Genomic DNA, 115,343 nt, shown 5'->3' with positions numbered 1-115,343 from the left:
AAATATAGAAATCGTTACTAAAGATAATATCACAGAAGTAACTAAAGAGATGTACACGAACGCTCTATTGACTGCAGGTGTTCAAGATGCTGACGTTATGGTTGCTTCCTCTGTGAAGGTCAGTGGCCATTCAGCACTGACGGGGATTTATAAAGCCTATGATGCCAAAGGCGTTAAACTGGACGAAGGCCGTATGCAGGTAGCGAGTGAAGAACTGGACGTGGCTACATCTATTGCCAAGGAAGAAGGAATAAATCAGGCGGAAATCAGTGAATTGCTAACTGAAATTAAAAAGGCAATTGCTGAGCAGAACCCTGCTACCCGGGAAGAAGTCGAACAGATTGTTCAAGAACAGCTCCAGGCTTTAAACATTGAACTTAGTGCGGAAGACCGCCAAAGGCTGGTAGATCTATTTGAGCAAATGAGAGATCTGAATATTGATTTCGATCAGGTGAAAAATCAATTGGATGACTTAACGGGAAATATTCAAGATTTAATTAATGATGATGGATTCTGGAACAGCCTCCGATCAGCCGTTAAAGACTTCTTTCGCTCTTTGAGCAACTTTATCAGCTCCCTATTTTAAATAACTTACATGATCTGGAACCTCAGGTCCTCCATATATTAGGAGGACCTGAGGTTTCTTTAATGGAAATGGATGGATTGTTTGGCTATATAATTCTTAACATAATTATTATTCCAGTGGATATAGTGCCCGCCATCTATACGTTTGATGGTCAGTTGAGAATTTCTTCTTTTTAGAAGATGATCAACCGCTTTTATTGTGCGGTTTTCTTCTGCTTTGTTTATCCCTTTAAAAGAAGCATAGAAAAGGGTGGTGGGAACGGCCAGTTTTTGAACCATAGACACGAGAGGTATATTGTAGAAACCAAACATGACATTCAACCCCTCGATTGTCACCTCGCAAGGTGTATAGAAGGTTTGGGCAATATAATTTGATTTCGGCAGATTTACAGCTTCACAAAAACGGTCAATGTCTTTCTCGACATTTTCTGAGGGAGGACTTGAAAATAACGGATGAAGTATTTTTAATACAGGACGTCTGCATAGACGGACCATCCAATTCAATATAGGAAAAGCCAGCGCAAAAGGCCCGAATTCGTGGAATGGAATTCTAGGGAAATCCTTATGTCCTTGATCGAGTAGGAACAACTGAGTAACGCGTTCAGGATAATAATAAGCAAATGAAATTGCAAAACCACCGCCAAGTGAATGACCAATTAGAAGTGCTTTTTCGATCCCTTGTTTATCTAAGTATTCTTTCAGCCAATCAGCCAACACTTTTGAGGTGCACTTCTCAGAAATACCTGTACTTCTTCCGATGCCTGGAAGGTCCAGCATATGAACCCGAAAATCGATCTTTAGTTGTTCAGCAATATTTAGTCCCTCTATCCCAGGCATACCTCCAGCAGGTAAAAATATAGCATCTTTCCCAGTTCCTATTTTTTCTGCATAAAAATTAACCATACTGCACCCCTCACTTCTTAGATAACTGGACCGTAAATCCTTTATCTATCGTAGCTTAACTGCAAATAATATGTAAAATCATTCCACCTCAGGTCCTCCATATAATGGAGGACCTGAGGTGGAATAGTTTACCATACAAAAAACGCTCCTTTTCGGAACGCTTTTTTATTAGTTTGCTGCTGTTTTTATATCTTTAATGATTTGATCGTAGGGGACATCTGTGTCTCCTCTATATTTTTTAAGCACGGTACCATCTTTTCCGACGAGATAAAAGGAGGTACCATGGGTTACTTGATCATTGCCTTCTGTTTTTTGGACGGCAGCTTTAAAGCTTTCTTGAGCGAAATTCTCAATTTCTTCCTGCGTGTAACCTGTCACAAACGTCCAGTTGCTAAAGTCAACTCCATGCTTTTTACCGAATTCCTTTAATTCGTCAGGAGAGTCCACCGTTGGATCAACGCTGAATGAAACGATTTCCGCTTCTACGCCTTCCTCTTTAAGCTGCTCCTGAATCTGTACCATATTGCGGGTCATAGGAGGACAGACCGTATTACAGGAAGTAAAGATGAAGTCCGCCAGCCAAACCTTTCCTTCCATGTCATCTACAGCAAAATCACCCTCATCCTGGGTGGTTGCTTTAAAATTTTCTGTTTCCCAACCAAGTGTATTTTCAAGTTCACCACTGCCGCACCCTGCAAGCAGGATTGTGAACAGAAGCGTCATACTAAGTAAGATGAGGTGCTTCATTAAGCTTTTCTCCTTCCAAAATAGGATGTACCTTCTCAGTTTACGATTGAATAAATCAAAGTGTCAATTGTATCTCCATCTGTTAATAAAATAGACACAGTTGAATTTTTATTAAAGTGTTGATATGTAAAATATTTACTTTAGAGTATAAAGCCTTGTGATTCGGAAAAAGCTAAGATACCAGGATGGATGAGCGAGGGATAATAAATGCCTTATTTTACTGAAAAACATGGAAAGCAATTGTTTTATGAAGATAAAGGGAATGGAGAAGCAATTATATTTATTCATCCTCCAGGGATGGGAAGGAAAGTATTTAGACAGCAGCATGCTTTAGCTAAACATTTCCGAATTATTCTTCCTGATTTAAGTGGAAATGGAGATTCAGAACTTGTGACTAAAGCTCCGGATATTACATTTTACGCCAGGGAAATTCATCAATTAATTGACCACTTGAGGCTTGATAAAGTAACACTTGTTGGTTATTCGTGCGGCGGTATGATCGCGCAGGAATTTGCCTTAACTTTTCCGAGCCGAGTCCACGCAATTGTATTGGCAGGTGGGTTTCCAAAGGTCGACACTGGCGGGTTACGATTTGAATTTTTAGTAGGCATGGAATGGGTGAGGAGAAGTCCAGAGACGCTTGCCAAGTTATTAAGTAATTCTCACTTTAGAGATCCACTTATTAAGCGGGAGTTAAGTGAACATATGGCTAAATCCAACCCGGATGCGTGGTATGAATTCTACAACAGGGGATTTCGTTTCGATTGCAGTCGAAGACTTCCAAACTTAGAAGTGCCACTTCTTCTTATGTATGGAACTAAGGAATTCTGGATTAATCACCATGTTAAATATTATTTTGACTGCCCTGATACGACACTGGTTTATATTGAGAGGGCTTATCATCAAATTCCGGCGACACACTGGTCGATCTTTAACCACTACATCATTGAGTTTCTAGAAAGAAAGGTATTATCAAAAAAAGCAGAGAGTTGATCTCTGCTTTTTTACTTTCTATTTGCTTCAAACGTCTGATTGATCTGCTTCGTATAGACTGCATTCTTCAAAGTTATATCCAGACTGGAAGCCTTCTGAACAAGCGAATGTTTCACATTAATATAGGCGCTGTCTTCTGATCCACCATACTCAACATCTGCTTCCTTGCCGTTATCACTCTCGATATGCACATTTTGAGGCCGTTCAAAAGCAGGACTTCCACTTTCTCTGGGTGAAATACCAATTAATTTTTTAGGTTGTTCAAAATCTTGAGGTCTAAACCCTAGTTGTACATCGATTCCGTGCTCACCATGAGTGTTTAATTGCTCAATATAAACATCCGTATTGTAGATTTCTGCTGCCTTTTCATTCACACTTGTGTTCCCTCTTACTTTTGGATTTATCTCAGAAAGATCTACATTAAAAGAAAAGGAATCTCCGCTAGTTAAGTGCACGTTTTTCACTTCAAGTGACACATCGTCCGGCTCAGAATAGACCGGCCTGAAATACCCTTCATAAATAGCCTCTTTACCTTTCACTTTTTGCAGGAATGGGGTGATAGGGATTTGCTGTCCATCTGCGGTTTTTAAAATGACGTTCATGGAAGAATTGAATTGCTCTCGCTCATGATCGACTCTTACCTTAAGAAAACTTTCCGTAATTCCAAGATTAAGTTCCAAAGGTTCAACAGTCAGTCCGTCATTTTGATACTTTTCATCAAAGGTGTACTGTGCTAACAGGTTCTTATCTGGGTCAAATGTATATTGAACAGGCATGGACTTTGATTCGTACATATTTCCATTAATTCTGAAGGTCATCGAGGTTAACAACTGTTGGTTAAACTCTTCAGGGTTAGGCATCATCCGGTCTGGCTCCCCCTCTTCGGGGATGGGGATCGTTTGGACCATACTATACAAACGATTTTCAAAAATAACCCCCTCGCCATACTGCATGGGCGGAGCATGAGAGGAAAGTGATTGTGTATCGGCACCTTTTTCCTTTTTCAGCTTCACTTCTTCTACGGAAGGAACATTGTTGACATAGTTATTGGTTTCTTCCGTAATTAATGCGGATAGATCTATGCTGTAAAAGATATAAATGGTGCGCCCGCTATGCCATACTTCATTAATTTGCATGCGGCCATCAAGTTCCGGCAGCTTTGTAGATTCTTGGGGGAAAGTGGTTAATCCTCTTTCCTGTGCAATCTCAAGGCCAGGTACTCTTTCTTTATAAAAATCATTTATGTTCTGGTAGCTTTCAACTTCTTGCCATTTAGTCGGCAGATCATCCTGATTTACTGGCTTTGCTTTTCGCTGTGGTTTCGACTTCTGGCTGTATGTAATACGATCCTTACTGTCTGAAGTAGTCATGTACGTTCCTACTGCAAAAATCAGCAGTACGGCTATAATACCCAGCCACTTCCATTTGTTTTTGTTTTTCCACATATGTATAACCCTTTCTATTATTTAATTCCTATTAGCCATCTTATGTAATTTAATGGTCATTCACTCATCGTTTAATCCTGTAACTATTATACTAATAATAACAGAATTTTCGGACATAAAACGAGGTGAATTTGGATTGGATAATGATCGAACACGCTTTTTTGGTTCATCATTGTTATAACATTGGAAGAAAAGATTGTATTAGGGATCGGGCTCATTCAACCAGTTTACATTCAGTTTGCAAATTTCATGCTTTACGCTATAGGTCTGTTAAGTTATTTAGAGAAGTTATAGCAGAAGTGCAAGGATTATATAGAAAGGAAGTGAAAGTGCAGCTCTTGACTCTACTTACAAGGAAACTGAAGAAAAACTGTGGAAGGAAGAGAAAACAAATAAAATGGAACATACCTGTTAAAAGAATTGGAGAAGTCAGTACGCAGAAAAAGTTTTTAAATTCTCTAGTGTGAAGAACGGGAAGCACATGTGTACTATTTTAATCCTGAAAACGGGAATTACATGCAGAAAGAAGGGTGCTCTTGTAAAACTGTTTATTAAGCGGGGAAATTGTAAAGCCTGGCCCCAGTGGAATGGAGTCAGGCTTTTAATCTTCGTCGGTATAATGATGATACATAGCGTCGCCTTCGGAAGGTTTATCTTCGGAATTGGTCTCTTGGTGGTGAGCAAAAGCTTTTGTGTACGTTAGACGGCTGTTAAAGATTTCAGCTGCTTCGTTTGTACTTTCCACTTTTCCTCGTCTCTGTTTTTTACTGGTCATACGTATCGCCTCCTTCAAAAATAGAATTCCTCTATACCCAAAAAGATAAACATGGTTATTGTTAACAAAATTACAAAATATGGATGACCTGAGGTGGAGTATTCTTCCATCATAACGGGGGCTTTGCTAAACTTAGAGGAAAAGAGGGGGGAGCGGTATGGGAACATGGAAGAAGATTATGTTAGTTACACCTAGAGGGAAGTTCGAAGTTTTCTGTAAGGGAGAGGGCCCGCCTCTTTGTGTCAGCCATCTATATTCAGCTTTTAATTCTACAGGGGATTACTTTGCCGATTGCTTCACCAGTCTATATCGAGTATTCTTGGTGAATTTGAGAGAAGCAGGAAAGTCTGAAGCAGCACATGAACCTTATCAATTAAGTATGGTGGAATCTGTATTAGACCTGGAAGCCATCAGGGAAGAATTGAAGCTTAATTCCTGGATCTTTGCTGGTCATTCGACTGGTGGAATGCTCGGTTTAGTTTATGGACTGGCTGCACCTCATTCATTGAAGAAGTTGGTTATTGCCAATGCTGCTGCCCGTATGTACATGGATTCTCCTAAGTGTATTTACCATAAACATCATCCGCAATTTTCATATATGCAGCAATTAATTGAGCAGTTGAAGTCTCCGCTGTTAACCAGTCAGGAAAAGCGTCGTTTACAGGCGGAGAGAACGAAGCTGTCATTAGTTTGTGATAGCGCGTATGATCTTTACTTTTCAAAAAACATACATAAAGAAATGGCGCGAACACGGATCGATTTTTTTGCAAGGGAACTTCATATTTTTGATGTCACACAGCAGCTTTACAAAATAAACGTACCTGTCTGGATTGTCGCAGGAAAATATGATGTACAGTGCCCGGTGGAATTTTCCATTGAAATGCATCATCATTTGCATCATTCTAGATTAACGGTCTTTAAAGAAAGTAATCACTATCCTTTTCTTGAAGAAAAAGAACGTTTCGAACATAAATTGAACGAGTTAGGAGGGGTCCAGTGACGGAGTGGCTGCAAGTTTTTGACCAGAGAGGAAATCCATTAGATGTAAAAGAACGCACCGAGGTTCATCGTGATGGAGACTGGCATGAGACATTTCAGTGCTGGTTTTATGAAAAGAGTTCTGACGGAAAACTTTATTTGCTCTTTCAAAAAAGGTCTGCGGATAAAGCAGAATTCCCCGGACTATATGACATTTCCGCCGCCGGCCACATTGAAGCAGGGGAAAATATTATTCAGGCAGGTCTAAGGGAAATATACGAAGAGCTAGGTCTTTCTTTATTAAAAGCAGATCTAAAAAGTATAGGTACATATAAAGCAGAGCTTTTTACTGACCATTTTAAAGACAGGGAGTTCTGTCGCGTGTTTCTTTCTTATTATCCGAATGAAAAAGCTCTTTCACCCGGAAAAGAAGTGGAAGATCTCGTAAGGATAGAGATCAATGCATTTAAACAAATACTCATGGGGACCCAAGAGTCTACGGAGGCAAGGTCTGTTTTGGATAATCACAAGTACCTCACCCACTTTCAGGATTTTGTCCCCCATGATCCTGCCTACTATGAATTTGTGCGCCAGGCTATTCTTGAAGAAGTCAAAAAACTTTGACAAAAAGTGCACTTGCTCTATATAATCGTTGATTAACAGTGAAAGTGGAGGAGATCATCATTATGAAAAAACAATCATCTTTTGACACGAAAATCGTTCACAACAAAGTCGATCAGACCCTTGTACAAAATAGTAAAAATACACCAATCTACCAGACAACTGCTTTTACCTTTAAAGATTTAGACCATCTGGAAAGTTACTACGAAGGAGATTCTCCTTACTTATACAGCCGTGAAAGGAATCCGAACACCGATGAACTGGGAGATTCTATTGCTAATCTTGAAGAAGCTGAAGCAGGAGTCGCTACTTCTTCAGGAATGTCAGCTATTTTGGCAGGTATTCTAGCGGTTGCTAAACCCGGTGATCATATCGTTGCAGCTGAAGATTTATATGGGGGCACTCACAAACTTCTTACAAAAGAACTGCAGACATTTGGAATTGATGTAAGTATGGTATCGTTCTCGGATCAACGTCAGATTCGTAATGCTATTAATGAACGGACCAAGCTTCTTTATGCAGAGTCTATCTCTAATCCATTTTTGCGTGTCGAAAATTTAACAGGTCTAGTCGAGTTAGCCCGGGAATATGGAATAAAAACTATGGTGGATAATACGTTTGCGACACCTTATTTGTTGCGCCCTTATCCGCTTGGAATTAGTCTTGTAGTCCATAGTGCCACGAAGTATATCGGAGGCCACAGTGATGTAACCTGCGGAGTACTGGCAGGCGATAAAGACTTGATCCATGAGGCGACTCAGAAAGTTGTAACGCTTGGGGCGAATTTAAGTCCATTTGAAGCGTGGCTGACTCAACGAGGAGCAAAGACCTTAGGCCTTCGAATGAAGCAGCAGTCCCACAATGCGAATGCTGTAGCAGCTGCTCTCAAAGATAATAAAGGAGTGAAGAAGGTCTATTATCCCGAATTTGTTTCGGAGCGCGGAAATGGGGCGATTGTTACAATAGAGCTTGCCTCAAGCATTGATTTGGATCAATTCTTCAAATCTCTGGGCTGGATTAAGATCGCTCCAACACTTGCGGGGGTTGAAACTACGGTTTCCTATCCAGTTCGAACCTCTCACCGTGCTTTGTCTGAAGAAGATCGTGAGAAGGTTGGCATTACGGATTACATTATTCGTCTATCCATCGGAATTGAAGAAGCCCAGGATATAGTCGAACAATTAAACCAGTCTATTGAATATTCAATTAAATAAATGGCTGACTTTCATAGACCTAGTCCGATATAATACTCAGCGCTTTCAAAAGTAGCTGAAGGAAATTCGATCGGAGTGGCTTCTCATGCAGCACCGATGCAAATAGAGGTGATTATGAAGCCTCCCAAGATCCAGATCAGTGGAAAGGTATTAAGGAGAGCTTTGAAAAGCAGAGAAGAAAGGCTGCAGATTGTAGGACCAAAGTGAATCACAAAAACTGCCTCTTTTCCGAAGAGGTAGTTTTCATGTGTTCATTTATATACAGGCGACCGTTGAAAAATACAGGGAAGAATAAAAGTAGAAAGTCCCGCCATGAGTGTTAAGAAATAAGGTGGTTTGGTTCAGAGGTCCTCAGCCCTTCCACCTGATTGGTTGGTTGCCTAGAATAGTTTCAGAAATTTTATTCAATAAATATACAATTTGTGCTATAATTCAAAAATAGCGCAATCTACTTGGGTTTCGGGATCCCTGCATCATTTAATACACCCGATTTTTTTAACAAAAATATAAGAAAGCGCTTTCATATTATTATAGGAGGTTTCGCCATGAATCTAACCACCAAAATATTTATTGGTTTAATTCTCGGTGCCGTAGTAGGAATCACACTGCATTTCACTGCACCGGATCTATTTGGAACGTTAGATACTTTTATATTCAATCCTCTAGGAACCGTCTTTTTAAATTTAATTAAGATGTTAGTTGTTCCTATTGTATTCTTTTCCATTACGCTTGGAACTGCTTCCCTGGGAGATCCTAAGAAGCTGGGGCGTATTGGGGGCAAGACCGTTGCATTCTTTCTAGTTACTACTACGATTGCTATCAGCATTGCTCTTTCACTCGCTTATATTTTCGAGCCTGGGAATATTAACATTGATACAGCTGATGCGAGCTATGAAAGTGAAGAAGCTCCTGGAGTGGTCGAAACGTTTACAGGAATCATTCCAACAAATCCTATCCAGGCTATGGCAGAAGGAAATATGCTTCAAATAATAGCCTTTTCTATCTTCATCGGATTAGCCCTGGCTATTCTAGGTAAGAAGACAGAAGGGATTATGAATTTAATTGAGCAAGGGAACGACATTATGATGTACCTTGTTAACTTGATCATGAGATTCGCTCCATATGGTGCCTTCGGCCTGTTAGCTTCAGCCATCGGTACAATGGGACTGGACGGTGCTCAAGCTATGGGTATGTATATGATTGTAGTTATCTTAGGATTATTTATTCACGCGATAGTTACCTATGGATCAGCTGTATCCTTCTTAGGTAAAATGAATCCGATAAAGTTCTTTAAAGGATTCTTCCCGGCAATGACCGTTGGTTTCAGTACATCAAGCAGTAGTTCTACGCTGCCTATATCCATGAAGACGGCTCAAGAAAATTTAAATGTACCTAAACCTGTGAGTAGTTTCGTCCAGCCTCTGGGAGCTACGATTAATATGGATGGTACAGCTATTATGCAAGGTGTGGCCACCGTCTTTATTGCCCAGGTTTACAGCACTGATTTATCATTCGGCCAACTGGTCATGGTGGTACTAACAGCAGTGCTCGCTAGTATAGGAACGGCTGGTGTTCCAGGGGTCGGACTAATTATGCTTGCAATGGTACTGAACCAAGTATCTCTTCCAGTCGAAGGAATTGCCTTAATTATTGGTATCGACCGTCTGCTGGACATGACTCGTACAGCTCTTAACATCACTGGTGATGCAGCTTGTGCGGTAGTGGTAGCGGAGTCGGAGAAAAAGCATGATCAGGAAAGTGAAGAGAGAGAAGCCATGCAAGCTTAGTAATTAAATATCGTGCGCCCTTTCTATTAGAAAGGGCGTATTTTTTATGGGATGATAGGTTCGTTATATTCAATAAGAAATCTCTGTTTAAATCCAAGAGGTTCTTTAAAAAGAGTGATCCAAATGAAGGCAGGGGCCGATAGCTGTATAGGCAGATGCCCTATGCTATGATGATGATATCCACCAATTAAAGGAGTGTGCTATGAGCAATCGTGATACAGAGCTCTATCGCCGGATTGTTGAAGGTGATAAACAAGCGCTTGAATTGATCTATGATCAATATGAAAAGCTGCTTTATTCTTTTGTCATCAAGTTATCCGGTGATCAAGCTTTAGCAGAAGAAGCACTGCAGGAAGTATTTATTAAGATTTGGACGCAAAAAGCTCACTTCGATGAAAGTAAAGGGAAATTTTCTTCCTGGATCGTAACGATCACAAGATATACAGCTATTGATCTTATACGTAAGCATAAAAAACAGGAAGTTACTTTAGAGGAAGAAACGGATCTTCCTGAAGATGAAACGGACTCTATGGAAGATTTAGTCGAGTGGAAAGAGCGAGGGTACGAAATTCGGCAGGCAGTTAGACAGTTATCGGATGAACAAAAACAAATGGTGGACTTATTTTATTTTAAAGGATTAAGTCAAAGTGAAATTGCCTCGCAAACTGAATTACCTCTGGGAACCATAAAAGGCCGCATAAGGCTAGCCCTGAAACATTTGAAGAAACATTTATCAACGCAGAAAGGGGGGGTACATGATGCGTAAGGAATGCGATAACTTAATTGATTACTTTAATGGTCAATTGAGTGAAGAAGAAAAGGTTGAATTTGAGAACCATTTAGAAACGTGTGCGGATTGTAAGGAAGAATTGGAAGAATTAGAGATACTTACAGATGATTTGCCATTTGCTTCTGAACCTGTGACCCCTCCTGAGGACATGAAAGACCGAGTATTGGGAGAAGTGTTTTCTCAAGAATCCCCGGCCGCTGGTGAAAATGACAACGATGCATCTATTAAAAACCACCAAAAACCTTCACAGGTGAATAATCTCGACGAAAAGAAAATTGAGTCTGGAAAAAATCGGCCCTGGCTCCTGCGGGGACTCGCAGCAGCGTTAGTGCTTTCCCTGGCTGGAAACCTTTTCGCACTTGTCGATGATCAGGAGCAAACGACTCCAGAACCTGAGGAACCAAATCCGTCTGGTTTTGAAACGGGGACTGACCAGGTAAGGGCGAGAGTACAGCTTCAATCAGAAGGGACAGAAGCTAGTGCTACCGCAGCTCTCATTCAGCAGGAAAAAGGCGATATTCTTACCTTGCAGGCGGAACAATTAGGTCAGCTTCAGGGGGAAGAAGTTTACCAGGTATGGCTCATTGAAGGTGAAAAACCTTACCGGGCTGGAACGTTTGTAGCGAACCAAAGTGGAGAAGGTGCAGTATCCTACTCATTAAGTAACTTACCTGAGGGTACAAACTGGGATGCTGTAGCCATATCGAAAGAACCAAATGCAACTAGTAAAACTCCTCAAGGAGAAGTAATATTAAGCTCTGAACTGTAAATACTTTGAATCCTATTGCAGACAGCATTTGACAGCTGTCTGCAATTTTTGTGTGCCCGGCATGGGTATAAACTCTAGGGTTCAAGTCCCGAACGGCGAAGGTCGTTGTAGCTGTTAGTCAAAGGCAAGGGTGTCCAGGAAGACCTGGAATCTGAAGGAAGCTGAAGACAAATTTCCGCCCCGAGGAACACGAATCTCATAGAAGGCTGTCTGTCTGGGAGGAGTCTGCGAAACAAGACGAAGCCCCAACGACCAAAGGGGCAGGCAGTAAATGAGACGGGGATGGAAAGGAAGTTTATACCTTTACCCGGGGAGGTCTGATGGACAAGCCGTACACATGCGGTAACCGATTCCTAAGGAATCGCTGAACCATCAGAAGTCAGCCGAAGCCATAGTACCTTACCTTCCGGAAGGTAGGGGAAGGGCTGAATCATAAAATGAGTACCATTTTCCTGGCGTACGCATCATCTGATGACACAGAATATATCAACCAGTTGCGAGAGAGAAGTGAAGTCTTCGAGGGCGTAACTGGGGTGGAAGATCGATGCCACACAATAGAACGAAATGGTCACGTGGAGGGTAAGCGAAATATGTTGGAAAGCATCCTACACCGAAACAATATGAATGCCGCCTATCTCAAGGTGACAAAGAATAAAGGAAGTCATGGCGTTGATGGTGTTTCCACTTCCGAACTGAAAGCTCAGATTTCGGAAGAATGGGATACCATCCACGATCAACTTCTGAAGAGTACGTATCAACCGTCTCCCGTCCGTCGAGTCGAAATCCCGAAATCGAACGGAGGTAACCGGAAGTTAGGTATCCCAACGGTGATGGATCGTACGATCCAACAAGCGCTTAACCTCTATCTTCAATCGATGTATGACCCGACGTTTTCCACCCAAAGTTATGGATTCCGACCGGGAAAGCGAGCACATGATGTGAGACAGGCGAAGTCCTACATCAATGAAGGATACACCTGGGTGGTGGACATCGACCTCGAGAAATTCTTCGACCGAGTGAACCACAACCGTTTGATGCGAACGCTAAGCTTCCGCATTAAAGACCCTCGGGTGCTTCGTCTTATCCGAAAATATCTTCAAGCAGGCATTATGGAAGGTGGGCTTACGACCCCAAACCGAAAAGGAACACCTCAGGGAAGTCCATTAAGCCCTCTCCTTTCTAACATTGTGCTCGATGAACTGGACAAAGAACTGGAATCCAGAGGGATTCGCTTCGTTCGGTTTGCCGATGACTGCCAAATGTATGCAGGTTCCAAACGCGCCGCTGAGCGAATCCTCAGGAATATGACAACTTTCCTCGAAAAGACGCTAAAACTCAAGGTAAACCGAGAGAAAAGCACGGTGAGTCGCCCTTGGAAACGTAAGTTTCTCGGGTTCAGTTTTACACCTTCGGTGAAAGGAAAAGCTAGAGTGCGCGTCCATAAGGATTCGGTTCACAAGGCCAAACAACGTCTACGCCAATTGACAAGTCGAAAGTGGAGTGCCGATATGAAATACCGAATTAAGAAAATCAATGAATTTCTTACCGGATGGTATAACTACTTTCAGTTGGCCGAAACGCCTTTTGTCTTCAAAAGAATGATGGAATGGTTGAGAAGAAGACTCCGAATGATTCGATGGAAAGAATGGAAGTTGCCCAAGACGAAGGTGAAGAATTTAATGGCCCTGGGAGTGACAAAGGCGAAAGCCTATGAATAGGGAAACACAAGAAAAGGCTACTGGCGTATAGCCAGCAGCCCTATTCTCCACCGCACACTCAATGACCATTATTGGCAACGTATGGGTTTGAAATCATTGAAAGCACGTTGAATTTTATGAAACCGCCGTATACGGAACCGTACGTACGGTGGTGTGAGAGGACGGAGGTTAGTCACCTCCTCCTACTCGATTTAAGTTTTTTCAATAAAAATGTGATCCAAAATCTTCTTTGCTGCGATAGCTTAGTGAAAAAACCAAAAATAAAGGAGAGAGGAAAACATTATGAATTTCAAAAAAGCTTTGTTAGTCGTACCGATGAGTGCAACTCTGCTAGTCCCTACATCAATGGATGTTGTAAATGCTGAGGATCATAAGATGCCGCAAGTATCAACAGAAGCAGTGGAACTCCGCGCTCAGCTGGATAATTTATTTAGTGAACATGCTTACCTTGCGGTTGAAACTATGAGGAAGGGTGCAGAAGGTGCTGAAGACTTTGAGGAATCCGCATCTGCTTTATCTTCTAATACGGAAGACTTGTCGAAAGCCATCTCTTCGGTTTACGGAGAAGAAGCTGGAAACAAATTTGAAGATATGTGGTCGGAGCATATCGGTTATTTTGTCGATTACGTGAAAGCTACGGGCAATGAGGATGAAGAAGCGAAACAAGAAGCACTGGATGAACTCAGTCAGTACCGTGAAGACTTTTCTACATTTATTTCAGAAGCAACTGGAAACCGTTTGAAAGCTGAAAATCTATCTGAAGGCCTGCAAATGCATGTTAACCAATTAATTGGAGCTTTTGATGCTTATGTTGAAGGAAACTATGAAGAAGCTTACATGAAAGAACGAAAAGCGATCGAGCATATGTACGGGGTAAGTAAAGGCATGTCAAGTGCCATTGTTAATCAATTCCCGGACAAGTTCAACCATACTAAAGCTGTAAATCCAGCTGCCGATTTGCGCTCGAACTTAAATCATTTGCTAAGTGAACATGTAGGCTTGGCTACAATGGCTATGCAAAATGGTCTGGAGGGTTCAGAAGATTTTGAAGCGTCAGCTCAAGCCCTTTCCAACAACACAGAAGACCTTACAAAAGCTATGACGAAAGTGTTTGGCGAAGAAGCTGGCAATCAATTCAATGAGATTTGGACACAGCATATCAAAGACTTTGTATCTTACGTAAAAGCAACAGCAAATGAAGATGAAGAAAAACAAAAAGAAGCAATGCAGGCGTTAGAGGATTACCGCGAAACGTTTGCCAACTTCCTTGAAGAAGGAACAAATGGAGAACTTAGTGCTGAGAAGCTTGCCCCAAGCCTCCAACAGCATGCCGATTTCTTATTTGAGACTTTTGATCAATATGCAGCAGGAGACTATGAACAAACTTATGAGACATTGAGAGATTCTTATGCACACATGTTTGGTGCTTCCAAAGCACTTTCTACTGGAATCGTCGCCCAGAACCCAGAGATGTTTATGAGCGAGCAGATGCCTGCTGAAATGCCAGACACTGGTATGGGCGGTACAGCTTCCAATCATGACATTTGGTTATATGCTTCCATAGTTGCAGCCCTTGCAGCAGCTGGTATTTTTATTCGCAAGCAATCCAAACAATAGGAAGGCGAAAAACGATTAAATTAATGAACTCTTATGACTAAGGAAGGCTGAAATTGTCAGCCTTCCTTTTCTATTTCCTTCTAAAAATGCATCTCAAATGAATTAATAAGTTTCAAAAATTAACTATCTTGGTAATTAAAAAGAAGGGTGAAGAATAAATTTACCGATTAATAGTCCCAAATTGTTTTTATTTTTTTGAAGAGGGTATGAGATATACTAGTATAATAAAGAGAAAATCTACTAAAAAAAGGACTCTTCTGCACATAAAAGTGCAGAAAAGCCCGGTTTCAGAAAGCAATGGTTATGCTTTTGTCCAGTTTGCTTCCTTATCAGTTGAGGGGGAGTTAGGGAACTTCTGACCTTTTTCAATCATTATTTCCGTGTCATCCTTGTTGAGTTCTCCACCATCCACGCGGCTTACTACTTTATAAGTGCCGTCTTCCGGCACGCTTTCGCCTGTTTTATAAGTGGTATTTTCCATATTCCTCCACCTCCTAAAGTGTAGAAGAGAACTTTATTTATTTCTCTTCCTGAGGAAAGTGTTTCACAATTTGCTAACTCTAAAACAAATTTATCGGTTCTTTTTGAAAACGTGAATCTATTATTGGTTGAAAAGAGGGGATGCTATAATTATAATAGGAATGAACGTTCATTCCGAAATTAAAGGAGTCACTGATCATGGTTGCACCAACGAAAAGAGACAATATTTTAAGCAGCGCCCTCATGTTATTTGCTGAAAGAGGGTTTGATGCCACAACGATTCCCATGATTGCTAATGAAGCGAAGGTGGGAGCTGGAACAATTTATCGTTATTTCGATAATAAAGAAGTTCTAGTGAATACTTTATTTCAGTATTATGTAAAGATGTTTGCTGATACGCTTTCAGAAGGTTACCCTGGGAATTCATCCATTAGAGAACAATTTCACCATTTGTTTAAAGGAATGACCCGTTTTACAAGCGAACATGAAAATGCTCTTTATTTCATTAAGACTCACAATGGTGCTTACTTCTTAAATGAAACCAGTCGTGGAGATTTTGAGCGGCTTTTAAGCAGATTAAAGCATTTCCTTGATCAAGGAAAGGAAGCAGGAGTTATTCGTGATCTTCCTTCCATGGCAATGATTGCAATTATTTTTGGTGGTTTTCTGGAACTGCATCAGCTGGTGCGTGCTGGAAGTATAGAAGAAACAGATGATTTATTTATTGGAGTAGAAGAAAGTTGTTGGGATGCTATACGCTATCATTAAACACGATAGTGTATTTATTTTTAATTAGGAATGAATATTCATTCCGGTATATATACATTACTATTTTATGAGGTGACTATTCGTGGAAAACACAAAAAATCTTCCGCAGCCTAAATCCTATGGACCACTCGGGAATTTGCCGCTTATCAATAAAGAAAAGCCTATACAGTCGTTTATGAAACTAGCTGAGGAATACGGTCCGCTTTATCAGTTTCAATTCCCTGGCCGTACCAGTCAATTTGTTTCAAGTGCACAGTTTGCCGCTGAGATCTGTGATGAGTCTCGTTTTGATAAGAAGGTCGGACCTGCACTGCAAAAAGTCCGGGCTTTTGGGGGAGACGGTCTATTTACCAGTGAAACAGAAGAAATCAACTGGAAAAAAGCGCATAATATTTTATTACCCAGCTTTAGCCAGCAAGCAATGAAAGGCTATCATAATAAAATGGTTGATCTTGCTTCTCAGCTTATACAAAAATGGGCGCGGCTTAATCCGAATGAAGAAATTGAGGTTCCAGAAGACATGACCCGATTAACCCTTGACACTATAGGGCTGTGCGGGTTTAATTACCGGTTTAATAGCTTTTACCGTGAGAGGTCTCACCCTTTTGTAGAAAAGATGGTGCATGCACTGGATGAATCTATGAATCAAACTCAGCGTCTGGATATTCAAGATAAGCTGATGATCCGTTCAAAAAAACAGTATAAAGAAGATATTGATTATATGTTCAACCTAGTTGATGAGTTAATTGCGGAGCGCAAGAAAGCAGGTGATCAAGGAGAAGATGATTTACTTGCTCATATGTTGAAAGGGAAAGATCCGGAGACTGGAGAATCGCTGGACGATGAAAATATCCGCTTCCAGATTATTACCTTTCTGATTGCCGGACACGAAACAACTAGTGGTCTTCTATCTTTTGCCATTCATTATCTACTTAAAAATCCTGAAAAGTTAAAGAAAGCTCAGGAAGAAGTGGATGAAGTGCTGGGAGAGGATATACCATCCTATAAACAAGTGAAAAAACTAAAGTATGTAAGAATGATATTAAACGAGGCTTTACGGTTATGGCCAACGGCTCCTGCTTTTTCCGTTTATGCGAAAGAAAATACTACGCTTGCCGGAGAATTTGAAGTAGAAAAAGGAGAGACGTTTACGCTGCTTCTCCCTCAGCTTCACCGGGATACAAGCGTATGGGGAGAAGATGTCGAGACGTTCAAGCCTGAACGTTTTGAGGATCCATCCCAAATACCGAACCATGCCTATAAACCGTTTGGGAATGGACAGAGGGCTTGTATAGGACAACAGTTTGCCCTTCATGAAGCTACTCTCGTCCTTGGGATGGTGTTACAATACTTTGACCTGGAGGACCATGCGAATTATCAACTGGATGTTAAAGAAACTTTAACAATGAAGCCGGATGGGTTGACCATGCGCGTAAAATCAAGACGTGATGCGACTTTAATGCAGGCTGCCCCTGTTCAAAAAGAAGCAGAAAAAGCATCTGAAACGGAAACGGCAAGCGTGCCTGAAGCTGATGCCCACCTCACCCCCTTACTGGTATTATACGGGTCTAACCTGGGTACAGCAGAAGGAGTGGCTAGAGAACTTGCGCAGACTGGAAAACAGCGGGGTTTTGATGTTAAAACCGCTCCTTTAAATCAATATGAAGCAGCACTGCCTGCAGAAGGGGTCGTTCTGTTGGTATCAGCCTCCTATAATGGAAACCCACCTGATAATGCTGACGCTTTTGTCCGTTGGCTTCAGGAAGCAAATGAAGGTGAAGCTAAAGGAGTGAGCTATGCTGTATTTGGATGTGGCGACCGGAACTGGGCCAGCACTTATCAAAGAATTCCAACACTGATTGATGAAGAACTCCAGGATCTGGGAGCGGAGCGTATCATTACACGAGGAGACGGAGATGCGAGTGAAGACTTTGAAGGCGATTTAGAAAAGTGGGAAGAAACATTATGGCCAGCACTCGCAGAAACGTTTAATTTAGAACTGGAGAAAGCTGGCGATCCATCCAGTAATGTTTCTATGGAGTTTGTAAGTGGTGTCACCCAGACTCCTCTTGCCCGTACTCACCATGCTTTTACAGCGGTGGTGAAGGAAAATAGTGAATTACAGACTAGCAATGAACGAAGTACCCGGCATCTTGAATTAAAACTGCCTGAAGGGGTGAATTATCAGGAGGGCGATCACCTGGGCGTTCTTCCCCAAAATGGAACAGAACTGGTGGAACGTGTACTTCGGCGTTTTCAATTAAAGGGAGAAGAGTACGTCGTTCTTGGTGAAGACACTGGAAAAGCGACGCATCTCCCAACGAGTCAGCCGATCAGTTTAAGAGAGCTCCTCACCTCTTATGTGGAGCTGCAAGAACCGGCTACCCGGAGCCAGCTTCGGGACCTGGCCGCGAATAACCCTTGTCCTCCACACAAAATGGAATTGGAGAATTTTCTTGATGATGAGACTTACAAAACTGAAATACTAGGCAAGCGGCTTACGATGCTGGATCTTCTTGAAGATTACTTGTCATGTGAAGTTCCTTTTGAGAGATTCTTGGCTCTTCTTCCACCGCTTAAGGCTCGTTACTATTCAATTTCCAGCTCCCCTAGAAAGTATCCGCATGAGGCGAGTGTTACAGTAAGTGTGGTGAAAGATTCGGCCTGGAGCGGAAGAGGAGAGTTCAAAGGAACAGCATCCAATTATCTGGCTAACCGGGATATTGATGATAAGGTGGCTTGTTTTATTAACACCCCACAATCTAACTTTACTCTGCCTGAAAATCCAGAAACGCCGATGGTATGGGTCGGTCCGGGAACCGGCATCGCTCCATTCCGTGGATTTATTCAAGCACGAGAAAATATGCTGGAAGAAGGGCATAACCTTGGAGAAGCGCATTTATATTTCGGATGCCGCCATCCAGAGCAGGACTTTTTGTATAAAAACATGCTGGAAAATGCGGCAGATAAAGGCCTCATTAGCCTCCATACTGCTTTTTCAAGAATTGAAGGAAGAGGTAAAGTGTACGTCCAGGATCGACTATGGGAAGACGCTTCTACTGTTCTTTCGGTGCTAGAACGAGGAGGCCGCCTGTACATTTGCGGTGATGGCAGTGAAATGGCCCCTGCGGTCATAGAAAGTATTATAAATAGTTACCAATATCAGCATGAAACGACTTATGAAGAGGCAGCTGAGTGGATGAGGAAGCTTGAATCAGAAGGGCGTCTTGCTAAAGATGTCTGGGCAGGAGCTTAATAAGTAATGAAGAAATCCCCACATGGCAGTCAAATGCCGGTGGGGATTTTTTAATATGCTCCATTAAATCTCGTTTTTCCTTGTTATAGATAAGCTCCCGTTTGCGGAAGACTCAATTTCGAGATAATCTGGACCCGTTACGTTAAATGGAGAAGGGCTGGTGGGGAAATAACTCGTCTTGTTCCATCACCCAGACCCTCGAGACATAAGCCGCTCATCAACGGATGGAAAAACCGCCATCCTTTTGATGGTCGGCTTATGCTGTTCGTGTCTATCGGGGTGATTGCACATTTGAACACTTTCCTATGGGGGAACGGTGAGCTTCCTCGCTCGTTTCACTCCTGCGGGATCTCACCTAGTCCCTACTCCCATGGGAGTATCGCCATTTCCTCACCAACCCAGCCACAGGAGAATAACGGACCCTGCTAGAAGAGAACGTGCTCTTTTTCTTAACTGGTCTTAAATACTCCAATGACAGGCTATTCCCCATATTTATAGCACGACAAATCCTGATGCTCCCATGCTCATTTTGTGCTTCAAGAAGATACCATAAGTGGTTTCGAGTTGCTGATTTGGCAAGGTCCGGAGGGGGACGATGCAGACTCCTGCGGGATAAACATGATCGGTGAGATCCCGCAGGGCTGTTAAGCCCGAGGAAGCTCAGCACATGCCCGCGGAAAGCGAAATCGTCCCCCGAAGGACCTTCCTCATAACCAATATCACGAAACTGAGTCTTACAGTAAACGGCCCGTTATTTGAAGACTTTACTTATTAAAAATCAAAAACAATCTTTATCAGAGCATTTATATATAATCATGGGATCTACAGACTTATTTGCCTCAAATAAGAACTAATGCTCAGGAAATAATAATGCTTCATGATTTAACTGACAAAACCTTATACGTGTAAGCGAGGACCGCTAAGGGTATAACTAACCATAGATTATGTGGAAGAGGTGATTGGGTGTTTTATTCAGTAACGTTACAAAAAATCATCTTTTTAACCGGGATCGGAGTCATCATTGGGGCCATTGTTGGTTTCACTTCCGTGCTCGGATTTGATTTGGATGGATCTGTTTTTGTTTTATCCATGTTCTTGAGTATTCTCAGCGTGTATGCAACAGCTATGTACGCGGAGCTCTATCATATCAGGGAAGCAATTAATAAACAGAGAAAAGAAAAGAAATAATAAAAAGACCGGTGCTTTGGCACCGGTCTTTCCTATTCTACAAAACTCCAAACTAAAAGTGCTGAATAAAGAATAACAATTATGACCATGAGGATATAACTCTGTTTGGTCAGCGATTTAAAGATAATATAGAAAGTGAGGAGAACAACAGATATAATAAAGATAGCATATAACAGTTCCATTCGCTGTATTCATCTCCTTGGAATTTAAAGAACCTATGAGATGGAGTGTATTATGTATTCTCCTTTAACCATCATAAATTTTGCTGCTCAATCTTTCAAGCAATTCTCAGAGAGTGTTCAACCGTTTAAGCTGGTTGGATTATGGGAAAAGCGAGAGGGTAGCAGCTATGAGAATTAGGAGGGGGAACATGATGGCTAGGAAGGAGCTTTATCCCAGAAGTAGTTCGGATACATGAATACGTTCGAAGCCGCTTTTTTGCTGGTAACTGCACTGTGGGTCGGTGAGTTCATCCTGTTCCGCAATCGTGGTTCTTCTAAGGGTGAACATCTGGAGCGCCAATCGTTCCCCCTTATCCTTATTGCCGTTATACTGGCGGTAGCACTATCGCTAGCTATGCGTGAATGGGAAATAGGGGTAATTACCTCTGGAACCCTGTGGTGGTTTGGTTTACTTCTTTACGCAAGTGGAGTTGTTTTACGCTACTGGGGAATTCTTCATTTAAAAGACCAGTTTACAAGGGACGTGTCTGTAAAAAAAGGTGATCGTCTAGTGAGCAGCGGCCCCTACCGGAAATTACGGCACCCTTTATATACAGGGCTGTTCTTTATCATTGTTGGTTTTTGCCTGGGAGTGGGAAATTTGTGGACAGCTATTCTTTGTGGTGGATTGCTGGCAGCCGCCTTACTACATAGAATTCGCATTGAAGAAGCCATGCTGACGAATGCTCATGGAGAGATGTATCGAAACTGGTGTCAAACAAGATATCGTTTGATTCCGTTTGTTTATTAACTGTGGAGGTGGAAGTGTTGAAACAGAAAATAGCGATTGTCGTAGGTGCAGGACTTGGTGGTATGTCTACAGCTATCCGTTTAAGCGGAGACGGATATAAGGTAAAATTAATTGAGAAGAACAGTAACCTTGGTGGAAAGTTAAACCGCAGGGAAGGAAAAGGTTTTACTTTTGATACGGGTCCTTCCATTTTAACGATGCCGTGGGTATTAGAGCAGTTATTTGAGAGCGTACACCGTAAACTTGAGGATTACATAACGGTAGAGCGTGTAGAACCGCAATGGAGAACTTTTTTCGAAGACGGTACTCAACTCGACGTAACAAGTGACCTGCCAAGCATGCTTGAGGAGATGGCAAAAGTTACGGATCGTCCGAACCGTAAGCTTACAGACTTTCTTTCTTATACACAGGATATGTATGAATTATGTATGAAAAGCTTCTATAAATATAGTATTCAGGACTTAAAAGATTTGAAAAGTCATCATAAACTGAGTGAACTATTAAAGATGGATCCATTAAATACCGTAGCAAAGTCGACGCATAAGCATTTCGATAACAAATATTTGGAGCAGTTATTCAATTTCTTTGTCATGTATGTAGGCTCCAATCCATACTCTTCCCCTGCCATTTTGAATCAGCTGGTCTATGTGCAGCTAGGATTAGGTATTCATTATGTTAAGGGAGGAATGTATCAGATTGCAGAAGCCATGGGCCGATTGATGGATGAACTTCGCGTAGATATTCACTTAAATACTCCTGTCCAGCGCCTGGTTGTAGAAGGTGAGAAAGTGGTAGGAGTTGAAACAGAAGAAGGGGTCGTTCATGAAGCTGATGTGGTAGTATCAAACCTTGAAGCGATTCCTGCCTATCGTCGCCTGGCTCCACAGACATCCAAAGTGAAGAAAGAAACAAAAACGCTTCAGAAGAAGTTCGATCCTACCGTTTCAGGACTTGTCCTGCTTCTTGGTACGGATAAAAAATTCGATCAATTAAAGCACCATAATTTCTTCTTCTCCGAGGATCCTGAGAAAGAATTTAAACAAATATTTGATCAGGGTAAACCGGCGGATGATCCAACCATTTATATTGGGATTTCTGCGAGATCCGATGAGACACAGGCGCCGGAGGGTAAAGACAACTTATTTGTACTAACCCATGTACCCCCGCTGACTAATGGAAAACGCAAACCGATTGACTGGGATCAATACCGGGAGACAGTCATTGAAAAGCTTGAAAGAATGGGACTCACAGATTTGAGAGATTCTATTGAATTTGAATACCGGTTTACCCCAGAAGATTTAGAGTCTTTATACGGACCTAATGGTGGTTCTATTTATGGAATTGCTGCTGATCGTAAATCGAATGGCGGTTTTAAAATTCCATCCAGAAGTCAGGTGTATGACGGACTATACTTCGCCGGTGGCTCTACTCACCCTGGAGGAGGCGTTCCGATGGTTACACTCTCAGGGCAGCTGACAGCCGACTTAATTAAAGAAGATGAAAAAAACGCAGTAAAACAGTAATACGATAAATAGGCATACTAAGGCCGGCATTTTGCTGGTCTTTTTTTACTGTTTAAGAACGGTTAGGAGAGGGAAAGGTGACAAAATGTTGCTAAAATAATGTATAACTGGAATGAATAGATGAAGGAGATTATTGAATGAGTGATTGGTTAATATTTGTATTATTTTTCTTATCAGGAATAAGTACGTTTTTTGTGGCCTCAAGACTGGCTGTATTCGGAGACGCCGTAAAAGAAAAAAGCCAGGCCTCTTCGGCATTTATGGGGGCTATTATCGGAATTGCCATATCATTGCCTGAGCTTACTTCAAGTGTGACTGCTATCATAATTGACAGTCCTGATCTGGCTGTGGGAAATCTGATCGGAAGTAATCTATTTAATATTATGGGGCTTGCTATATTTGATATTGTTTATAGACGCTATCAAATTTTAACTCATGCGACGGTTGAGAGTAAGCTGTATGGCTGGCTGGTCATTCTCATGACGTTGATTGTCATGCTTGGTTTGACTTTTTCTTTACCAACGCCTATTTATCATGTCAGCTATACGGCAATAGCTACTATACTAATCTATTTTATAGGCTCAAAGTTAATTAATGACCGCACAGAATATAAAGGAAGAAAAGTAAAGAGAGAGGACAAGAACAAAAAATACTCAGAATACACCTATAAGCAGGTATTATTTCATTTTATTGTTTCCGCTGTCTTAATCATGATCATAGGGAGTGTCCTTACAATTACGGCGGAAAGAATTTCTGCTATTACAGGGATTGGAGCTTCTTTCATTGGAGCCTTTCTTGTGGCCATCAGTACATCCCTTCCTGATGCAGTCAGTGTGGGAACAGCGCTTAAACTTAGAAATTTTAATTTAGGAATTAGTTCTCTTCTTGGCAGTAATGCTTTTAATTTAATGATTCTAGCGATAACTGATCTGATGTACTTTAGAGGAAATCTTCTTCAAGGTTCAAGTTCTGCCAATTTAATAACAGCGGGGGCATCGATTCTATTTATCCTGTTGATTATCTTAAGTATTACCAGGAGGAAAGCAAAACCTTGGAACTATTTATGGCCTTCCTTTCTTATAATAGTAACCTATTTTGTTACGACTTATTTGGTCTTCCAGATTAAATAAAAAAGCGGCCAAAGAGCCGCTATAGGCTGATCGAAAAATATGAAGTTTTTCGATCAGCTTATTTTTGCCACAGAGGAGAATCGGGGATCACTTGTTATCGGCTCAAGGCCCCATTCTCATCTGGATACAGAAGTTCTTTTTCCTTTTTTATTATAAGTGCTGAAAGGCAGCCACCAATTCCAGTCACCTAGAAGCTTCATTAAACTAGGAACGAGAAGCAGACGTATAACCGTAGCATCTATAAATATAGCGATGGCAATTCCGATTCCTATCTGTTTGACAGGCACGACGCCTGTAAAAGCAAACGCACCCGTAATGACAATCATTATAAGGGCAGCAGAGGTAATGATTTTACTAGTACTCGCAAGTCCCTCAATCGTTGATTTTGTATTATCACCTGTTTCTAGATAAAACTCATGAATTCTTGAGATAAGAAACACTTCGTAATCCATACTTAATCCAAATACAAGACTGAAGACAATTACGGGGAGTATAAGGGCAATATCCGCTTCATTCAGCCCAAAGTGTCCCCCCTGGAAGAGCCATACAAGAATTCCGAACGTCGAGGTCAGCCCGATCACGTTCATTAAGATCGCTTTTAAAGGGATAATAATGGAGCGAAATGCAATCATCAAGATAATGAACGTAGAAACGATAATGATCGCCAAAGTCAATCCGATCTTATCATAAATCTCTGTATAAATTTCCTGGTTGAATTTCGGCTGTCCCCCGAACATCATGGAAACTTCCCATTCATCATTCGACCAGTCTGTCATGAGTTCTTGAGCTTCGGAAGAGTTGGCCGCTACGTTTAACTGAACAGGGATCATCAAGTGATCTTCCGAAATGAACTGCTCGATCGCAGGCTCCAGCTGCTGCCGTGATGCGGGCTGTTCTAAAGCAGATGATAGTTGTTCAGGCGAACTAATTTCACTTGAGGTGTACAGGGTATCAACAGAATTTACAATCTCCGGTTCAGACAATTTTTCCTGAAGATCTTTCATCTGTTCTAACCCTTCTCCATCCAGCCAGTTCCCTTTTCGTTCAGCAATGATGTAAGAGGTGCTCTCTTCCCCTCCCATAAACGTCTCATCAATGACTTCAAAAGCAGCTCGTGAATCATAGCTTTCTGGTAAAGCGTTAATTGTCGGGATAGATAAGTTCATGTTGGTTACAGGGATGACTCCGATTAATAAAATCACTAAGGCGGTGAGAGAGATCAAGGCGGGGTGCTTCATTACACCGCGCGCAAACTTTCTCCACCTGGGTGTTGTATCCTTCTGAAATGGAATTAATCTCCATTTGTTCACACTCGAACCAAATACGTAAAGTAAGGAAGGTAGAAGTGTTAAGGAGCATAATACCGCTACTACAATAACGACAGATCCTCCAATTGCTATGTTCTTAAAGATATCTACTTCAATCACACTCATAGCTGCAAGACCGATGAACACACAGACCGCTGAGAAAAGAATGGATCTTCCCGCCGTTTCAATCGTAGTCTTCAATGCGTCAGCTTTTTCCTGTTTCAATAATTCCTCACGATAACGATTAATAAATAATAGAGCAAAGTCGATACTGAGGGCCAAACCAATCATGGGTGCGATATTCAAAATGAAAATGGACAGCTGAGAATCCTGCCCAATAAGAGCCAGAACGCCAAAGCCCACAACAATGGTAATTCCTCCGATGATTAATGGAAGAATAGAAGCAAGAGCAGTACCAAAAGCGAGGATCAGGATGATTAAGGCGACTGGAAGTCCGATGAGTTCCGCACGTTTTAGATCATCCTGACTCGCCTTATTGATATCTTCAGAGATCACGGGGGCTCCTGTGAGAGAAACACCGTCTATATCGCTAGTAATGCCCTCTACTTGTTGAATGGTTTCTTTCATATCCTCTGGTTCTTCAGAAAATTGGATAGAAGCATAAGCTGTCGTGTCTTTTTGCATGGATTCATCATCGAGTGGGGACTGAATACGGGAGGCAATATCTAAATCTTTTATATCTTCTAATACGGATGTGATAGTATCCTCTGACTTATCTTCAAATAATAGTAGAAAAGTGGATTCGGGAAAATCAAAGCTTTCATTTAATTTGTCTTCTACCTGCTCATACTCCCCGTCAGTGCGGAAGCCGTCGCCTTCCAACAAAGAAGGTAATTGAATGGCGAAATAAGCCATACCAAGGGCTATCATAATCCAAAAAGCGAGCAGCCATTTGTGGGACTGCACGATAAATGAGGAAATTCTACGCATGATCATCGATCTCCTTCAAAATTTTTCTAGGATAAAGGTCTCCTACAAATAATACTCCTTTTAGCGAGGCTTGAAAACTAAAAAACTTCCAGTGTGTAGGACATGCGTTTCGGTGGAATATAGGTATCAATAAGATAAAAAGGAAGGGAAAGGTGTCTGTTTTGCAATTTCCGGAAGAATTAATTAAGGAAGCAAAGGAACGAATATCAGGCTGCGATGTTGAAGGTTTTGTCCTGGGTCAGGGCGATGATTCAGGTAAAATTATGATTGTCGGTGAGGCACCAGGTGAAAAAGAAGCTGTGGAAGGAGAACCTTTCATAGGCAGAGCGGGTGATGAACTGGATAAACAGTTGAATTATATAGGTGTAGAAAGAAAAGACGTTTATATAACAAGTACGGTGAGAAGCCGCCCTTACAAATGGGTAAAGACAACCAAAAAAGGGTCAGGCGGGCAGAGGAAAGCAAACCGGAAGCCAAATCAAAAGGAAATTCTGGCTCACGCTCCCCTCCTGGATTACCAAATCGAGCAGATGAATCCTGAAGTAATTATTGCACTTGGAGGAGTAGCATATGAGCGATTAATGGGAAGAAAAGACAAAATCAGTGAACTTGTAGGAAAAGTAATACGAACCCCGATCATGCGGCTTGATCGTGAGAAGGAAAAATACGTGGAAACTGAGAAAAGCTACCTTATTATCCCTCTCTATCATCCGGCAGCTGTTTTTTATAATCCTAAAATAAAAGAAGATATTTATACATCACTGGATGAAATGAAAAGTAATCTTAATTTATAAGGAAAATGAGCTTAATGTTTTTTTGAAAATTTCAGATTGTCAGAAGAGGACGAAGTTTAGTGGGCGCTTCGTCTTTCTTTAATAGAGATCACCTTTCTCGAGCAGGTTTTGATAAAATATAGAAAAGAGGATGAAATGATCGTCCGATGATAGGGGGAGTAAATTGAGTGAAAAATCCCGGAAGTTGGAATGCCCTGGCTGGAGCAGTTTTATTTCTAATTTGGGGAATTTTTTTTCAAGGAAGCGGTGTTGATTTCGCTTTAGGCTTTGCTTTTCTCGTACTTGTACCTTTGTTACTGGAAGAAACCGTCCAGAGTGCGGATGGGAATCGCGCGGAAAAATGGTTGTGGAGCGTGATGAGCTGTTCGTTACCTTTTGGGGCTGCGGGTATGATTGCAGTTTCGCTGCCGTCAGGATATGAAGCAGGTTGGTGGGCAGCCATCTGGTTTTTCTATACACTTCTGGTTGCTTTTGGAGGCCTCATGAGATTGTTGGGGAGAGGGTTTGGTCCTATAGAAGAAACCGTGATCGATGTTGGGTTGATTTACATAGCGGTTGGAGGAGGGTGGCTATTATGTTCACGTGCAGGCTGGACTGAAGTCTCTCCGTATTCAGAGACGATCATTCAGCTTAGCATCGCTCACTATCATTATGCGGCATTTGTGCTTCCGTTAGTGGTAGGGTTTTTTGGCCGCTATCGTGCAGAAGGCAACAGAATTAGAAAGAATTTTATGGTTACACCTTATCTGTGGTTAGCTACCGGAGTGATAACTGGCCCTTTGATTGTAGCGGTAGCTTTTAGTATAGGGGATCCATTTGCGCCAATTGCAGCAGGGATCTATGTCCTGATTTTGTCGTGGCTTTGTCTGTGGTGGTTTTGGCTTTCTGTTTATTTCAAATTATGGATAGGGATGGCTTTACGCTCAGCATCTCTCATTTTATTAGGAGCTATGGTACTTTCTTTATTGAATAATTTAAACTTCTGGTTAGAAGCATACTGGCTGGGAGTAAATAGAGTGTTCCACTATCGCGGACTGTGGTTTGCCCTCTTTTTTTCTATTCTGTCCGCTCTCGCCTGGCGTGGAGTTCATGCACCAAAGAGGCATGCTTATACCGTTTTTCCTATTAGTCATATACGCCCTGGACGAAGAATTATTAATCCAAAAATAGATTGTAAACCTTGGGCAGCTTCTCATGAGTATGTGACAGGATTGGTTCATGATTGGAGTCCATTCAACACTCGGTATTTTCATTCAGAAGATATTGCTCCATTAGTGAAACGGTGGTTCTTACATACCGGTGATTTTCATGTGCAGGCCTCTATTCAATGGGCTAAAGGGTTTCGATCCATCGCTGGCCGGTTAAGCCAATGGGGGGTTCCACCGTCCGGAAGTATGGTGCTTCAAGGGGAAGCCATATCTATTTCTGACTATAAAGATGGTCGAAAATCGGTAAGAGCCTGGGTAACCCTTAATAAACAAACAAAGGAACCTCTGAATACAGCTTTATATTCTTTTCATAAACACGCAGATGAAACGTATTTCAATATAGGTTTTCCAGTACCGCATGGAATCTTAACGGTCATTGGACGCCTCGAGACAGATAAAGAAGGGGGGGTGCACTTAGAAACCATGCTACGTGAGGATGCCAGAGGAGATGAAGGAATCTACTTCACCCTCGGGGAGTGGACGATGCGGTTTCCGTTAAGAGCTATGTTTCACGTGAAAAAAGCAAGAACAGAAGGAGACTTGGTGGGGGATTTTTATCTGCGTTTTGGTTATGTTAATCTTTTGGCCATTCAGTATCAGATGAAAGAAAGGCGGGCTGGGTAATAAACCAGAATTGCTCAGGCCAATAGATATAAAAGATCGTTGTTTTTTCTTTCGCCATTCACGGAGTATGCTATAATAAAAGCAAATCAGGCCACAGCTGCGACTGTGACCTGATTGGATACCGTTCTTTTTTTTCGGTTGAGGACCCTTTCACTTAGGTGAAAGGGTCTATTTATTATTGTTCATTTTTATAATCAGCGCCAGGAGTGTAATGATAAACGTTCCGAACGCCAACATAACCATGAGGGCCTCATATGTGCTCATGACCGGCATCACTCCTTTTCTATCGCAACCTAACCTAATCCTGTAGAACGGTATCTATATACAAGGATACCATATTTTTAACAGTAACAAGAACATTTGTTCGCATAAAATGCAAAAATAGCCAGAACGTACCATTAAAACCACCTCAGGTCATCCATATTCTGGATGACCTGAGGTGGTGGATTTTTCCTGTTTCTTATTTTACAGTTCGTCAAAGCCGTTGGTTTCTGATACTTTGGTGTACTGCCTGGATTTCTGCTCGAAGAAATCTGATTTACCTTCGTCGACTTCCTGGTAAGCTTTGATCCACTTCAATGGGTTTTCGCTATACTCAGGAAAAGGCTTTTCTGCTCCTAGTAACCGACATCTTTTATTGGCCATGAAACGAATATAGTCTTCCAGATCACCGATAGGAATGCCGGGGAAGCGGTCTCCTATAATATGATGAGCCCACTTGATTTCAAGTTCTACTGCCTCTTCGAATGTACTTTTGGCAAATTGGCGATATTTCTCTTCGTCCAAATGCGGATTCTCATTTAATGTTTCATTAAATATACGGCAAAACAGACTCACATGGATTTGTTCATCTCTATTAATATAATTAATCATAGTGCTCGTCGATACCATCTTATTGTTACGTGCCAGGTTATAAAAGAAAGCAAATCCTGCATAAAAGAATAAGCCTTCCAGGACTACATCATAAACGATGGACTTTAGAAAGGTTTCTTCAGAAGGATGATCTGCAAAAGCCTGGTACCCATCTGTAATGAATTGATTTCTTTCAATAAGGACATCATCGTGCTTCCAGTATTCAAAAATCTCTTCCTGTTCATCCTGATCCACCAGAGTCGATAACACATAAGAATAGGATTGATTATGGACCACTTCCTGGAAAGCTAATACCTGCATGAGTGCAGATAAGCTCGAGTCAGTTAAATAGTCAGCTATCTTTCCGGAATAGTCCGTTTGAATAGAGTCCAGGAAGGCAAGCAGTCCGATAATTTTTTTAAACGTCGCCTGTTCCTGTTCCGAAAGAGTGGCCCACTGTTTCAAGTCATTGCTCATATTAATTTCATTTGGAATCCAGAAATTAGCCAGCATATTTTTATACATAGGATAGGCCCAGGAGTAGCGGGTATCATCCCAATTTAATACATTAGAGCTTCTGCCGTTAATGATTCCGGTAGAAGCGTTAGGGGCCTGGTGGTCTACTAATTTTCGTTTTTGAATGGTTTCGTACATTTGGTTTGTCCTCCTTTTATGAAGAGCAGCTCTCACATTCGTCATATTCACCCTGGCTTGAAGTAGATCTCGTATAATAGGTAGTTTTTAATCCTGATTTCCAGGCGTCGATATGCAGGTCTAATAATTCTTTAGCGTGTATAGAATTTCGAACATATATATTAAATGAAATGGATTGGTCAATATATTTTTGACGTACAGCATTTTGCTGTATGCTTGTATGCTGGTCTATATCGTAAGCCGATTTGTAATACCAGAACGTTTCCGGGCTGAGGTCCGGGGCTGTGACAGGGATTTTATAATCTTTCTTTTCCTCCGAATAAAACCGCTTAAAGATTGGATCGATGCTCGCTGTGCTTCCAGCGATAAGAGAAGTACTGGAATTAGGGGCAACAGCCATTAAATATCCATTCCGTATCCCATCGTGCTGAACCTTGTTCTTTAAGGCCTTCCAGTTCCAATTCTCATCTTGATCAAACGCCCGTTTAACAAAGAATTCTCCTGTAGACCAGTCAGATCCTTCAAATAAAGGATAGCTCCCTTTTTCAGCTGCTAATTCGCTGCTGGATTCAATGGTATAATAAGCAATCGCCTGGTACACTTCCTCAGCATAATTTACTGCTTCTTCAGACTCCCAGGCTATTTTCTTTTGAGCAAGCAAGTGAGCCCAGCCGAATGTTCCAAGACCAATCCCTCGATAAGATTGGTTGGTCAATTGAGCCTGCAGGACGGGGATCGTATTTTCATCAATCACGTTATCCAGCATTCTTACCTGAATGGAAACTAAACGCTTTAAGACCCCTTCAGGTACAGCGCGGCCGAGATTCACACTGGATAGATTACAAACTACAAAATCTCCCGGTTTTTTAACCGTTATAATTCTTCCTTCTTCTAAATATTGCTCTTCCTGAAGGGTGGGGCTCTGGTTCTGAGTGATCTCTGTACATAGGTTGCTGCAGTAGATCATCCCTGCGTGACGATTCGGATTCATGCGATTTACTTCATCTCGGTAAAACATATAAGGTGTGCCTGTTTCTAGCTGTCCTACCATAATCCTTTTCATAACGTCTATGGCAGCTACTTTTTCTTTCGATAGTTCCGGATGATTTACACATGCTTCGTATCTATCGCGGAAGGTTCCGCTGCCGCGCTCTTCATCATAAGCATCTTCCAATGAAAAGCCCATAACGTCACGAACTTCATGAGGATCGAATAAATACCAGTCTCCACGATTTTCTACAGCTTCCATAAACACATCAGGTATTGAGACACCTGTAAATAAATCATGGGTGCGCTGACGTTCGTCCCCGTTGTTTAAACGGCTGTCAAGAAAAGGGAAAATGTCCTTATGCCATATATCTAAATAGACGGCAATAGCTCCTTGACGCTGCCCGAGCTGATCCACACTGACTGCGGTATTATTCAGTTGCTTCATCCATGGAATAACGCCTGAAGAAACGTCTTTAAATCCTCGAATGTCACTCCCGCGACTTCTGATTTTTCCAAGATACACACCAATTCCTCCGCCGTGTTTGCTCAAGTTCGCTATATCTGTATTGCTGTCATATATGGACTGCAAACTGTCATCTACCGTGTCAATAAAACAAGAGCTTAACTGGCCATATCTTTTTCCTGCGTTAGAAAGAGTGGGCGTAGCGACTGTCATGTATAAATGACTTAAAGCCCAATAGGCTTCTTTTATAAGCCCAATTCTTACTGACTTTTTCTCCTGGGCCATGATTACCATCGAAATGATCATAAACCTTTCTTGTGGAAGTTCATATATGTCTTTGGACTTGGAACGTGCTAAATATCGATCGCTTAAAGTTTTAAGACCAATATAAGTAAATAAGTGATCACGTTCAGGAACAAGGGTAGCTTCAAGCTCATCTATTTCCTCTTTTGAATAATCGTTAAGTAAAGATGTTGAGTAGATTTGTTCATGAGTTAGAATCTCAATTAATGAATGAAATCCCTTATAAGCATGTTCCTCCATGCGGTTGTGTGCAGCGTTCTTATACATTTGGTCTAAGTGAAGCCTGCTCGCAGCAAAGGTCCAATCAGGCTCTGCTTCATTCATTTCAGCCAGACACTCGAGGATTAGTGCTTTGGCTTGCTCTTCTTGTGACATTTGCCTCAGTCCAAGCCCGGGAACTTTGTTTAGTATCCGTTCCAGATCAAGATGGGGAAAGACATGTTGAATGTCTTTTAGCTTCTGATTCCATTCTGTTTCCATAGATTGAACGTTCATGTATTCATACTCCTTTTTTCATAAGTAATTTCGGACATAAAAAAATCCGCTCATTTATTGAGCGGATGAAACCATAGAACGAAGTGTACAAAGCATACAAAGACCTCATTCTATCGCTTCATCTTCTCAATCCCCGAAGAAGTTGAAACTCCAGCGAATAAAGACAGGTCTCCTGACTTACGTTCGATTCTACTATGGTCCTTCCCGTACTTAAGTACAGTGGATTATCCATTTCGCGAACGCTAACAGTTGCGGGGGCAGTTCCGGCTTTCTCCGGATTCCCTATTAAGCCTTATGGCATCTTTGCTTCGCAAATACTATATATAGTATTCGTTGATTATTTAATTAGCTTATATTGTGTTTATATCATAACGGACTAGAGAGGAAAGTGCAAATGATTCTATGAAAGTTCACACTTTAAAATTATAAATTTTTCCATAAAAAAGATTTTTATTGCGCTTTTTTCCTGTCCTGAAAAATTTTAAAAAATTCGCTCACTTGATTATAATAAAGGTTATTAACGCTCTATGGTGAACTATACATTAATAAAAGAAATAGATAAACAGGGGGATTCGTAATCATGGACCAATCATTTAACTGGCATAAAGAAGCCGCAAAACAATGGGATGAGCGGGCGGAGTTTTGGAATCAGCGAAGTCAGACTATGTGGGAAGAGGGGAGCCGTAAGACAATTATTCCTTTCTTGAAAAATCATCTTTCCCCGGGGGACGCCATTGCTGATCTGGGTTGTGGAGATGGATATGGGTCTTATAAATTGTATAAGGAAGGATACCGAGTCACTGGTGTAGACCTTTCGAAAGATATGATTGAACGTGCAGTGGAACGATTACAAACCGAGGGACTAACCTTTACTCAGGGGGATTTGACAAAACTGCCTTTCACTTCAGAAAGCTTTGATGGCATCATGGCCGTGAACTCTCTGGAGTGGATTGAAGTTCCCCACCAGGGACTTGAGGAAATGAAGAGGATCTTACGCCCGGGCGGAAAACTATGTATTGGAATATTAGGACCTACAGCCATGCCGAGGGTAAATAGTTATCGAAGAGTTTATGGTGAGAAAGTGATTTGCAACACGATGATGCCGTGGGAACTTGCTAAGATGGCTGAAGAAACTGGCTGGAGGTATATGGAAGGCAGAGGAGTTTATAAACGAGGGGTTGATGAGACTCAAATTGCCCATCTGGATGAGGATTTAAAGCAAGCCCTTACATTTATGTGGATATTCATCTTTGAGAAGCAGAAATAGTACAAAACTGCGGACCAGCCTCCGCTAATGTTTAAAATTGTAGAAAAAGCCCGCGATTTTGTTTGTTTTTCTGAGCAAAATCGCGGGCTTGGTTTATGAAAGGAGCTTTAATCCCACTGCCGCAGAAATGATCAAGATGATACATCCTATTCGTTTCCACTCCGCTGATTCATTAAAGAATACCATTCCAAGAAGTGCACCACCTGCAGCGCCAATTCCTGTCCACACGGAGTAAGCGGTAGCCATAGGGATGGTCTCCATGGCTAAGGTTAAGAATATAAAACTCAAGCCAAAGCCAGAAGCCATGGCTAAAATAGACACCATCGATTTTCTTTTGTGAAAAAGGGGAATCATTGCAACTCCGGACATCTCAAAAAGGCCAGCTACCACTAAATAGAACCAACTCATTTGATCACGCCCCTTCCTTATCATTCAATAACTTCAAACCGATCACTCCGCTTAAAAGGACAGCGATAAGCGTAATTTTCCCCCATGCCACAGGGGCATCAAATAATACAATTTCAGCGAGCACCGTTCCTGCAGCGCCTAACCCAGTAAAAACAGCATAAGCGGTTCCTACAGGAAGTTTCTTGCCGGATGCGATGAGATAATAGAAGCTCACTACAATAGCCAAAGCAGTAGCTGCCCAGTCAAGAAGTTGGTCAGCATGCTTCAATCCAATAACCCACCCTACTTCAAAAAAAGCGGCCATGACAAGTTTTATCCATTCTTTATTCATTAATGCAACCTCCTTAACCCAGGCGGATCTGAAAATTAACCATTCAAACACGTACTATTTTAAGCTTCCAGGGTGTGAAAAACGTTAATAAAGTTGTCTTGATATAACCTGAGTTGACTTTCTTCGACTCTTCGTGAGGCAGGGATCCCAGATTAACACACGGAAAGAAAGACGTTTACAAGTCCTCATACCTCCAACAAAACATAGCAAAACCGTTCGTTTAGAATAGAAGTAATAATATAAAGACATAAATTAAACATTTATAAAAGAGATATCCGATGAAAAAAGATAATTATCGGACTTTTTCCCTCCATGTTCCAGCTTTAGAACAGTAGATCATCTCTTTGCAGAGCCTGCAAATTAAATGAGACATTTACGCTTATCGTACAAGGAGCGGGTTCTTTATATTTAAAAAATGCTTTTGAATCAATCGACAAAAAAAGTTATTGAAAATCTCGGTAGAAGGAGTATGATAAGGTTCAACGATTCATATAGTGATTCAATGAGGAGGGATTGTGGTGGCCTGGGTCCATGCAATATTTTCTGTACGGTATTTATTTATCGGGTTCTTTTCATTGACGGCGTTGAGTTTAATTACCTTCCAATCGGTAGCGATGTTCCACGCATTTCTAGACTTTTTTGAAGTTTTCCATCGTAAATAAGAAAAAGAGACCGCCTTTCTCAGGTTGGTCTCCTTTTCTATTCGTTTGGCTGCCTCCAAAGAAATTCCCCAAGTAACTGATCTACCTCTGGGTGCTCGTGCAAACCGGAATGGGTGGCGGATTTGCCAAATACGATTGCTTCCTCATAACTGCCAAAAGGAACAATAGATTTCATCCCTTTTACACTTGAAGCGTGGACAAGCCCGTCCCAATGCTCGCTCTCCACTTCTGATGGATTAATAACTCCAGCTATAACAAGTGTATCTACACCTTCAGGAAAAAATTCCTTTCTACTTAACATCGAATTCAAAGCATCAGAATCCGGTTTTAGGTCGTTAGCAGCCGGCCCTGAATGCACTTCAAAGTAACCTTCTTTATTAATTCCTTTATATGGGCTGGCAATTACAGCTAATTTTTGCACGGCGGGATATTGGTCTTTCTGGTAATGCAGCAAAAAGTTAGTGGCTGCCAGTCCTCCCATAGAATGGCCAACAAGATTGATCTGCTGAATACCATGACGTTCTTTTAATCGGTGGAAGACTTCTTGCAGCCAGGTGGTTTGCTGGTTTAGACTGGCCCGATCATTCTCAAAAAGAACCTGGATAAACGGTTCCATGCTAGGTGGAAGACTTCCACTTAAGGTCACATGTCCTTGTCGGGATACATAAGCCACCATGCGCTTTGAGCCCACATTTTGCTGCTCAAGGCGATTCATCATCGTATTAAAGGTTCCCGGGCCTCCTTTAAAGCCGTGCACGAAGACGGTAGGAGTAATTTCACCGTTTTTTTCTGAACTCGTAGGTTTAGAATTCGTTAAAAATATAAAAATCCCTAAAAGAAGGGAAGTAAGAAGAACGAAGATAAATTTCTTTTTACTGCGGAAGACGTTCAAGATCATCAATTTTCCTCCTGAAAATTACTATCGCTGAAATATAATAAAAAATTCATTAAAAGTCAACTATAAAAACAGCTTATCTTTAGCATACCCGCTGCAGAGACGGGGGAAACAATACCAATTTCTCCATTTCAAGCGCTTTATGGATCAATATCCAAAGAACACACCGGGATGTTTATATTTAACAGATGGAGGGGAAAACTGGAATTATAATCAGTTAGATGAAAGGAGAATATCATTGAATCAAGAAGAACTGAAGAAAAAGATTTATAACGTTATGGATCAGCATAAAGTTGGAACACTATCCACAGTAAAGAATAAAAAACCTCATGCCCGTTACATGACATTTTCAAATGATGATGAATTTACGTTCTACACACCGACAGACCGTGAAACTCATAAAACGGAGGAAATTGAGGAAAACCCTCATGTTCATATCTTATTAGGTTATGAAGGTGAAGGTTACGGAGATACGTATTTAGAAGTCCAAGGTCAGGCAAAGATTCGCGATGACCAGAAGATGAAAGACTGGTTATGGACAGAACAAATGGAACGCTGGTTCTCAGGAAAAGGAGACCAAGATTACATTGTGCTTGAGATTATGCCAGAATCTATCCGTCTAATGAATGGAGACGGAAATACTCCAGAAACACTCGATTTATAATAAGTGATGTAGAAAAAAGCACTTGAGATTGGTTTCTCAAGTGCTTTTTTTATTTTAAACGTAATTCCTACAAAACGGGTTATTAAAGTAAAGGGCCGTTTTGTGGAAGACTCGGATTCGAGATATTTTAGGAGAGGAAAGTTCCTGCGGGGGATGATTTCGCTTTCCTCGGGCATGTGCTGAGCCTCCTCAAGCTAAAGCTTTCCGGGGTCTCACCGATCATGTTTATCCCGCAGGAGTCTACATCATCCCCCTCCGGACCTTGCCAAATTAGCAACTCGAAACCACTTAAAATAGCTTCTTGATCCACAAAATGAGCATGTGAATATGAGGCTATTTTCATACTATAAAGATCTTGAATAGCCTGTCATAGAAGCATTTAAGGCCAGTTAAGAAGGCGAAGATTCTCTCTTCTGGAAGGGTCCGTTATTCTCCTGTGGCTGGGTTGTTGGGGAAATAGCGAGACTCCCATGGGAGAAGGAACTAGGTGAGATCCCGCAGGGAGTGAAACGAGCGAGGAAGCTCACCGTTCCCCCATAGGAAAGCGAGTTATTTCCCCACCAGCCTCTTCCAAATATAGTAAAGGGCCCCGATTATCTCGAAACTGAGTATTACAGAAAAGGGAGCTTTTCTTTAAAAACCCACACTAATAAATGATAAGAATCAGGATGAATCTTGAATAGAGCAAGGTTCATCTTCGTATTCGATTTCTATAGTTACATGCTCTAAGGAAATCGTATGAAGAATCTCTTTGATTCTTTCTTTTACGTCACAAATCTCCTCTTTCGTTGCATCCTCAGGCACAACGACATGAGTGGAAAAGGCATGGTTCTCCCCATCCATGGACCATAAGTGAGTGTGGTGGGTAGAATTGATGTTAGGCACCGCATTGATTTTCTGAACGATATCTTCAAGGTTGATACTTTCTGGGACCCCTTCCAAAAACAGGCGCATGGTCTTAATAAAATTAAGAACAACGTTATATAAAATAAATATGGTTATAGCAATGGATGCAATAGGATCAAGGATAGGAAGATCTGTAAAAGCCATAATAATACTGACAAGCAGAACCGCTGCCCAGCCCAATACATCCTCAAGCAGATGCCAGCTAATGACTTTCTGATTCATCGAATCTCCTCCGCGAAGTCTGAAAACAGCGGCTCCATTAACGATAATTCCGAGTATAGCCAGAATAATCATCCCAGTTGTATTTGGCTGTTCTGGATTGAGAAGCCTTGGTATGGCTTCAGTCAAAATAAATACAGAACCAACAATCAATACGACGCTATTAATAAGGGCAGCTAATAAAGAAAAGCGCTTATATCCAAATGAAAAATCTTTAGAGTGCTCTTTTTGAGAAAAATTTTGAAGAAACCAGGCCAGGCCCAGGGAGAGGGAATCTCCAAGGTCATGTAACGCATCGGATAAGATGGCCATACTGTTGGTCATGATTCCGCCAATGATTTCAATAATAGTAAAAAATAAGTTTAAAAAGAAAGCAGTTTTAATTTTTCCGGTGGATGAGTCAACATGATGGTGGTGATGATGTCCCATTAGGGAATCCCCCTTTTTGTATATATGAATATATGCTCATATATATAATATAAAAAAGCTGCTAAGGTGTGTCAATATTAAAATACTAATGAAGACATAACACACCTCGTGCAGTATGGTCTTAGCATCTCCTTATTCCGAGAAGGTATGAACGAAGATTACTATGAAAGAAAACTCCAGGAAACCCCTGAAGTTTTCTTATTTTTTTTCTGGATAGAAACGGCGCTCAATGGCATAGTATCCGTACAGATTATCAGTCGCTATAGCGAGCCGCTTAACCTGATCCAGTAAAAATGTTTTATCAAGCTGATAAACCACTTTATTCTCAATATGGTCTAACGTGTTGTAAGCGAAATCCCAAATGGCCTGGTGTTTGGAGGAATCAATGGACTCAGCGACCATAGCAAGAGCCCCTACAATTTCAGTAATGATTAAGTGATTGTCTCCAGCATAGTGACGGATATAACCAAAGCCGCGATAAATATAATATTCGAAGGTTTCATTTAAGAGTATAATTCTTACCTGCCCATCCTCGTCGGTCAGATAAGGCGTGAAGGTGATGTAATCTTCGACCGTAAGCATTAATTCAGCCATTTGATGAATCGTGTTCGTCGCTGTTTTAGGATCATCATTTCCAATAGATTTGATTCCAATCTCAGCTAATTTGTGCATACCCATCTGAATGTCCTGAAGTTCAGTTTCTTTATGACCGATTTTAAGCAAACTGTAGTAGAATTCCTCATCCACTAAATCAGCACCCGGTCCCCAGTAACTGATCAGCTTATTCGTATGCAAAATGTAATCGCCCACCTGGGAATGAAATTTAATGATTACATTGTCTTTCCGGGCCTGCTCAATCATACTTCTATAGTCAACTAATTGCACATACCCTGATCTTTTAGCTTGCAGACTTTGCACATTGTCTTCATGATCCTGCAGCAGATCTCCTGCCTGCTTTGTTCGGAATGGCTCCAGATCCTCGCTTAAGGTATTATTGATCATAGCTTCGGAAGATTTCTTCATTGTTTCTGTAATATTATGGACTTGCATCCAAGTCGTTGCATGGTTGATAAAATAAATAAATGTAAGAGAAGCTATGAAAACTAAAATAATCGTGATTATTGGAACGGCTACGAAATATTCGTATGAAGTATTCCCAATAAATAAAAATACAAGCAGCACATATACAAAACTACCATTAAATATACCAAGAGCATGCTGGGTACGTCTGTCTGCAACGAAGTTAATCAGCATCCGGGGGGAAAATTGTCCACTAAAGGTTGTAAGTACAACTAAGAGGGAGTTTAGTGTGAAGGCGCTCAGTGTTAATAGACCGCCAATTAAGGTACTGACCAGCATTCGGGTTATTTCAGCATTAATTCGAAAAGATTGGAATGTGTATTGTTCCAGTTCTATAACTAAATCAAGTACAAGTGTAATAGCGACAAACAGGATGGACGTTGATACATAAATCAAAGGCATGTACCATAAAGTCGATTGAACTTCTTGTTTGCGCTGTTGTTTAGTCATTTGAAAATATTTTTTAAGAGATACAGGTAATAATTCCATCAGCATATGACGTTTTCCTCCTTTACATATAAGGTACTCTTTCCCTGCTAGCGCTCGTATTAAAACTGTAAAATTATATTTGTAAAATAAAATTTTGTATTTCTTCGTACCGTTTCGTTATAGTGGAAAGTAATTAAGTAATAAAAGAAGAGGTGTTCACACTGAATTGGGTACAAAAAAATTATAAAGATCTTACTAAAGACGAGTTATACAATATATTGAAGCTCAGGGTAGAAGTCTTTGTTGTGGAGCAAGAATGTCCTTATCCTGAGGTGGATGGCCGTGATGAAGAGTGCATGCATATTTGGTTAGAGGAAAAAGGCAGACTCTATGCCTACTGCCGGATTGTTCCTCCTGAGACAGAGACAGACTATTATGCAATTGGGCGCGTAATCGTGGTCAAAGAAAAACGCGGTCAAGGATATGCAAAAGAATTAATGGAACGAGCAATTACGTTTTTGCGTGATGAATGGAAAGCGGAGCATATTTGGCTGCATGGACAAGAATATTTAAGGGGTTTTTATGGTTCGTTCGGTTTTAAAGAAGTAACAGATGTATATTTAGAGGATAATATTCCCCACGTAGATATGCTTTTGGAATTTGAATGAATTTCTAGTGTGCTGGAAAGGTTTAAGAAAAGATCCAAAGTGGAACAAAATACTCCACACAGTGAAATGGAGGTATAATATGAGTCCACAAACTTATTTTAAACAATATATCAATGGTGAATGGAAGCCAGGTTCAAGCGAGAAGCAGATTGAGAATATCAACCCATATACCGAGCAGTCTATTACAACGATCCCGTCTGCCAATGAAGATGACTTGAATGAGGCCTACCAGGCAGCAGAAAATGCCCAAAAGGACTGGGCGGAAGTACTTCCGGCGCAGAAGCAGGCTTACTTTGACAACCTGTTATCGATTGTTAAAGAACGTAAAGACGAAATCATAGACTGGCTGGTGAAGGAAGCGGGCAGCACTCTTGTAAAAGCAGAAGTAGAATATCAGGCCGCTTCCGCAATTATTAAAGAATCTTCTTCGTTTCCAACACGGATGTCTGGCGAGATACTACCATCCAATACTCCCGGAAAAGAAAACCGGGTTTATCGTAATCCAAAAGGAGTTATTGGAGTCATTGGGCCTTGGAATTTTCCATTCCATTTAGCGATGAGGTCGATTGCTCCTGCGATTGCTTCCGGAAATACAGTGGTAGCTAAACCAGCATCGGAATCTCCTGTTACTGCAGGTTTACTGATTGCCGATTTATTTGAAGCTGCCGGGTTTCCAGAAGGCGTGCTGAACGTAGTAGTAGGAAGAGGTTCAGAAATCGGAGACGCCTTTGTTACACACCCTGTACCTGAACTGATTTCCTTCACTGGTTCAACAGAAGTAGGGAGTCACATCGGAGAACTCGCAGGTAAGCATATCAAAGATACGGCACTGGAGCTTGGCGGCAACAATGCTATGGTGGTTCTTGATGACGCGGATGTAGAAAAAGCCGTAGAAGCTGCAGCCTTTGGAAGGTTTTTACACCAGGGCGAGATTTGTATGGCGATTAATCGTTTGATCGTGCATGAACAGGTCCATGATCATTTTGTAGAGGCATTTAAAGAAAAAGTGGAAGCCTTAAAAGCTGGTGATCCATCTGAAAAAGATACAACGGTTGGCCCGCTGATTAACCATGGGGCTGTCGAACGTATTCAGGAAGACTTACAGGCTTCTCTTGACCGTGGAGCCACCTTACTTACTGGTGGTAATGCAGAAGGAAATGTTATGCACCCAACTGTATTAACTAACGTTACCAATGACATGCCTATTGCAAGCAATGAAGTATTCGGCCCTGTAATTGGAATTATCAAGGTTTCAAGTGAAAAAGAAGCTATTACAGTGGCGAATGATACTTCCTATGGATTAAGTGGTTCGGTATTCACAGCAGACGTACACCGAGGTGTCGAAGTAGCAAAACAGATAAACACAGGTATGATCCACGTTAATGATCAGTCTGTAAATGATGAAGCACATGTAGCCTTTGGCGGTGAAAAAAGCTCCGGACTTGGCCGCTTTGGAGGAGAGTGGGCTCTAGACAAATTTACAACTGTAAAATGGATCGGTGTCATGAATGGATATCGTAAGTTTCCGTTTTAAATAAACAAGCGCCCTGAGCTGAAAATGCTCAGGGCGTTCTTTTTACACCATGTTATTTTGCACGGCAAATTTGTGGAACCTGGATATGGCATCACGCAGGGTTTCTTCAGAGTTATTCAATCCGATTCGGACAAACCCTTCACCGTAATTACCGAATCCAATCCCGGGGGCTACAAATATCCCGACTTGTTCGAGTAGAGCATCAGCGAATTCTTCAGAGGAATAGCCATTCGGTACATGAACCCACATGAAGAAAGACCCTTTGCATGGCTCGACCTGGTAGCCGTTGGTTTTTAGACCTTCCAACAATAAATCGCGTCGTGCTTCATAAGTAGCATTTAGCTCTTCGACACATTCCTGTGATTCTAACAAAGCTGTAGCAGAAGCTTCCTGAACAGCTCCAAAAAGGCTCACGAAATAGTGATCCTGGACAAGCTCAAGAGCCTCAACGACGCTCTGGTTTCCTACGGCAAAGGCTACACGCCACCCTGCCATATTGTAGGTCTTAGACATTGTATAAATCTCGACTCCTACATCTTTGGCGCCTGGCACCTGCATAAAGCTTAACGGTTTCTCACCGTCAAATCCAATGGCTCCATAAGCAAAATCATGGACTACACAAATGTCATTTTCATCGGCCAGCTCAATTGTCTCTTCAAAAAAAGCCTGATCAGCCATCGCCGAGGTTGGATTGTTGGGGTAGTTGAGGAACATGAGTTTAGCCTGCTTTAGAACTTCTGGATCCAGCGCTTCATAATCAGGCAGGAAGTTGTTTTTCTCTAGAAGCGGCATAGGTTCCATGACTGCATCTGTCATGGCTACTCCTGACCAGTAATCCGGATAGCCAGGATCAGGGACCAATGCTGTGTCACCGGGGTTTAAAAAGCACTGGCTCAACTCTACCAGTCCGCTTTTACTGCCAAATAGTATCGCTACTTCAGAGGAGGGATCAAGATCAACATCATATTCCCGTTTGTAGTAAGTTGCTACAGCTTCTTTTAGGAAATCAAATCCTTGAAAAGGGGGATACATGTGGTATTGAGGGTTTTCGGCTGCATTTTGCAGCGACTGTACAATATGTTCAGGAGTAGGCTGGTCAGGGTTGCCTTGACCAAGATTCAGTACATCTTTTCCCTGTTGTTGCTGAAAATCATTTAATTTTTTTACAAGTTTTGCAAAGAATTGGTCAGGTAAACGCTGAATGGCATCAGATTGCTTATATTGTTTCATTCTATTCCACCTCGGCTTATTATTTGAATACTCTTACAACTGAATAATATGGATAGTGTAACATGTCTTTATCCGTATAGGGAATACTAGGAGCAATAAACTAAAAAAAACGAACGATTACATAAAGGGCTAAAATTTATTTAACTTTTTTTGGCTCTTTTAATTCCCGAGTTGATTTAAAGAAAAGCTCCCGATACTTTAAGACTTGATTTCGAGGTAATTGTTGAGCGGAAAATCCTTCGGGGGACGATTTCGCTTTCCGCGGGCATGTGCTGAGCCTCCTCAGTCTTCGACTTCCGGGGTCTCACCGATCATGTTCATCCCGCAGGAGTCTACATCGTCCCCCTCCGGACCTTGCCAAATCAGTAACTCGAAACCAACTAAGACATCGTCTGCTTGATGAGAAAAAAGAACATGGGATAATGAGGCAATTTTTATGCACGATGTGAAAATTGCCTGTGATAGAAGCATTTATGACCAGTTATGAAAGAGAGTACTCTTTCTTCTGGCAGGGTCCGTTATTCTTCCTTGGCTGGATTGGTGGGGAAATGGCGAGACTCCCAGGTTGAAAGCGGAAGCACCTTGATCAGCGGCGTATGGACTGGACTGAGCTGGCGGAGATAAAGAAAACACGAAGAACGGAGCGATTCGATGTTGCCTTATCGTACAGAAGTGAGGGAAGTCTCACTAGACGCTAGGTGCTGGAGCTGGATAGCCCACCATATCGTTTAGGCATTGGCTTAGGACTCCATCTATCATGAGTGTAAGCTCGGGAGAAGGAATCAGGTGAGATCCCGCAGGGAGTGAAACGAGCGAGGAAGCTCATGGTAAAAGGAGCATCGACTAAGGTCGCCACGTCCTGTGGCAACGTCGATCGACCCTACGTCGTGTAGGGCCTAGGAAAGCGAGTCATTTCCCCAACAATCCTATACCTTTTAAGTATCGGACCACGATTTATCTCGAACTCGAGTCTTCAACTAACCGGCCCTATTGCGTAATAAGGACTTATGAAAATCAATAGTAAATTTTAAGAGACCTAATTTTTTAGGGGAATTTTGCAGATCTTCATTTTTGGGTATGCATAACTAGAAGAGATAGAAGGAGTGTTAGGAATGAAAATTGTAATTTTGGGTGGAGACGCAGCAGGTATGAGCGCAGCGATGCAAATCGTGCGTAATAGTGAGGGTAATGAAATTGTAGTTTTTGAAAAAGGAGAGATTACGTCTTATGGTCAATGTGGACTGCCTTATGTTGTCAGCGGCGACGTAAAATCGACAGATGACTTAATTGCGAGAGACCCACAGACCTTTCGCGATAAGTATGGAATTGATGTACGCACCTCTCATGAGGTTACCAAGGTAGACTGTGATCATAAAGTAGTTTATGGCGTCAATCATAACTCAAACCAAGGGGTTGAGGAGTCTTACGACCGGCTGTTAATTGCTACGGGTGCGCGTCCAATAATACCTCCCTGGGAAGGTCGTCAGCTTGAGGGAATTTTTTCATTAAAAACTATACCAGATGTGCAAGCCATCATGGATGATTTAAGTCATCCTGTTGACAATGTAACGATTATAGGAGGCGGCTATATTGGCCTTGAAATGGCAGAAAGTCTTGTTACTCTAGGTAAAAAAGTACGGATCATTGATCGTGGTGCCCAGTTGGCTAAAATTTTTGATGAAGATATGGCTGACCTTATCCATGAAGAGGCAGACCGTCATGGAGTGGAATTGAATCTGGGTGAGTCTGTTGAAGAGTTTAGAGGGGATCATCGAGTGAAATCGATCGTTACAGATAAAGGTGAATATGAAACTGACTTTGTATTGGCTGCCACAGGTGTCAGTCCTAATACGTCTTTTCTAGAAGGAACGGGGATCTCTAAAGGAATTCAAGATTCGATCAGCGTTAATGCTTTTATGGAAACAAGTATTATGGACATTTATGCTGCAGGGGACTGCGCAGCCCAGTATCATCGTCTGAAGCAAAAGCTGGATTATGTGCCTTTAGGGACGCATGCAAATAAACAAGGCCAAGTGGCAGGACTGAACATGGTGAATAAAAGAAAAGCATTCCAAGGTGTGGTGGGTACTTCGATTTTGAAATTTTTCGATTTAACTCTTGGCCGCACTGGATTATCGGCCAAAGAAGCAGCCAGTGAATATATTCCCTATGATACGGTAACTATTGAATCAACCCATGCAGCCGGGTATTATTCTAAAGAGGATCCAATGACTCTTAAACTTATTTATAATAAAGAAAGCAGAGAACTTCTTGGTACACAGATTATAGGACATGCAGGGACGGATAAGCGGATCGATGTTATAGCTACAGCTCTCTATCATCATATGACGATTGATGAACTGGCTGATCTTGATCTTGCGTATGCCCCCCCTTATAACAGTGTGTGGGATCCCATTCAACAAGCAGCACGAAGAGCGTGAAGCAGAATCGCGATAGGTTCTGCTTTCCGCATGACGCTGTGATACTATGGAAAAAGGATTAATGATACAGGGGGATCTTTACGTTGAATAGGGAATTACTTCAGAAAGCGGAGCAGTTCATTTTTGAATGCTATGAAGAACTGGGACGTACGGGCGCTGCTCAAAGAATGAAAGAGATCGAACGATCTATTGAAGATTCAGGTACTTATCAACATACGTTTGAAGAATTAGAATATGGAGCTAAAGTAGCATGGAGGAACAGTAACCGCTGCATTGGGCGGTTATTTTGGAACAGCCTGCAAGTATTTGACCAACGCCATTTGCAAGACGAGAAGGAGATTCGGGATGCGGTATATGAACACATGAAATATGCTTCGAATGGAGGCCGTATTCGATCGACTATTTCAGTATTTAAACAAAAACGGGCAAATGAGGAGATTCGATTCTGGAACCACCAGCTAATCCGTTACGCCGGATACGAAGTAAACGGGGAGATAGTCGGTGACCCAGCTTCCCTTGAATTTACCCGCCAATGCGAAGCTATTGGCTGGCAGGGTGGAGGGGGGAGCTTCGATGTCCTGCCGCTTGTGGTACAGGTAGATGGTTCTAAGCCCCATTGGTTTGAAATTCCGGAGGATTGCATTCTGGAAGTTCCCCTTCGCCACCCGGATTATGAATGGTTTAGCGATCTTGGTCTGAAGTGGTATGCTGTGCCATTCATTTCAGATATGCGCCTGGAAATCGGCGGTATTGACTATACAGCTGCACCCTTCAATGGATGGTATATGGAAACAGAAATCGGTGCGAGAAACTTGGCTGATGAGTTCCGTTACAATCTACTGCCGGCCGTAGCTGAAGCCATGGGATTAAATACAAGAAGAAATACTTCCCTATGGAAGGATCGGGCGTTAATCGAATTAAATCAAGCGGTTCTCTATTCCTTTAAACAGGATAAGGTGAGCATGGTTGATCACCATTCAGCTGCCCAGCAGTTTCGCGTTTTTGAAAAGAAAGAACAAACTTGCGGCAGGGAGGTCACAGGAGACTGGACTTGGTTGATCCCTCCTGTTTCGCCGGCGACGACTCACATCTTTCACTCTTCCTATAAAGATAGGATGGACACGCCCAATTTCTTTTATCAAAAAAATGCATATGAAAAAACCCTTTAGATGAATTCTAAAGGGTTTTTTAGGTTATTCGTATAGATCCGGTCTCCGGTCCTGAAAAATAGGGATTTGTTCTCGAATAGCTTCTACATCCGTAAAATCTACTTCCCCGTAAAGAATTTCTTCGTCACCTTCTGCTTCTGCAACTACGTTACCCCATGGGTCTACAATGATGGAATGCCCGCCAAAAGTATTTGCAGCATCCGAACCTACTCGATTACATGCAATAACAAAGCACTGGTTTTCAATAGCCCGACTGATTAAAAGGTTGCGCCAATGGTCTACCCGTGGCTTCGGCCACTCTGCTACAACAAAAAGGGCTCTGGATCCATTAAGCATGTGAGTCCGCATCCACTCAGGAAAGCGTATGTCATAGCAAATAACTCCAGCTGCCGGCACTCCGTTCAGTTCGAAATTTCCTTTTTGATTGCCGGAATGAAGATGCTTTTCTTCGTTCATTAATCGAAAGAGGTGAGCCTTCCGGTACTTCGCAATGCGTTCGCCATTGGAGTTGTAGGCTACAAACGTATTATAGAAATGCCCTTCCTCGCGCTCCGCGACGGATCCCAGGATGGTCACCTGGTGTTTAGAAGAGAGGTTCATGAGCATTTGGTGCGTCGGACCGTCCATCGACTCAGCCAGCTTATCAAACCGGCTCAAATCATACCCCGTTGTCCATAGTTCGGGAAGCACAATGACGTCGCTTCCATTACTTGCTGCTTCTTCAATTTTTTTGATGGCGTGTGCTCGGTTTGCTTCAGGGTCACCAAACGCGATATCCATCTGAATAATACCTGTTTTTATTGTCATATGATCACCTCGAACTTCTGTGTTTACCAAAAATCATACCATGAATCTACCTGGGTATGAAACGTTTTCAGACATGCTACAATAATAAATAGATGGATAGGAGAGGAAGGATGGTAGAGATGTTTGAATTATTTCTACCGATGCTTGAACGTTTGGGCATCATTGTTACCGTTGCTTTTATAATTACAAGATTTCGATTTTTCCGCGAACTCATTGATCGTAAAGCATTAAATCCAAGGCAGCATTATATGGCGATTGTTTTTTTTGGTTTGTTTGGAATGATTGGTACCTATACAGGAATCACTTATGATACCCAATCATTCGAATTTGGGAGTTGGGCTTATGAACTGAATGAGTCAGAAGCTATTGCAAACTCTAGAGTAGTAGGGATCGTTGCCGCTGGATTATTTGGGGGATATCGTATCGGGGCGGGCGCCGGGTTGATTGCTGGAATCCACCGCTTTTTTCTCGGTGGATTCACGGGATTAGCCTGCGGGATTTCAGCAATTGTGGCCGGAGTCATCGCAGGATTTTTTCATAAAAAAGATCAGCCATTAAAGTTGAAAACAGCTCTTCTTGTTGGAGGTCTGGCTGAAACCATCCAGATGGGTATTATTTTAGGGGTCGCACAGCCTTTTGAGAGAGCTTGGGAGCTGGTCCAGGAAATCGGCCTTCCTATGATTGTGGCCAATGGACTTGGCTCTGCTTTGTTTTTATTGATTATTAGAAATGTATTAAACGAGGAGGAAAAAGCCGGGGCACTTCAAGCTCAGAAAGCATTAAAGCTTGCTGAATCCACTGTTTCCCACCTTCGTAAAGGTTTAACTGAAAATTCAGCCCAAAAAGCCTGTCAGATTATCTATGAGGAAGTGGGGGTCAGCGCTATTTCAATGACAGATAAAGAGTATATTCTTGCTCATGTCGGTCAGGCAGATGACCATCACCAGGCAGGGAGCTCCATCCAAACACTTGCTACACGTGAAGTCATTCAAAAAGGAGAGATGGTCATCGCTGGACATAGGGATATTAGTTGTGACCATTACGGATGCCCGCTAGGTGCCGCTGTAATTGCTCCTTTGAAACGCAAAAATGAAACCATCGGTACTTTAAAGTTTTATGTTCATTCTGAAAAAGAGATATCAAACGTTCTGATTGAACTGATTCAGGGACTTAGCGCACTGCTTGGCCAGCAGCTTGAAATTGCTGAAGCAGAAAGGGCACATGAGCTGGCTCGTGAAGCTGAAGTGAAAGCATTGCAGGCCCAGGTAAACCCGCACTTTTTATTTAATTCTTTGAATGTCATCGTCTCACTCACTCGTACAGAACCGGATCGGGCGAGGTCTTTACTGATCGCTTTATCTAAGTTCTTTAGACAGAACCTTGGTGGAACCACAAAAAGATGGACATCTCTTGCAGAGGAGCTATCCCACGTGAGGGCTTATTTATTGATAGAAGAAACACGTTTTGTCGATAAGCTTCACGTACACTACGATATTGAAGATCATGCCCTCTCAGCTAAGATCGCTCCACTTACTCTGCAGCCATTAGTAGAGAATTGCATTAAACATGGAATAAAAGATCAAGAGGGCGAGTCGGAGATAGTCATTCAGATCAAGTATCTATCAGAGGGAGTCCGTGTAACAGTTAGTGATAACGGTAGCGGAATACTGCCAGAACGACTTCAGCATTTAGGTTTTGAAGAAGTTGATTCTGAAAAGGGCACAGGGCTTGGTTTATACAATGTAAACAAACGATTGGAGTTGTTACACGGAAAAAACTCTATGCTGCAAATAGACAGTGAGCCTGGAAAAGGAACGAGGATTTCTTTCCTCATTCCTCATGATAGAGAGGAGGTATCGGCATGAAAAGACCTATTCAGGCATTAGTAGTAGATGATGAGCGTTTTAGTCGTGAAGAATTAGTTCATCTGTTAAACCAGTACAGTGCTATTCAGGTGATAGGCGAAGCAGAGTCTGGGGATACGGCTATCATGAAAGTTCTGCAGCTTCAGCCGGATGTTCTGTTTTTAGATGTTGAAATGCCCCGGATGGACGGGATGGAGGTGGCAAAGGCTGTTCAGGAATTGAAAAAGGTTCCCAAGATTATTTTTGCTACAGCCTATCCAGACTTTGCAGTAGACGCTTTTAGACACGATGCCATTGATTATCTTCTCAAACCTTTTGATGAAGCGGAGCTGAGAGATGCAGTAACAAAATTAGAGCAAAGGTTCGCTCCACAAAAGGAGGTCCCTCAAGCTCCAGTACAGACACCTTCAAAGCTCGCTGTAGAAGGGGAGGACAATATTCATTACCTTAATCCTGAGGACGTTATTTACGTATATCGAGAAGAACGGTGGACTAAGATTGTAGGGAAAACCCATACCTATGAAACAAGGTCGCCATTGAAGGAAGTGGAACATCGTCTAAGAGGGTTTTCATTTTTTCGTATTCATAAAAGTTATCTTGTAAATTTAGACTACGTGGACCGGCTGACTCCCTGGTTTAATGGTGCTTATCAATTAGAGCTTCGGGGCCGAGAGGAGCAGCTTTCGGTCAGCCGCAATTATGTTAAAGAGTTAAGAAAACAGTTAGAGCTTTAAAACCGGTCTGTATTTTAGACCGGTTTTTTTACATGTTAACCTGAATTTTCGACATGTTAATCAAAAACCTCCTGGTATAAGCGTTATCTTGTTATTATTTTTGTAAGCGATTACAAAGATAGAACGAGGGAGGAAACTTTTGTGATTACGTTTTTAGTAAGTATTGGACTTTTAATCATTGGTTATTTCACTTATGGGAAATATGTTGAAAAAATATTTGGGGTAAATAAAGAAAGAACGACACCGGCTTATTCTCACAGTGATGGTGTGGATTATCTACCGATGGGCCAGAAGAAAAATGCTTTGATACAATTATTAAATATTGCTGGGGTAGGGCCCATTTTCGGTCCAATTCTAGGAGCACTGTACGGCCCTGTGGCTTTTCTTTGGATTGTACTTGGAGCCATATTTGCCGGAGCAGTTCATGACTATCTTACTGGGATGATTTCAATCCGAAACAGGGGAGCTCATTTACCAGAACTGGCTGGTAAATTCCTTGGGAAAGTAATGAAACACGTGGTCAATGCATTTTCTATTTTACTATTACTTCTAGTCGGGACCGTATTCGTAACGGCTCCAGCTGATTTGCTTCACAATATGACAAGCAGCTGGCTGAGTCTGCCGATTATTCTACTTGCTATTTTTGCTTATTACTTATTAGCAACCATGTTGCCAATCGATAAAATTATTGGGCGTTTCTACCCAATTTTTGGAGCATTACTACTAATCAGTGCTATCGGTGTAGGAGTATCACTGGTTGTTACAGGAGCACCAGTACCTGAACTGACTTTAACCAATATGCACCCGGATAATGCACCGATCTTTCCTTTATTATTCTTAACCATTTCATGTGGTGCCCTGTCAGGGTTCCATGCTACACAAACGCCAATTATTTCACGCACGACTCAGCAAGAAAAACAAGGACGCCGCATTTTTTATGGCATGATGATTGCTGAAGGGGTTATTGCAATGATCTGGGCAGCCGCAGCTATGAGCTTGTTCAACGGTTCGGCTGGTCTGAACGAAGTATTGGCAAGCGGAGGACCGGCAGCGGTTGTTAGTGAAGTTTCTGTTGCCATGCTTGGAGCCGTGGGAGGCACTCTTGCTATCCTTGGTGTTATTATTCTGCCCATCACCTCGGGTGATACAGCTTTCCGCAGTGCCCGCATGATTATTGCTGACTATATCAAAGTATCCCAGAAGAAAATTATGAGCCGCGTTTGGATTGCTGTTCCGATGTTCGTCATTTCATTTGCGCTGACTCGTATAGATTTCACGCTGTTATGGAGATATTTCTCCTGGGCGAACCAGTCGACAGCCGTTATTGCCTTATGGGTAGGTGCGATGTACCTGTTTCTATCACGCAAAAATTACTTTATTGCCGCTATTCCTGCGACCTTCATGACTATGGCAACCTTTACGTACATCATTAACGCTCCGATTGGATTCAATCTTCCTTTGAATGTATCCTATCTATTAGCAGCTATAATTACCGTAGCCATTGTCACAGCCTTTTTCATTGCCGCCCGTCGTGGCTTAAGCAAGGATATTCCATTAGAAGAAGATTTAAAACCAACAGCCTGATCATACACATGAAACATCCACCAGAGAGATCTGGTGGGTGTTTTTATATGTCTCAAACTTCACTTTACTAAGCCTGCAAGCTATTCCGGAGTATCTGTTCCATGAGGCTTCTCCCGTTTCCCTTAACTAGGTGTTGAGTTTAATAAAAAACTCTTACACTATAGGGCCGGATTGTGGAAGACTCGAATTCGAGATATTTGTTGAGCGGAAGGTCCTGCGGGGGACGATTTCGCTTTCCGTGGGCATGTGCTGAGCCTCCTCAAGCTAAAGCTTTCCGGGGTCTCACCGATCATGTTCATCCCACAGGAGTCTACATAGTCCCCCTCCGGACCTAGCCGAAACAGCAACTCGAAACCACTTAACACACGGTCTGCTTGGGGGAAAAAGCATAGAATAAAGATTTTATTTTCATGCTAGCACGATGTGGAAAAGCTTGTCATAGAAGCATTTAGGACCTATTTAGAAGGAGAACATTCACTTTCTTGGAAGGGTTCGTTAATCTTCCGTCGCTGGGTTGGTGGGGAAATGGCGAGACTCCCATGGGAGAAGGAATCAGGTGAGATCCCGCAGGGAGTGAAACGAGCGAGGAAGCTCACCGTTCCCCCATAGGAAAGCGAGTTATTTCCCCACCAACCCTTTTCCATCTAGAGTAACGGGCCCATTTATCTCGAAACTGAGTCTTCCACAAACGGGAGCTTATCTGTAGTAATAAGCGCTATGATTTAGCTGTGCATTTCTTTAAAGGTTCAAACCGGCACTAAGCGTCTTATTTTTATTAATCAAAAGGGATTAGGTGAATATCTCTTCCTTATTCAGGGTATGGTTGTTGTAGGATAATTGAAAGGAGAGGTAGATAATATGAGTAAAGCTATACAAAATGATCAAGGAAGATTTTATATAGGAGCTCAGGGGGAGCCCGATGCTCATCTGGATTTCGAAGAACATGGAGATACTATGAAAATTTTAAGCACGGTTGTGGTACCTTCCGAACGAGAGAACGGTCTGGGAAGTGACTTAGTAGATCATGCCGTTAACTATGCAAGAGAAAACAAACTGAAGATTGACCCTGTTTGTTCATTCGCCCATCAGGTGATTAAAGATACTCCAGAATACCACGTGGTTTGGAAAAAATAGTGAATAACAATGACCAATCAAAGTTGTGATTTTTCATTGTTTCTTCCTCTGAAATATAAGGAATAAACAAGCCAGGTGAATAGAGAGGGGGATACAAATGATGAGAGCAATGCTGATTGTCAATCCTTCATCCGGAAAAGAAGAAGCAGTAGATTATGTAGAAGAAATCAAAGCGATCTTAAAGGATAAAGGATATGAAGTTAAAGTATCTCAAACGGAAAAAGAATTCGATGCCATGAAATATTGTCAAAATGCTTGTAAGGATGAATTTGATTTAGTGGTTTCTCTAGGCGGAGACGGCACCTTGAATGAAACGATTAACGGAATGGTGGATCAAACACATCGTCCGTTACTTGGCATCATACCGCTCGGGACCGTAAATGATTTCGCCAGAGCTCTTAATATTCCTTTAGAGCCCAAAAAAGCCGTAGATGTGCTCCGCTCGGATCATTCAAAGAAAGTAGACATTGGCCGATTTAACGACCGTTATTTCGTGAATATTGTAGCAATAGGGGCTCTGGCCGAAGCTACTTATGAAGTCAGTCCAGAACAAAAAACCAAATTCGGGCCGCTGGCTTATGTCATGGAGGGGTTAAAAACCCTGGCTGGCGACACGGGCTATCCTTTAAGGATCGAATATGGAGATAAAACTTGGGAAGGCGAATCTTTTCTTTTCCTCGCTGCCTTAACGAATTCAACTGGAGGATTAGAAAATCTTTCACCACAGGCAGAAGTAAATGATGGACTTTTACATTGTTACGTAATAAAAAATGTAAATCTTGTCCGGCTGGCTACTATTGTATCGTCTATTCTGAGAGGAAATCTTAAAGATCAGAGTGACGTAGAGTACTTCACTGCCCAGAACCTGGAGATTACGTCTTCTGAAAACCTGGTTACCAATGTAGACGGAGAAGAAGGGGATTCCCTTCCCGTTTCGATTCATGTTAAGCCATCACATATCGATGTGATCGTAGAATGAATGAAGAAAAGCTGTCTCAGAATTTACTGAGACAGCTTTTTATAGTTTTGTGGTACTTTTTATTGTCTGGAGAAGAGATTGAAAAGTGATAAGAATATTATTACGAATGAGAATAAGGCCATGCCAATTGCACCCACATAGAAGAACAATGCTGAAAAAAATTCATTGTCTGCTATTGATCCAAATTCAGACAGCCAGAGTAAAAAGAAGCTCGCTACTACTGCCGCTAAGTAATTAAAGAACGAATTATCAAAATTAAATCCAACCATTTTGCACCCCTCCTTTACTAACACTATATGTGCTGTCAACGGCTAATATTTCTGAACGTTGAAAATTTTTTGTTACACAGTAAGGGAGTTTGGTGGACAAGCTGGGGTTATGAGTAATAATGACGACCAGGAGCGTAATATGAACAAAAAAAGACCCCTCTTTGTATGTCAAAGAGGGGCATGGCAGTGCGCTTCTAAATGAAGGGAGACATGCCATGAAAGCTACAGGTCTATTTTTCCTGGCGGGGAAAAATAGATAGGGTGATTCGACGTAAGAGACAAAAGAGAGGACAGATATAAGGCCAGTAAAACGGAAAAGTCATCACTATAGACCATAAATCTTTATAAAATAACTATTTTCGAGGGAATGAAATAGTTAATCATCTCTTTTGATAATATTATTGTACCATTGATAGCCTTCCTGCTGCTTTGGGAAAAAGCCGTGTAAAAACTTTAAATCATTGGTGTTTTTTCGATTACATTTTCTCAACTTTTGGGTTCAATTGGAAAATAAGGTATTATTTTGACGAATTTTATTGTAGAGAATGGAAGGATGAGGTAAACTTTAGTCACTAAAGTACAATGAGGTGGATGAATGAATTTTGGCAGCTTGAATTTTTTGATTCAAATGCAGACTATGTCTATGATGAGCCTTTATTCAAAAGTTAATCAAAGCAATAATGACAGCGGTCGAGAAACGAACTTCCAAAACTTATTGGAAGCAGCCTTCTCGCAGCCTCCGACCACAAGTGCTGTACAGCCGCAATCGAGAATAACCAGCTTCACTACATTTCAGGTCCAGCCTATATATATGGAATATAATAAAGAATCTCAAGAGGCCCCTGTATATGATAATCATCGGGAAGCAGGAAAAATAAATAACCCGGAAGAATCGAGAGAAGTAAAGGAAACAGATAAAACAAAGGTGAAAGATCTGGATATTGAGCAAATTATCAAAAAAGCTTCTCAACACTATGGGATAGATGAAAATTTGATTCGCTCAGTAGTTCAGGCTGAATCCAATTATAATGCAGATGCGGTCAGCCACGCCGGAGCGCAGGGGCTTATGCAGCTAATGCCTTCAACGGCCGAAGGACTGGGGGTTAAAGACCCATTTAATCCTGAAGAAAATGTGATGGGCGGAACGAAGTATTTAAAACAGATGCTCGATCGTTATGAAGGAGATTCCAGATTAGCGCTGGCTGCTTATAACGCTGGCCCGGGAAATGTAGATAAATATGGAGGGGTTCCACCATTCCAGGAAACCCAAAGTTATGTAAGTAAAGTATTATCTCATGTGTAAAAGCCTTGCCACTTATAGTGGCAAGGCTTTTACTTATCTAATTCAATCTCTTGACTCATCTGCATGTACTGATTGAAGACTTTAATCATCTCTTGAAGGCGATTTCGTACGTCTTCATCAATCAGTTCTCCTTGAGTAGAGAAGTGATTCGTATGAGTGTAGACATAATTCGGTGTAACCATGCACCTGAAGTAATTTAGTATCGGCTTTAGCTGATTTTCGATAACCAAGTGATGCTGAAGGGTTCCGCCATTAGCTACAATAGATACGGGTTTATATCGCATAGCAAGCGGAGATACAGCATCAAATAAATTTTTTAAAGTTCCGGGGATTGACCCTTGGAAAATAGGAGACGCAATTACATAAGCGTTTGCATTCTCTACTTCTTTAATGAGCTGCTGCATGTCTTCATTATATTCGTTAGTCGGGCGACCATCTACAAACTGAAGGTCGTAATTTTCTAAGTCAATGATCTTAGTTTCATGGGATTCCGGCAGCATTTGAATGTATTTGTCAATTTCGTCAAGCAGTGTTCTCGTTTTCTTTCCGACAATGGTACCATTCAGTAACAGGATTTTCATTAAAGACTTCTCCCCTTTATCTCTTCCGGCATTCTTTATAAAAATGGTTGTAGCAGGTATTTATGTAACGATTACAACCAAAAGCAGGAACTTTTCTTTTTATGTTAAAGCATACGTTTTAATTAAGCAATTGTGACTGAATGAGTAGAAAGCAGTACCTTCAGGGTATAGAAATAGGCAGGGGAAAGGAGGAAACTGATGCTCAGATTATGGCGCAGAATTAAATTTGTTTTTAATATAAGGAAATCAGTTCCGTTTATGCTGCGATTTTTTCGTTCGAAAGAAGTAAGTGCAAGAAAAAAGTGGTTTTCGGTATTGTTTCTCTTTGGTTATATACTCTTTCCATGGGATGTGATTCCTGATTTTCTAGTTGTATTCGGTTTATTTGATGATTTAACAGTGTTCACATATATAACGCAATGGATGGTTAAGACTGCTCCGCTATCTTTAAAAGAAGAGTTTAGGATTGGATAGGGTAGCGAGGTTTAGATTGGTTGAATTTGAGGTAAACCTATGTTGTGAATGATTATAATACAAAACTAAGGAGTGATGATATTGAGTAACGTAATGTTTACTTCTCATGCAACAGCGCAAGGCGGACGTAATGGACAAGTTAAATCTGGTGATGGTTTAATCGATCTCAACCTCGTAATGCCTGGTGAAAGTGATGAAAAAGGATCCAATCCTGAACAGCTATTTGCAGCTACTTATTCCGCTTGTTATGATGGCGCTCTAAACCTAGTTGCGAGCAAGAAGAAGAAAGATATCGATTCTGAAGTCACTGCTGATGTGAGTTTACTAAAAGATGAAGCAGATAATGGTTTTAAAATAGGTGTGGTTCTGAACGTGCAAGTTAAAGGTGTTTCTCAGGAAGAAGCAGAGGAACTTACTCAGGAAGCACACAAAGTATGCCCTTATTCTAAAGCAACAAGCGGCAACATTAATGTAGAAATTAATACTAAGGCCGTGTAATAAACCAATAGAAACACCTCCAGAATACTCTGGAGGTGTTTTTTTGTGGGTTAAAGTACAAACTTAAACTTATAGATGGTCTATAAGCGTTTTCGATTCATATGTGGGGCACGTTTATGGTATTTTATAGTCGAAGGAGATGTCTTTATATGAAAATAACAGATGGGGCTAGAGATTTGTTGCTTCAGATCCTCGAAGAAGAAGAGGCGGCCTGTTTACGTTTGTACTTTGCGGGATATGGCTGTGGCGAGCCTGACATCGGAATGACAATAGGTGAACCTGAAGCAGATGATGAGCTGTATCATTTGAACGCTATTCCTGTAGCTATTGATAAACGAATCGAACATTTAACAACAGAGCTAACCATCGAAGGGAAACAAACGATGGAGGGCCCTAAGTTTCAGATGGTCGGTTTACCCGAAAAGGATTGCTAAGCAACTAAAACAACCCACATGAATGAGTGTGGGTTTATTTATACGGGAAATTTCTATTAAACGTTGTTGTTCATTTCTATAAAAGTTCTTAAACTATAGGGCCGTTTAGTTGAAGACTCGGATTCGAGATATCTGGGTCCGTTACGTTAATTGGTGGGGAAATAACTCGCTTTCCTATGGGGGAACGGTGAGCTTCCTCGCTCGTTACACTCCCTGCGGGATCTCTCCTAGTTCCTTCTCCCATGGGAGTCTCGCTATTTCCCCACCAACCCAACCAAGTGAGAATAACGGACACTTTTATAAGAGCTAATGCTCTCCATCATATTGGTCCTAAATGCTTTTATGACAGGCTATTTCACATCGTTATATAGCATAAGAATAGCCTCATGATCACATTTGATGTCTAAAGTGGTTTCGAGTTTCTAATTCGGCAAGGTCCGGAATCGTCCCCCGCAGGACCTTCCCTCTCTCAAAATATCTCGAAACTGAGTCTTCCAGTAACGGGAGCTTTACTGGAAAATCTACACGGAGGTTTAATAGAGCTAATGAAAAAAGGAAAGATGGAAAGGACTTGAAACATCATGATGGCAACAGGACATCAAGTCGTTGGAATAACATTTGGAGTAGGAGCCTTAACTTTAATTCCGCAGCTTAACCCTTACTCTAGTGAACCATTATCAGCCGTTTTTTTCTTAGGATTTGTTTTGTTCGGATCCCTTTTACCTGATATTGATATGCCTAACTCTAGACTGGGCCATAAGTTTTGGAGAGGACTGCTTACACTTTTCATTCTTACATTTTTAATTTATTTATTTGCGCCACGATATCTTGATCTATACAGGGAAGAGCTGAAGGTTTTTCTTATGCTTTTACTGCCTATCCTGTTCATGATTAGAGGCCATCGCAAAATGACTCATTCTCTACTATTTGTAGGAATGCTAGTTGGATATAGCTTGTTTATTGAAAAATGGTTGAACGTACCGTGGTTTTATTTATCAGGGCTGATTATCGGAGTTATCTCACACTTATCAGCAGATTATGTAACAAAGAAAGGAATTCCTCTTATTTATCCTTTTTCCAAAAAACACAAACGATTCTTCATTACGTTTAAAACAGGCTCGGTAATAGAGAAAGCAGTAGTTTACAGCTTAGTATTATGGAATGTTTGGTACATAAATTTAATATTTTAATTGAGTTACCGATAAAAATTCATAATAAATAGATCTAAATTTATCGTCATATTCATATGAATATGACGATAAAAGACACCGATAAAAGACACTAAATCTAGAAAATTTCACATTTAATTTACAAAATAATCTGATATATTGCTAGACTTCACCTATAAAATGCAATAAAATGGAAAATAGGTAATGAGAAAGGGATGAAGCTGGATGGTCAGTTACCAGGTTATTGAACCTAGTCCATTGCATCAATTACAATTAAACTATACCTCATCCTTATATGAAATATATATCCCCCTATTAAAAACGCTGTCAAAACAAGAAGCTATCCTGCACGCAAGCCAGTATTGCTTGACTCATCCCCCTGAAAAGTTAGAGGACCAAATTGCTTATCTTGAATTTCTTTATATGAACGATTTTTTTAAGGAAGTAGATATCCTCATCCACACAAATAACTTAGATTCCCGGCTCATTTATCTATATAGGCTTCTATTAGAAAGGCTGAATAGCAAACCATCTAAAGTACAATCACAGTCTTTGCAACAAGAAGAATTCCTCCATCCATCTCTGCAATGCTTACACCTTTTTACAATTATCTATCATTATTATGATTTGAAAGAGTACACGGGTCTTGATAAGTACCTGGAGCAAATTGACGAAGCTATGAATGCTGTTAACGAACCGCTGACTCTTTACTATATGAAGATCAGGTATAATGAATTATTATTCCAGCATTACTGGAAAACGAACAACCCGCTTCTTGCAAAAAAATATGCTTATAAAATTACCAATACAGAATTATCGCCGAAAAAAATATGCAGGGTTTATCACAATCTGGCGCTATGCAATGTATTTACTGACTATCAAACATCCATGGAACAAGCTGTGAAAGCATGTGAAGTAGCAGAAAAGTATAGTTTAGAACGGTTTGCAGAAATTATCAAAATCCATACTATTCCTTTTATTGCGGCCTATCATCTTCAAACAGAGAAGGTGACAACCCCTGACCCTGTAGAAACGGCTCATCTAGCAATAGCAGACAGAGACTTTACTAAAGCGATAAGAATTCTGGAAAATCTGGAAAGATGGACGCCGTTTCAAGAGTGTTATATGGGAGCAGCGAGTAAGAACGCTCACCTGCTGGAAAATGCCCATCATCGATTCATTCATGAACTCGGAGACCAGTTCTTTGCGATTTTACCTAAACACTATTTGAAGCGTTTATAAAAACATAGGGAGGCATACGAAAATGAAAAGATGGCTAACTGTATTACTATTAGGTTTCGTGTTGGTAACAGGAACATTTAAGTCAGCATCTTTTGCATTTGATAAGGAGAAAGACGCCAAACCTTATCAAAGTATGGAAGTCACCATGGATAAATTTAAAGCCCATGACCCTGGAGACTTAGGGATGGGATAAGGAATTTGTGAATAAAAATGAAAAAGCTGAAAAAGCTGCCTCCCTATTAGAGAGGCAGCTTTTTCATTATTTGGCCTTGCGGTGCTGTTCGAATTTTGGCTTAGCGGGCTCTTCTTTTCTAATCATCTTCGTAAATGCATAGACGAAGAGTATGATCACTATGGTAAACGGTAAAGCAGAAACAAGGGAAGCAGTCTGCAAGGCATTTAGCCCTCCTGCTAACAGCAGAACTCCAGCAATGGCTGCCATTAGAACTCCCCAAACAATTTTCACAAAAAGTGGAGGGGTTAAGCTCCCATTAGTCGTCATACTGGCTAGAATGTAAGTAGCGGAGTCCGCTGAGGTAATTAAAAATGTTGCAATTAATAAGATGGATAAAATAGATAGTACTCCTGTCATAGGCAGGTGCTGGTAGGTTTCAAATAAAGCTAAAGTTACGTCATTATTAACCGCTTCAGCTATTTTTGTTCCGTTATTCAAATCACTGTTTAAGGCTGTGCCTCCAAACGTGGCAATCCACAAGCATGCAATTAATGGCGGAACAATAAGTACTCCAAAAACAAACTCACGGATGGATCTGCCTCTTGATACACGAGCTACGAAGGTTCCGACGAAAGGGGACCAGGCAATGACCCAGGCCCAGTAGAAGATCGTCCATTCCCTCAGCCAGCTCCCCCCTCCATCTTCATAAGGAGTGAGACGGAGGCTGTAGCCGACAAAGTTAGTAATATAATCTCCAAGTCCTAACGTGAAGGTATTAAGTATAAATACTGTAGGTCCTGCTATGAATACGAAAGCTAATAAAACCATACATAAACCGAGGTTCACGTTACTTAGCCACTTAATTCCTTTATTTAACCCTGTACTGGAAGAGGCTAAATAAAGGACGAGAAGTACAGCGGTAATGGCAAGCTGGATCGTCGTGTTATTTGGCACATTGAATACGGCTTTTAGACCACCGTTCATTTGCAGAATGCCAAGTCCGAGTGAGGTGGCGATACCCATAACAGTGGCAATCACAGCAAGGGAGTCAATAAAGGTCTTAACACCTTTATTTTTGCCCAGCACTGGTTCAAGGGCGGTGGAAATCAAACCGCTCTTATTTTGCCTGAACTGTAAAAATCCGACCAATAGGCCGACAATAGCGAAAACGGACCATTGATTGATACCCCAGTGAAAAAATGAATACCCCATCGAAACCCGGGCAGCTTCTTCGGTTTGTGCATCAATCGCACTGAAAGGTGTCTCGAAAAAATGGCTCATTGGTTCGGCTACGCCCCAAAAAACTAAGCCTGCTCCAAATCCTGCTGAGAAAAGCATGCCAATCCAAGTGAAAAAAGGATATTCTGGTTCAGAATCCGGGGGGCCGATTTTAATTTTCCCATACTTACTGAGTGCTAATGCACCTAAGAAAATAACGAAACCGAATACAGAGATGAGGTAAAACCAACCGAAGTTTATCGTTGTGAAATTAAATAGCTTTGTGGCTACAGTACCAAACCCTTCAGGATTGACGGCGCCGATGACTACTAATACAGCGATCGCAGAAGCCGAAATAAAAAATACTGGGTTTTTCATACTGACTCCTTTCTTGGAACATAATTTTGATAAAAAATGAGTCAAATAATATTGATGAGTTTATTCCCTTAAATTTCCCAAAAAAAACATGTAATAGGATATATGTACAAGTGTTTCTCTTGTTTTTAATGGGTGTTGGCTTCAAATTCACTTTTCAATATCCCCATTAGAATGGTGTCATAATAGCTGCCTTGTACAAATTCATTTCTGCGCAGGCGGCCTTCCAGTTGAAATCCAGCTTTTTCGTATAAACGGATGGCCTGATGATTTCCGCTCCAGGTATCCAGCTGTACTCTTTCTAAATTAAGGGTATAAAATAGGTGATTGAGCAAAGTGTAAATAATATCTCTGCCATATCCACGGCCCCAATAATCCCGTTCACCAATCGTGAGTCCAATTTCAGCCGTTCTTGTAACGGGGTTTAAATTGCGATAATCACATTTGCCGATAGGTTCTTGAGTTGCCTTCGTATAAACGATAAAAACACTTCCATGTTCCCATAAGCGGTGTGAATTCAGATTCTTCTCATATTGGGCTTGAAGAGCTTCCAGAGGGTTATTATTCTGGGTGGATGATTCACTTCCTGAACTTAGAAAAGTAAGGGTCTCATCATTGTTCCATGTATAAAGATTCTCCAAATCCTTGCGAGACACAGGTTTCAAATCTACTAAGTGTCCTGTTAACATATCCCACCTCCTATGCCTCATTATTCGACTAAATATTGGATTTGTCAAAAAACATTGAATTTTATTTTAAATCTTTTAAGTCAGCTATTTTCAAGAAAATTAATTTAGAAGGAGGTATTCTAATTGTTTGAACCATGTGTGCAAATAAAAGAATTTATGAAAAACTATCCCGGACACTGGTGGATAGCTGGCGGGTGGGCGATTGACCTCCATAGAGGTGAAGAAATAAGAGAGCATGGGGATATTGGTGTGGCTGTATTGCGAGATGAGCAGCATCTTTTACGTTCACTCTTGAAGGACTGGAAAGTGCAGTATATCAAAGAAGGAAGTGGAATAAATTGGAGGGAAGGGGTTTGGTTGAATACCCCCGTTCACGAAATTCATTCAACGAACCATTCTGGGGAACATATAGAATTCTTGTTAAACGAAAGAAAGAGAGAGCACTGGCATTTCCGACGTGATAGCAATATTAAATTCCCGCTTAGCCACATGAATCTCTGCTCTGAGCAGGGAATCCCTTACTTGAATCCGGAGATTGTTCTACTATACAAAGCGAAGCATAGCAGTGAAAAGGATAACCAGGATTTTCATTTTATATTTCCTCACTTAAATGAGCGTCAAAAGGAATGGCTCAAGCAGAGCCTGATGCACCACCAGCCTAATCACATATGGTTAGAAAAATTATTATTTTAAAGTAAATTCTTAAGCTTTCCCTGATTTAAATGGTATGGTGGGGAAGTCCGTAAAATAAGAAAGGGGAGGGAAGTTAATGAACAGAGAAAAGATTTGGGTTAAAGTACGCGACAGCTTTTGGTTTTTGCCAACTCTTTACAGCCTTTTATCTATCATTTCAGTTATCCTCATAAGTTTTATCGACTTATGGATCGTTCCGCAAGTCCAGGAAAATATGCCTAAAATATTTTTAACTGAAAAAAGTGTGGCAACAACCCTGTATGGATCGCTGATTACATCGATATTAACAATGACGACGATTAGTTTTTCAACTATTATGGTGGTATTGACTACATATTCCACACAATTTTCTCCGCGTACTTTACAGGATTTTATGAAAAGCCGCGTAACCCAGCATGTGTTGGGTGTTTACTCATTTGGATTTATCTTTGCTCTTGTAAATTTATTATTGCTTGGGGGCACCCAGAAGAAAGGTCTGGTCAGTCCCTTTTTAACAGTCGTTGTATCCATCATTTGTTTAGGATTTTTCATATTATTTATTCACCATTCTTCCCGCTTTTTACAAGTGAACAATCTAATTGGTGATATCCGTCAGACCACTTCGAAGGTAATTGCTAATACGTTTAAGGAAAAGAGCTACAATGAAACGACAGAGTGGGATGAAAAAGATCTGGAAAGCTTGAAGCAAAACAGTCAAGGTGTCATTTTTGCCAATCAATCTGGTTACCTTCAAGGAATGCAGATGGGATTATTTATCCAGTGGGCTGTCAAAAATGATTTATTTATTGAAGCCAACACATTAATTGGAGATTACGTTCAGAAGGGGATGCCTTTATTTTATTATTGGAAAGTGAACGGCTCGGAAGAAATTAAACCCGAGGAAGCGCTCCAGTATATAATAGTCGGAAATGAGCGAACAGATATACAGGACATTGAGTTTTCGATTCAGAAGCTCGTTGAAATTGCTGTCAAAGCGATATCCCCTAGTATCAATGACCCTCATACAGCGGTTAATTGCATTAACCGAATAGGATCGCTGCTTGCTGAATTAGGTTCAGTTTATGAGCCGATCCGGTATTATGCAGATGATAACAACAGCCTCAGGCTGAAGGTTGAGCCAAGGGAATTTCACGATTATCTATATACTAGCTTCTACCAGATGCGGATTTATGGAAGCCATGATTTTTCTGTCATGAACGGCGTTATTGAAGCTCTTTATAAGATTTCTGTGGTTCATGATAATCAAATTAAAGAAGATGTGTGGAGATTTGGCCGATATATGATGAAAGCTGTAGACACAAAGAGTATGGATCAACTGGATTTTGAATACTTTGATAAGCAGGCTCAAAAATTAGCATCAGCTTGTAATAAAACCATTCAGTTTCCACGTCCATACTGAGGCGTACCCTTTACTGGTTTTCGACATATTTTACAGTTTTTAGACAAATTGTTTACAAATTCGAGGATGGGGTAACTGTTTATTAACCCACATTTTCCATTCCCTCGCAATTGTCTCTCACAATTGTCTATCGATTGTAAATAAGTTAAGCACCAGAAAGGAGAAGATGATGAAAAAAGTTACGTCGGTTTTTTGGATCACTCTAGCCATCGCCTTATTTTCAGTTATTTGGGGGGCTGTTGCACCTGAAAACCTGGAGAGTATTACAGGTTCCATTCAGTCATTTATTTCTGTTCATTTTGGCTGGTATTACCTGCTAATTGTTACTGGTTTCGTTATTTTCTGTATCTATATGATTTTCAGTCCATACGGGAAAATTAAACTGGGTAAATCTACGGACACGCCAGACTACAACTATGCCACATGGTTTGCGATGTTATTCAGCGCAGGTATGGGAATTGGTCTTGTTTTCTGGGGGGCTGCCGAACCGATTTACTTTTACTCAAAGAATGCCCCGACAGCAGAAACAGGAACGCCTGAAGCGCTGAACGAAGCGATGAGGTTCGTGTATTTTCACTGGGGAGTTCACGCCTGGGGGATCTATGCAATTGTTGCTTTAGTACTCGCTTACTTTAAATTCCGCCGGGGAGCACCGGCTCTCGTTAGTGCCACGTTGGAACCTTTATTTGGAGATAAGATGAAAGGTCCATGGGGTAAAGCGGTTGATGTGGTTGCTGTATTTGCCACTATTGTAGGTGTGGCTACGACCTTAGGTTTCGGTGCTGCACAAATTAACGGAGGACTAACCTTCCTCACGCCTATTCAAGATTCGTTTGTGGTGCAGCTAATTATCATCGGTGTTGTAACAGTATTGTTTATGATGTCAGCTTACACTGGTCTTAGTAAAGGAATTAAGTACTTAAGTAATACCAATATGGTCTTAGCTTTACTTCTACTAGTTATGATGCTTGTCATTGGTCCTACTTTGTTCATTATGAATATGTTTACGGATACGTTTGGAGCTTATTTGCAAAACCTGCCATCCATGAGTTTCAGACTAGCTCCGAATAGTGAAGAGAACCGTTCCTGGATCAACAGCTGGACTGTTTTCTATTGGGCCTGGTGGATTGCGTGGTCTCCATTCGTCGGTATATTTATCGCCCGTGTCTCCAAAGGACGTACAATTCGAGAGTTCCTTTCCGGGGTTTTATTAGTACCTTCCGTCATAGGCTTTCTATGGTTCTCTACGTTTGGTTCTTCTGCTATTAAAGTTCAGCAGGGCGGCGAAGCGAATCTATCGGAACTAGTTACTGAGCAGACTCTCTTTGGTACTTTCGATAACTATCCCTTAGGATTGATTATGTCCATCATTGCGATGATTCTGATAGGGACTTTCTTTATTACATCTGCTGATTCGGCTACATTCGTATTAGGCATGCAGACAACGAATGGTTCATTAACACCGCCGACCATGGTTAAGTTCGCCTGGGGGATTATTCAGTCTTCCATGGCAGCCGTGCTGTTGTATTCCGGAGGACTGCAAGCCTTGCAAAATGCCCTGATATCGGCTGCCTTTCCATTCTCATTTATTATGGTTCTCATGGTTTTCTCACTTTACAAAGCATTGCGCGCTGATAAAGCCGCTATTGAAAAGGATCAGAGAGAATCTCAAGAAAGAACATCTGCTTGATTACAAAATAGTAAAGGGCCCGGAACTCCTCCGGCCCTTTATTTATGTAATAAGAATGATTGATTGAAGGTAGTTTTTAGGATACATTTAAAAAGGATCATAAACTCATAGATTAGTAGAGTAAAATAAGTAACACTTTGATTTCATTAAAAAGGAGTATTGCACATGTGGGAGTGGAGAAATATCTACCGCGGTATGCTTATGGGAGCAAGTGACGTAGTCCCTGGCGTAAGCGGTGGTACAATTGCGGTGGTTTTAGGTATCTATGACCGATTGATTGAAGCGATCAACGGTTTCTTTACAAAGGAATGGAAAAAACATCTTAAATTTTTACTACCGTTGGGAATAGGGGTTATTACGTCTATTCTGCTGCTGGCAAAGTTAATAGAGTGGTTATTTGAACATTACCCTGGTCCTACTCAGTTTTTTTTCCTGGGATTAATTATAGGGGTCCTGCCTTACTTAACACATAAAGCGGATGTGAAGCATAAATTTAAAGCGAACCATTATCTGATCTTACTCATTGGCGCAGTACTCGTGGCGTCGATGGCTTTTTTCCAGACGAATGAAACGGAACCTATGCAGAACCTAACGCTTTCCACCTATGTTCTTTTGTTCTTTTCAGGCTGGATTGCGAGCAGTGCTATGATTCTTCCAGGTATCAGCGGTTCATTCATATTATTAATTATTGGGGTTTATTCAACTGTAGTCGGCGGAGTATCAGATTTGAAATTTGATATTATTGCAGTGGTCGGATTAGGAATTGTGTTTGGTATTGTCGTTATGAGTAAAATTGTTAAATTCTTTTTAGAGAATTATACTTCAGGCACCTTCGCACTGATCATTGGTTTAGTCATTGGGTCCGTCTTTGTTATTTTTCCAGGTGTACCAGGAGGCGCAGGAATGTGGATAGTAAGTGTCCTTACCTTCCTTGGAGGTCTCTTGGCTGCATGGCTGCTGGGGCGAGTGGAATACAAATAAGCAAATCATAAGACAAAAGCACTCTTACCCATTATCATATGGATAAGAATCTGTTTAAAAAAGGAGAATGGTGAGCATGGAATCAATTCATACAATAGAGAAATTCAACGAAACAATCGAGAGCGAGCAGCCGGTTATTATTAAATTCCAAGCAGACTGGTGTCCGGATTGTCGTCGAATGGATATGTTTATCGGGGAAGTTTTAGAGGAATACAACCAGTACCATTGGTACGACGTTAATCGCGACGAAATTCCTGAAGTTGCAGAGAAGTATGAGGTTATGGGTATTCCTAGTTTGCTGATTTTTAAGCAAGGTGAAAAGATCGCCCATTTGCATAGTGCAAATGCAAAAACCCCTGAAGAAGTAGAAGAGTTTTTGCAAACAAGTCTTTAAAGTAAACGTCCACATGGTCTATGCCATGTGGACGTTTTGTATAAAGGGGGGTCCTGTAATGTCAAAACGATTGTTATTAGTAGGGGCAGGCCACGCTCATCTAGAAGTCATACGAAGGCTGAAAAGCGAAGCATGGTCAAATGTAGAAGTGTGTCTGATTTCTTCATCCAGATATCAGTATTACTCTGGAATGTTTTCCGGGTTTACCGAAGGTCTGTACACGCTTGAGGAAACGCGAGTTTCTTTGGAAAAGGTCACTAGAGAAGCGCGTATACATTTCATTGAAAAAACAGCGGTCAGTTTACGCCCTAAACAAAAGAAAGTAATTTGCCATGATGGCTCAGTCTATCCCTTTGATGTTGTGAGCTTTGACATTGGTTCCCAAAGTTTACCAAAAGATTTTGAAGATACGGTTGCTCGTACCATCAAGCCAAATTATCAATTTATTTCTCAGATTGAAGAAATTCGTAATACCACTCATCCATTAATTGTAGGGGGAGGAGCTGCGGGAACGGAACTTGCCCTTTCGATTCAAACCTACAAAGAGAAGAACCAAATCCCGGGCCAAGTTAAGCTGGTAACTGCTGAAAAGGTCATGAACGAATTCCCGAAATTGGTTTCCACTCGGCTTAAATCACTACTTACTAAAAAAGGGGTTCAAGTGTGGGAGGATGAAAGTGTAAAGGAGATCCACGAAAATTATATCGTAACGGACTCAGGGAATAAGATTCGCCATACCAGTGTCCTATGGCTGGGCGGAGCTTCTGCCGAGCCAATCTTTAAACATTCGGGGGTGGAAGTAGATGAGAGAGGTTTTGCGCTGGTCAGGGACACACTTCAGTTTCAAGAGTATGATTATATCTTTGGATCAGGAGACTGCGTCACACTGGCTGAGTACCCTGAGCTCCAGAAAAGCGGCGTATATGCTGTAAAGCAAGGTCCTGTGCTATGGAATAATCTAAGCCAATACTTGTCTGGTCAACCCCTCCAAGAGTATGACCCTCAAAAAAATGCCCTCTATATCTTATCAACAGGTAAAGAGCAAGGATTTATGGTTTATGGTCCGCTGAGTCATCACAGCCATCAGGCATGGAAGTTAAAAAATAAAATAGACAGAGATTTCATGGCTAAATATAAATAAGCGTCTCTTATAAAGAGGCGCTTATTTATTATATCTTCAGCCAGCTCCTGACCTTATTCCGGAATAAAAAAGTCAGAGCAAAGATCAGAGCAAATACAGTTAAGGCGATGAAAATTAACTGACGGTCTCCACTTGCCAGGCTTGTACCGACTAAGCTGTAGGCGAATGTTCCGGGGAGCATTCCGAAAACGGTAGCGATGATAAAAGATTGAAGCTTTACACGTGTGACGCCTGCCAAGTAACTTAAGATGTCAAACCCTACAATAGGGATGAGTCTTAATACAAATACATATAATAAGCCCCGCTCTTTCATCCGGTAATATATTTTTTCAGACCATTTGGATTCTTGGAATTTCAAAACTGAATCTCCGAAGAACCGTCCCATCACGTAACCAGTAATTCCAGCCGCAGTAGCACCAATCACAATGTATAACATACCTGGCCATAAACCATAAGCAAAAGCAGCGGCTAAAGATAGGATGGAGGTTGGAAATACAACGATCGGACCTATCGCATACAACCCCATAAACAGCATCGGTCCATAAATACCGAAAGAAAGAATGTATCCACGAATACTATCCGCAGTTACATCAAATTGCTTCCGGATAAACCAAGCAATAGCAATAAAAATAATGACAAATAACAGGGCCCGTAGGAGGCTTTTCCATTTCATATTATCGCGCCTCCAAACTTCCGGATACTCGATTCTTTAATATATAGAGTGATTTTTTCCGCGGATACATGTTCCCTGAGAGGAAGAACAATCTTATGGCCTAGATCTTTTAATAATATATGACCGACCGTCTGGCCGTTTTGGAACGTAATGTGCTGCAGGATCCCATCATAGGAACGCATTTCTTCTTCTTTAATAGGATGGAGAGAACAATCCTTGACTGGAACATAGTGTCTTGAGTCAATGACCAGATGACCTCCTAAGAAATCAGCAACAAAGGAATTGGCGGGGTTTTCATGAATCGCTTCTGCCCTGTCGATTTGCTGGAATGTACCTTCATGAAAGAGAGCCAGACGGTCCCCCATAATCATCGCTTCCTCCGTATCATGCGTTACAAAAACCCCTGTTATAGATTGATCAACTAAAAAATCTCTCACCCAATATCTGATCTCATGACGCAGTTTAGGGTCAAGGCTGCTGAAAGGTTCATCAAATAAAATGATTTCAGGTTCAGTAGCCATAGCGCGGGCTAAAGCAACACGCTGCTGCTGGCCCCCGGAGATTTCGGCAGGGAAGTACTTCCTGTATCGATCTAACCCAGTTGCTTCAAGCAATTGGGTGATTTTGTTTTTGTCCTTCTTACCTGCGAGCTTTGCACCGTAAGCGATATTTTCCTCGACTGTCATATGCGGAAAAAGTAAAGGCTGCTGAAAGACAAGACTGATATCCCGGCGATTAGCTTTTTGGAAAGTAATCTCTTTCCCATACATATGAATACTTCCTTGGGAAGGGGTTTCCAGACCAGCCAGGATACGGAGCAGGGTTGTTTTTCCGCTTCCTGAAGGACCCACTATGCTTAGAATTTCTCCTTTTTCTAATTGAAAAGTAAGGTCAGACAGGATGAGGTCGTGATTAAATTGTTTGCTTAGATGCTGAACGTTCAGTGTGTGACTCATCGTGTATTCCTCCAGGGCATTCTAGAATAGGGCAGAAGAAGGATCAGACCTTCAACAATGATGTACATAGCTAGTGGAATCATAGCAAACCAGACAGCAAAAGCGGCCATGACCGAGGTGTTAGCTGTATCAAGGAATGGAAAGAAAATCATAGGCAGGGTAATGATCCTGCCGCCACCGATGATAGAGGTAATGGCATATTGACTTAAGCTGATAACGATGGTTAAGAACGTGACGCTGCGAATCGCAGGTTTCATTAAAGGAAGTTCTACAGTGAATAATTGATGCAACGGTGCAGCACCAAGTACGAGTGGTTGTTCCAACATATGATTCCCAAGCTGGGCGTACGAATTGTGAAAAATCCGAATGCTGTAAGGAATAGTAGGAACTAGATGAATAAGAATAACTCCTGCCATTGTATCAGCCAGTCCTGCTTGAATCATGAACAGATGAAGTCCCATTGCGACTGCAAGCACTGGAATTAAAACGGGAGACAGGAAAAGGGCTTCCAAAAGCGGTTTTCCTTTAAACGAAAGCGTGGCTAGCGCTTTACCCGCAGAGATTCCCACGATCATATTTAGAATAAGTACACCTGCTCCGACAACGACGGACCAGAGTGTAGCTTCCAGCAGGTTAGCTGCAGACCATAATACCTGAAAACTCGCTAGTTGAAAGTGGAATGGTTCTCCGGACTGGAAGCGCCAGGGAGAGCTGAAACTTTGTAATAGAAGCAGCAGGACGGGCATTACAAACAACAAAAGAGCTGACACTATAAAGGTGAGTTTTTTAGCATTCATATAGATCTTCCTCTCATAGCTCGCCAGCGCTTTTTCTGAAGTATAGAGAAACCTGCTGTGGAAAACGCAAGAATGAACAGACTCAGGCTAACCATTGCTGCAAAAGCCATCGGCCGGTCTTCCCATCCACTTCCATAAAACCATTCATAGCTGAGTACTGAAATCATTTCTGGAAAAGTGGTGCCCATTAAGGCTGGGACTTCATAGGCAGAGACCGTAAAAGAAAATACAATCAATGCAGTTTCCACTAATACAGGGAAAACAGCTGGCCACTCGACTGCTGTGAACTGCCTCATTTTACTTCCGCCGAGGGTTTTCACGAGGTCGTAGTAGCCTGGTTTAATAGAACTATAAACCGGCAGCAGCATAAGAATGACAAAAGGTACTTCCTTCCATACATACGTTAGGATAATCCCTATCCCTTGCGGGTCCCTCGTCCAAATAGGGAATGCGCTGCTGTTCGGGATCACTCCTGCCTCCACAAGAACTTGAGCAACAAGCCCTGTTTCAGATAGAAGTAGAATAATCATGTAGCCCCACACAAAATGAGGGAAAAGCATCGGAAGCCACACGAGCAATCTCGGGACGTGATGTTCCAAGTAAGGATAAAATGAACGAGTGATGAGAACTCCAATGATTAAGGATAAAATCGTTGCGATCACAGTTGTTCGAATGCTGAACCAAATCGAAGAAAGGAAGCGGCTGGATTCAAATAAACTATTGTAATATTCAAATGTCCATCCTCCTCCTCCGGACAAACTCTGCATGATGGCCGCGAAGAAACCGTATATAGGCAGAATGAGAAATAAGAGGGCCGGGATTAATAGATAAACAGATTTATTGCTGAACAACTTCATTAAACCACTGATCCTTGATCCATTCTACATATCCCGCTTCTGATTCTGGAAGGAAGCTTTCTTCAAGTTTTTCTTGGCTCAGTACGCTCTTCCCGCGTTCGACGGATTTGAACTTCTCGCGCATATCTTTAGATAATTTATCCATACTGATAGGAGTGTTTTCTCCCCAATAGTCTGGTTCAAGCTTGGCTAACTGAGCTTCTGGAGAGAGCATATAATTGATAGCTGTTAGAGCTCCTTCAGGGTTAGGGCTGTTAAATGGAATCGAAAGAAAGTGTGTATTTCCAATCGAACCTGGCTCCATAACAAAGGAACGGGTGGTTTCGGGGAACACCCCTTCCTCAATAAGGGACTCGGCGCGGGCCTCATTATACCCCATCGTCATCCATACTTCTCCCTGGCTATATAGCCGGTCCAATTCGGTTAAGCTGTTCGGGTAGTGCTGACCGTTCCGCCACAGGTTCGGCTTCATATCTTCTAAATATCCCCAGGTTTCATCAGCTGTTTCTGCTGTTCTTTCTTGGTCTAGATTCTGTTCATAAATGTTAGATGGTTCCTCGGCTTTTGCGTATAAAACATGCCGAAGAAAGGCGTTTCCTGTAAAGTCTTCCGCGTTTGGATAAGTGAATTTACCTGGATGCTTCTCGACCCAGTTTTTCAATTCCTCAAATGAAGAAGGAGGATTTTCGATTTTCGATTGATCGAAATGAAAAACAAATTGTACTTTCCCCCAGGGAGCTTCCATCCCTTCGGTTGCTGTACCGAAATCAGTTTGGAAAGCAGGATCATCTGTATCGTAATACTCTTGAAAGTTTGGAAGCTTATCTACGAAAGATCCTGCGAGCAATTCGTTTTCTTTAGCGTTCTTAAAGTTCTCTCCATTCAACCATATGATATCTATGATTCCATCCTTCTTGCCGGCTTGTTTTTCGGTTTGCAGCTTTTGTAGAATTTCTGCAGTTTCCATGGGAACTCGTTCCAGTGTAATACCATATTTTTCTTTTAATCGGGGAGCAGCCCATTCATCAATATATTGGTTAATACCTTCATCGCCGCCCCACATATAAAGTCGGACCGTTGTACCGTCTGCGGAATTTTCTATATCAGACCAAGATTGTTCCTTCACTTCAGAAAAACCTGACCTATTTGATTGTGTGTCTCCACATGCAGCTAAAAAGGCTGTTAGAATGATGCTGAATAGAAGCCATCCATTTCTCATTGGAACCCTCCTTATCTCCTACACCCTACATTATTTTGTAAGAGGTTTCTGTAATCTATCATACAAACAAATCTATCTTAAGGAAACTAAATAAGTTTTAAATAGCGCATAGGATAGCGGAAGGGAGGGAAAAGACATAAAAGATTGGAAAAAGGAGTGGAATAGAATGTTATATGAACAGTTTGCTAAACCGGAAGGCTGGCTGGGGAAAATAACAGGATGGTTTATGGTTAAAGAAAACGAAAAGAGAAATGAGTGGACACTTTCATTTTTAGATATTCAAAATAAAGACAGAGTATTGGAGGTTGGGTTTGGGCCGGCTGATGCTCTTAAAAAGATAGCAGATAAAGAAGGAACTGTCTTATATGGGATTGATCCATCGGAGTCGATGGTGGAAACGGCACTTCGCAGACTTAAAAATGAAAAGAGACCTGATCAGGTGTGTTTGATGCATGGACAGGCTCAAGTGCTGGAAGATTTTCAACAGCCACTGGATAAAATCTATTCCATTAATAACATTTCATTTTGGGACACTCCCGTGAAGACGTTAAGCCACCTGCGTTCCCTACTGCGTCCTGGAGGGAGAATAGCCCTGACCCTTTCTCCGCATGGCCGTGGCACAAGTGATGAGACGACTGAAGTTATGGGTGGACAGCTTCGTGCCTTGCTTGAAGAGGCAGGTTTTAATAACATTGAAGTTTTTATAAAACCAACATTTCCGAATGACACCGTCTGTGCCCTCGGTATGAATAAATAGTGAATAACTGTTTGCTGCTAGTGAAGCAATGGCAGAGTAACAGTTTCTTATACTCCTTTTCATTCATGGATATGGTAGGCTTGGATTAGAAAGGGGACTGATTCAAATGCTTCCATCTTTAAAAAAGGAAGAGAAAGAATATGTGATTGCCAGAGTGCAGGAGTATTTTGAACTTGAAAGAGGCGAGGAGATGGGAGAACTAGCGGCTGACCAGCTTATCCAGATGATGGCGGAAGAACTTGGGCCCTTCTTATATAACAAAGGGATTCAGGATGCACGTCAAATGGTTGAACAGAAAGTCATGAATTTAGATGAAGATTTGCTGTCTTTAACCAGACCGGCCGGTCGTCCCAAGCGCTAGTTACATAGTGAAATCTTCGTCTTCAGGGACGGAGATTTTTAAATGGTTATGAAAAACAAGAACCGGAAATAGATGGTAATTAAAAAACAGGAGAACTTGAGCATAAAGACAAGTTCTCCTGTTTTTTGCTTATTTTTTATGAAGATTAAATGCTTCAGCTAATAGTTCATAGGAACGGAGGCGAGCTTCAAAAGGAGAGACAATCGTATTAATGATAATCTCATCTACCTGATAGCTTTCTGCTAACTCCTCAATCTCTTGTTTTACTCGCTCAGGAGAACCAACGATCATTCGGCTGCGGTTATCTTGTATTCTCTCTTGTTCAACTAAAGTATAAGAATACTGAAGAGCCTCGTCCGGAGTAGGAAAACCAGACCTTCTCGCGCCCTGTTCAATTTGTAAAAGAGCAAGATCGAGGCTTGAAGCTAAATATTCGGCATGTTCATCCGTCTCTGCACACACAACGAAAATGGAGACATTCGCGTCTGGTGCGCCTTGCTGCATGGAAGGGGAGAAATATTTTTTATAACGATCAACGACTCTTGCCCCTCCGTGGCCGTTTATAAAGTGGGCAAAAGAATATGAAGCGCCTAGATCTGCGGCCAATCGCGCGCTTGTTCCGCTCGATCCGAGCATCCAAATCGGAGGAGATGTTTCTCCTTTAGGGGTAGCATACACATTCATCCCTTGAGGATCCTGTCCATGCAAGTAGGCCATCAATTCTTCTATTTGAGCCGGGTATCCCTCAATATCAGGAGAACTGCCCCGGTTTAGAGCTAAGTTTACATTGGGCATGCCGCCTGGAGCGCGTCCTACCCCAAGATCAATTCGATTCGGGTGTAAGGTTTCCAGCACACGAAAAGATTCAGCAACTTTATAGGCACTGTAGTGAGGAAGCAGAACTCCTCCTGTCCCTATGCGGATGCGTTCGGTACGAGCAGCTAAGTGGGCAGCTAAGATAGCTGGAGACGACCCGGCAAGGCTTTCTGTACTGTGGTGTTCAGCTACCCAGAAACGGTGATATCCTAAACGATCTGTCCATTCTGCCAGCTGTGCTGTTTGTTTTAGTGCATCTTGAGAAGTCATCCCGGATAAAATGGGGGATTGATCTAATACACTTAATTTCATCCCTGTGTCCCCCTTTACTTAAATTAACACGTATATCTTCCCATGCAGCGATTTGATATGCAATGGATATGATTGTCACCAATCATTAAAAAGACTTTGTTAAGCTTTGGCGTTGATTTATTCCACAATAGGGCCGTTTAGTTGAAGACTCAGTTTCGAGATATTTTGTAGAGAAAGTGGCTCCAGGGAACGACTCGCTTTCCGCGGGCATGTGGTGAGCTTCCTCAGGCTTCGCCTTCCGGGATCTCACCGATCATGTTCATCCCGCAGGAGTCTTCGCCGTTCCCTTCCGCCCCTTTGCGATCATAGAGAGCTCGAAAATCTCTACATAATCGCCTTCCCATGAACAAGGATCATCTATAATCCACCTTGATTTTTACTGCTTGTTTACGTTTAGGAACCCTGTTATAGAAGCATTTGAGGCAGATACAGCTTGACCCCTGTCTTCTATAGCAGGGTCCGTTCACTAGATATTGTTGAGGTGGCGGAGATAAAGAAAACACGAAGAGCGGAGCGATTCGATGTTGCCTTATCGTACAGAAGCGAGGGAAGTCTCACTAGCCGCTAGGTGCTGGAGCAGGATAGCACTCCATGCCGTTTAGGAATTAGATTATGAATCCATCTATCATGAGTGTAAGAACGGGAGAAGGAGCTAGGCGAGACCCCACAAGGAGTGTTAACGACTGAGGAGGCTTGTGGTAAAAGGAGGATCGACTAAGATCGCCACCTCCTGTGGCAACGTCGATCGACCCTACTTCGTGTAGCGCCGCAGGAAAGGGAGTTGTTTCCGTAGCCGCCCCATCCTTTTTTGGCAATGGACCCGAGTTATCTCGAAACTGAGTCTTCCAGTATCGGGAGCTTTTGTGTAGGAGGCGACTTTATTAACTGAGCCTAAAAAAGCACCCTTCCTTTAGGAGTAAGGGTGCTCATCTGATCAGATTAACGAGCTAAAAGACCTAGTAATCCATAATTCACGATGCTATCCTGATCTGATTCCAATACCTGTGAAACCTTTAGGTCCTGAAGCTTGAGAGGAGTAAAGAAGGTGGATTCCCTCCGAAACTCATCTTTAGGCTGATAAGCAACCCACTCACCAGCTTCCAGCCCTTTTTGTATTTCGATCAGCTTGTTCTCTTTAAGTCCTGTTTCTACTTCGTGCCGATCGATTTTTCCGTCTTCATTCATTGTCCACACATATGATTTCTTCTCCTTGATGAGTCCGTCTTCCAGAGTAGTAACGACCCCATCAGCTTGTTTTGTAATAATCTCTACTTCTGCATGATAACCTGGCAAAATCTTTTCATCTACTTCGTCCATCGTGACTTCATATGGGTATCTGCTGCTTTCATTGACCTCTACTTCTTTAGGATGATCCTGGATCGTTGAAAGAGAACCATCAAGTTCCACGTTCAGTTCGGGAACGTATATGGCTACCGGCATTTCTTGTTCTACGTCCGGGCGATATTCTTCCTTCAAATCCCCCTGAAGGTTCAGCTCTGTTGAAGCGAGGGTGAGAATGGGTTCATCCAGATCATTGGAAGTATCCGTAACAGTTCCTGAAAATGGACTGCTCACCGTAATGAGCTGTCCATTCTCACGCAGTTGACTGAGCTGACTTTCTACCATAGCAGCCATAGCTTCTTTTTGAGCTAAAACAGTTTCTTGCTCAGCGATTTTTTCTTTTTTCAGAAACTCTGTCTCTGCATAGGAAGCTTCTGTATCTGGATTACTGGTATCACTGCTGGCCGGACTGTCTGGACCAAAGTTTGTATTATTTTCCGTATTCGGGCCGTTGAGGCCTGGTTCGCTCAGCTCATTTTCCGGTTCAGGGACTGTATAGCTCTCAAACTCTTGTATGTAATTCTCGAGAGCTGTTATTTCCTGTTCTAATCGAGTTTGTTTATTCTCGAGCTGGGTTTCTTGGCTGGCATAGTCTTCTACTTCATAAGAATAGAGGTCATCGCCTTCCTCAACGGTCTGACCTTCTTTTGCGACAAATTCGTGAAAAGCACCAGCATCCTGATTGAAGTAAACAGGAGTTGTTTCCGTAGCTGCAAAAACCCCTTCAGAATGCAGGGAGTTCTGCAAGTCGGAAGTGGTGGACTGAGACCATTCCTTAATGTAGGATTTACGCTCCACCTGCCCCTCATCATCATAGTAAATAAGCAGGGCATTGGCTGTTACGAATGCGATCATTAAGAAACCTATAATTCTTTTACTATACTTTTTATTTTTCATATACGTTCACACCTTCTGCTTTCTTACCTGATTAAATAGAGTAAAAACAGGTCATAATTGGATAGAGCTGCGGTTCCGGTCCATAAAAGCAAGTGCCAAAAGATAACGCCTGTCCATATCCACCTTTTTTTGGTAGGGGAGATGGCAGAAATGCATGTCACCTGGTACCAAATAATAAACAGTTGAAAAATGGAGATAGAGCCCAGTAGATAAATGACCCAATCTAAAGTGGTTATGTAGGAAGTGATAATTCCAAATGAAAAGGGTGAAACATACCAGTCTAACCCGAAGTAAACCATTAACGGGATCCACAGGACACGCTCAAGGAGCATGATTAAAAGGATGTTCATTTGGATAATCAAAAGCTTCTTATAAGAAACATGATTAAACAACCAGAAAAAGAAAGAAGATATAAATAAGATGAATATATATAACAGAATTCCAAAGGCTACTCTGCCGATCAAGAACCAAGCTTTTCTGAATTCATATTCCATCCTGTTTAAGGTGGTCATCTCATCTGATAGAGGGTCGGTCCCCAGCCCGATCCAGGAGGTCCATACATAGGTGAGAATGGTTAAACCTAGTAATAAGAATAATAGTTTCCAAACGTTTTTAATTCGCTCCGCTTCTCTCAATTTAAATAAGTGGTCTTCGCGGCGAATAAACAGTTTAATCAAGTTTACTGAATAAGTCATTCGGTCCATCCTTTATCTTTTTTTGTCTATTCTGTACTTATTTTAACTGAATTTGTCACACCTTGCTATATGATAATTGGAATCATTGGAAAAAATAACAATTTGCTTGGGAGAGTAAATAAGACTTTTTCTTTATCTAAAATTAAGGTAGCTTATGATGGTCGGTTTCGGTACCAGGTTCAGGTTATTTGATCATAGTGAAGTCCTCCAGCCAATTTCTTTTTAAAAAGTTCCCAAATAATCGGTAGAAATCCATTAATAATGAAGGAGCACTTACATAAAAAACACGACGTCAAAGGACGCCGTGTTTTTTCGTTTATAATGATGTCGGAGCAGTTTCATAGGGAGGAGTTTCTTTTTGTGATTTAAAGAATAGATCCCTATCTTTATACAGAAAAATAATAGAAAGCATAAAAGCCATTAAATCTGCAATTGGAAAAGCAAGCCATACACCAGTAACACCAAAAAAGTACGGAAGAACCAAGACAAGCGGTATTAAAAATAATACTTGGCGGGCCATGGATAAAATCATCGCTGGTTTCGCCATACCAAGTGCCTGGTAAAGGCCGCCGCTGACAACTTGAATACCAATTAACATGGCGAGGGCGAACATAATTCGTATGGCATAAGCTCCTGCTTCAATTGTAGTATCATCTCCGGTAAAGATGTGCATTAGTCCTTCTGGGAAAACCATCATAATTGCAAAGATACCGAACGATATAACGGTAACGATTTTCATACCGAGCAGGATGGTTTCTTTTAAGCGGGCATAGTTGTTAGCACCGTAATTATATCCGATTATAGGCTGCATCCCCTGCAGGACACCGATCATCGGCATAATTGTAAACATGGCGAGCTTCTGGACGATGCCAAAAACTCCAACTTCAAACTCTCCGCCAAATTTAATTAGCATAAAATTAATGGCAATCATCATGCCGCTCCCAGACACTTGGCGAATGAAAGCTGGCATTCCGATGATAATCACTTCCTTGAGTACTTTCAGGTGAGGCCGTAAAAAGGATGCCTGAATCTTTAGAGAGGATTTACCGCTAAGGAAATAGTAGAGTACAACCACGCTTACAGTTCCCTGTGAAATTACAGTAGCGATCGAAGCTCCCTTCACTCCCATGTCCAGCCCAAAAATAAAAATAGGATCAAGAATGATATTTAATACAGCAGGTATGATCATAGTAATCATGGCAAAGCGTGAGTTACCTTCAGATCTGATGATATTGTTGGTCGTAAAGGCAAAGGAAAAGAATAATGTGCCAAGCAAAATGGGAAACAAGTAATCTTTTGCGTATGGCAGGATGTTTTCTGTCGCTCCAAAAAGTTTTAGTAGGGGTTCCAGAATAGTGAAAGCACTAATAAAACCGAATACGCTGATAATGAGAATAGTAAAAAGCACATTTCCAAATACCTGGTTAGCTTCCTCGGCCTTGTTTTCCCCAAGTCTTCTTGAAATAACGGAAGCGCCCCCAATCCCCACGGCGGCTGCAACTGCCATCATAATCATCATGACCGGAAAACCAATACTTACGCCGGACACACCCAGGATACCTACCCCTCTTGCAATAAACAAAGTATCCACGACGTTGTATAAAGCCATAACAAACATACCGATCATAGCCGGGATGGACAAATTGGCAAGCAGCTTTGGTATTGGCTGAGTACCTAAACGCTGACTCTGTTCTTTCATGATTGGTCACTCCTTTCTAAAGAAGGCTTCATATTCTTCTGGACTTTTTTAAGCCACGACACCATTACTTTCTGTTCTTCTTCAGAAAGGCCTTCCGATGCTTGGATTTCGATCTTTCGAATAATTTCCTGAATGGTCTCATGCAGTTCGAGCCCCTGACTCGTTAATGTGATTAAATTAGCACGTTTGTCACTCGGACTTGTTCGTTTTTCGATCCTTCCGTGCTTAAGTAAGGATTCAATGACTCCGTTCATGGAGGAAGCTTTAATATATAGTTTCTTCTGTAGCTCGGTTTGTGACTGTTGACCGCAAGTGGCCAGGAAGTAGATCACTCTCGCTTGAGAGTGAGTAAGATCGTACTCCCCAAGCCTTTCGTTATAAACGTTTTGTATAAAATGTGAAGCCATATGGATGTTGTATCCTAGAGAATCGCTGAATTCTTGCTTCATTTTATTTAGCCTCCTAATAAAAAATAGTATAGTAAATTCCATTGTTGAAGTAAATATTTTTGTTTCAGACTATTTTAATGTTTATGAATATATTTAGGAAAACACCACTTTAACCAATAATTATGAGATTTTTAACTAGCATCTATGATGTTTTGCTATGTGATCTCCAACGTGGAGATTTTGGTTATTTATATAGTAATAATTAGCTGACTAAATGTTTTCGAGAGGTGATGTTTATGAGAATAGGGGCGGGGGGTAAGGGGTTTATAAAGGAGGAAGTGCAATGGATACCCTAACAATTATTTCAATCATAGCTCTAGGGATTGGGCTGATTTCTTCGCTGATTATTATTATTGATGTAACACGCCATCCGCAACAGATGGCAATCATGAATGTGGTGTGGCCAATCAATGGTTGGTTTCTCGGACCGGCAGCTATTTGGACTTATTTTAAATGGGGACGTATAAAAGCAAAGGATATAGAACGAGAAGACAACCGTGGCAGAGGAGCTCAAGTGTTTACGTCTACCAGTCACTGTTCAGCAGGCTGTACCTTAGGTGATGCAGTCGGAGTTCCAATTGTAGCGTTGACAGGTATAGCGATCGCAGGATCAGTGTTATTTACTCATTATATTGTAGAGTTTATTCTTGCTTATATCTTCGGTATAATATTTCAATTTTTTGCTATTTATCCTATGAATAAGAAAGCCGGAGCTACAAGCGCAATAAAAGAGGCGGTAAAGGCGGATACACTCTCCCTGCTTGCTTTTGAAATTGGAATGTTCGGCTGGATGGCTATTGTACATTTTGTATTGTTCACTGAACCTCCAAAACCTACAGACGTGAGTTACTGGTTTATGATGCAGATAGCTATGATTCTAGGATTTATAACAAGCTTTCCAGCCAACCGTTGGCTTGTGAACAAAGGAATTAAAGAGGCAATGTAGGATTAATAAAATAGTGGGTACTAATTCTTCATTTAAAAAGGTTGAGTTAGGCCAATGCTTAAACTGTCGAGAAAGTCTCGGCAGTTTTTGTTTTTTTAGCTCTGCTAAAGTTTTTTGTTAATTCTTCATAAAAGGCTTATTACACAATAGGGCAGGTTAGTTGAAGACTCGAATTAGAGGTATTGGGTTAGAGTGAAGGTGCTGCGGGGGACGATTCGTCCAGCTGCATCGCCCAGACACTCGCGTCATAAGCAGAAAATTCAACGGGACGAAAGAACGCATCCCTTTTGATTTTCCTGCTTATGCGGGTCGTGTCTATCGGGGCGATTCCGCTTTTAAACACTTTCCGTGGGCATGTGGTAAGCTTCCTCAGGCTTCGCCTTCCGGGATCTTACCGATCATGTTCATCCCACAGGAGTCTCCATTGTCCCCCTTCGGACCTTGCCGAATCAGAAACTCGAAACCGTTCACCTTTTACCTGCTTAACAATAAATAATTAAATGGGCATAAATAATTTTTTAGGTTCGAACTATGTGAGATAGCCTATTATATAAGCATTTCAGGCACGATACGTAAGAAAGAATACTCTTATTCTGGAAGGTCCATTCGCCCTAATAAAGTTGGGTTGGTGGGGAAATGATGAGACTCCCATGGGAGAAGGAACTAGGTGAGCTCCCGCAGGGAGTGAAACGAGCGAGGAAGCTCATGGTAAAAGGAGGATCGACTAAGGTCGCCACGTCCTGTGGCAACGTCGATCGACCCTACGTCGTGTAGGGCCATAGGAAAGTGTCCAAATGTGGAATCACCCCGAAAGACACGACCAGCATAAGCCGACCATCAAAAGGATGGCGGTTTTTCCATCCGTTGATGAGCGGCTTATGTCTCGAGTGTCTGGGTGATGGAACAAGACGAGTTATTTCCCCACCAACCCTCTTCAATCTATAGGAACGGACATCATTTATCTCGAGATCAAGTCTTCAAGAAACGGGACTTAACCTTAAAAACACGGATGCTTAACAGAGCTTTTTTTAAAAACAGTAATGAATAACTTTCTAAGGGATTGAACGGTTGTTTTGTCTCTGGATGAAACCAAGCTGGGTTCTTAACTAGCTGAGGAAGAGTGGTAGTACTCCTGCTGTTCCTGTAGTAAAATAAAGGAAGAGGTGGAAGTTAAGTTGAAGGGAAGAAGCTTATGAAAAATTCACTAAGTCATAAAAAGCCTTTGTACTTCAGTCTTGGTTTTATCATTCTCATTTTATCCTCAAATTTTTTAGTGCAGAAAATAGAATTAACGGGGCATGTGAGTACACCTATCGTATGGGGAACAATTATTGATATTATGGTAATCATTCCCGCGGTTATATTCTTGTTTATTTTGCGACGAAAGCCAACTATTTCTATTTTTGCCCCTATGATGATCCTGGGACTTTTTATCGTTCATTGGCTGGTTCCGCCCTATGCAAAGGAGAGTCTCGTGTACCTTAATTATTCAGTGATAGGGATGGAAGTTGTGTTGGTGGGTGTGGAACTTACCATCTTATTTCTGTTCTTAAAGAGCTTCCCCAAATGGAAAAGAAGCTTTAAAGAGGCTCGCCTGCATTACCCATTTGTTTTAGGGCGTATGTTTGAAGCGAATCGCATTACCTTTGCTTCCTATAAATATAGTGCTCAATTTCAACGGCTCAGTGGATTTCTTGCCACTGACGTATCTGCAATTCGATATGCATTATTCCCTCACCTGGATCGTTCTCCTCCAAAAGATTGTACCTTCAGTTATCATAAAAACAGTGAATACTTTGGAATTTTTCTTATGCTTATCCACGTCATGGTAATAGAAATTATTGCGGTGCACGTCCTGCTTATGCAATACAGTCACACGGCAGCCTGGATTGCCACCGGTCTTGATGCTTATGCTTTACTATTTCTAATCGGAGATTATCAAGCTATTCGAAAAGCTCCTGTTCACGTAGGCCGTCAATCTCTGTATTTGCAAAAGGGACTTCGTTTCCATATTTCTATTCCATTTGAAATAATAGAACAGATCAGACCCTGTATCCACTCCGCAAAAGAATGTTCAAGCGATAAGGCAGCTTTAAATATGACACTTGCTGGATTCGAGCCCTCACAGCCTCAATATGTTCTTGAATTAGCACAGCCATTGGAAGCAAATTTATACTTCGGGTTGAAGCGAAAAATCTGCCGAGTATACATAACGGTAGATGAACCGCATGCTTTTATTAAAGAATTGGATAAACATGGCGTAGTTTTAAATATGAAAAATTAGTAAATCATACCTGTAGGCTTTATAGAAAGGGAGGTTCTCATTTATGGCACGATATGAAACCGGATTATTTATATACAATGGAAATGAAGATAGCAATGTACTCGAAACAAACCTTTCACAAACGCTTCCTATTTTGACTCAGCAAGTGAAGGAGTTAAGAGTACTCCAGACTGATTCATTGGATGAGTTTAAGGAGGCATGCAGAAACTATGGACCGGAAGTGGAAGTGCTCTTTATCCTGGGAGGCGATGGAACTGTCCACGAAGGAATCAACAGTATGGCTGACCTGGAAAAACGCCCTGTTATAGGAGTTCTTCCTGCAGGTACCTGCAATGATTTCAGTCGTGTACTGGATACCCCTCAAAATTTGCAGCAGGCTGCTCGAGCGATCATTGAAGGGGAAGAGTTGACTCTGGATGCTGGCAAAACCAATAATTATTATTTTATTAATTTCTGGGGAATTGGATTAGTAACTCAGGCCTCCTTTAATATTGATGAAGATAGCAAAAATCGCTTCGGCGTACTGAGCTATTTTATGAGTGCCTTAAAAACGATGAATGAGGCAACTCCTTTCGAATTTACGGTAACGGTTGATGGAGAGAAGTTAGAAGGAGAAGCTATCATGATTCTCGTCATGAATGGACAATTTATCGGCACTCGCCGCGTTCCTGTCCCTTCAATTGATTTACAGGACGGTCTTCTTGATGTTCTCGTGGTTAAAAACTCAAACTTGAAATTGTTTAAAGAATTGATGACAATGAAACGTCCATGGGCGAATGAGGATCGTTTTCAAGAATTGCATCATTTTCAAGGAAAAGAAGTTAAAATTGAAGTCGATTCTTCTCAGAATATCGATATGGATGGCGAGATTAAGGGAGAAACCCCGGCTGATCTGAAAGTGCTTCCTGATCACTTTACTTTCCTAAGCGGCGGTCCGAACGCACTTCATGCATTTTCTGAAAAATAATAAGAAATAATTGAGAAAGCACCGGCCTTATCCATAGAGGGAGAAGGTCGGTGCTTTTTACTTTTCACATACAGCCAATCCCAGTGGATAATATACATTTTCTCTAGGCGGCTCAATTAGCACCCCGTTCTGGAAGAAAAACTCCTGCTTAGCATAATCGGTAAATAAATTCCGAAATTCTTGAGGGGTGATCTGGTGGAAATGAAAAGGAGAACCGCACTCTTTTCCGCGACCTTTGCCGAAGGGAGTGGAAACGATGAGTTTTCCGCCCGGATTTAATAATTGGTAATAGTTGCGCAATAGTTTTTCTTCTTCTTTAATATGTTCATATGTTTCAAAACTTACAATTACATCAAATGTCCCCAGGTGAGCAGATAGATGAGGGGTGGTCGCATCGTAAATTTCAAAGCTCGACTGCGGGTGATAGTAAGTCCCTTTCGCGTAACGGATAATTTCCTGGTCGATATCGACTCCTACCACTTCATCAATTACATGTTTGCATTGCTTTGCGATCATATGGGTTCCATATCCCGCGCCGCACGATAAATCTAAAACTCGACCTTGCATGTAAGATAATGAAAACTGATACCTTGCTGCATGTTCGAGCAGGAGATTATTCATAGGGTCTGTGTATTCGGGAATAACACGTTCTCCTGTATTTTTAACCACATTTTGTCACCGCTTTCTATGCGTATAACTCCCTTCATTATGCCATAATTTTAGAAATATACAAAAAAGGGTATAGTAAAATACAAATTTCATGCTGGTTTGACATCCTGATTTTGTTAAACTTATACTATCTTTATCTATAGAAAAGGACGAAAGGGCGAAGGTCTATGAGCGAACAAGAGTCATACTACAAGAAAAAACAAGATCCCTCGTTAAAATTATTTGTCGTTTTAACGAAGGCACAGCGATCCGTAGCTGACCTGGTCAAAGATGATATCCAGAGTTATGGGTTAAACCCGACAGAATTCGGAGTCTTAGAACTGCTTTACCATCAAGGAGAACAGCCATTACAGAAAATTGGTGAGAAGATCCTTTTAGCCAGTGGCAGTATCACTTATGTCGTAGACAAACTGGAAAAGAAGGAATATTTAGAACGGATTCCATGCCCGAACGACCGGAGGATTACGTTTGCTTCTATTACAGAAAAAGGCAGGGAGTTTTTAAACGACATCTTCCCTGATCATTGGAAGCAAATTGAGCGGATTACCGGAGGATTAACGGACGAAGAAAAAGTACAAGCGATTGAGCTGTTGAAAAAGCTCGGGAAAAACACAGAAGGAAATCAGGACTAGAGAATTTTCAGAATATAGTTTATACTAAACTTAATTCTAAAGGCAAAGGAGGGTATGACGATGTTACAAATGCATGTGCTTGACTATCAATTGAACTATGTCCGCCGTGCGATTATTCACAATTCAGCTGTCAGAGGGACACGTATGTCCATTTTTACAGGTGAATAGTGAATAAAATGTAACGTCTCATATCTGATTATAATAATGCCAATGAAGTCAGAGGGTACGGGACCTCTGGCTTTTTTTGTCTTTAGGAGGAAAATAAAATGCTTATTACATTGAAAGATATATATAAAATTGTCGGCGGCAGAGTACTATTCGAATGCCTTAACTTTGAATTAAATGAAGGGCAGAGAGTTGGGCTTGTTGGTCGGAATGGGAGTGGTAAATCCACTTTATTTCGCTTGATTACTAAAGAGGAATCCATTGACGGCGGGGATGTTTTCATCCGAAAAAACGTGACCATTGGTTATTTAAAGCAAATTCCTGAGGAGTGGGAATCATCAGGTAGAGCTTACTTGGAGGCGGCTTTTGGAAACCTGCTGCAGATGAAGCGTGATATGCAGAAGCTGGAAGAAAAAATGATGGACCCTGAGCAGATGGAACTGGCGCTAAGTGAATACGGGGAAATTCAAGAACGATTTACTCAGGCTGGGGGGTATGAAATAGAATCATCTATCAGCCAAGTGGCTAATGGACTAAAAGTTAAAGACCTCCTGGATCAGCCCTTCTCCCAGTTAAGCGGCGGTGAAAAAACCAAGCTTGGATTGGCTAGGATTCTTCTGGAAGATTCTGATGTGTTACTGTTGGACGAACCAACGAACCATTTAGATTTACAGGCAATTGAATGGCTTGAGGAATACTTGCAGCAGTACGACGGTTCAGTGTGTATGATTTCACATGACCGCTCTTTTCTTAATCATACAGTCACCGATATCATGGATTTAGAATCTGGAGACATTCAAACATATAAAGGGAACTATACTTCTTTTGAAAAGCAGAAAGAAGAGAAGTTACTAGCAGAATTTCACCAGTACCAGGAACAGCAGAAAAAAATTAAAAAAATGAAAGAAGCGATTCGTCGCCTTAGACAATGGGCTAATGAAGCTAATCCACCGAACCCTAAACTATTTAAAAAGGCAAAGAGTATGGAGAAAGCCCTGGACCGGATGGAAAAAATGGATAAACCGGTGGTGGATCCTAAAAAGATGAACCTTTCTTTACAATCAGAGGGGAGAACCGGTAAAGATATACTTGTGGCTGATGATGTGAAAAAGTCTTATGGGAATCGATTAATTCTGGATGGTGTTCATCTTCATTTAAGAAACAGGGATCGATTAGCTCTTGTGGGAACTAATGGAAGCGGAAAATCCACTTTACTGCGTCTCTTGCTGGACCAGGAAAAGCCTGAGAAAGGATCAATTAAAAAAGGTCCGTCGATCAGGATTGGATACTTGCCTCAAAACCCACTAATGGGGGCGGATCGTGATCAACGGATGATCGATTACTTTCGGGACTTGATCAGGGTGACTGAAGGCGAGGCTCGTCACATGCTTGCCGCCTTTATGTTCTACGGATATGATGTTTTTCAAAAGATCAGGCATTTAAGTGGCGGAGAGCAAATGCGTCTGAAGCTTGCTGTATTTATGCATGAAGGGATCAACGTATTAATATTGGATGAACCAACGAACCATTTGGATATTGAGTCCCAGGAAGTACTTGAAGAGGCATTAAAAAAATTCGAAGGCACCGTACTTGGAGTATCTCACGACCGGTATTTCTTAAATCAATGCTTTACGCATACAGCTTACCTGACTGGCGGGAAAATCTATAGATATATAGGTTCTTATGATGAAACAAGGAAACACTGGCTGGAACTGCTGGACCAGCAGGAAACGAAAAACGTTAAAAAAGAATCTTCATCAAAGGTTGAGAAGCCAAGAAACAATCCTCCTCAACCTGGACAGAATTCTTCGATTGAAGAATCCATAGCAGCTTTAGAGAAAGAAGTAACTCAGCTTGAAAGCCAAATGGCACGAGAGAGTAATGTAGAACAATTGATGAAGTTCCAGATGGAAAAGGACCGATTGACGGAAGAGATTGAGGGTCTTTATGAACAATGGATGGAAGAATAGAATTATTTAGAGTTGAGTGATTTCTAAGTGAAAAAGCCTTGAACGTATACGTTCAAGGCTTTTTTGCAAGTGTATAGAGAACTTACTTGGGTAACCATCATTTAAAGCAGGGAAGTGTGCTTTTGCTGCTCGTGTTTATGACGACCATAGTAATCAATAAGTGTCTGTACGTAGGACGTTAAGTCCGGGCAGGTAATAAAGGAACCCTGCAAGTCATTCTGCGCTTCAGTGGAATCGTATTCACTCTTGAAAAGGAAATAGTCCAATGCTTCTTTCTGAATGCCAAGTTTCTTTCTAATCGAACGGAGTTGTAACCCCTGGCTGGCCAAGGTGCCAGGAAGGTTAAGCTTAGGCCGTCGTTCGAGATAGGTATCCGAAAATAATTGATAAACTTCTCTCGCCGTGTAAGGCTCAGGATCTGTTAAATGATACGTTTTTCCTCTGCTTTTTTGAATGTGAACTAAATATATGCTGGCTTTAATGACGTAATCTTGCGGTACTAAATTAACCTTTGCTTCTCCTCTTCCGAATTGGGGGATGACCGGCAGTGAACGGAAACGGTCCAGCATATTTAATACAAAGTAGGGACCGTCGAATTTAAGGGTTTCTCCCGTTCTCGAATGGCCAACGACGATGCCAGGCCGGATGATGGTAATGGGAAGATGCTCTTTTTCAGATTCAACGAGTTTTTCGGCTTCATATTTTGTATATTCATAATGGTTTTTAAAACCTTTGGTATGCGTCAGTTCATGTTCATATATCTTTCCTTCACGCTTACCTGAGACATAGGCTGAACTAAAGTAAAGATATCTTTGTAACTTCTGGAAGCGGCGAAGGCAGTGGTTCACCTCTCGGGTTCCCTGCACATTGACACGCCACGCTCTTGTAAGAGAAACAGCCAAATCATAGAGAGCAGCAAGATGGAAGAAATGAGTGGTCTCTCTTTCAAGCTTTGTGCGTAAAGAAGGATCAAGTCCCAACCCTGGTTTAGTAATATCTCCTGGGATGAGCTCAATTTTATGCCTGTCCACATAAATTTCTTTCGCTAACTCTGCCAGCCTCTGTGAAGCTAAATCTTCCATGTCAGGTAAATGGATTAAATAAATTTTGTCTATTGGATACCCTTCAAAGAACAACTCTTCGACGATATTGGAAGCTAAATATCCTGGAAATCCTGTACACACATATGTGTTTGCCAAATTAATCATCTCCTGTTAGGTGGTTATTTTATCCATTCGTCAATAAGCGTGGTTTTTCCTCCTTTAGCGCCTCCTACCGTTTATTGTCTAGAAGAGTTGGGAAATTTAAGAATAGATTATTTAAGGAGGTAGAGTAGAATGAAGGTTCTAGTAATTGGAGCGAATGGACAAGTGGGGAAACATGTCATTCATAAATTGACTCAGTCCAGCCATACACCGGTTGCTATGGTATGGGACACGAAACAGATTCCTCAGTTTGAAGAACTAGGAGTGGAAACAGTGTTAGGGGATTTAGAAAAAGACTTCAAAGAAGCTTATTATGGAGTGGATGGCGTTATTTTCGCTGCAGGTTCAGGGCCGCATACAGGTGCTGATAAAACCATTCTGATCGACCAGGAAGGTGCCATTAAATCGATTGAATACGCTAAACAATTTGGTTTGAAGCGGTTTATTATGCTCAGTTCTGTACGATCAGACGAGCCGGAAAAAGGTCCAGATGCAATGAAGCATTACTTATATGCGAAACATCGGGCAGATGAACATTTAAAACAATCCGGGTTGAATTACACCATTCTCCGCCCTGGACAATTAACGAATAAACCAGGTACAGGCAAAGTAGCTCTTGAAGAAAAATTAGAACAGGACGGGGAAATCCCGCGCGAAGATGTAGCTGAAACGCTTGTTTATTTACTATCCGTACCCCGAGCTAAACAAAAAAGTTTTGATTTGATCAGCGGATCCACCCAGTTGGAAGAAACGCTGGCTTATTAGGAGCATTAAAAGGGGAGATACATTCTTCCCTTTACATATTTGTAGGTACATTCTATCATAATAGGTGGTTTTGAAATTGTAATAAAAGGGTAATCAAAAAGTAATAAAGAGAGACGCAAAGGCGATGAGGAGGGACAGCTATGAGTGACCAGAAAGTTGTGGTGTACACGAGCAGGAACTGCGCAAAATGCGATAAGGTAGTAGCCAAGCTCTCTGAATGGGAAATTGACTATGAAGAGCGTAATGTATCCACTAACCGCGATTACTTTAAAGAACTTCAAAATATGAAGATATATGGAACGCCAGCAACATTTGTAGACCAGGAGAAAATCTTAGGCTTTCAAGAACGAAAGTTAAAACGAGCGCTGGGAATTCAGTCTGCTGAACGTTTTGTAGATTCTGATATGATGAATTATTCATAATTCTGCAAGTGATAATAATGGATCACTTGCTTTTTTTTACACTTTTTTAGCTTTCCAACATAGGCTGAAGTAAACACGTCAAGAAGGTGGAACATTCATGTATCCCTATTATCAACAATGGTATGACTGGTCTCGTCAATCGACTGTTTACCCTTATGATTCTTCCTTTTACCAAGGCGCATACCAAAACCAGGGAAATGTAAACGGCTGGTATTATAATGGTTATAATCAAAATGCGCACGTACCTCAAAATCCATATCCGTATAGTTACGGCTACACAGGATATACTGAAAATGGAAATACTGAAACGTCTTCATTCCAAGCAGGGGCGCTTCCAAAGAGCGTTATGAATTATTTTCAAAATGATGATGGGCAGCTGGATTTTGATAAAATGATGTCGACCACGGGTCAAGTAGTGAAAACCGTTCAACAAGTTTCACCAATCGTGAAAGGCATCGGCACGTTTGTAAAAGGATTCAAATAAACGCGCTCTTTTTTTCGGGCGCGTATTTTTTCTTATGGACTAATGCATGTGATATTATGGTTCGCATATCTAAATAAAAGTGGAGGCGCGGAAGATGAGTGTTGGTTGTTTATGTATTCATGGCTACACGGGCAGTCCTGAGGAAGTACAGCCCCTTGTAGATTTTTTAAGTGGACGAACCACCTGGGAAATTTCTAACCCTACTTTGCCCGGTCACGGCGAAGAGCTTGATCTTCAGGGTCATTACTACCAGGAATGGATTGCGACAGCGGAACTTGCATTATTAGATTTGTTGAAGAGGAACGATACCATTGTCATAATCGGATTCTCTATGGGGGGGATGATCGCGGCGTATTTAACGGCAAAATATAGAATTAACCGGCTTGTATTATTGTCGGCAGCGGGAAAATATGTAAGCCTGCCGCAAATGTACAAAGACGCATGTGAAATGTTCGCAGATGCCTGTAAGGGGGCACTTGCTTCCAATGAATTGTTTACAAGGTATCAGCGGAAATTGCAGCAAACCTACTTATTCTCCACATTCGAATTTATGAAGTGTGTGCAGTTCACAAGGCCTTATTTAAAGCAGGTTAGATGTCCAGTGCTGATCATCCAAGGAGAACTGGATGGAATGGTTCCAAGAAAAACTGCGGAATTTCTTGATGAAGAAATTCCAGCAGAGGAAAAAGAGATGGTCTTCCTTAGAAATTCCAAGCACTTAATTTGTCATGGGGAAGATAAGGACGAGCTCTTTGATACGGTATTAGACTTTTTGAACTAATTATAGAGAAAGGGTGCAGATAAATTATGAAAGATAAAAATACAAAAGCACCCCTTCAAACCTCATTTTACTATGGGTGGATTATTGTTGCGGTTGCAGGGCTTAGTGTTTTTTTCTCCGGGCCGGGTCAGACGTATTCGGTTTCTATTTTCATAGATTACTATATTGAGGACTTTGATTATTCACGTTCTCTAGTTTCAGGTATTTACTCAGGCGCCACCTTGTGTGCTGGGTTTGCCTTATTCATGATGGGACGGCTGGTCGACCGGTACGGACAGCGAACGATGATGGTCGCTGTGGGGATCTTCTTATCATTGGCTTTGTTTTGGAATGCATTCCTATTAGGTCCAATCATGATGTTTTTCGGCTTTTTTATGATTCGTTTATTTGGTCAAGGTTCTATGACTCTAATTCCGAACACCCTGGTGCCCCAATGGTTTATCCGAAAAAGAGGCCGCGCGCTAAGTGTGATGGCGATAGGCGGCTTCGCGAGTTCAGCCTTAATGCCGCCTTTAAATACGTGGATGATCGAAACGGCAGGGTGGAGAACTGCCTGGGGAATCTGGGGGACCCTTCTATTACTAGTTTTTGTTCCCATCGCATTCTTCTTTGTGCGAAACCAGCCTAAACTGGTCGGTGAAATACCTGATGGAACTCCGAAACCTGTGCAAGGCGTGGAGGATTCGAACCCAAGTGTGGAAGTTAGTGAAAAAAGCTGGACCTTAAAAGAAGCTATGTCTACCAAGGCTTTCTGGTTCATACTTTTTTGTGTCATTGTACCGGCTCTTGTAAATACAGCTATCACCTTTCATATTGTATCTATTATGGGCTTAAGAGGTCTTGATACAGGGGTCGCTGCAATGGTGCTGACTATAATGGCGATTGTCGGCTTCCCGGTTACATTCTTGACGGGATATTTAGTGGACCGTTTCCAAGTACATTACATATTAGCTATAACTTTCTTCGGTCATATTTTTACTTTGGTGCTTCTATTATTCACAGATACATGGTGGATAGCTGTAGCCTTTGGTGTCCTATGGGGATTTGTGAACGGATTTGAACGGATCGTTTTGAATATTGTCTGGCCGAACTACTTTGGTCGTGAACATTTAGGAAGTATTAAGGGACTAGCACAAACGGTCATGGTTATCGGGTCTGCTTTAGGTCCGCTTCCGTTTGGTATTTTTTATGATTGGCTTGGAGGTTACCAGGAGGTCATCCTGTTAACAATTGCGTTTCCAGTAACAGCGGGGATTCTGGCTCTAAGTTCTCCTCAACCTAGATATGAAGACTATCATGGCTGAATAACAAAACCCAGCTCCGGTTGCAGAAAGCACCAGAGCTGGGTTTTTATTTATAGTTCTACTATTCATGTTACTGAAAGGTTGACATTTTACTGGAACGACTGTTCCAGTGTCTAAAACAGACTCTGTTAAATTTGAATTTCATAACGGAATTATTAATGTATAGGGCCGTTTACTGTAAGACTTGAATTCGAGATATTGATTATGAGGAAGGTCCTCCGGGGGACGATTTCGCTTTCCGTGGGCATGTGCTGAGCCTCCTCAGTCTTCGACTTCCGGGGTCTCACCGATCATGTTTATCCCACAGGAGTCTTCATCGTCCCCCTCCGGACCTGGTCCGAATCAGAAACTCGAAACTACTTAATACACGGTTTGCCTGGGGAGAAAACAGCATGGGATGAGGCGTATATTTTCATGCTAAAAAGATATGAAAAGCTTGCCATAGAAGCATTTAAGAGCCGTTAAGAAGGATATCATTCTTTCTGCTGGACGGTCCGTTAATATCCTGTGGCTGGGTTGGTGGGGAAATAGCGAGACTCCCATGGGAGAAGGAACTAGGTGAGATCCCGCAGGGAGTGAAACGAGCGAGGAAGCTCATCGTTCCCCCATAGGAAAGCGAGTTATTTCCCCGCCAGCCCTCTTCCAAATAGAGTAACGGGCCCAAACTATCTCGAAACTGAGTCTTCCAGTAACGGGAGCATTACGGTTAAATCAACACTGAGAGTTAATGGAGCTTATAAGATAGGATGCGAATTCTGCGGCGAAGTTTTCACATCTTGATAGATCTTCATTACTTTCAGGGTAATGTTCAATTTTAAGGGAAGGGGAGACGATTATGGCTCCGGATTCCTGACATGCGCCCTCCAGTTGGTTTACAGCTTCACAGAATTGAGGGTAAATGGAGTCGCCTGAACCAAAAACAGCTACAGGAACTCCGGATAAGTCCGTATCAGTGACTTCTTCATAGAAATCTTCCACTTCATAGGGAAGATCTCCATCGTTCCACGTGTATGAACCAATTAATACTCCAGAGTAATTCTTAAACTCCTCAGGTTCCATTTCATCTATTTCCTCTAGTGTTACATGAAAGTGGCGGTTTTCCAGGTGATCTTTAAGCACATCCGCTATTTCTTCTGTATTCCCAGACATACTTGCAAATCCTAACAAGATGGAATTCATAAGGAACCAGCCCTTTGTTTTTCTTTAGCTCCGTTCATTAATTGGTTCCAGTAACTCAATTGAACTGAATGATACTGAAAAAGCTCCGGATCGCGATTATCCAGGGACTGATCCACTTTTAATTGATGATAGTTAACAAAAAGCGCAATATCTGAGTACATATACAAATGATTCAGGTAATATTCCTCTAAATAAGCGGAAGGAATAAAGAATGGGGGATGCAAGTCCGTGTGTAAAGAAACAAGCCAGCCTATTGATTCTACGTAATGATGGTCATCGCCTATATAAATAAAGTCACCTTTCTTAAAATGAAGGCATTTATTCGGATTGCCGGGACCTCTATGATAAATAAAATCTTTTGTAACAATAAGACAATCTTTCATGTTCATTCCCCTTTATGAGAAGATGGGTAAATTATAATTGAAAATGATTATCATTGTCAATGTGATAGTTGCTTTTTTGAGTGTATTCATAAGCTTCCTTTTTTGTCATACAAGTAGAACTAGTTTTCCTGTCGGGATAGGGAAAGGAGGGGGTATTAACTCTACCGTATATTCTTGTATCAATAGAAAAAGCTGCAGAGCAAATGCTCCGCAGCTTTGGGCTTATCTATTAATCTTTGAAGAAGGCTATAACTAATCCACCCTCGCCTGCATAAGTTGAGATGAGCGGACCCGTTTCCATAAACAAACTCTCTTTAAAGTTATAACGTTCTTTTATATTTTCAAGAACTTTCCTACCTCTTGCTTCATCATTACAGTGGGATAAAGCAATCACTCTGTCTTCTAAATTGTGGGCGTATTCGCCAATCTGGTCGACGAAGCGGCGGATGGATTTCTTATTGCCGCGAACCTTTTCCGTTACTTCTACTGCGCCTTCATCTTCACTTGCTTTCATAAGAAGTTTAATGTTCAAGGTTTTGGCAATCGTACCTTTCATTCGATCAAGACGCCCGCCTTTTATAACATTTTCAAGCGTTTTTAGAATAAATAACGTGGTGGTTTTATCAATACGTTCTTCCATATGGGAAACCAGTGCTTCGAAATCCAGCCCTTCTTCGATTTTAGTGTTGGCTTCATGGACAAGCAGTGCTATTCCGCAAGAAGCGGTTTTTGTGTTTAACACGGCTATTTTGCGTTCTGGATCTTCCTCAAGAAGCATGTCCATACCCATCACAGCACTTTCATACGTACTGCTCAGCCCCTGAGTAAGTGCGAGCACTAGAATAGGAGTATCACGATCTACCTCTTTATAGGTTTCATAAAAGTCATTCGGACTAGGGGAAGAAGACCTTGGCAGTTCTTCCGATTGTTTTAGTTTTTTATAAAATGTAGGCAGATCAATGGTCTCTCCTGTTTTATAATGTTCCTCACCGAAATGAAGATTCAAGGGTACATTTTTGATGGAATGTTGATCTTTCATGGAGTCGGGAAGGTCTCCCCCTCCGTCTATCAAAAGTTGTATGGTCAATCTCTTCACCTGCTCTCAAGTAATGATACATCTTTAACTTTTCAATCATTATAACAGACATCTTGTGATTACTGTTTTTGATGGGCGTGCGTAATTCTGGGTTTAACTTTTTTCGTAGTACTGAAAATAAACATCATTAGTCCAAAGAGTACTATGGAACCTCCCAGCCACTGGGACCAGCTCACAGGTTCATTCAACAGCCAGTATGCAAGAATGGCTGCACCAATCGGTTCCAGTAAAACAGCCATGGAAATCGTAGAGGTGCTGATCCAGCGCAGTGTCCAATTGAATAAGGAATGCCCGAAGAAAGTCGGAATGACAGCTAAGGCAAGGAAGATTAACCATTGAGTTCCGTTGTAACCGGTGAATGAATGATTTAAAATAAGGTTGTAGAACAGTAAAGTGACAGAAGCGGCGCCATAGGCAAGAAAGGTATAAGTCATAAGCGAAAGACGCTTTCTCAAATTCTGACCCAACAGGAAGTATCCAGTGACCATTAATGCTCCGAGCAGAGCCATGATGTCTCCAATAAGAGCTAAGCCGCTAATTTGAAAATCTCCCCAGCTTATAATGGTGCTACCTGTTAGCGTAATGACCAGACTCAAAACCGCGCCGATCGTGAAACGCTCTTTAAAGAAAATGAAAGTCCCGATAAAAGCAAAAATGGGCTGCAGCGAGACAAGAACGACTGAACTAGCGACACTAGTGTAAGACAGCGACTGAAACCATAAGATAAAGTGAAACGCGAGAAATACCCCGGATAAACCAGCCATGATCCAATCTTTTTGATTAATTTGTTTGATTTCATCAAAATGTTTCCATAATACATAAGGGGACATAATAAGAACAGCAAGCGCCAATCGGAAGAAAGCGATAATCGATGCGGGAGCATCTCCAGCCAATTTAACGAAAATCGCTGCTGTAGATATGGATAGTACCCCTATGAATAAAATTATATATGGATGAATTGGAGGCTTATTCATTTAAACCCTCCTCTGGTAAACAACAGTTGTGCACTTATTTTATCATTCTTCTGATTGAAAAGCATAGGAGAAATGTGTAGAATTAACTGTGTTATGTATGTTATGATGAATTAATCTATTAGGCAGACACCAGAGGAGCCTCTCCCGATTTCTGTGGCGGAAGGCTTTTTTTACATGTTTATAGGCATATAAGTTATATATGATTTTATATAAAAAAGGAGTATGAAATAAGTGACAACATTTAATTCACTAGGCTTATCAAACCCAATTCTGAAATCTTTAGATGATATGGGTTTTGAAGAAACCACACCGATTCAAGAACAAACTATACCTCTAGGGCTCGAAGGCAAAGATGTGATCGGACAAGCTCAGACAGGTACAGGTAAAACAGCAGCATTTGGTATTCCAATGCTTGAGAAAATTGACAAGCAGGTCAAATCCGTTCAGGGATTGATCGTAGCTCCGACACGTGAACTGGCTATCCAGGTTGCAGAAGAGATGAACCGTCTTGGTAAAGTCAAAGGAGTTCGCGCATTACCTATTTATGGCGGCTCGAACATGGAGCGCCAAATCCGATCTCTTAAGACCAATCAGATTGTTGTAGCTACACCGGGGCGTCTGCTTGACCATATTCGCCGCAAAACTATCAAGCTTCAAAATGTACACACGGCTGTATTGGATGAAGCAGATGAAATGCTGAACATGGGATTCATCGAGGATATTCGTGACATCCTGAAAGCTCTTCCTGAAGAGCGTCAGACGCTGCTTTTCTCAGCGACGATGCCTAAGGAGATTCGTGATATCGCGACTACCTTAATGAATAATCCGGAAGAAGTAAAAGTTAAATCTAAAGAAATGACCGTTGAAAATATCGAGCAATACTTTGTGGAGATTCCTGAGAAGCATAAATTTGACACATTGACTCGCCTGCTTGATATTCACGACCCTGCTCTTGCCATTGTATTCGGTCGTACGAAGCGCCGTGTAGATGAGGTAGCGGACGGTTTACAAGCGCGTGGATTTAGCGCAGAAGGAATCCACGGAGATCTGACTCAAGGTAAGCGTATGTCTACATTGAATAAATTCAAGCGTGGACGTATTGAAATTCTAGTAGCTACAGACGTAGCAGCTCGTGGTCTGGATATTTCCGAAGTATCTCATGTGTATAACTTTGATATCCCTCAAGATCCTGAAAGCTATGTTCACCGTATCGGCCGTACCGGCCGTGCGGGACGTAAAGGTGAGTCGATTTCTTTCGTAACACCACGTGAGAAAGCCCAGCTTAACTTGATTGAAAAGCTGACGAAGAAAAAAGTGGAGCGTCTTAAAGTACCTTCTTCTGAAGAAGCTTCCCGCGGCCAGCAAAAAGTAGCGGTTGAAAAGCTTGTAGAATCTCTTGGTTCTAACGATCTTAAGAATTACAAGCATTCAGCGAACGAATTGCTTGAGCAATATGATTCTTCCGATATCATAGCGGCAGCTCTTAAGATGATGACGAAAGAGCGCAGCGAAGTACCTGTCAGTCTGACTTCTGTACAGCCAATCAGCGTGAAGAATGCTCAGCGCAGTAAAGGTAAGAATTATGGTAAAGGCGGAAATCGCAATTACAATTCTAAGAATAAATCCCGCAACCGTAATTTCAACGGAAAAGGCGGCAAGCGTGGTTACCAGAATAAAGGACGTAACTCAAACGCTAAATAACTCATAATGATAAAAGGTCAGACCCTCAGGGTCTGACCTTTTTTTATGGAAAACACGTTTTATTCTCTCTTTATTGTGTTTTTTCATAATTAGGTTACTCCACTAACGGGCCGGATAGTTGAAGACTCAGTTTCGAGATAATTTGGGTCCGTTACGATATTTGAAGAAGGGCTGGTGGGGAAATAACTCGCTTTCCTATGGGGGAACGGTGAGCTTCCTCGCTCGTTTCACTCCCTGCGGGATCTCACCTAGTCCCTTCTCCCATGGGAGTCTCGCCATTTCCCCACCAACCCAGCCACGGGAGAATAACGGACCCTCTGAAAAGAGAGTATCCTATCCTCCTTATCCCGCCTGACTGCTTATATAACAGGCGATCCCGCACAGTTTCAAACTGGAAAAGTATATACGCCCATGTGATTATTTCTTCTCAATCGGGTGAAGGATGAAGCCGTTTCGAGTTTCTGATTCGGCCAGGTCCGGAGGGGAACGGGGAGACTCCTGTGGGATAAACATGATCGGTGAGACTCCGGAAAGCTTTAGCTTGAGGAGGCTCAGCACAGAAGGGGAGGTTCGACTAAGAACGCCACGTCGTGTGGCAACGTCGAACGACCCTGCGTCGTGCAGGGCCGGAAAGCGAGTCGTTCCCCGCAGGACCTAACTCTCTCACTAAATATCTCGAAACTGAGTCTTCCACAAACGGAAGCTTATCTGTAACAAAACAATTCTTTAACGAAGTTTAGTAAAAACGCCTCTCCTTAGTCGGGAGAGGCTTTTTTAAGAACATAGTTATCATTTAAAGTACCCGGCCGAAGAGGGCTACTGCTACAAGAAAAATAATCACAAACCAAAATGCGTAACCGCCGTATTTCTTCCAGGGGAAGCGTCGCTTGTTCCAGCGATTCGGGTTGAAAGAGATGTCCCCGCTTGACTGCGTGGATTGACGGGCGCGTTGCTGCCAGATAGAAAATGGTCTGGCATTTCGGAGGATCGTAGGAGCAATGGCGAAGCCGCCGATCAATCCGAATAAGTGACCGAGCACATTGATGTTAGGTCTTGTAAATGTCATAAACAACCCTAATACGAAGATAACCATGACGATCTGAGAGTTGGCCTGGTCGATTAGATGCTTGCGGAAAACCACCATGAAGAGATAGACACCAAAGATTCCAAAAATGGCACCCGATGCACCTAAATGCTGGTAATAAGCATCTGGATTCACAATAAAAGTGCCAAGATTTCCGGCGATCCCCGCGAACAGATACATAACTATGAATTTAAACTTCCCAAGGATCTGTTCAAGAGCCGGACCAAACAAAACAAGTGAAAAGGAATTAAATAATGCATGGGCAAACCCTGCATGCAGGAAGATTGGCGTGACCAGCCGCCAGTATTCTCCTTCCAGGATTAACACGTTGACTCCGATTCCAAAGCGGAGAAGGTCCAGTGCGAATCCGAATTGGAGAAAGTCGATTAATATCCACAAGAGGAGGTGAATACCTACAAGTGTGGAAACAATGGGGTAGAATTTGAGAAATTCTTTAAAACTTTCCGTTCTGACAAACATATGGTCTATTCTCCTTTTAGTTGCGTTCCTACTATCATACTATGATGGGCTGAGAATCTCATATCCATTTTTATCACCATGAAATTCGGGTATAATGGTACTAATTCAGTTGAAAAGGAAGATCTCATGTGATCAGAGGTATCGGTATTGACATCATTGAAATGGATCGTATTAAACAAAGTATAAAGCGAAAGCCTCGATTTATTCAACGAATTTTAACGGAACGAGAGTATCAGCGTTTTAGAGAATTGAATGAACGGCGGCAGATTGAATACGCAGCTGGACGATTTGCAGCTAAAGAGGCTCTGGCTAAATCCTTAGGGACAGGTATTGGATCTCTAAGTTTTCAGCATATTGAAGTCTTGTCTGATGAAAATGGAGCCCCGTCAATGGAGGTTCAGGGATGTGAACATCTGCATATATGGCTGTCGATCAGCCACAGCACTACGCACGCTATTGCTCAAGTGGTGTTAGAAGAGAGATAAGAGCTGCAATAGATCTGACATATTTACATAGTTTGTCTCATAACATTGTAATGCGGGTAGGAGGGAACTTTTTGGATATTGTAACCGCACAAGAAATGTACGAAAGGGATAAGGTGGCCATTGGGTCCGCTGGGATTGATGGAAAGATGTTAATGGAGAGTGCCGGTCGTGCGGCAACTGATGACTTGGTTCAGAGGATTAAATGTGAAGATCAGGTGCTTGTGCTCATTGGAGCTGGAAATAATGGCGGAGACGGTTTCGTCATTGCACGGACGCTTTTAAACAGAGGCTACAAGGTGGAAGCCTGGCAGGTCGTTCCTGATGAAAAAATCACAGGGGACGCGGAAGCCCATCAGGAAATTTTCCTGAACTCGGGGTTTGAGCTCATTAAATTTTCCTGCATGGAAGAATTTCTGCCTTCCCTATACCGGGCGGATGTGCTGATTGATGCAATGCTTGGGATTGGTGTAGAAGGACGTCTGAGGTCCCCTATAGCCGAAATTGTTGGAAAAGCAAATGAGCACAAAGCGTTAAAACTCGCAATTGATCTTCCCACAGGTCTTCCTGCCGGGGAAGGTGTAGACAATTTTGACGCGTTCAATGCCGATTACACGACCGTAATCGCGGCTCCAAAAATTAGTGCTTTTCTACAGCACACCAGCCCCTATTACGGAGAGTGGAATGTCGTAGAAATTGGACTTCCTGTAAAAAAGCTTCCGGAAGTTAAGCGGAATTTATGGAGTGTGAAGGACGTTAAGCAGACATTGCCCGAACGAGGAAGTCATTCTCATAAAGGCAGTCATGGGAAAGGTGTAATGGCAGGAGGCTCCTATTTTATGCCGGGATCCATTGCTATGGCGGCGAGAGCGGCGTTAAGAAGTGGGACGGGTCTGCTTACCATTGCGACAGCCGAAAGCATTATTCCTTCCGTTACCTCTTACGTCCGGGAAGCAACTTTTTCAGGGATGGAAGAGAAAGAAGGAATGATTACCGGACAAGCGATCCCTGAATTATCAAATTATGATGGGGCTGCTGTTGGTATGGGGCTTGGACGTCATGAAGAAGCAGCAGGACTTGTATTGCATATGCTTCAAGAATGTAAAGGTCCTCTGCTGATTGATGCAGATGGTCTCTATGCGCTGAAACCCCAGCTTAAATCATTAAAAGACAGGAGCGCCCCTGTGGTCTTAACTCCTCATCCTGGAGAATTTGCTTACCTTGCGGGTGTATCTATTCAAGAAGTCCTGCAATCTCCTTTTCGCTTGAGCCGTGAATTCGCTTCTGCTTACGGAGTGTATCTCGTCCTAAAAGGGCCGTACACCATTATTACTGCTCCAAAAGGGGAGCAGCGCGTCGATATGACCGGGAATGCGGGTCTGGCTAAAGGCGGAAGCGGAGATGTTCTGTCTGGTATTCTATTCGCAATGATACTTAAGACAGAAAATATTCTCGATGCCTTAAGTAATGGCTGTGTCATTCATGGTTCGACCGCTGACTTTTTGATTCAGGAGGAACATTCGAAGACCGATCTGCTCGCTTCGGATCTGGTCGAAGGTTTATCCCGGACCTTTCGTACATTTTCTGCGTTATCCAAAGCATAACGTTCCCTTTGTCCTTCAGTAGAGACAAAGGAGTTGAGTCTTATGCAAAGACGTTTTCTCATCATATTGTTCACCATGTTGGTTCTTGGAGCGTTAACCGCTTGTGGCTCGCAATCAAAAGAAGATGTTATGAAGAAGCTTGAAAAACAATCGGAAGAAATGGCTGGATATAAGACAGAAGCCAATATGAAAATGCGTACAGGGGAAGAGGAACAGAAATATCATATTCAAGTCTGGCATAAGAAGGACGATTTCTATCGCGTAAAGCTTGAAAATGATCAGGATGAAAAAGGAAGCCAGATCATTTTGAAAAACGATAGCGGTGTCTATGTTTTAACTCCGGCTTTGAATAAGAGTTTCAAGTTCCAGAGCGAGTGGCCGCAAAATACAAGTCAGCCTTACCTCTACGCTTCTTTACTGAAAGATATTCAGGCCGATGGAGATGCGGAGTTCAGCGCTACAGAAAATCATTTTAAATTTAAGACCAAAACAAACTACCAGAACAATAAGACATTGCCTTACCAGGAAATCTATTTCGATAAAAAGTCTTACCAGCCTGTGATGGTCAAAGTCTTTGATCAAGATATGAATGCTCTGGTAGAAGTGCAGTTTGCCAATTTCGCAAAAGATGAATCCTTGAAGAAAGAAGATTTCGATGTAGATAAGAATATGGCTATGGCTCCTTCTGAAGTGCCGGTAGCAAGTATGGAAGGGACCGAAATGGCCGAAATTCTTTATCCTCAAGAAACTTATGGGGCAGACCTTGCTGAAGAACAGGAAGTTAAGACAGAAGATGGCAAACGGGTTATTATGACTTATGGCGGGGACAAGAGCTTTACTCTCATTCAAGAAAAAGCAGAGGTGCAGCCTGCCAGCGCCCAATATTCTGTGCAGGTAAACGGAGAGCCAGTACAGCTGGCTGATGGTGTTATTGGAGCTATGGAAAATAATCGTCTGGAGTGGAGCCAGAATGGTACAACGTATCAGCTGGCAAGTAATGATTTAACTCAAGCTGAAATGGTTTCAGTGGCAAGCTCCATTAACAGTACAGCAGTGAAATAACCATGGAAGGAGCAGGCTTAACGGTCTGCTTTTATTTTTACTTGCAGGTGTAGTAACGCCATTGACACGGGCCCTCGCACGTTCAATAATAGAAAGATATGGAACGAAAGAGGAGGGTATCCCGTGGCAATTGAAACTTTTTATCGAGATTCCTGGGCGGAAGTGGACCTGTCCAAGATTGATTATAATATCCGGCAGTTACAGGGACGTCTTCACGCCGGAACTGAGATCTATGCCGTTGTAAAAGCCAATGCGTATGGCCATGGAGATATCCAGGTTGCTTACCAAGCATTGAAGTCAGGGGCAAAGGCTCTGGCGGTTTCTCTTTTAGACGAGGCGATCCGTCTTAGGGAAGCGGGTATAGAAGCCCCTATATTAGTGATGGGGTGGACTCGGCCGGAGGACGCTGTAACAGCTTCAAAATACAGGGTTTCAGTTACGGTTTTTCAAAAGGAATGGATGGAAAAAGTACAATCGTTTCATTTTGAGAAACCACTGAAGCTGCATATGAAGTGGGATACGGGAATGGGCAGAATCGGGATTCGCACGACTAAGGAAATGGATGATATTCTCGTTTATTTCCGAAATAACCCGTCTTTAGAATTAGAAGCGGTATTTACTCATTTCGCGACCGCGGATGAAGAGGAAACAGGATATTTTGAAGAACAGGAGCGGCGGTTTGAGCATTTATTTTCCCATTTTGAAAGAGTTTGGTCTGAAAGCGTCGAAATCCACACGGGGAATAGTGCGGCCAGTATGAGATTCCCGGATCGAATGAAGCACTTTGTACGTTTTGGGATTAGTATGTACGGCTTATATCCGTCAGATGTGGTGAAAGAAGAGCGCCCCATCGCTTTAAAGCCTGCCTTTTCCCTGCAGAGCCGTTTAATTCATGTGAAGAAAATGGATGCAGGAGAAGCGGTCAGTTATGGGGCAACCTATCATACCTGTAAAGAAGAATGGATCGGTACCATTCCTCTTGGTTACGCTGACGGCTGGATACGGAAATTACAGGGGATGGAAGTGCTGGTTGACGGCAAACGTCACCCGATCGTCGGAAGGATTTGTATGGATCAATTTATGATTCGTCTTGATCAGGAATATCCTTTGGGCACAAAGGTTACCTTAATTGGTAAGCAGGGGGCTCACGAGATTACCACGGATGAAGTGGCGGATTATCTTGAAACCATCAATTATGAAATACCTTGTATGATTAGCTACAGGGTACCGAGAATGTTTTTTGAAAACGGTCATATGGTGGATGTAGATAACCCTCTATAAAATAACGGCTTCATGTGTGAGACAATCCTCCCTATGTTTGGATGTAACACAGCACATTTCACGAAAAAATCCCAACATGCCTTTGCAATAGACACTCCCCTTTGATAAGATTAGAGTGGAATTATTGACTGGTTTTCTTTCTGAGAGAAGATGGTGGAGGTGTATGGTTTTGTCCGATAGCATGCAGGAGATTGTCATCCGGATTCCGGATAACCTACTCAATGAAGTGGACGGCTTTATTCAACTCGAAAATAGTGATCGGAGCGATTTCATGTGTCAAGCAACTAAAATGTATTTGCGTGAGAAGAAACAGCGTCATGTCAGAGAGTCCATGCGAAGAGGCTACATGGAAATGGCGAAAATTAATTTAAACATCGCTTCAGAAATGTTTCAAGCTGAAGAGGAGGCAGAACACACCCTGGAGCAATTAGTGGGCGGGGTGTGAAGCCAGTGATAGTCAAACGAGGAGACGTTTATTTCGCTGATTTGTCCCCGGTAGTGGGATCAGAGCAAGGCGGGGTTCGTCCTGTACTAATCCTTCAAAATGATATCGGTAATCGTTTTAGCCCTACAGTTATCGTAGCTGCAATTACAGCGCAAATACAAAAAGCCAAACTTCCCACACATGTAGAAATCAATGCAGAGAAATATGGGTTTGAACGAAATTCTGTGATCCTATTGGAACAAATCAGAACGATTGATAAACAGCGTTTGACCGACAAGATCACTCAACTGGACGACGCAATGATGCTGGAAGTCAACAAAGCGTTGCAGATCAGCCTGGGTTTAATTGATTTCTGATTACAACAGAGTATAAGGGAAAAGTGCGATATTTTTTTCCCTTAGATAAAGTTACCTGCGTGAGGTAGCTTTATTTTTTTTTATTATGTAGTTTATAATAGAATAATGGTGAACAATTCTTGTAAATTGATATTTTAGCATTCATTTCCACAACGTATTAGTATGATGTTATCTTGATTTTTGTTAACATTATATCTGAATATTATTAGAGCGTTTCCTAATGATCACTGAATAGGGTTCCGAGGCGGAGGTTTAGATAATGGACGAGAAATTAAAAAATGTCGTTTTAGAACATAGTGACGATATTGTAAAAATGTGGCTGGAGGAAATTGAAACCCATAAGAAGAATGATTATACATCGACAATTTCTGAAGAAATGTTTGAGAATACAAACCGGGAATTTGTAAATGTTATCTTCTCCAGTATTGAAAAGAAAGGGCTCTCTTCAGATTTAGATGATTTTTCAGAACGATTAATCAACCTGGGTTGGCCGCTTAGTTATTTAACAGATGGAATGCAAGTGTTCAGGCGTGTCGTAACGGGATATATTTTACAGCAGTCTGAGAAGATCGATTCAGATTATTTTTCGAAAGTGTTAAGGGAAGTGGATGATTGGGTGGACCCGATCATCAATCGTTTAGTAAATGAATATTCCGGCAGCTGGGAGCACATCGTTTCCCTGCAGCGGGTAGCTCTGCAGGAACTATCAGCTCCGTTAATCCCCGTTATGGAAAACATCACGATCATGCCGCTTATAGGGACGATAGATACAGAACGGGCTAAACAGATTATGGAGAACCTGCTGGATGGAGTTATTAAACACAATGCTGAGGTTGTTTTAATTGATATTACGGGCGTACCGGTCGTTGATACAATGGTCGCTCATCACATTATTCAAGCTGCAGAAGCTGTTCGTTTAATTGGCTCCCGTTGTATTCTAGTGGGTATACGTCCTGAAATTGCTCAAACGATCGTGAATCTTGGAATTGATCTCGGGAAATTCCCGACGAAGAGTTCACTTCGTAAAGGGTTCCAGACAGCACTCGAATTAACGAATCGCCGTATAGAAGAAACTCAGAATAATGACAAAGATATTGAACGATTAATCGATTCGCTAGACAGGGAGTGAACAAATTGAGGATTCCTATATTAAAATTACACAACTATTTACTGATCTCCATTCAGATTGATCTGGATGATCAGACAGCAATACAATTTCAAGAGGATCTGTTAAGTAAAATTCATGAAAGTGGTGCTTCCGGTGTTGTCATCGATTTGACTTCCGTTGATATCATTGATTCATTCATCGCAAAAGTCCTTGGAGATGTGGTCACGATGTCCGATTTAATGGGTGCCAAAGTGGTACTCACGGGTATTCAGCCAGCTGTGGCTATGACTCTGATTGATTTAGGGATACACTTGCAGGATGTCCCTACTGCATTAGATTTAGAACAAGGGTTGATTAAACTTCGTCAGGAACTGGAGGAGTAGCCATGGACTTCCAATCCTGTGTGAATATAAAAAAGGAGTGGGACATTGTAGGGGCGCGTCAACTTGGTCGGGATATTGCCAGAAAAATAGGTTTCGGCACAGTCGATCAAGCAAGAATCGCCACTGCTATATCAGAGTTAGCAAGGAATATTTATTTGTATGCTGGAACAGGTAAAGTCTGCTTTGAGGCTCTTGAGGATATGAATCAAAAAGGTATCAGGATTCTGGCCATAGACAGCGGTCCGGGTATTAAAGAGCTCAGTCAGGTGATGGAAGACGGCTTTTCTACATCTGGCGGACTCGGTGCAGGCCTTCCGGGTGTGAAGCGTCTCATGGACGATTTCGATATTACATCCGAAGAAGGAAAAGGGACTGAAATTACAGTCATTAAATGGCTCCGTTAAAGGAGGATCAGACGATGAGTACACTGAAACTTGATCTTGAAAATTATAAAGAACTTCTACAGGAATATATCAAAACCCAAGATGAACAAGCTCTGTATCAGGCAGAGCAGTTCAGTAAGCAATCCATGCAGCAGAATATTTCACCTGAGGAAATTATTAATGTTCATATTCAATCATTACAGGAACTATACCCGGAAATGCCTGATTACATTCAGGCATCGATGAATTTTTTGTTAGAAACTATGATTTCTTATGGACTTGCTTATCAAGAGCACCAATCGCTGCGTGAAAAGCAACTGGAATTAAAATCCGAAATTTCTGTAGCCGCCAATATGCAAAAAACCTTATTGTCTACTGTTAAACCAGATTTGGAGGAAGTAGACATCGGAGCTTTAAGTGTACCGGCAAAGCAGATGAACGGAGATTACCACCATTTTGTGCAGGATGGAAAAGGATCTCTTGGAATAGCTGTAGCGGATGTTATTGGAAAAGGTGTACCGGCAGCTCTGTGTATGTCTATGATCAAATATTCGATGGACAGCTATCCGGAAATGCGTATGGACCCAAGTGTGATTCTGGGCAGTTTGAACCGCGTTGTAGAACGTAATGTGGACGCGAGTATGTTCATTACAATGTTTTATGGACTCTATAATTCTAATACGCACACGTTCTCTTATTCTTCTGCAGGTCATGAGCCTGGTTTTTATTACTATAGCGACCGCGATGAATTTGAAGAAATTGATGTGCCTGGACTTGTTCTTGGAGTATCACCGGAAACAAGCTACACTCAGTACCAGAAGAAAGTGGAAAAAGGGGATATGATTATCCTTCTGACAGACGGAGTAACTGAATGCAGGCAGGGAGACCGTTTTATTGAGCAGGAAGAAATTCTTCATGTTATTAAACATTATTCCCATCTACCGGCGCAGGAAACCGTAGAGAACGTTTATAAGCACTTTGAGCGTCTTCAGGATTTTCACCTGCGTGATGATTTTACCCTGATCATCTTAAAGAGAAATGTTTAGTCTTAAAATGAAACGGGTATTCATCATTGGATGAACATTTACAGGAATATTAGGAGGACTTTTAGATGAACCTAACGATAGATGTTACAAATAAAGAAAATATCGCTTACGTTGTACTTTCGGGAGAGGTGGATGCATTCACGGCGCCCAAGCTAAAAGATGCTCTATTGCCATTAACGAAAGAAGAAGGTCAGACCGTGGAAGTTGATTTGCAGAATGTGAATTACATGGATTCTACAGGTCTTGGTGTCTTTATCAGCGCTTTGAAATCTACAAAAGAGCACAATACTGACTTGAAATTGGTACAAATGCAGGAGCGTGTATACCGTTTGTTTAAAATCACCGGTCTTACAGAGATCATGAATATAGATTCTACAGTACAAGGTGGAATGCAATAATGGAACCATTTGATTTTGTTGAAATAAAGGTCCCTGCTAAAGCGGAATACATCGGCGTGGTACGTCTGAGTATCTCAGGCATTGCTAATCGTATGGGTTTTACCTACGAAGATATTGAAGATTTAAAAGTAGCCATCTCTGAAGCGATTACCAACGCAGTTAAGCACGGCTATAATGAAACGGGTGAAGGAGAAATCACCATCGGTTTTGGTGTGTATGATGATCGTCTAGAAGTAATGGTTGCAGATCACGGTGGCAGCTTTAACCTTGGGGATATTAAGCAGGATATTGGTCCTTACAAACAAGATGACAATATTGAAGAGCTGCGCGAAGGTGGCTTCGGGTTATTCTTGATTGATGCACTTATGGATAAGGTAGAAATTAATAGTAAATATGGAGTGATTGTATTAATGACAAAATATCTCCATGAAGCTGAGGTGGGTCAGAATGGCGACCAGATCTCAACATCACAATGATGAAGTATATGAATGGATAGAGCATTTACAAGAGCACCCTACGGATGAAGCGGTACAGGAAAAAATTGTACTCGTGTACAAAGACCTTGTTGAATCCATTGCACGCAAGTATTCAAAAAATAGTACCATCCATGAGGATCTGGTCCAGGTTGGAATGCTGGGTCTTTTAGCCGCCATCCGCCGGTATGACCCTTCTTTTGGGAAGTCCTTCGAATCCTTTGCCATCCCTACGATTATCGGGGAAATTAAACGATTTATCCGTGATAAAACGTGGAGCGTCCATGTTCCACGACGGATTAAAGAACTCGGACCAAAAATTAAAAAAGCAGCCGAAGAACTCACCAACACCCTTCAGCGATCCCCGTCCGTTATTGAAATAGCGGATCATCTGGAAGTATCAGAAGAGGATGTCCTCGAAACGATGGAAATGGGTAAAAGCTATAAAGCTTTATCTGTGGATCGTAAAATTGAAGCGGATTCTGATGGAAGCACGGTAACGATCCTTGATCTTATCGGTAACCAGGAAGACGGGTATTCTCAAATTGATCAGCAGATGCTCCTTGAGAAAGTCCTTCCTATTCTAAGTGAACGGGAGCAGGAAATTCTGCAGTGCACGTATTTTGAGAATATGAGTCAAAAGGATACAGGAGAAAAACTGGGGATTTCCCAGATGCACGTTTCTCGTCTTCAGAGACGAGCTCTTCGCAAGCTAAGGGAAGCCTTACAAGCTGAATCGGTCGAGGCCTTCTAGTGGTAGAGCAGTATAAGCATGTCCGTCTATCGATTTATCAAAAAGCGAAAAAAGGGAACTACTATTGCGGAGATAGTTACTTTTATAAAGAAACTGAGAATGCTTTCATATGTGCTTTAGCTGATGGATTGGGCAGCGGAGAAATGGCTCATGAATCATCTAAAGCCGTTATGAATGTCATTGAAGAACACACAGACTTAACTATTGAAGCCCTGGTTCGTAAATGTAATGAAGTGTTAGTAGGTAAGCGAGGAGTCGTTCTTGGCATACTTAGAATAGACTTTACTGCTCAAACATATTCATACTCTTCTATTGGAAATATAGGAGTCATTATTATTGAACCAGACGGCAGAAGACATCGGAACATTCCATTGGCTGGTTACCTGGCCGGATTTCCTCGTAAATTAAGAGTATCCAGAGGAGAGATCAGCGCAGGCATGATCTTTTTGCTTTTTTCAGATGGAGTGAACGACCGCCGATTAACATCAAAGTATATTTCAACAAACAGTGTGAGCGATATTACTGAGCAATATAAAGAACTTTATGGACAAGCGAGGGAAGATGACACTACTTTAATTGCCATGGAGTACGTATAAAAGGCCTTATTCTTATTAAATGAGAATAGGGCCTTTTTCAATAGCCTGAAAAGCGAAGCATGCTTTCAAGTTCTTCTGACGGCCCGTCCAAGAATTTGATACAATACAGAGTAGATGTTTGTGAAGGAGGACTTTTTTTGAGCGAAATAGAGCAAAACCCTGAGCTGATGACCATGGTGGCTAAACAGACCACTCTCAAGGAATCATCAGTCAAACAAGTTATACAATTACTGAATGAAGGGAATACTGTACCTTTTATTGCCCGATATAGAAAAGAACTGACGGGCGGCCTAGATGAAGTACAAATTAAATCGATAGAAGACCAATGGAGTTATGTGAAAAACCTTACACAAAGGAAAGAAGAAGTCATTCGGTTAATCGACGAGCAGGGCAAATTAACCGAGGAACTGCGTAAAGATATCGAGCAGGCTGCTCAGCTCCAGAAAGTTGAAGACCTTTATCGCCCTTATAAGCAGAAGCGAAGAACAAGAGCCACGATTGCAAAGGAAAAAGGTCTGGAGCCTCTGGCGCTTCGAGTATGGGAGCAGGAGGATCTGGATTTCTCTAAAGAAGCGCAATCCTACTTTTCGGAGGAACACGAAGTTGAAAGTGAAGAAGAGGTAGAGGCTGGTGTAAATGATATTATTGCTGAATGGATTTCGGATGATCCAGTCTACCGGGAGCAAATAAGGAAACAGACCTTTCAAAAAGGTACGATACAATCTTCTGATAAAAACTCAGATAAAGATGAAAAAAATATATTCGAAATGTACTATGAATATCAGGAACCGGTACGGTCGATAGTTTCTCACCGTATTTTAGCTTTAAACCGTGGTGAAAAGGAGGGCGTGCTGAAAGTAGGGGTACAGCCTCCCGATGAATCTATTGTTGGTTACATAGAGAGAAATGTGATCAAGAATTCTACTTCAGGTAAACTTCGAGAAATATTAACGGAAGCCATTCAGGATAGTTATAAGCGGTTGATTCAGCCCTCTATTGAAAGAGAAATCAGGAGTTCGCTGTCTGAAAGCGCCGAAGAGCAGGCGATTGAAGTGTTTTCCAGTAACTTAAGAAGTTTATTGCTGCAGCCCCCACTTAAAGGGAAAGTTGTATTAGGTGTGGATCCGGCCTATCGTACCGGATGCAAACTTGCCGTTATTGATGAGACTGGTAAGGTGCTTGATATTGCAGTTATTTACCCAACAGCCCCTAAAAATGATACAGCCGGGGCAGAGAAGAAAGTATTATCGTTTATGAAGAAATACCCAATTGAGCTCATGGCGATTGGTAATGGCACGGCTTCCAGAGAAACGGAACAATTCATTGCGGATATGATCCAAAAACATAACCTTGAAGCTTCTTATATGATCGTGAACGAGGCGGGGGCCAGTGTGTATTCAGCATCTAAATTAGCACGTGAAGAGTTTCCTGATCTGCAGGTCGAGGAAAGAAGTGCAGTTTCTATAGCACGAAGAGTTCAGGATCCATTGGCAGAACTAGTGAAAATTGATCCGAAATCAATTGGAGTCGGTCAGTACCAACATGATGTCACTCAGAAAAAATTGAACGAATCGTTGACTTTTGTTGTAGAAACCGTAGTTAACCAGGTAGGAGTGAATGTTAATACAGCTTCTTCCTCTTTATTGCAATACGTATCAGGGCTTAGTAAAGCCGTAGCCAATAATGTAGTGAAGAAGCGAGAAGAAATCGGGAAGTTTTCGAAACGCTCGGAGCTTAAGGATATTCCGAGACTTGGTGCCAAAACGTATGAACAGAGTATTGGATTTTTACGAATTCTGGACGGAAAAGAACCGTTGGATCGTACGCCAATTCACCCGGAAAGCTACCGTTCAGCCCGCTCACTCTTAAAAATGGTCGGTGCGACTGTTGAAGATCTAGGCAGCTCGGAGATTGCAGAAAAGCTGAAAACAATGGATGCAAACCAAACTGCCGATGAACTTGATGTAGGTATGATGACCTTTGAAGACATAAGGAAATCACTCGTTCAGCCTGGGCGTGACCCAAGGGATGACTTGCCAAAACCACTGCTTAAAACGAATGTACTCTCTATGGAAGATCTTGAACAAGGTATGGAGCTTGAGGGAACGATTAGAAACGTAGTGGATTTTGGAGCTTTCGTAGATATCGGAGTAAAACAGGACGGGCTTGTCCATATTTCAAAGCTTTCGAATAAGTTTGTAAAACACCCGATGGACGTCGTTTCTGTGGGAGACGTTGTAACGGTCTGGGTAGAGCAAGTGGATACCCAAAAACAACGGATTGCTCTTACAATGCTGCCTCAATCATAGAGTATAAATACCTGGGAGGAGATTTTCCTTCTGGGTATTCTTTTATTTATAAAGATGTTGATAATAATACCAGCACTGGTTTAACATTTTGATTTGATACTTATCTTTATTGGCAAAAGCTCTCGCCATCTGATTTTTAAGCCAAGCAGGCATGAACATCTACTCCTTTGTATTCATCTTTTTTTAGACTTATGATAAAGTATGCTAAAAACCGGAAAGGTGTTCCTTTATGACTCTGACAAACGCACAATTACAACAATGGACACAAGAAATATCACTTGCCTATTTTCAAAAGCCTTACGTGGACCAGGTCGAATTTAATTCAAGGCTTCGAACGACAGGAGGGCGGTATATTCCTTCCAAAAGAGTAATTGAACTAAATCCTAAGTATCTCGAAGAGCTGGGGTTAGAAGAATTTGAGGGAATCATTAAACATGAGCTCTGTCATTATCATTTGCATATCGAAGGTAAAGGATACAAGCACGGAGACCGTGAGTTTAAAGAACTTCTGAAACACACAAACTCTCCGCGGTTCTGTAAGGCTTTACCATCCCAAAAGAAGAAGCCAGAATTACATTATTATATGTGTACTTCATGCGGTGAGGAATACACGAGAAAGAGAAGAGTAAATACTAAAAGATATGGCTGCGGGAAGTGCAGTGGAAAACTCAAAAAGAAATGAAAAATCCATTGACGGATTATTAAGTGCATGTTAAATTAAATAAGCCTTAACAAAACAACCCCAGAAGCATTTAAAAGAAATAATTTTTTGTGGAAAAGGGTTTGACATTATCAGCTGAATATTATATTATATAAAACGTCGCTGATAACGAAGTTGTTTTTAGGACAAGCAAGCGAGTTGATGATTTTTCATTATTCCAACGTAGCTCAGTGGTAGAGCAATCGGCTGTTAACCGATCGGTCGTAGGTTCGAATCCTACCGTTGGAGCCATTACGGAGAAGTACTCAAGTGGCTGAAGAGGCGCCCCTGCTAAGGGTGTAGGTCGCGCAAGCGGCGCGAGGGTTCAAATCCCTCCTTCTCCGCCATTACTTATTTTGTGATGGCCCGTTGGTCAAGTGGTTAAGACACCGCCCTTTCACGGCGGTAACACGGGTTCGAATCCCGTACGGGTCACTTATATATACATAGGTCCGGTAGTTCAGTTGGTTAGAATGCCTGCCTGTCACGCAGGAGGTCGCGGGTTCGAGTCCCGTCCGGACCGCCACTTTTATGTTTGGGCCATAGCCAAGCGGTAAGGCAACGGTTTTTGGTACCGTCATGCGCTGGTTCGAATCCAGCTGGCCCAGCCATTTTCTTTTGAAAAATGAGTTGACAAAACACACTGGACGTTATATGATAGTCCTTGTGCTTTTGAAGAAAGGTCCTTAATTTTTTCATTAGAAAATAGATTGAGAGATCTTACATTACGAGCCATTAGCTCAGTTGGTAGAGCATCTGACTTTTAATCAGAGGGTCGAAGGTTCGAATCCTTCATGGCTCACCATTTATTAACGCGGGTGTGGTGGAATTGGCAGACACGCTAGATTTAGGATCTAGTGCTTCACGGCGTGGGGGTTCAAGTCCCTCCACCCGCATTTTCCAATCACCATGATCAGCAGCGAATTGTCTTTACAACTTGCGGTCGTGGCGGAATCGGCAGACGCGCTAGGTTGAGGGCCTAGTGGGGGCAACCCCGTGGAGGTTCAAGTCCTCTCGGCCGCACTAAGTTTTTTCATAAAAACTCTTGCGTTAAACCGAAATGCATGTTACATTAATGAATGTCGCTTTTTTGATAAGCGCCCGTAGCTCAATTGGATAGAGCGTCTGACTACGGATCAGAAGGTTAGGGGTTCGACTCCTCTCGGGCGCGCCATTATACGGGAAGTAGCTCAGCTTGGTAGAGCACTTGGTTTGGGACCAAGGGGTCGCAGGTTCGAATCCTGTCTTCCCGACCATTCCTAACTTGGGGCCTTAGCTCAGCTGGGAGAGCGCCTGCTTTGCACGCAGGAGGTCAGCGGTTCGATCCCGCTAGGCTCCACCAATATTCAATTTGATCTTTGAAAACTGAACGAACCAACCAGTACGTCAAGATATTCTTTCATTATTGAAGGAATTCAAACAAGCACATTCGGTGTGCAAATGAGCAAGTCAAACTACTTTTATGGAGAGTTTGATCCTGGCTCAGGACGAACGCTGGCGGCGTGCCTAATACATGCAAGTCGAGCGCGGGAAGCGAGCGGATCCCCTTCGGGGGTGAAGCTCGTGGAACGAGCGGCGGACGG

The 115,343-nt window shown here is 41.8% G+C and carries 109 protein-coding genes, 11 tRNA genes, 1 rRNA gene, 1 pseudogene and 1 riboswitch (1 of these 123 running past the window's edge); of the genes and pseudogenes, 84 read left to right on the top strand and 38 right to left on the bottom strand.

Annotated elements, in window-relative coordinates:
- A protein-coding gene (locus ACTWPM_RS09605; RefSeq protein ID WP_443132823.1) for a DUF1002 domain-containing protein crosses the window boundary here: on the top strand, positions 1-586 show its 3' portion. 317 nt of this gene lie to the left of the window's left edge; 586 of the gene's 903 nt are visible here — the last part of the coding sequence; the start codon falls outside the window, past its left edge; the stop codon is at positions 584-586.
- 59 nt (positions 587-645) lie between these two features.
- Here the strand turns inward: ACTWPM_RS09605 and ACTWPM_RS09600 are convergent, their stop codons facing one another.
- Together ACTWPM_RS09600 and ACTWPM_RS09595 are read right to left on the bottom strand one after the other, a co-directional pair.
- Positions 646-1,488: an alpha/beta fold hydrolase gene (locus ACTWPM_RS09600; protein ID WP_443132822.1), complete on the bottom strand. Its 843-nt coding sequence runs from the start codon at positions 1,486-1,488 to the stop codon at positions 646-648.
- A gap of 168 nt (positions 1,489-1,656) precedes the next feature.
- On the bottom strand, positions 1,657-2,235 hold the full coding sequence (locus tag ACTWPM_RS09595) for an SCO family protein (RefSeq protein ID WP_443132821.1): 579 nt from the start codon (positions 2,233-2,235) through the stop codon (positions 1,657-1,659).
- 207 nt (positions 2,236-2,442) lie between these two features.
- Here ACTWPM_RS09595 and ACTWPM_RS09590 point away from each other — a divergent pair, with 207 nt between their 5' ends.
- Positions 2,443-3,228, top strand: coding sequence for an alpha/beta fold hydrolase (locus ACTWPM_RS09590; RefSeq protein ID WP_443132820.1), 786 nt, complete (start codon positions 2,443-2,445; stop codon positions 3,226-3,228).
- An 11-nt stretch (positions 3,229-3,239) separates the two neighbouring features.
- On the opposite strand, the gene ACTWPM_RS09585 is transcribed toward ACTWPM_RS09590, so the two are convergent.
- Both ACTWPM_RS09585 and ACTWPM_RS09580 read right to left on the bottom strand, forming a co-directional pair.
- On the bottom strand, positions 3,240-4,673 hold the full coding sequence (locus tag ACTWPM_RS09585) for a hypothetical protein (RefSeq protein ID WP_443132819.1): 1,434 nt from the start codon (positions 4,671-4,673) through the stop codon (positions 3,240-3,242).
- A gap of 601 nt (positions 4,674-5,274) precedes the next feature.
- Positions 5,275-5,448, bottom strand: coding sequence for a hypothetical protein (locus ACTWPM_RS09580; protein WP_443132818.1), 174 nt, complete (start codon positions 5,446-5,448; stop codon positions 5,275-5,277).
- Between the two features lie 157 nt (positions 5,449-5,605).
- Between ACTWPM_RS09580 and ACTWPM_RS09575 the strand changes: the two genes are divergently transcribed.
- The 8 genes and pseudogenes from ACTWPM_RS09575 to ACTWPM_RS09540 all read left to right on the top strand — a co-directional run bounded on the left by ACTWPM_RS09575 (position 5,606) and on the right by ACTWPM_RS09540 (position 14,942).
- Entirely contained in the window at positions 5,606-6,448 is an 843-nt protein-coding gene (locus tag ACTWPM_RS09575; protein WP_443132817.1) for an alpha/beta fold hydrolase, read from the top strand.
- Complete coding sequence (locus tag ACTWPM_RS09570) at positions 6,445-7,050, top strand: NUDIX hydrolase (protein WP_443132816.1); 606 nt, start codon at positions 6,445-6,447, stop codon at positions 7,048-7,050. The genes ACTWPM_RS09575 and ACTWPM_RS09570 overlap by 4 nt, the downstream gene beginning before the upstream one ends.
- A gap of 62 nt (positions 7,051-7,112) precedes the next feature.
- Positions 7,113-8,261, top strand: coding sequence for a trans-sulfuration enzyme family protein (locus ACTWPM_RS09565; protein WP_443132815.1), 1,149 nt, complete (start codon positions 7,113-7,115; stop codon positions 8,259-8,261).
- Positions 8,262-8,806: 545 nt separating this feature from the next.
- Positions 8,807-10,048 carry a dicarboxylate/amino acid:cation symporter gene (locus ACTWPM_RS09560; protein ID WP_443132814.1) on the top strand — a complete coding sequence of 414 codons (1,242 nt, stop codon included), beginning with the start codon at positions 8,807-8,809 and terminating at the stop codon, positions 10,046-10,048.
- A 202-nt stretch (positions 10,049-10,250) separates the two neighbouring features.
- Positions 10,251-10,814 (top strand): RNA polymerase sigma factor, encoded by a 564-nt coding sequence (locus tag ACTWPM_RS09555; RefSeq protein ID WP_443132813.1) that lies wholly within the window; start codon positions 10,251-10,253, stop codon positions 10,812-10,814.
- Complete coding sequence (locus ACTWPM_RS09550; RefSeq protein ID WP_443132812.1) at positions 10,804-11,607, top strand: anti-sigma factor; 804 nt, start codon at positions 10,804-10,806, stop codon at positions 11,605-11,607. Before ACTWPM_RS09555 ends, ACTWPM_RS09550 begins: the two co-directional genes overlap by 11 nt.
- A 590-nt stretch (positions 11,608-12,197) precedes the next feature.
- A pseudogene (gene ltrA / locus ACTWPM_RS09545) lies at positions 12,198-13,436 on the top strand (group II intron reverse transcriptase/maturase).
- Positions 13,437-13,607: 171 nt separating this feature from the next.
- Entirely contained in the window at positions 13,608-14,942 is a 1,335-nt protein-coding gene (locus ACTWPM_RS09540) for a copper amine oxidase (protein ID WP_443132811.1), read from the top strand.
- Between the two features lie 301 nt (positions 14,943-15,243).
- On the opposite strand, the gene ACTWPM_RS09535 is transcribed toward ACTWPM_RS09540, so the two are convergent.
- Positions 15,244-15,423, bottom strand: a complete 180-nt coding sequence (locus tag ACTWPM_RS09535; RefSeq protein ID WP_443132810.1) for a YjzC family protein — start codon at positions 15,421-15,423, stop codon at positions 15,244-15,246.
- A 194-nt stretch (positions 15,424-15,617) separates the two neighbouring features.
- Here ACTWPM_RS09535 and ACTWPM_RS09530 point away from each other — a divergent pair, with 194 nt between their 5' ends.
- From ACTWPM_RS09530 to ACTWPM_RS09505, 6 genes are all read left to right on the top strand, one after another.
- Entirely contained in the window at positions 15,618-16,190 is a 573-nt protein-coding gene (locus ACTWPM_RS09530; RefSeq protein WP_443132844.1) for a TetR/AcrR family transcriptional regulator, read from the top strand.
- 82 nt (positions 16,191-16,272) lie between these two features.
- A complete protein-coding gene (locus ACTWPM_RS09525) occupies positions 16,273-19,446 on the top strand; it encodes a bifunctional cytochrome P450/NADPH--P450 reductase (protein ID WP_443132809.1) in 3,174 nt (1,057 codons plus the stop codon).
- A 963-nt stretch (positions 19,447-20,409) separates the two neighbouring features.
- Positions 20,410-20,634 (top strand): hypothetical protein, encoded by a 225-nt coding sequence (locus ACTWPM_RS09520; protein WP_443132808.1) that lies wholly within the window; start codon positions 20,410-20,412, stop codon positions 20,632-20,634.
- Positions 20,635-21,048: 414 nt separating this feature from the next.
- Entirely contained in the window at positions 21,049-21,606 is a 558-nt protein-coding gene (locus tag ACTWPM_RS09515) for a methyltransferase family protein (protein WP_443132807.1), read from the top strand.
- Positions 21,607-21,623: 17 nt separating this feature from the next.
- Positions 21,624-23,129: a phytoene desaturase family protein gene (locus ACTWPM_RS09510; protein WP_443132806.1), complete on the top strand. Its 1,506-nt coding sequence runs from the start codon at positions 21,624-21,626 to the stop codon at positions 23,127-23,129.
- A gap of 137 nt (positions 23,130-23,266) precedes the next feature.
- Entirely contained in the window at positions 23,267-24,259 is a 993-nt protein-coding gene (locus ACTWPM_RS09505) for a sodium:calcium antiporter (RefSeq protein ID WP_443132805.1), read from the top strand.
- 116 nt (positions 24,260-24,375) lie between these two features.
- Here ACTWPM_RS09505 and ACTWPM_RS09500 read toward each other — a convergent pair whose 3' ends face one another.
- Positions 24,376-26,517 (bottom strand): MMPL family transporter, encoded by a 2,142-nt coding sequence (locus tag ACTWPM_RS09500; RefSeq protein WP_443132804.1) that lies wholly within the window; start codon positions 26,515-26,517, stop codon positions 24,376-24,378.
- A 152-nt stretch (positions 26,518-26,669) separates the two neighbouring features.
- Between ACTWPM_RS09500 and ACTWPM_RS09495 the strand changes: the two genes are divergently transcribed.
- Both ACTWPM_RS09495 and ACTWPM_RS09490 read left to right on the top strand, forming a co-directional pair.
- Positions 26,670-27,311 (top strand): uracil-DNA glycosylase, encoded by a 642-nt coding sequence (locus ACTWPM_RS09495; RefSeq protein ID WP_443132803.1) that lies wholly within the window; start codon positions 26,670-26,672, stop codon positions 27,309-27,311.
- Positions 27,312-27,478: 167 nt separating this feature from the next.
- The gene (locus tag ACTWPM_RS09490; protein ID WP_443132802.1) at positions 27,479-29,143 is read left to right on the top strand and encodes a YndJ family protein; all 1,665 of its coding nucleotides are present in this window, start codon (positions 27,479-27,481) and stop codon (positions 29,141-29,143) included.
- Positions 29,144-29,311: 168 nt separating this feature from the next.
- Here the strand turns inward: ACTWPM_RS09490 and ACTWPM_RS09485 are convergent, their stop codons facing one another.
- The 3 genes from ACTWPM_RS09485 to ACTWPM_RS09475 all read right to left on the bottom strand — a co-directional run bounded on the left by ACTWPM_RS09485 (position 29,312) and on the right by ACTWPM_RS09475 (position 32,900).
- Entirely contained in the window at positions 29,312-29,407 is a 96-nt protein-coding gene (locus tag ACTWPM_RS09485; protein WP_139205849.1) for a putative holin-like toxin, read from the bottom strand.
- A gap of 201 nt (positions 29,408-29,608) precedes the next feature.
- Entirely contained in the window at positions 29,609-30,649 is a 1,041-nt protein-coding gene (locus ACTWPM_RS09480) for a ribonucleotide-diphosphate reductase subunit beta (protein WP_443132801.1), read from the bottom strand.
- A 16-nt stretch (positions 30,650-30,665) separates the two neighbouring features.
- Positions 30,666-32,900 carry a ribonucleoside-diphosphate reductase subunit alpha gene (locus ACTWPM_RS09475; RefSeq protein ID WP_443132800.1) on the bottom strand — a complete coding sequence of 745 codons (2,235 nt, stop codon included), beginning with the start codon at positions 32,898-32,900 and terminating at the stop codon, positions 30,666-30,668.
- A 146-nt stretch (positions 32,901-33,046) separates the two neighbouring features.
- Positions 33,047-33,220: riboswitch (cobalamin riboswitch) on the bottom strand.
- Between the two features lie 260 nt (positions 33,221-33,480).
- Between ACTWPM_RS09475 and ACTWPM_RS09470 the strand changes: the two genes are divergently transcribed.
- Positions 33,481-34,167, top strand: a complete 687-nt coding sequence (locus tag ACTWPM_RS09470) for a methyltransferase domain-containing protein (RefSeq protein ID WP_443132799.1) — start codon at positions 33,481-33,483, stop codon at positions 34,165-34,167.
- A gap of 93 nt (positions 34,168-34,260) precedes the next feature.
- Here ACTWPM_RS09470 and ACTWPM_RS09465 read toward each other — a convergent pair whose 3' ends face one another.
- Positions 34,261-34,575 (bottom strand): DMT family transporter, encoded by a 315-nt coding sequence (locus ACTWPM_RS09465; RefSeq protein ID WP_443132798.1) that lies wholly within the window; start codon positions 34,573-34,575, stop codon positions 34,261-34,263.
- Between the two features lie 4 nt (positions 34,576-34,579).
- Positions 34,580-34,906, bottom strand: a complete 327-nt coding sequence (locus ACTWPM_RS09460; RefSeq protein ID WP_443132797.1) for a DMT family transporter — start codon at positions 34,904-34,906, stop codon at positions 34,580-34,582.
- 518 nt (positions 34,907-35,424) lie between these two features.
- Between ACTWPM_RS09460 and ACTWPM_RS09455 the strand changes: the two genes are divergently transcribed.
- Positions 35,425-35,568, top strand: a complete 144-nt coding sequence (locus tag ACTWPM_RS09455) for a hypothetical protein (RefSeq protein ID WP_443132796.1) — start codon at positions 35,425-35,427, stop codon at positions 35,566-35,568.
- Between the two features lie 37 nt (positions 35,569-35,605).
- Here ACTWPM_RS09455 and ACTWPM_RS09450 read toward each other — a convergent pair whose 3' ends face one another.
- On the bottom strand, positions 35,606-36,466 hold the full coding sequence (locus ACTWPM_RS09450; RefSeq protein ID WP_443132795.1) for an alpha/beta fold hydrolase: 861 nt from the start codon (positions 36,464-36,466) through the stop codon (positions 35,606-35,608).
- Positions 36,467-36,701: 235 nt separating this feature from the next.
- Here ACTWPM_RS09450 and ACTWPM_RS09445 point away from each other — a divergent pair, with 235 nt between their 5' ends.
- Entirely contained in the window at positions 36,702-37,127 is a 426-nt protein-coding gene (locus ACTWPM_RS09445; protein WP_443132794.1) for a pyridoxamine 5'-phosphate oxidase family protein, read from the top strand.
- A gap of 663 nt (positions 37,128-37,790) precedes the next feature.
- Here ACTWPM_RS09445 and ACTWPM_RS09440 read toward each other — a convergent pair.
- Together ACTWPM_RS09440 and ACTWPM_RS09435 are read right to left on the bottom strand one after the other, a co-directional pair.
- A complete protein-coding gene (locus ACTWPM_RS09440; RefSeq protein WP_443132793.1) occupies positions 37,791-38,681 on the bottom strand; it encodes a cation diffusion facilitator family transporter in 891 nt (296 codons plus the stop codon).
- Positions 38,682-38,879: 198 nt separating this feature from the next.
- A complete protein-coding gene (locus ACTWPM_RS09435; RefSeq protein ID WP_443132792.1) occupies positions 38,880-40,256 on the bottom strand; it encodes a DUF2254 domain-containing protein in 1,377 nt (458 codons plus the stop codon).
- A 146-nt stretch (positions 40,257-40,402) separates the two neighbouring features.
- Here ACTWPM_RS09435 and ACTWPM_RS09430 point away from each other — a divergent pair, with 146 nt between their 5' ends.
- Positions 40,403-40,858, top strand: a complete 456-nt coding sequence (locus ACTWPM_RS09430) for a GNAT family N-acetyltransferase (RefSeq protein ID WP_443132791.1) — start codon at positions 40,403-40,405, stop codon at positions 40,856-40,858.
- A 79-nt stretch (positions 40,859-40,937) separates the two neighbouring features.
- Positions 40,938-42,392 carry an aldehyde dehydrogenase family protein gene (locus ACTWPM_RS09425; RefSeq protein WP_443132790.1) on the top strand — a complete coding sequence of 485 codons (1,455 nt, stop codon included), beginning with the start codon at positions 40,938-40,940 and terminating at the stop codon, positions 42,390-42,392.
- Positions 42,393-42,434: 42 nt separating this feature from the next.
- On the opposite strand, the gene ACTWPM_RS09420 is transcribed toward ACTWPM_RS09425, so the two are convergent.
- Positions 42,435-43,622, bottom strand: a complete 1,188-nt coding sequence (locus ACTWPM_RS09420; protein WP_443132789.1) for a pyridoxal phosphate-dependent aminotransferase — start codon at positions 43,620-43,622, stop codon at positions 42,435-42,437.
- A 1,112-nt stretch (positions 43,623-44,734) separates the two neighbouring features.
- Here ACTWPM_RS09420 and ACTWPM_RS09415 point away from each other — a divergent pair.
- Together ACTWPM_RS09415 and ACTWPM_RS09410 are read left to right on the top strand one after the other, a co-directional pair.
- Positions 44,735-46,063, top strand: coding sequence for an FAD-dependent oxidoreductase (locus ACTWPM_RS09415; protein ID WP_443132788.1), 1,329 nt, complete (start codon positions 44,735-44,737; stop codon positions 46,061-46,063).
- A gap of 83 nt (positions 46,064-46,146) precedes the next feature.
- Entirely contained in the window at positions 46,147-47,232 is a 1,086-nt protein-coding gene (locus tag ACTWPM_RS09410) for a nitric oxide synthase oxygenase (protein ID WP_443132787.1), read from the top strand.
- 24 nt (positions 47,233-47,256) lie between these two features.
- Here ACTWPM_RS09410 and ACTWPM_RS09405 read toward each other — a convergent pair whose 3' ends face one another.
- Positions 47,257-48,039 (bottom strand): carbon-nitrogen family hydrolase, encoded by a 783-nt coding sequence (locus ACTWPM_RS09405; RefSeq protein ID WP_443132786.1) that lies wholly within the window; start codon positions 48,037-48,039, stop codon positions 47,257-47,259.
- 119 nt (positions 48,040-48,158) lie between these two features.
- On the opposite strand from ACTWPM_RS09405, the gene ACTWPM_RS09400 reads away from it, so the two are divergent.
- From ACTWPM_RS09400 to ACTWPM_RS09380, 5 genes are all read left to right on the top strand, one after another.
- A complete protein-coding gene (locus ACTWPM_RS09400) occupies positions 48,159-49,904 on the top strand; it encodes a LytS/YhcK type 5TM receptor domain-containing protein (protein WP_443132843.1) in 1,746 nt (581 codons plus the stop codon).
- Complete coding sequence (locus tag ACTWPM_RS09395; protein WP_443132785.1) at positions 49,901-50,638, top strand: LytR/AlgR family response regulator transcription factor; 738 nt, start codon at positions 49,901-49,903, stop codon at positions 50,636-50,638. Before ACTWPM_RS09400 ends, ACTWPM_RS09395 begins: the two co-directional genes overlap by 4 nt.
- 141 nt (positions 50,639-50,779) lie before the next feature.
- The gene (locus ACTWPM_RS09390) at positions 50,780-52,222 is read left to right on the top strand and encodes a carbon starvation CstA family protein (RefSeq protein ID WP_443132784.1); all 1,443 of its coding nucleotides are present in this window, start codon (positions 50,780-50,782) and stop codon (positions 52,220-52,222) included.
- Positions 52,223-53,080: 858 nt separating this feature from the next.
- On the top strand, positions 53,081-53,356 hold the full coding sequence (locus ACTWPM_RS09385; protein ID WP_443132783.1) for a GNAT family N-acetyltransferase: 276 nt from the start codon (positions 53,081-53,083) through the stop codon (positions 53,354-53,356).
- A 97-nt stretch (positions 53,357-53,453) separates the two neighbouring features.
- Positions 53,454-54,335 carry a diacylglycerol/lipid kinase family protein gene (locus ACTWPM_RS09380; RefSeq protein WP_443132782.1) on the top strand — a complete coding sequence of 294 codons (882 nt, stop codon included), beginning with the start codon at positions 53,454-53,456 and terminating at the stop codon, positions 54,333-54,335.
- A 59-nt stretch (positions 54,336-54,394) separates the two neighbouring features.
- Here the strand turns inward: ACTWPM_RS09380 and ACTWPM_RS09375 are convergent, their stop codons facing one another.
- On the bottom strand, positions 54,395-54,604 hold the full coding sequence (locus ACTWPM_RS09375; protein WP_443132781.1) for a hypothetical protein: 210 nt from the start codon (positions 54,602-54,604) through the stop codon (positions 54,395-54,397).
- 595 nt (positions 54,605-55,199) lie between these two features.
- On the opposite strand from ACTWPM_RS09375, the gene ACTWPM_RS09370 reads away from it, so the two are divergent.
- The gene (locus ACTWPM_RS09370) at positions 55,200-55,907 is read left to right on the top strand and encodes a lytic transglycosylase domain-containing protein (RefSeq protein ID WP_443132780.1); all 708 of its coding nucleotides are present in this window, start codon (positions 55,200-55,202) and stop codon (positions 55,905-55,907) included.
- Positions 55,908-55,936: 29 nt separating this feature from the next.
- Here the strand turns inward: ACTWPM_RS09370 and ACTWPM_RS09365 are convergent, their stop codons facing one another.
- Positions 55,937-56,488, bottom strand: coding sequence for an NADPH-dependent FMN reductase (locus ACTWPM_RS09365; protein ID WP_443132779.1), 552 nt, complete (start codon positions 56,486-56,488; stop codon positions 55,937-55,939).
- Positions 56,489-56,686: 198 nt separating this feature from the next.
- Between ACTWPM_RS09365 and ACTWPM_RS09360 the strand changes: the two genes are divergently transcribed.
- The 6 genes from ACTWPM_RS09360 to ACTWPM_RS09335 all read left to right on the top strand — a co-directional run bounded on the left by ACTWPM_RS09360 (position 56,687) and on the right by ACTWPM_RS09335 (position 60,498).
- Positions 56,687-56,962 carry a YkvA family protein gene (locus ACTWPM_RS09360; protein ID WP_443132778.1) on the top strand — a complete coding sequence of 92 codons (276 nt, stop codon included), beginning with the start codon at positions 56,687-56,689 and terminating at the stop codon, positions 56,960-56,962.
- 81 nt (positions 56,963-57,043) lie between these two features.
- Positions 57,044-57,460 (top strand): organic hydroperoxide resistance protein, encoded by a 417-nt coding sequence (locus tag ACTWPM_RS09355; RefSeq protein ID WP_443132777.1) that lies wholly within the window; start codon positions 57,044-57,046, stop codon positions 57,458-57,460.
- Positions 57,461-57,609: 149 nt separating this feature from the next.
- Positions 57,610-57,894: a hypothetical protein gene (locus ACTWPM_RS09350; protein WP_443123703.1), complete on the top strand. Its 285-nt coding sequence runs from the start codon at positions 57,610-57,612 to the stop codon at positions 57,892-57,894.
- 581 nt (positions 57,895-58,475) lie between these two features.
- Entirely contained in the window at positions 58,476-59,084 is a 609-nt protein-coding gene (locus tag ACTWPM_RS09345; protein ID WP_443132776.1) for a metal-dependent hydrolase, read from the top strand.
- A gap of 204 nt (positions 59,085-59,288) precedes the next feature.
- Entirely contained in the window at positions 59,289-60,305 is a 1,017-nt protein-coding gene (locus ACTWPM_RS09340; protein WP_443132775.1) for an AimR family lysis-lysogeny pheromone receptor, read from the top strand.
- Between the two features lie 22 nt (positions 60,306-60,327).
- Positions 60,328-60,498 carry a hypothetical protein gene (locus ACTWPM_RS09335; protein WP_443132774.1) on the top strand — a complete coding sequence of 57 codons (171 nt, stop codon included), beginning with the start codon at positions 60,328-60,330 and terminating at the stop codon, positions 60,496-60,498.
- Between the two features lie 66 nt (positions 60,499-60,564).
- On the opposite strand, the gene ACTWPM_RS09330 is transcribed toward ACTWPM_RS09335, so the two are convergent.
- On the bottom strand, positions 60,565-62,076 hold the full coding sequence (locus tag ACTWPM_RS09330; protein WP_443132773.1) for a BCCT family transporter: 1,512 nt from the start codon (positions 62,074-62,076) through the stop codon (positions 60,565-60,567).
- Between the two features lie 125 nt (positions 62,077-62,201).
- Positions 62,202-62,762 carry a GNAT family N-acetyltransferase gene (locus ACTWPM_RS09325; RefSeq protein ID WP_443132772.1) on the bottom strand — a complete coding sequence of 187 codons (561 nt, stop codon included), beginning with the start codon at positions 62,760-62,762 and terminating at the stop codon, positions 62,202-62,204.
- Positions 62,763-62,885: 123 nt separating this feature from the next.
- On the opposite strand from ACTWPM_RS09325, the gene ACTWPM_RS09320 reads away from it, so the two are divergent.
- The 6 genes from ACTWPM_RS09320 (at position 62,886) to ACTWPM_RS09295 (ending at position 69,060) form a co-directional block, all read left to right on the top strand.
- A complete protein-coding gene (locus ACTWPM_RS09320; RefSeq protein WP_443132771.1) occupies positions 62,886-63,455 on the top strand; it encodes a nucleotidyltransferase domain-containing protein in 570 nt (189 codons plus the stop codon).
- A gap of 76 nt (positions 63,456-63,531) precedes the next feature.
- The gene (locus ACTWPM_RS09315) at positions 63,532-64,854 is read left to right on the top strand and encodes a DUF2254 domain-containing protein (RefSeq protein ID WP_443132770.1); all 1,323 of its coding nucleotides are present in this window, start codon (positions 63,532-63,534) and stop codon (positions 64,852-64,854) included.
- Between the two features lie 169 nt (positions 64,855-65,023).
- Positions 65,024-66,544: a glycine betaine uptake BCCT transporter gene (locus tag ACTWPM_RS09310; RefSeq protein WP_443132769.1), complete on the top strand. Its 1,521-nt coding sequence runs from the start codon at positions 65,024-65,026 to the stop codon at positions 66,542-66,544.
- 165 nt (positions 66,545-66,709) lie between these two features.
- Positions 66,710-67,525, top strand: coding sequence for a DUF368 domain-containing protein (locus ACTWPM_RS09305; RefSeq protein WP_443132768.1), 816 nt, complete (start codon positions 66,710-66,712; stop codon positions 67,523-67,525).
- A gap of 76 nt (positions 67,526-67,601) precedes the next feature.
- Positions 67,602-67,919: a thioredoxin family protein gene (locus tag ACTWPM_RS09300; RefSeq protein WP_443132767.1), complete on the top strand. Its 318-nt coding sequence runs from the start codon at positions 67,602-67,604 to the stop codon at positions 67,917-67,919.
- A gap of 58 nt (positions 67,920-67,977) precedes the next feature.
- Positions 67,978-69,060 carry an FAD-dependent oxidoreductase gene (locus ACTWPM_RS09295; protein ID WP_443132766.1) on the top strand — a complete coding sequence of 361 codons (1,083 nt, stop codon included), beginning with the start codon at positions 67,978-67,980 and terminating at the stop codon, positions 69,058-69,060.
- A 28-nt stretch (positions 69,061-69,088) separates the two neighbouring features.
- Here the strand turns inward: ACTWPM_RS09295 and ACTWPM_RS09290 are convergent, their stop codons facing one another.
- The 5 genes from ACTWPM_RS09290 to ACTWPM_RS09270 are packed head-to-tail and all read right to left on the bottom strand — an operon-like array spanning position 69,089 to position 73,562.
- Positions 69,089-69,733 carry a TVP38/TMEM64 family protein gene (locus ACTWPM_RS09290; RefSeq protein ID WP_443132765.1) on the bottom strand — a complete coding sequence of 215 codons (645 nt, stop codon included), beginning with the start codon at positions 69,731-69,733 and terminating at the stop codon, positions 69,089-69,091.
- Entirely contained in the window at positions 69,730-70,689 is a 960-nt protein-coding gene (locus tag ACTWPM_RS09285; RefSeq protein WP_443132764.1) for an ABC transporter ATP-binding protein, read from the bottom strand. Before ACTWPM_RS09285 ends, ACTWPM_RS09290 begins: the two co-directional genes overlap by 4 nt.
- Positions 70,686-71,486: an ABC transporter permease gene (locus tag ACTWPM_RS09280; protein WP_443132763.1), complete on the bottom strand. Its 801-nt coding sequence runs from the start codon at positions 71,484-71,486 to the stop codon at positions 70,686-70,688. The genes ACTWPM_RS09285 and ACTWPM_RS09280 overlap by 4 nt, the downstream gene beginning before the upstream one ends.
- Entirely contained in the window at positions 71,483-72,343 is an 861-nt protein-coding gene (locus tag ACTWPM_RS09275; RefSeq protein ID WP_443132762.1) for an ABC transporter permease, read from the bottom strand. Before ACTWPM_RS09275 ends, ACTWPM_RS09280 begins: the two co-directional genes overlap by 4 nt.
- Positions 72,324-73,562: an ABC transporter substrate-binding protein gene (locus tag ACTWPM_RS09270; protein WP_443132761.1), complete on the bottom strand. Its 1,239-nt coding sequence runs from the start codon at positions 73,560-73,562 to the stop codon at positions 72,324-72,326. The genes ACTWPM_RS09275 and ACTWPM_RS09270 overlap by 20 nt, the downstream gene beginning before the upstream one ends.
- A 166-nt stretch (positions 73,563-73,728) precedes the next feature.
- On the opposite strand from ACTWPM_RS09270, the gene ACTWPM_RS09265 reads away from it, so the two are divergent.
- Positions 73,729-74,319, top strand: a complete 591-nt coding sequence (locus ACTWPM_RS09265; RefSeq protein ID WP_443132760.1) for a class I SAM-dependent methyltransferase — start codon at positions 73,729-73,731, stop codon at positions 74,317-74,319.
- A gap of 106 nt (positions 74,320-74,425) precedes the next feature.
- Positions 74,426-74,680, top strand: coding sequence for a DUF2164 domain-containing protein (locus ACTWPM_RS09260; protein WP_443132759.1), 255 nt, complete (start codon positions 74,426-74,428; stop codon positions 74,678-74,680).
- A 129-nt stretch (positions 74,681-74,809) separates the two neighbouring features.
- On the opposite strand, the gene ACTWPM_RS09255 is transcribed toward ACTWPM_RS09260, so the two are convergent.
- From ACTWPM_RS09255 to ACTWPM_RS09235, 5 genes are all read right to left on the bottom strand, one after another.
- Positions 74,810-75,808: an LLM class flavin-dependent oxidoreductase gene (locus ACTWPM_RS09255; RefSeq protein WP_443132758.1), complete on the bottom strand. Its 999-nt coding sequence runs from the start codon at positions 75,806-75,808 to the stop codon at positions 74,810-74,812.
- A 939-nt stretch (positions 75,809-76,747) separates the two neighbouring features.
- On the bottom strand, positions 76,748-78,046 hold the full coding sequence (locus ACTWPM_RS09250) for an efflux RND transporter periplasmic adaptor subunit (protein ID WP_443132757.1): 1,299 nt from the start codon (positions 78,044-78,046) through the stop codon (positions 76,748-76,750).
- Between the two features lie 23 nt (positions 78,047-78,069).
- Entirely contained in the window at positions 78,070-78,741 is a 672-nt protein-coding gene (locus ACTWPM_RS09245; protein ID WP_443132756.1) for a hypothetical protein, read from the bottom strand.
- Between the two features lie 316 nt (positions 78,742-79,057).
- On the bottom strand, positions 79,058-80,440 hold the full coding sequence (locus ACTWPM_RS09240) for an MATE family efflux transporter (protein WP_443132755.1): 1,383 nt from the start codon (positions 80,438-80,440) through the stop codon (positions 79,058-79,060).
- Complete coding sequence (locus ACTWPM_RS09235; protein ID WP_443132754.1) at positions 80,437-80,889, bottom strand: MarR family winged helix-turn-helix transcriptional regulator; 453 nt, start codon at positions 80,887-80,889, stop codon at positions 80,437-80,439. The genes ACTWPM_RS09240 and ACTWPM_RS09235 overlap by 4 nt, the downstream gene beginning before the upstream one ends.
- Before the next feature lie 283 nt (positions 80,890-81,172).
- On the opposite strand from ACTWPM_RS09235, the gene ACTWPM_RS09230 reads away from it, so the two are divergent.
- The 3 genes from ACTWPM_RS09230 (at position 81,173) to ACTWPM_RS09220 (ending at position 85,086) form a co-directional block, all read left to right on the top strand.
- Positions 81,173-81,835, top strand: coding sequence for a DUF4396 domain-containing protein (locus ACTWPM_RS09230; RefSeq protein ID WP_443132753.1), 663 nt, complete (start codon positions 81,173-81,175; stop codon positions 81,833-81,835).
- Between the two features lie 1,192 nt (positions 81,836-83,027).
- A complete protein-coding gene (locus ACTWPM_RS09225) occupies positions 83,028-84,119 on the top strand; it encodes a hypothetical protein (RefSeq protein ID WP_443132752.1) in 1,092 nt (363 codons plus the stop codon).
- A 43-nt stretch (positions 84,120-84,162) separates the two neighbouring features.
- Positions 84,163-85,086 (top strand): YegS/Rv2252/BmrU family lipid kinase, encoded by a 924-nt coding sequence (locus ACTWPM_RS09220; protein ID WP_443132751.1) that lies wholly within the window; start codon positions 84,163-84,165, stop codon positions 85,084-85,086.
- Positions 85,087-85,143: 57 nt separating this feature from the next.
- Here ACTWPM_RS09220 and ACTWPM_RS09215 read toward each other — a convergent pair whose 3' ends face one another.
- Positions 85,144-85,755: a methyltransferase domain-containing protein gene (locus ACTWPM_RS09215; protein ID WP_443132750.1), complete on the bottom strand. Its 612-nt coding sequence runs from the start codon at positions 85,753-85,755 to the stop codon at positions 85,144-85,146.
- A gap of 167 nt (positions 85,756-85,922) precedes the next feature.
- Here ACTWPM_RS09215 and ACTWPM_RS09210 point away from each other — a divergent pair, with 167 nt between their 5' ends.
- Together ACTWPM_RS09210 and abc-f are read left to right on the top strand one after the other, a co-directional pair.
- The gene (locus ACTWPM_RS09210) at positions 85,923-86,387 is read left to right on the top strand and encodes a MarR family winged helix-turn-helix transcriptional regulator (protein WP_443132749.1); all 465 of its coding nucleotides are present in this window, start codon (positions 85,923-85,925) and stop codon (positions 86,385-86,387) included.
- 266 nt (positions 86,388-86,653) lie between these two features.
- On the top strand, positions 86,654-88,522 hold the full coding sequence (abc-f, locus tag ACTWPM_RS09205; RefSeq protein ID WP_443132748.1) for a ribosomal protection-like ABC-F family protein: 1,869 nt from the start codon (positions 86,654-86,656) through the stop codon (positions 88,520-88,522).
- A gap of 101 nt (positions 88,523-88,623) precedes the next feature.
- Here abc-f and ACTWPM_RS09200 read toward each other — a convergent pair whose 3' ends face one another.
- A complete protein-coding gene (locus tag ACTWPM_RS09200) occupies positions 88,624-89,721 on the bottom strand; it encodes an SDR family oxidoreductase (RefSeq protein WP_443132747.1) in 1,098 nt (365 codons plus the stop codon).
- Positions 89,722-89,859: 138 nt separating this feature from the next.
- Between ACTWPM_RS09200 and ACTWPM_RS09195 the strand changes: the two genes are divergently transcribed.
- The 5 genes from ACTWPM_RS09195 (at position 89,860) to ACTWPM_RS09175 (ending at position 93,483) form a co-directional block, all read left to right on the top strand.
- Complete coding sequence (locus tag ACTWPM_RS09195; protein WP_443132746.1) at positions 89,860-90,492, top strand: SDR family oxidoreductase; 633 nt, start codon at positions 89,860-89,862, stop codon at positions 90,490-90,492.
- A gap of 140 nt (positions 90,493-90,632) precedes the next feature.
- Entirely contained in the window at positions 90,633-90,914 is a 282-nt protein-coding gene (locus ACTWPM_RS09190; protein ID WP_443132745.1) for a glutaredoxin family protein, read from the top strand.
- Positions 90,915-91,011: 97 nt separating this feature from the next.
- A complete protein-coding gene (locus ACTWPM_RS09185) occupies positions 91,012-91,398 on the top strand; it encodes a YppG family protein (RefSeq protein WP_443132744.1) in 387 nt (128 codons plus the stop codon).
- Between the two features lie 94 nt (positions 91,399-91,492).
- Positions 91,493-92,179, top strand: a complete 687-nt coding sequence (locus tag ACTWPM_RS09180; protein WP_443132743.1) for an alpha/beta hydrolase — start codon at positions 91,493-91,495, stop codon at positions 92,177-92,179.
- Between the two features lie 26 nt (positions 92,180-92,205).
- On the top strand, positions 92,206-93,483 hold the full coding sequence (locus ACTWPM_RS09175) for an MFS transporter (protein ID WP_443132742.1): 1,278 nt from the start codon (positions 92,206-92,208) through the stop codon (positions 93,481-93,483).
- 711 nt (positions 93,484-94,194) lie between these two features.
- Here ACTWPM_RS09175 and ACTWPM_RS09170 read toward each other — a convergent pair.
- The 4 genes from ACTWPM_RS09170 to ACTWPM_RS09155 form a co-directional block, all read right to left on the bottom strand.
- On the bottom strand, positions 94,195-94,662 hold the full coding sequence (locus tag ACTWPM_RS09170) for a flavodoxin (RefSeq protein WP_443132741.1): 468 nt from the start codon (positions 94,660-94,662) through the stop codon (positions 94,195-94,197).
- Positions 94,659-95,045 carry a hypothetical protein gene (locus tag ACTWPM_RS09165; protein ID WP_443132740.1) on the bottom strand — a complete coding sequence of 129 codons (387 nt, stop codon included), beginning with the start codon at positions 95,043-95,045 and terminating at the stop codon, positions 94,659-94,661. Before ACTWPM_RS09165 ends, ACTWPM_RS09170 begins: the two co-directional genes overlap by 4 nt.
- 229 nt (positions 95,046-95,274) lie before the next feature.
- A complete protein-coding gene (locus ACTWPM_RS09160; RefSeq protein WP_443132739.1) occupies positions 95,275-96,132 on the bottom strand; it encodes a DegV family protein in 858 nt (285 codons plus the stop codon).
- Between the two features lie 68 nt (positions 96,133-96,200).
- On the bottom strand, positions 96,201-97,115 hold the full coding sequence (locus ACTWPM_RS09155) for a DMT family transporter (protein WP_443132738.1): 915 nt from the start codon (positions 97,113-97,115) through the stop codon (positions 96,201-96,203).
- A 231-nt stretch (positions 97,116-97,346) separates the two neighbouring features.
- Here ACTWPM_RS09155 and ACTWPM_RS09150 point away from each other — a divergent pair, with 231 nt between their 5' ends.
- Positions 97,347-98,816, top strand: coding sequence for a DEAD/DEAH box helicase (locus ACTWPM_RS09150; protein ID WP_443132737.1), 1,470 nt, complete (start codon positions 97,347-97,349; stop codon positions 98,814-98,816).
- A 793-nt stretch (positions 98,817-99,609) separates the two neighbouring features.
- Here ACTWPM_RS09150 and ACTWPM_RS09145 read toward each other — a convergent pair.
- A complete protein-coding gene (locus ACTWPM_RS09145) occupies positions 99,610-100,380 on the bottom strand; it encodes a rhomboid family intramembrane serine protease (protein ID WP_443132736.1) in 771 nt (256 codons plus the stop codon).
- 128 nt (positions 100,381-100,508) lie between these two features.
- Between ACTWPM_RS09145 and acpS the strand changes: the two genes are divergently transcribed.
- The 15 genes from acpS to ACTWPM_RS09070 all read left to right on the top strand — a co-directional run bounded on the left by acpS (position 100,509) and on the right by ACTWPM_RS09070 (position 113,060).
- Positions 100,509-100,865 carry a holo-ACP synthase gene (gene acpS / locus ACTWPM_RS09140; protein ID WP_443132735.1) on the top strand — a complete coding sequence of 119 codons (357 nt, stop codon included), beginning with the start codon at positions 100,509-100,511 and terminating at the stop codon, positions 100,863-100,865.
- Positions 100,866-100,936: 71 nt separating this feature from the next.
- On the top strand, positions 100,937-102,466 hold the full coding sequence (locus tag ACTWPM_RS09135) for an NAD(P)H-hydrate dehydratase (protein WP_443132734.1): 1,530 nt from the start codon (positions 100,937-100,939) through the stop codon (positions 102,464-102,466).
- Positions 102,467-102,508: 42 nt separating this feature from the next.
- On the top strand, positions 102,509-103,528 hold the full coding sequence (locus ACTWPM_RS09130) for a LolA family protein (RefSeq protein WP_443132733.1): 1,020 nt from the start codon (positions 102,509-102,511) through the stop codon (positions 103,526-103,528).
- A gap of 123 nt (positions 103,529-103,651) precedes the next feature.
- Positions 103,652-104,809, top strand: coding sequence for an alanine racemase (alr, locus tag ACTWPM_RS09125; protein ID WP_443132732.1), 1,158 nt, complete (start codon positions 103,652-103,654; stop codon positions 104,807-104,809).
- 163 nt (positions 104,810-104,972) lie between these two features.
- Positions 104,973-105,254 carry a CopG family ribbon-helix-helix protein gene (locus ACTWPM_RS09120; protein WP_014641674.1) on the top strand — a complete coding sequence of 94 codons (282 nt, stop codon included), beginning with the start codon at positions 104,973-104,975 and terminating at the stop codon, positions 105,252-105,254.
- A 5-nt stretch (positions 105,255-105,259) separates the two neighbouring features.
- Positions 105,260-105,610, top strand: coding sequence for a type II toxin-antitoxin system PemK/MazF family toxin (locus ACTWPM_RS09115; protein WP_014641675.1), 351 nt, complete (start codon positions 105,260-105,262; stop codon positions 105,608-105,610).
- A 259-nt stretch (positions 105,611-105,869) separates the two neighbouring features.
- A complete protein-coding gene (locus ACTWPM_RS09110) occupies positions 105,870-106,739 on the top strand; it encodes an RsbT co-antagonist protein RsbRA (protein ID WP_443132731.1) in 870 nt (289 codons plus the stop codon).
- Between the two features lie 5 nt (positions 106,740-106,744).
- Entirely contained in the window at positions 106,745-107,101 is a 357-nt protein-coding gene (locus ACTWPM_RS09105; protein WP_014641677.1) for an STAS domain-containing protein, read from the top strand.
- A 2-nt stretch (positions 107,102-107,103) separates the two neighbouring features.
- Positions 107,104-107,505 (top strand): anti-sigma regulatory factor, encoded by a 402-nt coding sequence (locus tag ACTWPM_RS09100; protein ID WP_089752251.1) that lies wholly within the window; start codon positions 107,104-107,106, stop codon positions 107,503-107,505.
- Between the two features lie 14 nt (positions 107,506-107,519).
- Positions 107,520-108,530, top strand: a complete 1,011-nt coding sequence (locus ACTWPM_RS09095) for a PP2C family protein-serine/threonine phosphatase (RefSeq protein WP_443132730.1) — start codon at positions 107,520-107,522, stop codon at positions 108,528-108,530.
- Positions 108,531-108,595: 65 nt separating this feature from the next.
- Positions 108,596-108,928 (top strand): STAS domain-containing protein, encoded by a 333-nt coding sequence (locus tag ACTWPM_RS09090; RefSeq protein ID WP_014641680.1) that lies wholly within the window; start codon positions 108,596-108,598, stop codon positions 108,926-108,928.
- On the top strand, positions 108,928-109,404 hold the full coding sequence (rsbW, locus tag ACTWPM_RS09085; protein WP_014641681.1) for an anti-sigma B factor RsbW: 477 nt from the start codon (positions 108,928-108,930) through the stop codon (positions 109,402-109,404). The genes ACTWPM_RS09090 and rsbW overlap by 1 nt, the downstream gene beginning before the upstream one ends.
- Positions 109,376-110,155, top strand: a complete 780-nt coding sequence (gene sigB / locus ACTWPM_RS09080; RefSeq protein WP_014641682.1) for an RNA polymerase sigma factor SigB — start codon at positions 109,376-109,378, stop codon at positions 110,153-110,155. Before rsbW ends, sigB begins: the two co-directional genes overlap by 29 nt.
- Positions 110,155-110,751 (top strand): SpoIIE family protein phosphatase, encoded by a 597-nt coding sequence (locus ACTWPM_RS09075; protein ID WP_443132729.1) that lies wholly within the window; start codon positions 110,155-110,157, stop codon positions 110,749-110,751. The genes sigB and ACTWPM_RS09075 overlap by 1 nt, the downstream gene beginning before the upstream one ends.
- A 167-nt stretch (positions 110,752-110,918) precedes the next feature.
- Positions 110,919-113,060: a Tex family protein gene (locus tag ACTWPM_RS09070; RefSeq protein WP_443132842.1), complete on the top strand. Its 2,142-nt coding sequence runs from the start codon at positions 110,919-110,921 to the stop codon at positions 113,058-113,060.
- Positions 113,061-113,102: 42 nt separating this feature from the next.
- On the opposite strand, the gene cmpA is transcribed toward ACTWPM_RS09070, so the two are convergent.
- Entirely contained in the window at positions 113,103-113,213 is a 111-nt protein-coding gene (gene cmpA / locus ACTWPM_RS09065) for a cortex morphogenetic protein CmpA (RefSeq protein WP_087946026.1), read from the bottom strand.
- Positions 113,214-113,289: 76 nt separating this feature from the next.
- Here cmpA and ACTWPM_RS09060 point away from each other — a divergent pair, with 76 nt between their 5' ends.
- The 13 genes from ACTWPM_RS09060 to ACTWPM_RS09000 form a co-directional block, all read left to right on the top strand.
- On the top strand, positions 113,290-113,742 hold the full coding sequence (locus tag ACTWPM_RS09060) for a SprT family protein (RefSeq protein WP_443132728.1): 453 nt from the start codon (positions 113,290-113,292) through the stop codon (positions 113,740-113,742).
- Positions 113,743-113,937: 195 nt separating this feature from the next.
- Positions 113,938-114,012, top strand: a tRNA-Asn gene (locus ACTWPM_RS09055).
- A gap of 4 nt (positions 114,013-114,016) precedes the next feature.
- Positions 114,017-114,107 (top strand) — tRNA-Ser (locus ACTWPM_RS09050).
- 16 nt (positions 114,108-114,123) lie between these two features.
- Positions 114,124-114,195, top strand: a tRNA-Glu gene (locus ACTWPM_RS09045).
- A 14-nt stretch (positions 114,196-114,209) separates the two neighbouring features.
- Positions 114,210-114,286 (top strand) — tRNA-Asp (locus ACTWPM_RS09040).
- Between the two features lie 10 nt (positions 114,287-114,296).
- A tRNA-Gln gene (locus ACTWPM_RS09035) sits at positions 114,297-114,371 on the top strand.
- Between the two features lie 118 nt (positions 114,372-114,489).
- A tRNA-Lys gene (locus ACTWPM_RS09030) sits at positions 114,490-114,565 on the top strand.
- Positions 114,566-114,574: 9 nt separating this feature from the next.
- Positions 114,575-114,656 (top strand) — tRNA-Leu (locus ACTWPM_RS09025).
- 43 nt (positions 114,657-114,699) lie between these two features.
- A tRNA-Leu gene (locus ACTWPM_RS09020) sits at positions 114,700-114,783 on the top strand.
- A gap of 74 nt (positions 114,784-114,857) precedes the next feature.
- Positions 114,858-114,934: transfer RNA gene (locus tag ACTWPM_RS09015), tRNA-Arg, on the top strand.
- 5 nt (positions 114,935-114,939) lie between these two features.
- Positions 114,940-115,016 (top strand) — tRNA-Pro (locus ACTWPM_RS09010).
- 10 nt (positions 115,017-115,026) lie between these two features.
- Positions 115,027-115,102 (top strand) — tRNA-Ala (locus ACTWPM_RS09005).
- A 117-nt stretch (positions 115,103-115,219) separates the two neighbouring features.
- A 16S ribosomal RNA gene (locus ACTWPM_RS09000) occupies positions 115,220-115,343 on the top strand; the annotation flags it as partial.

The organism is Halobacillus sp. K22, assembly GCF_052246795.1.
Taxonomy (GTDB): Bacteria; Bacillota; Bacilli; order Bacillales; family Halobacillaceae; genus Halobacillus.
The sequence above is the reverse complement of the archived record's forward strand: the minus strand, read 5'-3'. Positions and strand labels throughout refer to the sequence as shown.

What these genes read in the sequence shown, in the direction of transcription:
- ACTWPM_RS09600 (WP_443132822.1), bottom strand. Translation starts at nt 1,488, where the DNA reads ATGGTTAATTTTTATGCAGAAAAAATAGGAACTGGGAAAGATGCTATA.
- ACTWPM_RS09595 (WP_443132821.1), bottom strand. Translation starts at nt 2,235, where the DNA reads ATGAAGCACCTCATCTTACTTAGTATGACGCTTCTGTTCACAATCCTG.
- ACTWPM_RS09590 (WP_443132820.1), top strand. Translation starts at nt 2,443, where the DNA reads ATGCCTTATTTTACTGAAAAACATGGAAAGCAATTGTTTTATGAAGAT.
- ACTWPM_RS09585 (WP_443132819.1), bottom strand. Translation starts at nt 4,673, where the DNA reads ATGTGGAAAAACAAAAACAAATGGAAGTGGCTGGGTATTATAGCCGTA.
- ACTWPM_RS09580 (WP_443132818.1), bottom strand. Translation starts at nt 5,448, where the DNA reads ATGACCAGTAAAAAACAGAGACGAGGAAAAGTGGAAAGTACAAACGAA.
- ACTWPM_RS09575 (WP_443132817.1), top strand. Translation starts at nt 5,606, where the DNA reads ATGGGAACATGGAAGAAGATTATGTTAGTTACACCTAGAGGGAAGTTC.
- ACTWPM_RS09565 (WP_443132815.1), top strand. Translation starts at nt 7,113, where the DNA reads ATGAAAAAACAATCATCTTTTGACACGAAAATCGTTCACAACAAAGTC.
- ACTWPM_RS09560 (WP_443132814.1), top strand. Translation starts at nt 8,807, where the DNA reads ATGAATCTAACCACCAAAATATTTATTGGTTTAATTCTCGGTGCCGTA.
- ACTWPM_RS09555 (WP_443132813.1), top strand. Translation starts at nt 10,251, where the DNA reads ATGAGCAATCGTGATACAGAGCTCTATCGCCGGATTGTTGAAGGTGAT.
- ACTWPM_RS09550 (WP_443132812.1), top strand. Translation starts at nt 10,804, where the DNA reads ATGATGCGTAAGGAATGCGATAACTTAATTGATTACTTTAATGGTCAA.
- ACTWPM_RS09540 (WP_443132811.1), top strand. Translation starts at nt 13,608, where the DNA reads ATGAATTTCAAAAAAGCTTTGTTAGTCGTACCGATGAGTGCAACTCTG.
- ACTWPM_RS09535 (WP_443132810.1), bottom strand. Translation starts at nt 15,423, where the DNA reads ATGGAAAATACCACTTATAAAACAGGCGAAAGCGTGCCGGAAGACGGC.
- ACTWPM_RS09515 (WP_443132807.1), top strand. Translation starts at nt 21,049, where the DNA reads ATGAATACGTTCGAAGCCGCTTTTTTGCTGGTAACTGCACTGTGGGTC.
- ACTWPM_RS09505 (WP_443132805.1), top strand. Translation starts at nt 23,267, where the DNA reads ATGAGTGATTGGTTAATATTTGTATTATTTTTCTTATCAGGAATAAGT.
- ACTWPM_RS09500 (WP_443132804.1), bottom strand. Translation starts at nt 26,517, where the DNA reads ATGCGTAGAATTTCCTCATTTATCGTGCAGTCCCACAAATGGCTGCTC.
- ACTWPM_RS09485 (WP_139205849.1), bottom strand. Translation starts at nt 29,407, where the DNA reads ATGAGCACATATGAGGCCCTCATGGTTATGTTGGCGTTCGGAACGTTT.
- ACTWPM_RS09480 (WP_443132801.1), bottom strand. Translation starts at nt 30,649, where the DNA reads ATGTACGAAACCATTCAAAAACGAAAATTAGTAGACCACCAGGCCCCT.
- ACTWPM_RS09475 (WP_443132800.1), bottom strand. Translation starts at nt 32,900, where the DNA reads ATGAACGTTCAATCTATGGAAACAGAATGGAATCAGAAGCTAAAAGAC.
- ACTWPM_RS09470 (WP_443132799.1), top strand. Translation starts at nt 33,481, where the DNA reads ATGGACCAATCATTTAACTGGCATAAAGAAGCCGCAAAACAATGGGAT.
- ACTWPM_RS09465 (WP_443132798.1), bottom strand. Translation starts at nt 34,575, where the DNA reads ATGAGTTGGTTCTATTTAGTGGTAGCTGGCCTTTTTGAGATGTCCGGA.
- ACTWPM_RS09460 (WP_443132797.1), bottom strand. Translation starts at nt 34,906, where the DNA reads ATGAATAAAGAATGGATAAAACTTGTCATGGCCGCTTTTTTTGAAGTA.
- ACTWPM_RS09450 (WP_443132795.1), bottom strand. Translation starts at nt 36,466, where the DNA reads ATGATCTTGAACGTCTTCCGCAGTAAAAAGAAATTTATCTTCGTTCTT.
- ACTWPM_RS09440 (WP_443132793.1), bottom strand. Translation starts at nt 38,681, where the DNA reads ATGGGACATCATCACCACCATCATGTTGACTCATCCACCGGAAAAATT.
- ACTWPM_RS09435 (WP_443132792.1), bottom strand. Translation starts at nt 40,256, where the DNA reads ATGCTGATGGAATTATTACCTGTATCTCTTAAAAAATATTTTCAAATG.
- ACTWPM_RS09425 (WP_443132790.1), top strand. Translation starts at nt 40,938, where the DNA reads ATGAGTCCACAAACTTATTTTAAACAATATATCAATGGTGAATGGAAG.
- ACTWPM_RS09420 (WP_443132789.1), bottom strand. Translation starts at nt 43,622, where the DNA reads ATGAAACAATATAAGCAATCTGATGCCATTCAGCGTTTACCTGACCAA.
- ACTWPM_RS09415 (WP_443132788.1), top strand. Translation starts at nt 44,735, where the DNA reads ATGAAAATTGTAATTTTGGGTGGAGACGCAGCAGGTATGAGCGCAGCG.
- ACTWPM_RS09405 (WP_443132786.1), bottom strand. Translation starts at nt 48,039, where the DNA reads ATGACAATAAAAACAGGTATTATTCAGATGGATATCGCGTTTGGTGAC.
- ACTWPM_RS09400 (WP_443132843.1), top strand. Translation starts at nt 48,159, where the DNA reads ATGTTTGAATTATTTCTACCGATGCTTGAACGTTTGGGCATCATTGTT.
- ACTWPM_RS09395 (WP_443132785.1), top strand. Translation starts at nt 49,901, where the DNA reads ATGAAAAGACCTATTCAGGCATTAGTAGTAGATGATGAGCGTTTTAGT.
- ACTWPM_RS09385 (WP_443132783.1), top strand. Translation starts at nt 53,081, where the DNA reads ATGAGTAAAGCTATACAAAATGATCAAGGAAGATTTTATATAGGAGCT.
- ACTWPM_RS09380 (WP_443132782.1), top strand. Translation starts at nt 53,454, where the DNA reads ATGATGAGAGCAATGCTGATTGTCAATCCTTCATCCGGAAAAGAAGAA.
- ACTWPM_RS09375 (WP_443132781.1), bottom strand. Translation starts at nt 54,604, where the DNA reads ATGGTTGGATTTAATTTTGATAATTCGTTCTTTAATTACTTAGCGGCA.
- ACTWPM_RS09370 (WP_443132780.1), top strand. Translation starts at nt 55,200, where the DNA reads ATGAATTTTGGCAGCTTGAATTTTTTGATTCAAATGCAGACTATGTCT.
- ACTWPM_RS09365 (WP_443132779.1), bottom strand. Translation starts at nt 56,488, where the DNA reads ATGAAAATCCTGTTACTGAATGGTACCATTGTCGGAAAGAAAACGAGA.
- ACTWPM_RS09360 (WP_443132778.1), top strand. Translation starts at nt 56,687, where the DNA reads ATGCTCAGATTATGGCGCAGAATTAAATTTGTTTTTAATATAAGGAAA.
- ACTWPM_RS09350 (WP_443123703.1), top strand. Translation starts at nt 57,610, where the DNA reads ATGAAAATAACAGATGGGGCTAGAGATTTGTTGCTTCAGATCCTCGAA.
- ACTWPM_RS09345 (WP_443132776.1), top strand. Translation starts at nt 58,476, where the DNA reads ATGATGGCAACAGGACATCAAGTCGTTGGAATAACATTTGGAGTAGGA.
- ACTWPM_RS09340 (WP_443132775.1), top strand. Translation starts at nt 59,289, where the DNA reads ATGGTCAGTTACCAGGTTATTGAACCTAGTCCATTGCATCAATTACAA.
- ACTWPM_RS09335 (WP_443132774.1), top strand. Translation starts at nt 60,328, where the DNA reads ATGAAAAGATGGCTAACTGTATTACTATTAGGTTTCGTGTTGGTAACA.
- ACTWPM_RS09330 (WP_443132773.1), bottom strand. Translation starts at nt 62,076, where the DNA reads ATGAAAAACCCAGTATTTTTTATTTCGGCTTCTGCGATCGCTGTATTA.
- ACTWPM_RS09325 (WP_443132772.1), bottom strand. Translation starts at nt 62,762, where the DNA reads ATGTTAACAGGACACTTAGTAGATTTGAAACCTGTGTCTCGCAAGGAT.
- ACTWPM_RS09315 (WP_443132770.1), top strand. Translation starts at nt 63,532, where the DNA reads ATGAACAGAGAAAAGATTTGGGTTAAAGTACGCGACAGCTTTTGGTTT.
- ACTWPM_RS09310 (WP_443132769.1), top strand. Translation starts at nt 65,024, where the DNA reads ATGAAAAAAGTTACGTCGGTTTTTTGGATCACTCTAGCCATCGCCTTA.
- ACTWPM_RS09305 (WP_443132768.1), top strand. Translation starts at nt 66,710, where the DNA reads ATGTGGGAGTGGAGAAATATCTACCGCGGTATGCTTATGGGAGCAAGT.
- ACTWPM_RS09300 (WP_443132767.1), top strand. Translation starts at nt 67,602, where the DNA reads ATGGAATCAATTCATACAATAGAGAAATTCAACGAAACAATCGAGAGC.
- ACTWPM_RS09295 (WP_443132766.1), top strand. Translation starts at nt 67,978, where the DNA reads ATGTCAAAACGATTGTTATTAGTAGGGGCAGGCCACGCTCATCTAGAA.
- ACTWPM_RS09290 (WP_443132765.1), bottom strand. Translation starts at nt 69,733, where the DNA reads ATGAAATGGAAAAGCCTCCTACGGGCCCTGTTATTTGTCATTATTTTT.
- ACTWPM_RS09285 (WP_443132764.1), bottom strand. Translation starts at nt 70,689, where the DNA reads ATGAGTCACACACTGAACGTTCAGCATCTAAGCAAACAATTTAATCAC.
- ACTWPM_RS09280 (WP_443132763.1), bottom strand. Translation starts at nt 71,486, where the DNA reads ATGAATGCTAAAAAACTCACCTTTATAGTGTCAGCTCTTTTGTTGTTT.
- ACTWPM_RS09275 (WP_443132762.1), bottom strand. Translation starts at nt 72,343, where the DNA reads ATGAAGTTGTTCAGCAATAAATCTGTTTATCTATTAATCCCGGCCCTC.
- ACTWPM_RS09270 (WP_443132761.1), bottom strand. Translation starts at nt 73,562, where the DNA reads ATGAGAAATGGATGGCTTCTATTCAGCATCATTCTAACAGCCTTTTTA.
- ACTWPM_RS09265 (WP_443132760.1), top strand. Translation starts at nt 73,729, where the DNA reads ATGTTATATGAACAGTTTGCTAAACCGGAAGGCTGGCTGGGGAAAATA.
- ACTWPM_RS09260 (WP_443132759.1), top strand. Translation starts at nt 74,426, where the DNA reads ATGCTTCCATCTTTAAAAAAGGAAGAGAAAGAATATGTGATTGCCAGA.
- ACTWPM_RS09255 (WP_443132758.1), bottom strand. Translation starts at nt 75,808, where the DNA reads ATGAAATTAAGTGTATTAGATCAATCCCCCATTTTATCCGGGATGACT.
- ACTWPM_RS09250 (WP_443132757.1), bottom strand. Translation starts at nt 78,046, where the DNA reads ATGAAAAATAAAAAGTATAGTAAAAGAATTATAGGTTTCTTAATGATC.
- ACTWPM_RS09245 (WP_443132756.1), bottom strand. Translation starts at nt 78,741, where the DNA reads ATGACTTATTCAGTAAACTTGATTAAACTGTTTATTCGCCGCGAAGAC.
- ACTWPM_RS09240 (WP_443132755.1), bottom strand. Translation starts at nt 80,440, where the DNA reads ATGAAAGAACAGAGTCAGCGTTTAGGTACTCAGCCAATACCAAAGCTG.
- ACTWPM_RS09235 (WP_443132754.1), bottom strand. Translation starts at nt 80,889, where the DNA reads ATGAAGCAAGAATTCAGCGATTCTCTAGGATACAACATCCATATGGCT.
- ACTWPM_RS09230 (WP_443132753.1), top strand. Translation starts at nt 81,173, where the DNA reads ATGGATACCCTAACAATTATTTCAATCATAGCTCTAGGGATTGGGCTG.
- ACTWPM_RS09225 (WP_443132752.1), top strand. Translation starts at nt 83,028, where the DNA reads ATGAAAAATTCACTAAGTCATAAAAAGCCTTTGTACTTCAGTCTTGGT.
- ACTWPM_RS09220 (WP_443132751.1), top strand. Translation starts at nt 84,163, where the DNA reads ATGGCACGATATGAAACCGGATTATTTATATACAATGGAAATGAAGAT.
- ACTWPM_RS09210 (WP_443132749.1), top strand. Translation starts at nt 85,923, where the DNA reads ATGAGCGAACAAGAGTCATACTACAAGAAAAAACAAGATCCCTCGTTA.
- abc-f (WP_443132748.1), top strand. Translation starts at nt 86,654, where the DNA reads ATGCTTATTACATTGAAAGATATATATAAAATTGTCGGCGGCAGAGTA.
- ACTWPM_RS09195 (WP_443132746.1), top strand. Translation starts at nt 89,860, where the DNA reads ATGAAGGTTCTAGTAATTGGAGCGAATGGACAAGTGGGGAAACATGTC.
- ACTWPM_RS09190 (WP_443132745.1), top strand. Translation starts at nt 90,633, where the DNA reads ATGAGTGACCAGAAAGTTGTGGTGTACACGAGCAGGAACTGCGCAAAA.
- ACTWPM_RS09185 (WP_443132744.1), top strand. Translation starts at nt 91,012, where the DNA reads ATGTATCCCTATTATCAACAATGGTATGACTGGTCTCGTCAATCGACT.
- ACTWPM_RS09180 (WP_443132743.1), top strand. Translation starts at nt 91,493, where the DNA reads ATGAGTGTTGGTTGTTTATGTATTCATGGCTACACGGGCAGTCCTGAG.
- ACTWPM_RS09175 (WP_443132742.1), top strand. Translation starts at nt 92,206, where the DNA reads ATGAAAGATAAAAATACAAAAGCACCCCTTCAAACCTCATTTTACTAT.
- ACTWPM_RS09170 (WP_443132741.1), bottom strand. Translation starts at nt 94,662, where the DNA reads ATGAATTCCATCTTGTTAGGATTTGCAAGTATGTCTGGGAATACAGAA.
- ACTWPM_RS09165 (WP_443132740.1), bottom strand. Translation starts at nt 95,045, where the DNA reads ATGAAAGATTGTCTTATTGTTACAAAAGATTTTATTTATCATAGAGGT.
- ACTWPM_RS09155 (WP_443132738.1), bottom strand. Translation starts at nt 97,115, where the DNA reads ATGAATAAGCCTCCAATTCATCCATATATAATTTTATTCATAGGGGTA.
- ACTWPM_RS09145 (WP_443132736.1), bottom strand. Translation starts at nt 100,380, where the DNA reads ATGTTTGTCAGAACGGAAAGTTTTAAAGAATTTCTCAAATTCTACCCC.
- ACTWPM_RS09130 (WP_443132733.1), top strand. Translation starts at nt 102,509, where the DNA reads ATGCAAAGACGTTTTCTCATCATATTGTTCACCATGTTGGTTCTTGGA.
- ACTWPM_RS09120 (WP_014641674.1), top strand. Translation starts at nt 104,973, where the DNA reads ATGGTTTTGTCCGATAGCATGCAGGAGATTGTCATCCGGATTCCGGAT.
- ACTWPM_RS09110 (WP_443132731.1), top strand. Translation starts at nt 105,870, where the DNA reads ATGGACGAGAAATTAAAAAATGTCGTTTTAGAACATAGTGACGATATT.
- ACTWPM_RS09100 (WP_089752251.1), top strand. Translation starts at nt 107,104, where the DNA reads ATGGACTTCCAATCCTGTGTGAATATAAAAAAGGAGTGGGACATTGTA.
- ACTWPM_RS09095 (WP_443132730.1), top strand. Translation starts at nt 107,520, where the DNA reads ATGAGTACACTGAAACTTGATCTTGAAAATTATAAAGAACTTCTACAG.
- ACTWPM_RS09090 (WP_014641680.1), top strand. Translation starts at nt 108,596, where the DNA reads ATGAACCTAACGATAGATGTTACAAATAAAGAAAATATCGCTTACGTT.
- rsbW (WP_014641681.1), top strand. Translation starts at nt 108,928, where the DNA reads ATGGAACCATTTGATTTTGTTGAAATAAAGGTCCCTGCTAAAGCGGAA.
- sigB (WP_014641682.1), top strand. Translation starts at nt 109,376, where the DNA reads ATGGCGACCAGATCTCAACATCACAATGATGAAGTATATGAATGGATA.
- ACTWPM_RS09070 (WP_443132842.1), top strand. Translation starts at nt 110,919, where the DNA reads ATGACCATGGTGGCTAAACAGACCACTCTCAAGGAATCATCAGTCAAA.
- cmpA (WP_087946026.1), bottom strand. Translation starts at nt 113,213, where the DNA reads ATGCCTGCTTGGCTTAAAAATCAGATGGCGAGAGCTTTTGCCAATAAA.
- ACTWPM_RS09060 (WP_443132728.1), top strand. Translation starts at nt 113,290, where the DNA reads ATGACTCTGACAAACGCACAATTACAACAATGGACACAAGAAATATCA.